97 protein-coding genes, 3 tRNA genes and 2 pseudogenes (1 of these 102 running past the window's edge) are annotated in these 115343 nt (G+C 68.8%); 52 read left to right on the top strand and 50 right to left on the bottom strand.

Features of this window, described 5'->3' with window-relative positions; all coding sequences use genetic code 11:
- The 3 genes from GSI01S_RS11000 to GSI01S_RS10990 all read right to left on the bottom strand — a co-directional run.
- Positions 1 to 212, bottom strand: partial view of a PE-PPE domain-containing protein gene (locus GSI01S_RS11000; RefSeq protein ID WP_006896630.1) — the 5' end (the start) only. Its footprint begins 679 nt before the window's first position; 212 of the gene's 891 nt are visible here — the first part of the coding sequence; the start codon lies at positions 210 to 212; its stop codon lies off the left edge, out of view.
- Positions 213 to 292: 80 nt separating this feature from the next.
- Complete coding sequence (locus GSI01S_RS10995; RefSeq protein ID WP_006896629.1) at positions 293 to 1111, bottom strand: Fpg/Nei family DNA glycosylase; 819 nt, start codon at positions 1109 to 1111, stop codon at positions 293 to 295.
- Between the two features lie 6 nt (positions 1112 to 1117).
- The gene (locus GSI01S_RS10990; RefSeq protein WP_006896628.1) at positions 1118 to 1591 is read right to left on the bottom strand and encodes a ribose-5-phosphate isomerase; all 474 of its coding nucleotides are present in this window, start codon (positions 1589 to 1591) and stop codon (positions 1118 to 1120) included.
- 53 nt (positions 1592 to 1644) lie between these two features.
- Between GSI01S_RS10990 and GSI01S_RS10985 the strand changes: the two genes are divergently transcribed.
- The gene (locus tag GSI01S_RS10985; RefSeq protein ID WP_006896627.1) at positions 1645 to 2667 is read left to right on the top strand and encodes a M48 family metallopeptidase; all 1023 of its coding nucleotides are present in this window, start codon (positions 1645 to 1647) and stop codon (positions 2665 to 2667) included.
- 14 nt (positions 2668 to 2681) lie between these two features.
- On the opposite strand, the gene GSI01S_RS10980 is transcribed toward GSI01S_RS10985, so the two are convergent.
- On the bottom strand, positions 2682 to 3302 hold the full coding sequence (locus GSI01S_RS10980; RefSeq protein ID WP_006896626.1) for a mycothiol-dependent nitroreductase Rv2466c family protein: 621 nt from the start codon (positions 3300 to 3302) through the stop codon (positions 2682 to 2684).
- A gap of 70 nt (positions 3303 to 3372) precedes the next feature.
- Here GSI01S_RS10980 and pepN point away from each other — a divergent pair, with 70 nt between their 5' ends.
- The gene (pepN, locus tag GSI01S_RS10975) at positions 3373 to 5955 is read left to right on the top strand and encodes an aminopeptidase N (protein WP_006896625.1); all 2583 of its coding nucleotides are present in this window, start codon (positions 3373 to 3375) and stop codon (positions 5953 to 5955) included.
- 75 nt (positions 5956 to 6030) lie between these two features.
- Here the strand turns inward: pepN and GSI01S_RS10970 are convergent, their stop codons facing one another.
- Together GSI01S_RS10970 and ctaJ are read right to left on the bottom strand one after the other, a co-directional pair.
- Entirely contained in the window at positions 6031 to 6513 is a 483-nt protein-coding gene (locus GSI01S_RS10970; protein ID WP_372452526.1) for a DUF5130 domain-containing protein, read from the bottom strand.
- Positions 6500 to 6748: an aa3-type cytochrome oxidase subunit CtaJ gene (gene ctaJ / locus GSI01S_RS10965; RefSeq protein ID WP_006896623.1), complete on the bottom strand. Its 249-nt coding sequence runs from the start codon at positions 6746 to 6748 to the stop codon at positions 6500 to 6502. The genes GSI01S_RS10970 and ctaJ overlap by 14 nt, the downstream gene beginning before the upstream one ends.
- 145 nt (positions 6749 to 6893) lie before the next feature.
- Here ctaJ and GSI01S_RS10960 point away from each other — a divergent pair, with 145 nt between their 5' ends.
- Together GSI01S_RS10960 and GSI01S_RS10955 are read left to right on the top strand one after the other, a co-directional pair.
- Complete coding sequence (locus GSI01S_RS10960; RefSeq protein ID WP_006896622.1) at positions 6894 to 7286, top strand: globin; 393 nt, start codon at positions 6894 to 6896, stop codon at positions 7284 to 7286.
- A 69-nt stretch (positions 7287 to 7355) separates the two neighbouring features.
- On the top strand, positions 7356 to 8975 hold the full coding sequence (locus tag GSI01S_RS10955; protein WP_039867539.1) for a glycoside hydrolase family 13 protein: 1620 nt from the start codon (positions 7356 to 7358) through the stop codon (positions 8973 to 8975).
- A 21-nt stretch (positions 8976 to 8996) separates the two neighbouring features.
- Here the strand turns inward: GSI01S_RS10955 and GSI01S_RS10950 are convergent, their stop codons facing one another.
- Genes GSI01S_RS10950 through GSI01S_RS10930 form a run of 5 tightly spaced genes read right to left on the bottom strand, consistent with a single transcriptional unit; the run spans position 8997 to position 14015 of the window.
- A complete protein-coding gene (locus GSI01S_RS10950; protein WP_006896620.1) occupies positions 8997 to 10511 on the bottom strand; it encodes a class I adenylate-forming enzyme family protein in 1515 nt (504 codons plus the stop codon).
- An 8-nt stretch (positions 10512 to 10519) separates the two neighbouring features.
- Positions 10520 to 11032: a nuclear transport factor 2 family protein gene (locus tag GSI01S_RS10945; protein WP_006896619.1), complete on the bottom strand. Its 513-nt coding sequence runs from the start codon at positions 11030 to 11032 to the stop codon at positions 10520 to 10522.
- 32 nt (positions 11033 to 11064) lie between these two features.
- A complete protein-coding gene (locus tag GSI01S_RS10940; protein ID WP_006896618.1) occupies positions 11065 to 11379 on the bottom strand; it encodes a nuclear transport factor 2-like protein in 315 nt (104 codons plus the stop codon).
- A gap of 30 nt (positions 11380 to 11409) precedes the next feature.
- A complete protein-coding gene (locus GSI01S_RS10935) occupies positions 11410 to 13155 on the bottom strand; it encodes an FAD-dependent monooxygenase (protein WP_006896617.1) in 1746 nt (581 codons plus the stop codon).
- A gap of 17 nt (positions 13156 to 13172) precedes the next feature.
- On the bottom strand, positions 13173 to 14015 hold the full coding sequence (locus GSI01S_RS10930; RefSeq protein WP_006896616.1) for a fumarylacetoacetate hydrolase family protein: 843 nt from the start codon (positions 14013 to 14015) through the stop codon (positions 13173 to 13175).
- Between the two features lie 128 nt (positions 14016 to 14143).
- Between GSI01S_RS10930 and GSI01S_RS10925 the strand changes: the two genes are divergently transcribed.
- Positions 14144 to 14860, top strand: a complete 717-nt coding sequence (locus GSI01S_RS10925; RefSeq protein ID WP_006896615.1) for a GntR family transcriptional regulator — start codon at positions 14144 to 14146, stop codon at positions 14858 to 14860.
- Here GSI01S_RS10925 and GSI01S_RS10920 read toward each other — a convergent pair.
- The 4 genes from GSI01S_RS10920 to ettA form a co-directional block, all read right to left on the bottom strand.
- Entirely contained in the window at positions 14857 to 15558 is a 702-nt protein-coding gene (locus GSI01S_RS10920) for a DUF8185 domain-containing protein (RefSeq protein ID WP_006896614.1), read from the bottom strand. The two genes, GSI01S_RS10925 and GSI01S_RS10920, sit on opposite strands and share 4 nt — an antisense overlap.
- Positions 15555 to 16061 carry an acyl-CoA thioesterase gene (locus GSI01S_RS10915; protein WP_006896613.1) on the bottom strand — a complete coding sequence of 169 codons (507 nt, stop codon included), beginning with the start codon at positions 16059 to 16061 and terminating at the stop codon, positions 15555 to 15557. The genes GSI01S_RS10920 and GSI01S_RS10915 overlap by 4 nt, the downstream gene beginning before the upstream one ends.
- Positions 16062 to 16075: 14 nt before the next feature.
- Positions 16076 to 20674, bottom strand: a complete 4599-nt coding sequence (locus GSI01S_RS10910) for an NAD-glutamate dehydrogenase (RefSeq protein WP_006896612.1) — start codon at positions 20672 to 20674, stop codon at positions 16076 to 16078.
- Positions 20675 to 20880: 206 nt separating this feature from the next.
- Complete coding sequence (gene ettA / locus GSI01S_RS10905; RefSeq protein ID WP_006896611.1) at positions 20881 to 22557, bottom strand: energy-dependent translational throttle protein EttA; 1677 nt, start codon at positions 22555 to 22557, stop codon at positions 20881 to 20883.
- 321 nt (positions 22558 to 22878) lie between these two features.
- On the opposite strand from ettA, the gene GSI01S_RS10900 reads away from it, so the two are divergent.
- Positions 22879 to 23280, top strand: a complete 402-nt coding sequence (locus GSI01S_RS10900; RefSeq protein ID WP_006896610.1) for a TIGR02611 family protein — start codon at positions 22879 to 22881, stop codon at positions 23278 to 23280.
- 30 nt (positions 23281 to 23310) lie between these two features.
- Here GSI01S_RS10900 and GSI01S_RS10895 read toward each other — a convergent pair whose 3' ends face one another.
- Entirely contained in the window at positions 23311 to 25404 is a 2094-nt protein-coding gene (locus GSI01S_RS10895) for a bifunctional copper resistance protein CopD/cytochrome c oxidase assembly protein (protein WP_006896609.1), read from the bottom strand.
- Positions 25405 to 25464: 60 nt separating this feature from the next.
- On the opposite strand from GSI01S_RS10895, the gene GSI01S_RS10890 reads away from it, so the two are divergent.
- A tRNA-Arg gene (locus tag GSI01S_RS10890) sits at positions 25465 to 25538 on the top strand.
- A 109-nt stretch (positions 25539 to 25647) separates the two neighbouring features.
- Here the strand turns inward: GSI01S_RS10890 and GSI01S_RS19535 are convergent.
- Entirely contained in the window at positions 25648 to 26259 is a 612-nt protein-coding gene (locus GSI01S_RS19535; RefSeq protein WP_006896608.1) for an HNH endonuclease signature motif containing protein, read from the bottom strand.
- Positions 26256 to 27146, bottom strand: a complete 891-nt coding sequence (locus GSI01S_RS19530; protein ID WP_006896607.1) for a DUF222 domain-containing protein — start codon at positions 27144 to 27146, stop codon at positions 26256 to 26258. The genes GSI01S_RS19535 and GSI01S_RS19530 overlap by 4 nt, the downstream gene beginning before the upstream one ends.
- Before the next feature lie 290 nt (positions 27147 to 27436).
- On the opposite strand from GSI01S_RS19530, the gene GSI01S_RS10880 reads away from it, so the two are divergent.
- Positions 27437 to 27952, top strand: a complete 516-nt coding sequence (locus GSI01S_RS10880) for a hypothetical protein (RefSeq protein ID WP_006896606.1) — start codon at positions 27437 to 27439, stop codon at positions 27950 to 27952.
- Positions 27953 to 27976: 24 nt separating this feature from the next.
- Here the strand turns inward: GSI01S_RS10880 and GSI01S_RS10875 are convergent, their stop codons facing one another.
- Genes GSI01S_RS10875 through GSI01S_RS10865 form a run of 3 tightly spaced genes read right to left on the bottom strand, consistent with a single transcriptional unit; the run spans position 27977 to position 31076 of the window.
- A complete protein-coding gene (locus GSI01S_RS10875; protein WP_006896605.1) occupies positions 27977 to 29137 on the bottom strand; it encodes an FAD-dependent monooxygenase in 1161 nt (386 codons plus the stop codon).
- 5 nt (positions 29138 to 29142) lie between these two features.
- Positions 29143 to 29946 carry a crotonase/enoyl-CoA hydratase family protein gene (locus GSI01S_RS10870; RefSeq protein WP_006896604.1) on the bottom strand — a complete coding sequence of 268 codons (804 nt, stop codon included), beginning with the start codon at positions 29944 to 29946 and terminating at the stop codon, positions 29143 to 29145.
- On the bottom strand, positions 29943 to 31076 hold the full coding sequence (locus GSI01S_RS10865) for a thiolase family protein (protein WP_039867527.1): 1134 nt from the start codon (positions 31074 to 31076) through the stop codon (positions 29943 to 29945). Before GSI01S_RS10865 ends, GSI01S_RS10870 begins: the two co-directional genes overlap by 4 nt.
- Positions 31077 to 31190: 114 nt before the next feature.
- On the opposite strand from GSI01S_RS10865, the gene GSI01S_RS10860 reads away from it, so the two are divergent.
- The 4 genes from GSI01S_RS10860 to GSI01S_RS10845 all read left to right on the top strand — a co-directional run bounded on the left by GSI01S_RS10860 (position 31191) and on the right by GSI01S_RS10845 (position 39139).
- A complete protein-coding gene (locus GSI01S_RS10860) occupies positions 31191 to 35258 on the top strand; it encodes a bifunctional nitrate reductase/sulfite reductase flavoprotein subunit alpha (protein ID WP_006896602.1) in 4068 nt (1355 codons plus the stop codon).
- Positions 35259 to 35425: 167 nt separating this feature from the next.
- On the top strand, positions 35426 to 37945 hold the full coding sequence (gene nirB / locus GSI01S_RS10855) for a nitrite reductase large subunit NirB (RefSeq protein ID WP_006896601.1): 2520 nt from the start codon (positions 35426 to 35428) through the stop codon (positions 37943 to 37945).
- Between the two features lie 46 nt (positions 37946 to 37991).
- Positions 37992 to 38423 (top strand): nitrite reductase small subunit NirD, encoded by a 432-nt coding sequence (nirD, locus tag GSI01S_RS10850; protein WP_006896600.1) that lies wholly within the window; start codon positions 37992 to 37994, stop codon positions 38421 to 38423.
- On the top strand, positions 38420 to 39139 hold the full coding sequence (locus tag GSI01S_RS10845; RefSeq protein WP_006896599.1) for a sirohydrochlorin chelatase: 720 nt from the start codon (positions 38420 to 38422) through the stop codon (positions 39137 to 39139). The genes nirD and GSI01S_RS10845 overlap by 4 nt, the downstream gene beginning before the upstream one ends.
- Here GSI01S_RS10845 and GSI01S_RS10840 read toward each other — a convergent pair.
- Positions 39102 to 40244: a uroporphyrinogen-III synthase gene (locus GSI01S_RS10840; protein ID WP_006896598.1), complete on the bottom strand. Its 1143-nt coding sequence runs from the start codon at positions 40242 to 40244 to the stop codon at positions 39102 to 39104. The two genes, GSI01S_RS10845 and GSI01S_RS10840, sit on opposite strands and share 38 nt — an antisense overlap.
- Entirely contained in the window at positions 40241 to 41641 is a 1401-nt protein-coding gene (locus GSI01S_RS10835; RefSeq protein WP_006896597.1) for an MFS transporter, read from the bottom strand. Before GSI01S_RS10835 ends, GSI01S_RS10840 begins: the two co-directional genes overlap by 4 nt.
- 310 nt (positions 41642 to 41951) lie before the next feature.
- Here GSI01S_RS10835 and GSI01S_RS20125 point away from each other — a divergent pair, with 310 nt between their 5' ends.
- Positions 41952 to 42089, top strand: a complete 138-nt coding sequence (locus tag GSI01S_RS20125; protein WP_156150514.1) for a hypothetical protein — start codon at positions 41952 to 41954, stop codon at positions 42087 to 42089.
- Positions 42090 to 42220: 131 nt separating this feature from the next.
- Complete coding sequence (locus GSI01S_RS10830; protein WP_006896596.1) at positions 42221 to 44155, top strand: ABC transporter ATP-binding protein; 1935 nt, start codon at positions 42221 to 42223, stop codon at positions 44153 to 44155.
- A 9-nt stretch (positions 44156 to 44164) separates the two neighbouring features.
- On the opposite strand, the pseudogene GSI01S_RS19805 reads toward GSI01S_RS10830, so the two are convergent.
- Positions 44165 to 44809: pseudogene (locus tag GSI01S_RS19805) on the bottom strand (SMP-30/gluconolactonase/LRE family protein); the annotation flags it as partial.
- Between the two features lie 115 nt (positions 44810 to 44924).
- Here GSI01S_RS19805 and GSI01S_RS10825 point away from each other — a divergent pair.
- The 6 genes from GSI01S_RS10825 (at position 44925) to GSI01S_RS10800 (ending at position 49724) form a co-directional block, all read left to right on the top strand.
- Positions 44925 to 45497, top strand: a complete 573-nt coding sequence (locus GSI01S_RS10825) for a PadR family transcriptional regulator (protein ID WP_006896595.1) — start codon at positions 44925 to 44927, stop codon at positions 45495 to 45497.
- A gap of 54 nt (positions 45498 to 45551) precedes the next feature.
- Positions 45552 to 47612 carry an NADPH-dependent 2,4-dienoyl-CoA reductase gene (locus GSI01S_RS10820; protein ID WP_006896594.1) on the top strand — a complete coding sequence of 687 codons (2061 nt, stop codon included), beginning with the start codon at positions 45552 to 45554 and terminating at the stop codon, positions 47610 to 47612.
- 73 nt (positions 47613 to 47685) lie between these two features.
- A complete protein-coding gene (locus GSI01S_RS19525; protein WP_006896593.1) occupies positions 47686 to 48039 on the top strand; it encodes a putative quinol monooxygenase in 354 nt (117 codons plus the stop codon).
- A gap of 47 nt (positions 48040 to 48086) precedes the next feature.
- Positions 48087 to 48893, top strand: a complete 807-nt coding sequence (gene cmrA, locus GSI01S_RS10810; RefSeq protein WP_006896592.1) for a mycolate reductase — start codon at positions 48087 to 48089, stop codon at positions 48891 to 48893.
- A gap of 56 nt (positions 48894 to 48949) precedes the next feature.
- Positions 48950 to 49549 (top strand): oligoribonuclease, encoded by a 600-nt coding sequence (gene orn, locus GSI01S_RS10805; RefSeq protein ID WP_006896591.1) that lies wholly within the window; start codon positions 48950 to 48952, stop codon positions 49547 to 49549.
- A 102-nt stretch (positions 49550 to 49651) separates the two neighbouring features.
- A tRNA-His gene (locus GSI01S_RS10800) sits at positions 49652 to 49724 on the top strand.
- A 152-nt stretch (positions 49725 to 49876) separates the two neighbouring features.
- Here the strand turns inward: GSI01S_RS10800 and GSI01S_RS10795 are convergent.
- A complete protein-coding gene (locus GSI01S_RS10795) occupies positions 49877 to 50080 on the bottom strand; it encodes a cold-shock protein (RefSeq protein ID WP_006896590.1) in 204 nt (67 codons plus the stop codon).
- Positions 50081 to 50211: 131 nt separating this feature from the next.
- Entirely contained in the window at positions 50212 to 50355 is a 144-nt protein-coding gene (locus tag GSI01S_RS20120) for a hypothetical protein (protein WP_156150521.1), read from the bottom strand.
- Positions 50356 to 50453: 98 nt separating this feature from the next.
- Here GSI01S_RS20120 and GSI01S_RS10790 point away from each other — a divergent pair, with 98 nt between their 5' ends.
- A complete protein-coding gene (locus GSI01S_RS10790) occupies positions 50454 to 50834 on the top strand; it encodes an FAD-dependent monooxygenase (protein WP_006896589.1) in 381 nt (126 codons plus the stop codon).
- Positions 50835 to 51041: 207 nt separating this feature from the next.
- On the opposite strand, the gene GSI01S_RS10785 is transcribed toward GSI01S_RS10790, so the two are convergent.
- From GSI01S_RS10785 to GSI01S_RS10760, 6 genes are all read right to left on the bottom strand, one after another.
- On the bottom strand, positions 51042 to 53276 hold the full coding sequence (locus GSI01S_RS10785) for an NADP-dependent isocitrate dehydrogenase (RefSeq protein ID WP_006896588.1): 2235 nt from the start codon (positions 53274 to 53276) through the stop codon (positions 51042 to 51044).
- Positions 53277 to 53468: 192 nt separating this feature from the next.
- On the bottom strand, positions 53469 to 54089 hold the full coding sequence (locus tag GSI01S_RS10780; protein WP_006896587.1) for a DNA-3-methyladenine glycosylase I: 621 nt from the start codon (positions 54087 to 54089) through the stop codon (positions 53469 to 53471).
- A 50-nt stretch (positions 54090 to 54139) separates the two neighbouring features.
- On the bottom strand, positions 54140 to 54739 hold the full coding sequence (locus tag GSI01S_RS10775; protein WP_051999646.1) for an alpha-ketoglutarate-dependent dioxygenase AlkB family protein: 600 nt from the start codon (positions 54737 to 54739) through the stop codon (positions 54140 to 54142).
- 74 nt (positions 54740 to 54813) lie between these two features.
- Positions 54814 to 55398, bottom strand: a complete 585-nt coding sequence (locus GSI01S_RS10770; RefSeq protein WP_006896585.1) for a methylated-DNA--[protein]-cysteine S-methyltransferase — start codon at positions 55396 to 55398, stop codon at positions 54814 to 54816.
- Positions 55395 to 55898: an RNA polymerase sigma factor gene (locus tag GSI01S_RS10765; RefSeq protein WP_006896584.1), complete on the bottom strand. Its 504-nt coding sequence runs from the start codon at positions 55896 to 55898 to the stop codon at positions 55395 to 55397. Before GSI01S_RS10765 ends, GSI01S_RS10770 begins: the two co-directional genes overlap by 4 nt.
- Before the next feature lie 9 nt (positions 55899 to 55907).
- On the bottom strand, positions 55908 to 56417 hold the full coding sequence (locus GSI01S_RS10760) for a methylated-DNA--[protein]-cysteine S-methyltransferase (RefSeq protein WP_039867493.1): 510 nt from the start codon (positions 56415 to 56417) through the stop codon (positions 55908 to 55910).
- Between the two features lie 107 nt (positions 56418 to 56524).
- Here GSI01S_RS10760 and GSI01S_RS10755 point away from each other — a divergent pair, with 107 nt between their 5' ends.
- From GSI01S_RS10755 to nuoN, 15 genes and pseudogenes are all read left to right on the top strand, one after another.
- Positions 56525 to 57361: a bifunctional hydroxymethylpyrimidine kinase/phosphomethylpyrimidine kinase gene (locus tag GSI01S_RS10755; RefSeq protein WP_006896582.1), complete on the top strand. Its 837-nt coding sequence runs from the start codon at positions 56525 to 56527 to the stop codon at positions 57359 to 57361.
- A gap of 60 nt (positions 57362 to 57421) precedes the next feature.
- Positions 57422 to 57832: a DNA-binding transcriptional response regulator gene (locus tag GSI01S_RS10750; protein WP_006896581.1), complete on the top strand. Its 411-nt coding sequence runs from the start codon at positions 57422 to 57424 to the stop codon at positions 57830 to 57832.
- 137 nt (positions 57833 to 57969) lie between these two features.
- Complete coding sequence (locus tag GSI01S_RS10745; protein WP_006896580.1) at positions 57970 to 58332, top strand: NADH-quinone oxidoreductase subunit A; 363 nt, start codon at positions 57970 to 57972, stop codon at positions 58330 to 58332.
- 37 nt (positions 58333 to 58369) lie between these two features.
- A complete protein-coding gene (locus GSI01S_RS10740; protein ID WP_006896579.1) occupies positions 58370 to 58924 on the top strand; it encodes a NuoB/complex I 20 kDa subunit family protein in 555 nt (184 codons plus the stop codon).
- Positions 58921 to 59613 (top strand): NADH-quinone oxidoreductase subunit C, encoded by a 693-nt coding sequence (locus GSI01S_RS10735; RefSeq protein WP_006896578.1) that lies wholly within the window; start codon positions 58921 to 58923, stop codon positions 59611 to 59613. The genes GSI01S_RS10740 and GSI01S_RS10735 overlap by 4 nt, the downstream gene beginning before the upstream one ends.
- The gene (gene nuoD / locus GSI01S_RS10730) at positions 59613 to 60920 is read left to right on the top strand and encodes an NADH dehydrogenase (quinone) subunit D (RefSeq protein ID WP_006896577.1); all 1308 of its coding nucleotides are present in this window, start codon (positions 59613 to 59615) and stop codon (positions 60918 to 60920) included. Before GSI01S_RS10735 ends, nuoD begins: the two co-directional genes overlap by 1 nt.
- A pseudogene (gene nuoF / locus GSI01S_RS10720) lies at positions 60917 to 62961 on the top strand (NADH-quinone oxidoreductase subunit NuoF). Before nuoD ends, nuoF begins: the two are co-directional and overlap by 4 nt.
- On the top strand, positions 62958 to 65357 hold the full coding sequence (locus tag GSI01S_RS10715) for an NADH-quinone oxidoreductase subunit G (RefSeq protein ID WP_006896574.1): 2400 nt from the start codon (positions 62958 to 62960) through the stop codon (positions 65355 to 65357). Before nuoF ends, GSI01S_RS10715 begins: the two are co-directional and overlap by 4 nt.
- Entirely contained in the window at positions 65350 to 66627 is a 1278-nt protein-coding gene (nuoH, locus tag GSI01S_RS10710) for an NADH-quinone oxidoreductase subunit NuoH (RefSeq protein ID WP_006896573.1), read from the top strand. Before GSI01S_RS10715 ends, nuoH begins: the two co-directional genes overlap by 8 nt.
- A complete protein-coding gene (gene nuoI, locus GSI01S_RS10705) occupies positions 66620 to 67138 on the top strand; it encodes an NADH-quinone oxidoreductase subunit NuoI (protein ID WP_006896572.1) in 519 nt (172 codons plus the stop codon). The genes nuoH and nuoI overlap by 8 nt, the downstream gene beginning before the upstream one ends.
- Positions 67135 to 67926: an NADH-quinone oxidoreductase subunit J gene (locus GSI01S_RS10700; protein WP_006896571.1), complete on the top strand. Its 792-nt coding sequence runs from the start codon at positions 67135 to 67137 to the stop codon at positions 67924 to 67926. Before nuoI ends, GSI01S_RS10700 begins: the two co-directional genes overlap by 4 nt.
- A gap of 16 nt (positions 67927 to 67942) precedes the next feature.
- Positions 67943 to 68242, top strand: a complete 300-nt coding sequence (nuoK, locus tag GSI01S_RS10695) for an NADH-quinone oxidoreductase subunit NuoK (RefSeq protein WP_006896570.1) — start codon at positions 67943 to 67945, stop codon at positions 68240 to 68242.
- Positions 68243 to 68246: 4 nt separating this feature from the next.
- Positions 68247 to 70148 (top strand): NADH-quinone oxidoreductase subunit L, encoded by a 1902-nt coding sequence (nuoL, locus tag GSI01S_RS10690; protein WP_006896569.1) that lies wholly within the window; start codon positions 68247 to 68249, stop codon positions 70146 to 70148.
- Complete coding sequence (locus GSI01S_RS10685) at positions 70145 to 71734, top strand: NADH-quinone oxidoreductase subunit M (RefSeq protein ID WP_006896568.1); 1590 nt, start codon at positions 70145 to 70147, stop codon at positions 71732 to 71734. Before nuoL ends, GSI01S_RS10685 begins: the two co-directional genes overlap by 4 nt.
- Positions 71731 to 73392 carry an NADH-quinone oxidoreductase subunit NuoN gene (gene nuoN, locus GSI01S_RS10680; protein ID WP_006896567.1) on the top strand — a complete coding sequence of 554 codons (1662 nt, stop codon included), beginning with the start codon at positions 71731 to 71733 and terminating at the stop codon, positions 73390 to 73392. The genes GSI01S_RS10685 and nuoN overlap by 4 nt, the downstream gene beginning before the upstream one ends.
- Here the strand turns inward: nuoN and GSI01S_RS10675 are convergent.
- The 5 genes from GSI01S_RS10675 to GSI01S_RS10655 all read right to left on the bottom strand — a co-directional run bounded on the left by GSI01S_RS10675 (position 73351) and on the right by GSI01S_RS10655 (position 76532).
- On the bottom strand, positions 73351 to 73878 hold the full coding sequence (locus GSI01S_RS10675; protein WP_006896566.1) for an NUDIX hydrolase: 528 nt from the start codon (positions 73876 to 73878) through the stop codon (positions 73351 to 73353). The genes nuoN and GSI01S_RS10675 overlap by 42 nt on opposite strands.
- 10 nt (positions 73879 to 73888) lie before the next feature.
- A complete protein-coding gene (locus GSI01S_RS10670) occupies positions 73889 to 74197 on the bottom strand; it encodes a 4a-hydroxytetrahydrobiopterin dehydratase (protein ID WP_006896565.1) in 309 nt (102 codons plus the stop codon).
- A gap of 3 nt (positions 74198 to 74200) precedes the next feature.
- Positions 74201 to 75145, bottom strand: coding sequence for an esterase/lipase family protein (locus GSI01S_RS10665; protein ID WP_006896564.1), 945 nt, complete (start codon positions 75143 to 75145; stop codon positions 74201 to 74203).
- A gap of 4 nt (positions 75146 to 75149) precedes the next feature.
- Complete coding sequence (locus GSI01S_RS10660; RefSeq protein ID WP_006896563.1) at positions 75150 to 75698, bottom strand: GNAT family N-acetyltransferase; 549 nt, start codon at positions 75696 to 75698, stop codon at positions 75150 to 75152.
- Positions 75699 to 75764: 66 nt separating this feature from the next.
- The gene (locus GSI01S_RS10655) at positions 75765 to 76532 is read right to left on the bottom strand and encodes a crotonase/enoyl-CoA hydratase family protein (protein ID WP_006896562.1); all 768 of its coding nucleotides are present in this window, start codon (positions 76530 to 76532) and stop codon (positions 75765 to 75767) included.
- Positions 76533 to 76613: 81 nt separating this feature from the next.
- Between GSI01S_RS10655 and GSI01S_RS10650 the strand changes: the two genes are divergently transcribed.
- The 3 genes from GSI01S_RS10650 to GSI01S_RS10640 all read left to right on the top strand — a co-directional run bounded on the left by GSI01S_RS10650 (position 76614) and on the right by GSI01S_RS10640 (position 79735).
- Positions 76614 to 77822, top strand: coding sequence for an acetyl-CoA C-acetyltransferase (locus GSI01S_RS10650; RefSeq protein WP_006896561.1), 1209 nt, complete (start codon positions 76614 to 76616; stop codon positions 77820 to 77822).
- A 122-nt stretch (positions 77823 to 77944) separates the two neighbouring features.
- Complete coding sequence (locus GSI01S_RS10645) at positions 77945 to 78913, top strand: acyl-CoA thioesterase (protein ID WP_006896560.1); 969 nt, start codon at positions 77945 to 77947, stop codon at positions 78911 to 78913.
- Between the two features lie 54 nt (positions 78914 to 78967).
- Positions 78968 to 79735: a YggS family pyridoxal phosphate-dependent enzyme gene (locus GSI01S_RS10640; protein ID WP_006896559.1), complete on the top strand. Its 768-nt coding sequence runs from the start codon at positions 78968 to 78970 to the stop codon at positions 79733 to 79735.
- A 19-nt stretch (positions 79736 to 79754) separates the two neighbouring features.
- Here GSI01S_RS10640 and GSI01S_RS10635 read toward each other — a convergent pair whose 3' ends face one another.
- Positions 79755 to 80531, bottom strand: coding sequence for an IclR family transcriptional regulator (locus tag GSI01S_RS10635; RefSeq protein ID WP_006896558.1), 777 nt, complete (start codon positions 80529 to 80531; stop codon positions 79755 to 79757).
- Positions 80532 to 80690: 159 nt separating this feature from the next.
- Between GSI01S_RS10635 and GSI01S_RS10630 the strand changes: the two genes are divergently transcribed.
- Positions 80691 to 81971: a DUF6986 family protein gene (locus GSI01S_RS10630; protein WP_006896557.1), complete on the top strand. Its 1281-nt coding sequence runs from the start codon at positions 80691 to 80693 to the stop codon at positions 81969 to 81971.
- A gap of 30 nt (positions 81972 to 82001) precedes the next feature.
- The gene (locus GSI01S_RS10625) at positions 82002 to 82826 is read left to right on the top strand and encodes a bifunctional allantoicase/(S)-ureidoglycine aminohydrolase (protein WP_006896556.1); all 825 of its coding nucleotides are present in this window, start codon (positions 82002 to 82004) and stop codon (positions 82824 to 82826) included.
- 89 nt (positions 82827 to 82915) lie between these two features.
- On the opposite strand, the gene GSI01S_RS10620 is transcribed toward GSI01S_RS10625, so the two are convergent.
- Entirely contained in the window at positions 82916 to 83638 is a 723-nt protein-coding gene (locus GSI01S_RS10620; protein ID WP_006896555.1) for an aspartate/glutamate racemase family protein, read from the bottom strand.
- Between the two features lie 47 nt (positions 83639 to 83685).
- Positions 83686 to 85239: an NCS1 family nucleobase:cation symporter-1 gene (locus GSI01S_RS10615; RefSeq protein ID WP_006896554.1), complete on the bottom strand. Its 1554-nt coding sequence runs from the start codon at positions 85237 to 85239 to the stop codon at positions 83686 to 83688.
- A gap of 335 nt (positions 85240 to 85574) precedes the next feature.
- On the opposite strand from GSI01S_RS10615, the gene allB reads away from it, so the two are divergent.
- Both allB and GSI01S_RS10605 read left to right on the top strand, forming a co-directional pair.
- The gene (allB, locus tag GSI01S_RS10610; protein WP_500778510.1) at positions 85575 to 86876 is read left to right on the top strand and encodes an allantoinase AllB; all 1302 of its coding nucleotides are present in this window, start codon (positions 85575 to 85577) and stop codon (positions 86874 to 86876) included.
- A 213-nt stretch (positions 86877 to 87089) separates the two neighbouring features.
- Positions 87090 to 87800 (top strand): DUF4352 domain-containing protein, encoded by a 711-nt coding sequence (locus tag GSI01S_RS10605; RefSeq protein ID WP_006896552.1) that lies wholly within the window; start codon positions 87090 to 87092, stop codon positions 87798 to 87800.
- 4 nt (positions 87801 to 87804) lie between these two features.
- Here the strand turns inward: GSI01S_RS10605 and GSI01S_RS10600 are convergent, their stop codons facing one another.
- Genes GSI01S_RS10600 through GSI01S_RS10590 form a run of 3 tightly spaced genes read right to left on the bottom strand, consistent with a single transcriptional unit; the run spans position 87805 to position 93024 of the window.
- Positions 87805 to 89256 carry a wax ester/triacylglycerol synthase domain-containing protein gene (locus GSI01S_RS10600; protein ID WP_006896551.1) on the bottom strand — a complete coding sequence of 484 codons (1452 nt, stop codon included), beginning with the start codon at positions 89254 to 89256 and terminating at the stop codon, positions 87805 to 87807.
- Positions 89246 to 90754 carry an HAD-IB family hydrolase gene (locus tag GSI01S_RS10595; RefSeq protein ID WP_006896550.1) on the bottom strand — a complete coding sequence of 503 codons (1509 nt, stop codon included), beginning with the start codon at positions 90752 to 90754 and terminating at the stop codon, positions 89246 to 89248. The genes GSI01S_RS10600 and GSI01S_RS10595 overlap by 11 nt, the downstream gene beginning before the upstream one ends.
- Complete coding sequence (locus GSI01S_RS10590; RefSeq protein WP_006896549.1) at positions 90751 to 93024, bottom strand: glycerol-3-phosphate 1-O-acyltransferase; 2274 nt, start codon at positions 93022 to 93024, stop codon at positions 90751 to 90753. The genes GSI01S_RS10595 and GSI01S_RS10590 overlap by 4 nt, the downstream gene beginning before the upstream one ends.
- 170 nt (positions 93025 to 93194) lie before the next feature.
- Here GSI01S_RS10590 and GSI01S_RS10585 point away from each other — a divergent pair, with 170 nt between their 5' ends.
- Together GSI01S_RS10585 and GSI01S_RS10580 are read left to right on the top strand one after the other, a co-directional pair.
- Positions 93195 to 94535, top strand: a complete 1341-nt coding sequence (locus tag GSI01S_RS10585; protein ID WP_006896548.1) for an MFS transporter — start codon at positions 93195 to 93197, stop codon at positions 94533 to 94535.
- Entirely contained in the window at positions 94532 to 96046 is a 1515-nt protein-coding gene (locus GSI01S_RS10580; protein WP_006896547.1) for a pyridoxal phosphate-dependent decarboxylase family protein, read from the top strand. The genes GSI01S_RS10585 and GSI01S_RS10580 overlap by 4 nt, the downstream gene beginning before the upstream one ends.
- Here GSI01S_RS10580 and GSI01S_RS10575 read toward each other — a convergent pair.
- The 3 genes from GSI01S_RS10575 to GSI01S_RS10565 all read right to left on the bottom strand — a co-directional run bounded on the left by GSI01S_RS10575 (position 96027) and on the right by GSI01S_RS10565 (position 100073).
- Positions 96027 to 97169, bottom strand: coding sequence for an acyl-CoA dehydrogenase family protein (locus GSI01S_RS10575; RefSeq protein WP_006896546.1), 1143 nt, complete (start codon positions 97167 to 97169; stop codon positions 96027 to 96029). The genes GSI01S_RS10580 and GSI01S_RS10575 overlap by 20 nt on opposite strands.
- Before the next feature lie 228 nt (positions 97170 to 97397).
- The gene (locus GSI01S_RS10570) at positions 97398 to 98606 is read right to left on the bottom strand and encodes a L,D-transpeptidase (RefSeq protein ID WP_006896545.1); all 1209 of its coding nucleotides are present in this window, start codon (positions 98604 to 98606) and stop codon (positions 97398 to 97400) included.
- 171 nt (positions 98607 to 98777) lie between these two features.
- Positions 98778 to 100073 carry an NAD(P)/FAD-dependent oxidoreductase gene (locus tag GSI01S_RS10565; RefSeq protein WP_006896544.1) on the bottom strand — a complete coding sequence of 432 codons (1296 nt, stop codon included), beginning with the start codon at positions 100071 to 100073 and terminating at the stop codon, positions 98778 to 98780.
- Positions 100074 to 100206: 133 nt separating this feature from the next.
- Between GSI01S_RS10565 and GSI01S_RS10560 the strand changes: the two genes are divergently transcribed.
- Positions 100207 to 101073 (top strand): LysR family transcriptional regulator, encoded by an 867-nt coding sequence (locus GSI01S_RS10560; RefSeq protein ID WP_006896543.1) that lies wholly within the window; start codon positions 100207 to 100209, stop codon positions 101071 to 101073.
- Between the two features lie 71 nt (positions 101074 to 101144).
- Here GSI01S_RS10560 and GSI01S_RS10555 read toward each other — a convergent pair.
- Positions 101145 to 101217 (bottom strand) — tRNA-Lys (locus GSI01S_RS10555).
- A 139-nt stretch (positions 101218 to 101356) separates the two neighbouring features.
- Positions 101357 to 101578, bottom strand: coding sequence for a DUF3618 domain-containing protein (locus GSI01S_RS10550; RefSeq protein ID WP_006896542.1), 222 nt, complete (start codon positions 101576 to 101578; stop codon positions 101357 to 101359).
- Positions 101579 to 101690: 112 nt separating this feature from the next.
- Between GSI01S_RS10550 and bcp the strand changes: the two genes are divergently transcribed.
- Both bcp and GSI01S_RS10540 read left to right on the top strand, forming a co-directional pair.
- Positions 101691 to 102164, top strand: a complete 474-nt coding sequence (gene bcp / locus GSI01S_RS10545; RefSeq protein ID WP_006896541.1) for a thioredoxin-dependent thiol peroxidase — start codon at positions 101691 to 101693, stop codon at positions 102162 to 102164.
- Positions 102165 to 102183: 19 nt separating this feature from the next.
- A complete protein-coding gene (locus GSI01S_RS10540; protein WP_006896540.1) occupies positions 102184 to 102834 on the top strand; it encodes a TetR/AcrR family transcriptional regulator in 651 nt (216 codons plus the stop codon).
- On the opposite strand, the gene acpS is transcribed toward GSI01S_RS10540, so the two are convergent.
- Entirely contained in the window at positions 102831 to 103232 is a 402-nt protein-coding gene (gene acpS, locus GSI01S_RS10535) for a holo-ACP synthase AcpS (protein ID WP_006896539.1), read from the bottom strand. The genes GSI01S_RS10540 and acpS overlap by 4 nt on opposite strands.
- Positions 103229 to 112480, bottom strand: coding sequence for a type I polyketide synthase (locus tag GSI01S_RS10530; RefSeq protein ID WP_006896538.1), 9252 nt, complete (start codon positions 112478 to 112480; stop codon positions 103229 to 103231). The genes acpS and GSI01S_RS10530 overlap by 4 nt, the downstream gene beginning before the upstream one ends.
- Before the next feature lie 333 nt (positions 112481 to 112813).
- Here GSI01S_RS10530 and GSI01S_RS10525 point away from each other — a divergent pair, with 333 nt between their 5' ends.
- From GSI01S_RS10525 to GSI01S_RS10510, 4 genes are all read left to right on the top strand, one after another.
- Entirely contained in the window at positions 112814 to 113611 is a 798-nt protein-coding gene (locus GSI01S_RS10525; protein WP_006896537.1) for an LppX_LprAFG lipoprotein, read from the top strand.
- Between the two features lie 28 nt (positions 113612 to 113639).
- Positions 113640 to 114044 carry a DUF4189 domain-containing protein gene (locus GSI01S_RS10520; protein ID WP_006896536.1) on the top strand — a complete coding sequence of 135 codons (405 nt, stop codon included), beginning with the start codon at positions 113640 to 113642 and terminating at the stop codon, positions 114042 to 114044.
- Positions 114045 to 114125: 81 nt separating this feature from the next.
- Entirely contained in the window at positions 114126 to 114551 is a 426-nt protein-coding gene (locus tag GSI01S_RS10515; protein ID WP_006896535.1) for an HIT family protein, read from the top strand.
- Entirely contained in the window at positions 114548 to 115297 is a 750-nt protein-coding gene (locus tag GSI01S_RS10510; RefSeq protein ID WP_006896534.1) for an SIR2 family NAD-dependent protein deacylase, read from the top strand. The genes GSI01S_RS10515 and GSI01S_RS10510 overlap by 4 nt, the downstream gene beginning before the upstream one ends.
- Positions 115298 to 115343: the final 46 nt, after the last annotated feature.

Here is a 115343-nt window from a genome sequence, read left to right as displayed (position 1 = left end):
CTCTCGACGTAGCTGACGCCGTCGTGCGCGGGTGCCGGACCATAGCTGGCCGGGTAGCCCACCCACCGGGATTCGAAGCGGGCGTCGAGGCGATCGGTGACCGCCCGCAGGAGTCCGGTGACCTCGGTCCGCGTGTCGCCGTCGAACGACTCCCCCGTGCCACCCACGACCAGAACCGTGAATTTCAGTGTCGCACCCATGTCTTCGAGCATGCGCCATGAGTCTTTGAGTCGCATCCGGTGGAGGATGAGGAAACGCTGAGGACTTCGACCGGCTCACCCGAGGTGGGTACTCACCGCTGACAGTTCGGGCACCAGAAGAGGTTCCGGCCCTCCATCTGCTCGGATGCGACGGTGGTACCGCACAACCGGCACGGCTCCCCCGCCCTGCGGTACACGTAGGTCCGCGGGCGGTCGGGCGCATACGCGGGGGCGCCGTGATCGTCGGAAGGCCGTACCACGTGGATGTGGCCGCGCCGCACCCCGATCGGCATCAGATGAAGGAGATCGGCCCACATCTCGTCGAACTCGTCGCGGGTCACCGCGACACCTGGGCGATGCGGGTCGACACCGGCGCGGAACAGGACCTCGGCGCGGTAGATGTTGCCGATGCCCGCGATCACCCGCTGGTCCATGAGCAGCGAACCGATGGCCCGGCGCGACCGGGATACGGCGCGCCACGCGATCTCCGGATCGGCGTCCGGGCGCAGCGGGTCCGGTCCCAGCCGGGCGACGAGGGCGTCGAGATCGTCAGGCGTGTACAGCTCACACGCATTGGGCCCGCGCAAGTCGATTCCGAGGACGTCGCCGATCAGCCGCATCCGGACCTGTCCCGTCGGCTCCGGCATCGGCAGCGCTTCTTCGCGGAAGGTGCCGTAGATGCCGAGGTGGATATGGACGATCCGGCGGGTGGCTGCGGTGCCGCGGCGACCGTCGTCGTAGCGGTGGATCAGATGTTTGCCCCACGCCTCGGCGCGGCGGAAGACCATACCGTCCAGAAGGGCCGCTTCGTGAGCGAAGCGGCCCTGGGGACTGGAGACGGATAGTCGCTGCCCGCCGAGGAGACGTTGCTGCCGCCGGGCCAGCCGGTGCAGCGCATGCCCTTCGGGCACCGCCTGCTACTCGCCGGGAAGCGCGGGTGCCTCGCCGGTGCGCTCGTACTCGGCGAGGATGTCGATACGACGCTGGTGACGCGGTTCCTCCGACCACGCGGTGGAGATGAACGCATCGACGATCGCCAGCGCCTCCTCCTTGGAGTGCATGCGTCCGCCGATGCCGATGAGCTGCGCGTTGTTGTGCTGGCGCGCCAACTGCGCGGTCTCGACGCTCCACGCGAGCGCACAGCGCGCGCCGGGAACCTTGTTCGCGGCGATCTGCTCACCGTTCCCGCTGCCGCCCAAGACGATTCCGAGGCTGCCGGGATCGGCGACCGTGCGCTGCGCGGCCGCGATGCAGAACGCCGGGTAGTCGTCGAGGGCGTCGTACTCGTGCGCACCGCAGTCGACGACATCGTGGCCGCCCGCGGTGAGATGTTCGGAGATCTGGTTCTTGAGTTCGAAGCCCGCGTGGTCGGCACCGAGATAAATCCGCATGGCGTCAGTCTAGGGCCTGCGCGACGGCGGACCGGCACGGGGAGGCCAGTAGATTGGTGGTCGTGGATACCCACGGGCCCATTCCCTCAGTCCCCGGCGTCGACGATCCGCTGATCGTCGAACCGCCCGTCGATCTGCCCGGCCCCGGTGCCGTGTGGCGACCGCCCGCCGCCTACGCGGGCGCGCCGCGGCGTCACCCGTGGGAGATCCCGGTGCTGGTGGTGGGCGTGCTCATGGCGGTAGCGGCGTACGCGGTGGTGGTCGTGCTGGTCGCCGTGGGCGCGGTCTCCGAATGGCTGCTGCTCGCGCTCGCGCTTCCGCTGCTCGTGTTCCTCGGACGCGGTCTGAATTACGCGAATATGCGGGTCAACGCGGTGCAGCTGAGCCCGACGCAGTTCCCCGACGGCTATCGCATGCTGGTGGAGGCAGCCGCCCGCTACGGAATGGAGTACGTGCCCGACGGATACGTCGTCAACGGCAACGGCGCCATCAACGCCTTCGCCTCGGGGCACGGGTTCCGCCGCTACGTGGTGGTGTACTCGGACCTGTTCGAAGTCGGCGGCCGGGCACGCAGTCCCGAGGCCCTCGAGTTCGTGATCGGCCACGAGGTGGGACACATCGCCGCCGGTCACGTCTCCTACTGGCGACAGCTCTTCAGCAGTCTCATCATGGGGCTCCCCCTACTGGGATCGCTTCTCTCACGTTCGCAGGAGTACACGGCGGACAACTACGGCTACTACACCCGTCCCGACGGCGCGCACGCGGCGATCGGCCTCCTGGCGGGCGGCAAGTACCTGCTCAGTGCCGTCGACTTCGATCAGTTCGCCGACCGCGCGGTCCACGAGAAGGGCTTCTTCGTCACGCTCGCGAACGCGGTGGCGTCGCATCCGGTCCTCACCTGGCGTGCGGCGGCACTGCGCGACCGGACACGCGCCGGTGCGATTCTGCTGCGGCCCAGGCAGTTCGTGCGCGGTTCGGGCAGCGGCAACGTGGTGCCCGTGCCGCCGCCGGCGCCACCGGCCTCGACCGCTCCCGGCAGCCTGCCCAACCAGCTCGAACAGACCCGCACCTACTGAGGCGCGCGAACCGATCAGCCGAACTCGGGATCCTCGGTGCGGGTGCGCTTGAGCTCGAAGAAGTGCGGGTACGAGGCCAACGCCACCGTGCCGTCCCAGACGCGGCCGGCGTCCTCGCCGCGCGGAATCCGCGACAGCACCGGGCCGAAGAAGGCGACGCCGTTGACATGAATGGTGGGAGTCCCGACGTCGTCGCCGACCTTGTCCATGCCCGCGTGGTGACTGACCCGGATCGCGCCGTCGAACTCGGTGGAATCGGCGGCACCGGCGAGGTCGGCCTCCAGACCCGCGGCCTGCAGCGCAGCCGGGATCACGATGTCGTAATCCTTGACGCCCTCATTGTGGAACCGGGTGCCCATCTCGGTGTACAGGCGCGGCAGCACCTGCTCCCCGTGGCGCGCGGCGGCCGCGGCGAGCACCCGAACCGGCGTCCATGCCGTATCGAGCATTGCGCGGTAGCTCTCGGGCACGTCCCGGTTCTCGTTGAGAACCGCCAGGCTCATGATGTGGAAGTTCACGTCGATCGGGCGGACCTTCTCGGCTTCGAGGATCCAGCGGGAGGTGATCCAGCACCACGGGCAGAGCGGATCGAACCAGAAGTCGACGCGGTCGGTGGAGGAAGCGTTCTCAGCCATGCACCCATTCAACCACCGTCGAGGCGGCGGCCGGCGGCGTCGGAGGCCACCCGCCACTACTGTTGACACCGTGAGCGCACCAAATCTGACACGTGACCAGGCGCGGCAGCGCGCCGCCATCCTCTCGGTCCAGAACTACCGGATCGAACTCGACCTCACCGACGGCGCCGGCGCCCCCGGCACCGAGCGATTCGGCTCCACCACGACCGTGACCTTCAGCGCGACTGCAGGCGCCACCACCTTCATCGACCTCGTGGCGCCCAAGCTGGTGTCCGCGACGCTCAACGGCGAAGAACTGGACGTGAGTGCCTTCGACGAGTCCACCGGCCTCGAGCTCCCCGGGCTGGCCGCGGAGAACACTCTCGAGGTGGTCGCCGAATGCGCGTACTCGAACACCGGCGAGGGGCTGCACCGTTTCGTCGACCCGGCCGACGGCAACGTCTACCTCTACTCGCAGTTCGAGACCGCCGACGCCAAGCGGATGTTCGCATGCTTCGACCAGCCCGACCTCAAGGCCTCCTACTCGGTGACGGTCACCGCACCGGGGAACTGGCAGGTGATCTCCAACGGCGCCCCCACCGGTGAGCCCGGCACCGCGGCCGACGGCGCGCTGGTACACCGGTTCGCGACTACGGAACGGTTCAGCACCTACCTCGTCGCCCTCATCGCCGGACCGTACGCGGTCTGGAACGACGAGTACTCCGACGAGCACGGGACGATCCCCCTGGGCCTCTACTGCCGAGCATCACTCGCCGAGCACATGGACGCCGAGCGCCTCTTCGCCGAGACCAAGCAGGGATTCGGCTTCTACCACCGGGTCTTCGGGGTTCCGTACGCCTTCGGCAAGTACGACCAACTGTTCGTCCCCGAGTTCAACGCCGGCGCCATGGAGAACGCCGGCGCCGTCACCTTCCTCGAGGACTACGTGTTCCGGTCGCGGGTGACCCGTTACCTGTACGAGCGTCGCGCCGAGACGGTGCTCCACGAGATGGCCCACATGTGGTTCGGCGACCTGGTCACGATGCAGTGGTGGGACGACCTCTGGCTCAACGAGTCGTTCGCGACCTTCGCCTCGGTCCTCTCCCAGGTCGAGGCCACCGAGTACACCAACGCGTGGACCACCTTCGCCAACGTCGAGAAATCGTGGGCATACCGGCAGGACCAACTGCCGTCCACCCATCCGATCGCCGCCGACATCCCCGACATCGCCGCGGTGGAGGTCAACTTCGACGGCATCACCTACGCCAAGGGCGCGTCGGTGCTCAAGCAGCTCGTCGCCTACGTGGGGCTGGAACCCTTCCTCACCGGCCTGCGGGAGTACTTCGCCGAGCACCGCTTCGCGAACGCCACTTTCGCCGACCTGCTCGGCTCGCTCGAACGGGCGTCGGGCCGTGACCTGTCGGGCTGGGGTGCGCAGTGGCTCAAGACCACGGGCATCAACGTCATGCGCCCCGAATTCGAGACCGACGCGAACGGTCGCTTCACCTCCTTCGCGGTGCTGCAGGAGGGCGCGGCGCCGGGTGCCGGAGAGACGCGCGTGCACCGCATGCGGATCGGCGTGTACGCCGACGAGGGAGGCAAGCTCGTCCGCAGCCACGTCGTCGAGCTCGACGTGGAGGGTCCGCGCACCGACGTTCCCGACCTGATCGGCGTCGAGCGGGGCCGACTGGTACTGCTCAACGACGACGACCTCACCTATGCGTCGGTACGGCTCGACGCCGACTCGCTGGCCACCGCGACGGCTCGGATCGCCGACATCGCCGACCCGATGCCCCGGACGCTCATCTGGTCGGCCGCGTGGGAGATGACCAGGCAGGCCGAGATGAGCGCACGCGACTTCCTGACGCTCGTCGGCGAAGGCATCGGAGCCGAATCCGAAGTCGGCGTGGTCCAGCGGGTCCTACTGCAGGCGGTCACCGCACTGGAGTCGTACGCCGACCCCGCCTGGGCCGCGCAGACCGGATGGCCCACGTTCGCCGGGCGCCTGCTGACTCTGGCACAGAACGCCGAGAGCGGCTCCGACCATCAGCTCGCCTTCGTCAACGCGCTGCTGGGCGGCGTCACCCGCGACGACCAGCAGCCGCTGCTGCGCGCGCTCCTCGACGGCGACGAGCCGGCCGATCACGGACTGCCGGGCCTCGTCGTCGACGACGAACTCCGCTGGAAGCTGGTGAAAGCCCTCGCGACCCACGGCATCGTGGGCGACGACGTGATCGACGCGGAGGCCCGCAGGGACAACACCGCGGCCGGTGCACGGCACGCCGAGGCGGCGCGCGCGGCGCGACCCGACGCCGAGGCCAAGGCGACCGCGTGGACGCGTGCCTTCGACGACGACGGCATCGCCAACGTCACCGTGCGGTCGATCGTCGAGGGTCTGGTGCGTCCCGGCCAGTCGGAATTGCTGTCCGACTACACGCAGCGCTACTTCGACGAGGTCGCGGCGCTGTGGGACCGGCGCACGAGCGAGGTGGCGCAGACGGTCGTGATCGGTCTCTACCCGTCCTGGGACATCACCGACGCGGCGCTGCAGAAGGCCGACGCCTTCCTGGCCGGTGACCATCCGCCCGCCCTGGCGCGTCTGATCGCCGAAGGCCGGGACTCCACCGCCCGCGCACTGCGCGCCCGGGACCGCGACCGCCGCTCGTCCGAGTAGCGCGCCCGCGGGCATCAGCCCAGCGAAACGAGACAGGCCCCGCCGTTCGGCGGGGCCTGTGTCGGTGAGTCGGATTCAGGGACGGTCGACAGCCGTGGCCATCACGCGCAGCGCGGAGACCAGTCCGTCGATCAGGTCGCCCCGCTTGAACGACGACAGCGCGGCCGAGACGCCGAGCTCCGCGACGCGGTCGTTGACCCGGCCCGCGACCAGCGCACCGGACACGACGGCGACGTCCTTCGAGTTCGGCGACACCGCAATGAGCGCGCCGTGGGCGGGCTCGGGCGCCTGAGCGAGGATCTCGCGGGCGCCGGCGACCGGGTCGGATCCCAACTCGCCGATGTAGACCGAGAAGCGCACGAGGGCGACCTCGCTGGCCTGGCTGAGAGCGTCGTCGAGCATGATCAACTCGTCGCGGGTGAAGGGCGGGGTGCCGAAGCCGTCGCCCGGGAACAGCGCGGCCGAGATGCGGCCGCTGCTGGTGACGACGGTGCCGAGCGGAAGACCGTTCGACGGCGCGACCGCCGTGCTCTGCTGAGTCACATCACCACTTGCCACTTGCCGAACCTCCCTCGACATCACCCGGCTCGAAGTGCCGGCTCAGGGCCATCGGCTCGATGTCGGTCGCGCTGAACAGAGTGGGACCGTTCTCCCACGGCTGATCGAGCGTGTACTCGGTGACCTTCGGCCGCTTCATTCCAAAAGAGAACACCATCGAGACCACACACAGCGCCACTGCGATCACACACAGCACCACGACGGTCATTCCGACGGGGACAAGAAGTTGATCCACACCCCACCCTTTCGACTAGCGCTCGGAGCTAAGCGCGGAGACCTGCCGTGTGCAGATCGTCTGGTTCAATTTATCGCACCGCGTGCGGCGCTGTCGCCGGAGGGCCTACACAGTGTCGTAGATGCCACGGGGGCGATAGTGGACAATGGTGAGCGTGAGCACGTTCTACGAGGAAGCCGGCGGTCACGAGACGTTCCGCCGGATCACCGCACGCTTCTATGAGGAGGTCGCGGCCGATGAGATCCTCCGGCCGATGTACCCGGAGGAGGACCTCGGCCCGGCCGAGCGACGTCTGCGAATGTTCTTGGAGCAGTACTGGGGCGGGCCGCACACCTACAGCGAGGAGCGCGGCCACCCGCGATTGCGAATGCGTCACGTCCCCTACAAGATCGGCCCCATCGAACGAGACGCGTGGTTACGGTGCATGAACATCGCCATCGAGTCGATCGAATCGGACGTTCTGGACGATGAGCATCGCCGGGCTCTGACCGACTACGTCACCATGGCGGCCGACACGCTCGTCAACAGCCCGTTCTGACCCACCGCGCGGGTATGAACGATTCAGTGAAGGCAGGAGAGGGAACAGAAGACGGTGAGTGAGCAGAGCATGGCGAACGTCCCCGCGACCGACGACGCCCAGTGGTGGCGGTCGGCCGTCGTCTACCAGGTGTATCCCCGATCGTTCTCGGATCTCAGCGGCGACGGCGTCGGCGACCTCGCCGGGCTGATCGACAAGCTGGGATATCTCGAACTGCTCGGCGTGGACGCGATCTGGCTCTCGCCGATCATGCGCTCACCGATGGCCGACCACGGATACGACGTCTCCGACCCCCGCGCGATCGATCCCCTCTTCGGCGACCTGGACACCTTCGACGAGCTCATTCGCCAGGCCCACGACCGCGACATCCGGGTGACGATGGATCTCGTCCCCAACCACACCAGCGACCAGCATCCGTGGTTCTCCGGCGCGCTGGGAGCGGCCCCGGGCAGCCCCGAGCGCGAGCGCTACATCTTCGCCGACGGACGCGGCGATGACGGCGAGCTGCCGCCGAACAACTGGACCAGCGTCTTCGGAGGTCCGGCGTGGACGCGGATCGTGGAGCCCGACGGCCGCCCCGGCCAGTGGTATCTGCACCTGTTCGCTCCCGAGCAGCCCGATCTGAACTGGAACAACCCGGAGGTCCTCGCCGACCTGCAGACGACCATGCGCTTCTGGCTCGACCGCGGCATCGACGGCTTCCGCATCGACGTCGCGCACGGCATGGCCAAGCCCGACGGCCTGCCCGACCTGGAGCACCCGGCCGAGGTGCTGCTGCACTCCGACGACGATCCGCGGTTCAACAACGAGGCCGTCCACGACATCCACCGCGCGATCCGGTCGGTGATGGACGAATACCCCGGAACCTTCAACGTCGGCGAGGTGTGGGTCCGCTCCAACGAAGCCTTCTCACGGTACGTCCGGCCGGACGAACTGCATCTGGGCTTCAACTTCCGGCTGGCCACCGCCGGATTCGACGCCGATGAGATCAAGGAGGCGATCACCGAGTCGCTGGCCGCCACCGCCTCGGTCGGCGCGGTGCCGACGTGGACCCTCTCGAACCACGATGTGCCGCGCGAGGTGACGCGCTACCAGCCCACCGGTGAGGCGGCCGACGGGCGCACGCCCGACGACCTCCTCGCCATCGGCACCATCCGAGCGCGGGCGATGATCATGGTGGAGCTGGCGCTGCCGGGCACCGTCTTCATCTACAACGGTGCCGAACTCGGTCTGCCCAACGTCGATCTGCCCGACGACGCACTCGTCGACCCGGTCTGGGAGAACTCCGGTCACACCGACCGCGGCCGCGACGGCTGTCGGGTTCCGCTGCCGTGGGAGGGCACCGAGCCGCCCTTCGGATTCAGCAGCCGGTCGGACACCTGGCTGCCGATCCCCGCCGACTGGGCGGCACTGACCGTGGAGTCTCAGCTCGAGGACATCTACTCGATGCTGTCTCTGTACCGGCAGGCGATCGAACTGCGCTACGCACGTCCGGAGTTCTCCGGTGACACCGTGCAGTGGTACGGCGCCCCCGAGGGCTGCCTCGCCTTCCGCCGGCCCGGCGGCCTCATCTGTGCGCTCAACGCCTCCGATCGCCCGGTACCGCTTCCGCCCGGACAGATCCTCCTGGTCAGTACCCCGCTGGAGGGCGGTCTGCTGCTCCCCGGCGCCGCCGCCTGGCTGGTGTAAGGTCCGGGCCGGGGATCACGGTCAGCCGTTCGCTCCGGTTCGGAGGTTCCGCAGGGCCCGTTTGACGACCTTTCCGTTGGCATTCTTGGGAAGCTCGTCGAGAAATGTGACGGACTTGGGCTTCTTGAAGGACGCCAAGTGCGCACGGGTGTGAGCGATGAGCTGCGGTTCGGTGACGTCGGCGCCCGGGCCGGTCACGACGAACGCGCATACGTTCTCGCCCCATTCGGGGTCGGGGACGCCGACCACTGCGGCCTCGTAGACAGCCGGATGAGCGAGCAGGACCTCTTCCACTTCGCGGGGATAGATGTTGGAGCCACCGCTGATGATGACGTCTTTGGACCGGTCGGTGAGGTAGAGGAACCCGTTCTCATCGAAGTGCCCGACATCTCCGGTGCGCAGCCACCCGTCGCTGATGGCGGCCGCGGTCGCGTTCGGATCTGACCAGTACCCCGCCATGACGACATCGCCGCGGACTTGGATCTCTCCGGTTGTACCTGCAGGCGAGTCGGCACCGTCGTCGTTCACCACCCGCACCTCGACGCCGGTGAACGGCTGGCCGCAGGATCTGCGCCGAGGATCGGCGCTGTCGTGGGGAACCTCGTCCGGTTTCATCACGGCTATCGTCATGGGGCACTCGCCCTGTCCGTACATCTGGGTGATGATGGGACCGAACGTATCGAGCGCGTCCTGCAGATCTTCTTGATACAGCGCGGCTCCGCCGATGACCAGGCTGCGCAGGTGCGGAACCGCCGGTGCCGAACCCCCTCGGACCTCGTCGGTGAGACGACGCAGCATGGTGGGCGCGAGGAACGCTCCGTGGGTGACCCGGTCGGACTGGGCGAGGGCGAGATAGTCGGCTGGATCGAAGCTGCCGGCCGACGAGATCACGTTGACTGCTCCGTGGCCCACCGCGGGGAGCAGGTAGAGCCCGCTGCCGTGGGTGAGCGGAGCAGCGTGCAAATAGACGGCGTCGTCACCGACCGGATCGATGTCGGCGTAGTAATTGAGCGTCATGCTCAGCAGATTCCGGTGCGTGAGAGTGGCACCTTTGGGACGCCCGGTGGTCCCCGAAGTGTAGAAGATCCACGCTGGGTCCTCGGGGCGGACGTCGGCGACAGGGACCGGTTGCCCGACGGGGAGCGCCTCGTATGCTGCCGAGTCGGTCCGCAGCACAGTGGCTTCGGACGTGCCGCAGCTCACTGCGGCGGCCGTCTCAGGCGCGATGACCACGAGTTTCGCCGCGCAGTGGTCGAGAACGTACGACACTTCTCGGGGGTGCAGGTGACGGTTGACAGGTACCACCACCAGCCCGGCCCAGAGCGTCGCCCACAGCAATTCGAAGAGTTCGGGTCCATTCGGCAGGACGAGGACCACCCGATCGCCGCTACGGAGCCCGGACGCCCTGAGGCCGCCGGCCATCCGTGCGATCCGATCGCTGGCGACCGCGTAGCTCGCCGATCGGTCGCCGTAGCGCCAAGCGTCCCGTGTCGGCACCCGAAGCGAGCTCGCTGCCAGCAGAGTTGCAGTGTTCATCGTGCCCGTCAGCCTTCGGCGTCGTCCGGTTCGGGAAAGTACTCCACCGACGACCCCGGCGGGACTGCGTCGTTGACCAGCGGACCGGCGGCGTCACGCCACATCTCGTATGCGATCTCCTTGGTGATCTCACCGTCTCGGAGTTCGAAACAGTGCACCAGCCGCAGGCTGATCCGAGTGCCGATGGGGAACGGCAGATTGGGCATCTCGTCACCGATCACGGTCACGTCGGCAATCGCGTCATCGAACACGAACTGCTCCGTGCCGAAGCGTCGCAACGTGGTGAGCGAATGGAATTGCAGCGTGCGAAAGATCTTCATGTAGGCGCTGCGCACCTCGGCGGCATCGGTGTAAACGAGGCCGCGGTTCGGGGCTTCCCAGGAGATATCGGACGCGTAGAGGGCGATCGCCTTGTCGACGTCGTCGGGGTTCTCATTGTGGAAGTGCTCTTGGACCACCGCGAGGTTACGGGCGATGATCTCGTCGCGGGACAGTTCTGCGTCCGGGCGCATGGTCGTCATGAGTGAGGGTCCTTACAGTAGATCGGGAGCGGTTATCTGGTGAGCCACGGGTAGCGGGCGGAGTCGGCGTCGGCGTGGCTGGTGCCTTCGACGACGACCCTGTCGCCGTCGACGATGTAGTTGAAGTAGGCGGAGTGGTGTTCGATCGACGAGATGATTCCGCCGAGTTCGCCGAGGAACTCCTCGATCTTCTCGACGCCTCGAACCATGCCGTACTTGGGGAAGCAGAACAGAGCGTCGCCGGCGAAGAGTTCGATGACGTCGCCACCGGTATCGACGCGTTTGAGGAACTCCAGAGCGACTGACTTACGCTGTTCGTCGGTCATGGTGCCGGTCGTGATGGTCATTGGAAGCCTCCTTCATCAGATGGAGCGGAGTCAGACTCGGGACAGGACGGCGTCGATCGCTTCACGCAGCGCGCTGAGCGGGTCGTCTGCCATGCCGTGGCTCCGCCAGGCGATGTGACGGTCGGGCCGGACCAGCAGGCAGCCGCCGTCGGAGATCTCGCGGGCTCGCGCCCAGTCGCCGTATACGTCGTCGAAGGCGAGACGGTAACCGATGGGGGCACTCGCGATCTCGACGCCCACCTCCGCACCGATCTTCTCGGCAGCCGCGACCCACGCCTCGCCGCCGATTCCGGTGATCACTGTGAATCTGCCGTGACCGACGGCATCGAGTGTCGAGATCTGTTCGCCGTTCCGCTCGATCCAGACATGCGGCAGATATGCGCCTGGATGAGTGGTCGGTTGATAGTAGAGCTCGGGATCGCGAGTGTGAGCCGGGAACGGGGTCCCGTCGCCGACCACCGCCGTCGAGGTGTACCGATGGCCGAGTTCGACACCGTGCGCGTGGAAATGGTAGGCGTTTTCGTCGATGCAGTCTTCAAGCGCCTTGCGCCGCTTGCGTCCGTCATCGGTGTCGGCGAAGAATTCGTCGATCGCCGCCCACCCTTCCTCGTCGGTCTGGCCCGGCCGGATGCCGAGGATCGACGGGACCCGCCCGACGATGTCTGCACTCTTCAAGGCGCGGTCCACCACCTGCCTGCCTACCGGATGGCGCTCCTGGTGGTAGCTCTCGAGCAGAGATGGTCCGGCCTGCTCCTTGACGACCGCGGCGAGCTTCCAAGCGAGGTTGTACGCGTCTTGGATGGAGGTGTTGGACCCCAACCCGTTCGCCGGTGGGTGGCGGTGTGCGGCGTCGCCGGCCAGAAACACCCGCCCCCGCTGGTACTCGGAGGCGAGTACGTGATTGACCTGCCAGGTCGAGACGTTCTTGATCGTGACCGGAATGCTGTCGTCACCGATGGCCTTGTAGATGCGAGGCAGCATGGCTTCCTCGCTGGTGTCGATCTCTTCGGTGTCCGGGTCGTACATGAACACCAGCACCCACTCGTTCCACGGCCGCACGGTGATGAAGACTCCGGAGCCGAGCCAGAAGTCCTTGCCGGGCTGTGCGGTCCAGAACAGCACGCCCGGCCGGTGAGCGCGGTACTTGGACAGATCGGCTTCGAGCCAGATGTTGACCGCGTAGCCGAGCCCTGTTTCTCCCTCGAGTGAGAAGCCCAACTGCTCGGCGACCGTCGAGCGACCGCCGTCGGCGCCGATCGCGTACTTCGCCCGCACCTGATAGGTCTCACCGGTGTGGCTGTATCGAACGGTCGCGGTGACCCCGTCGGCGTCCTGCGAGATCTCGGTCAGTTCCGTGGAGAACCGGATGTCGGCCCCGCGGTCGAGCGCACCCTGCAAGATCAAGGGCTCGAACAGGTGCTGGGGCATGTTGCACATGGCCGACGGGCTTCCCGCCTCGTAATCCGCTTTACGGTCGACCTTCGTCCCCCAGGTCTTCACCCGGGCGATCTCCTTGCCCGCCATGCTGGTGGCCCACACGTTGTCGGCCATCAACTCGTTGGGGACGGAGACGCTGCGCACCTGATCCTCGATCCCGAGGTCGCGCATGACCTCCATGGTGCGCTGGTTCGTGATGTGTGCCCTCGGCGTGTTGGCGGTACGCGGGTACTTGGTGACCGTGACGGCATCGACGCCGTGCATCGCCAGGAACGCCGCAGCTGTCAGTCCGGAGGGCCCGGCACCCACGACGAGCACATCGGTCTCGACGACTCTCATGGCTTATCTCCTTCTCGTCAGTCGCGGGGTGCGACGAGGCGATGGCTCATCTGACCCAGCCCCTCGATGCTGGTAGTCAGCACCTCGCCGGCGGCGAGGTAGCGTTGCGGATCCGCGGCGAGGCCGACTCCGGCCGGGGTCCCGGTGAAGATCAGGTCGCCCGGGTAGAGCGTGACGACCTCGGAGAGCTGTGCGATCAGTTCGGGTACGGAGAAGATCAGGTCGGAGGTCGAGCTCTTCTGGACCTCTTCTCCGTCGATCGCGCAAGCGATCTCCAGATCGTCCGGATTCTCCAGTTCGTCCGGAGTGACCACCCAGGGCCCGATCGGGCCGAAGCCGGGATGCGATTTGGCGAGACTGAACTGCGGTGCGGGTCCGGCGAGCTGACGGGATCGCTCCGAGATGTCCTGGCCGTTGGTCAGTCCCGCGACGTGGTCCCACGCGTTCTCCACATGCACTCCGCGTGCTTCCCGACCGATCACCACCACCAACTCCGCTTCCCAGTCGACGTTCCCGTCGACGAGGGCGATGTCCCCGAAGGGTCCGGTCAGGGATGAGGCGAATTTGGTGAACACCGACGCCCTGGCCGGGATTTCGAATCCTGACTCGGCGGCATGTTCCCGATAGTTGAGCGCAATGGCGAAGATCTGTCGCGGCCTCGACACCGGCGGTCCGAGCAACGTCTCGTCGAAACTCTGCGGCGTCAATGCAGCTGCCCGCGCCCACTCACGGAACTCATCCCAGCGTGCGAGCACAGACTCCGGATCCGGCCCGAAACGCCCTTCGCTGTCGCGGGCGATGTCGGCCGCCCCGTCTTCGGTCACCAGTACCGCTCGTCCTGCAAGATTCGCCAGCTTCATCGTCATCCTCCTCTTCCAGAGTGACGGGCGCCACTCTGCGGTGTGCGTTTCAGCATGCGCCACAATTTCCATCAGTCAAGAGAAAGTAGAAAGTTATACAGAAGTTCCTTTCCTGCTAGGGTCGAAGCATGGCGCGATCCACGTATGGGACCCGCGCGGACGACACGTTCGCGACGATGAGAGCCGACATTCTGGCCGGCAGGTTGACACCCGGCGAGAAGCTGAAGTTCCCGGAACTGAGCACCAGATACGGCGTCGGCGTAGGGGTGCTTCGCGAAGCTCTGACCCGCTTGGTCGAACAGGACCTCGTCCGGTCTCAACCGCACCAGGGGTTTCAGGTGACCCCGCTGTCCGCAGAGGACCTGATCGAACTCACAACGGCGCGCGTGGCGATCGAGCGCCTGGTGTTCCGCATGTCACTGGCTGAAGGCGACACTCCGTGGGAGTCGGATCTGGTCGCGAAGCACCACACACTCGAGAGGACTCCGCAGTACGACCGGGACGATCCAGAACGCGTGGGCGACGCGTGGTCGCGGGCGCACGCCGATTTCCATCATGCGCTGTTGGCCGGCTGCCGAAATTCCAGACTGCTGGGGATCGCGACATCGTTGCGTGATTCCGCAGAGCTCTACCGATCGTGGTCCCAGCAGCACTTCAGGCACCCGGACCGTGACGTGATCGCAGAACACCGCGAACTCATGGAACTCGCACTCGCGCGAGATGCCGATGCCGCGGTCGAGGCGTTAGCGCGGCATATCAGCCACACCACCGACATTCTTCTCGGCACCGACCACCGGCAGGAATCGATGTCGGCCGGAAACGTGGGCAGCGGCGTGTCCGCCTAGCTGCGCACGGCCAGATTCAGCACCGAGCGCCGTTGGTAGACCGAGCCGAAGCGCGCGTCCACCCGCACCCAGCTGGACGAGAGACGGACCCGCACCGGCTCGTCCGGCGCGATCGCGTCGATCGGTGAGTCGGCAGTGATCTCGCGGCCGGCGGCGTCGCGGACGAAGCCCATCGCGGTGAGGGCGAAGACCGCACGCATCGACACCTTCGCCCGAGCGCCCGACCCGTTCGGCCCGCTCACCTCGATCACCGTCTGATCCAGCAACGACGACGCCGGGCCGAGCGCGCCGGATTCCGTGCGGGCCACGTCGGCGCCCCTGCGGGCGAGTGACACCAGCTCGCGCGCCGGGACGTCGTCGAGGTGGTCGAAGCCGTCCGACGGGGGCAGCGCGCCCTGCCAGGCTCCGGGCAGTGCGAAGCCGAGCGGGAGCGGACCGTCGCCGCCCACCGCCGCCGACATCGCGCCGACGTCGGCGACCACGTCGGCCGGAGTCACCGAACCGAACACCGAGCGGGTCGCGAGGATGTCGAAGCCGGTGCGCACCCACAACCCGACGCGCCCGTCCGGCCGCTGCTGAACCCGCAGCACGCCGGAGTCGTCCACCCGGCGAGCCCGTTCCAGGAATGCCGCCAGATCGGTTCGGTCGGCCGGCCCGTGCGGGACCAGCACCCGCTCCCCCGCCGCCGCGTCGGTCACCTGTTCACCGGCTCGCGGAGGAAGCTCTGCAGATACGCCTTCTCGTCGGCGGTCATGCGCCGGGGCCGCTGCGTGTCGATGTCGAAGGAGACCAGCTGAGTGGTGGCGACCACCGACGGACGGGACTCGGGATCGGCTCCGTACGGCCGGACCTCGTAGCCCACCGTGAAGTCGACCGCACGCAGTCGCTCCACGAACATGGTGACGCGGATCGGCGACTCGTCGTGGCGGATCTGTCCCTGGTACTTGACGTGCAGGTCGGCGACGAGACAGCCCTTGCGCATCAGCGCGGTGGGCTTGTCATCGTAGAAGAGCCAGGGGATCCGCGCCTCCTCGAGCAGGGTCACCATGCGCGCGTGGTTGATGTGCGCGAATACGTCCATATCCGACCACCGCACCGGGACCGACACCTCGTACCCCCGGTCGGTCCGACAACCGTTATCCGCGAAAAGCCTTCGCTTGTCGACGTTCTCGTCTACGGCGAGGGATTCTTGATCTGCCATGCGCTGTGTGCCTCCTAGCCGACCACACTACGCAACGAGCGCACCGCCACCGACAGGGTGGCGAGGTCCCACCGGCCGGTGGCGGCCAGATCGGCGAGTGTCGACTCGGTCCGCGCGATCATCGCCGACCTCGCCTGCGACCAGTCCGAGATCTTCTGGGCGGCCGGCTCCTCGGGCTCGGACATCGTCAGGATCGCACGCGTCAGCGAGCGCAGCACCGCGAACACCTCGTCGCGCAACGACAACCGTGCCAGCTGGGTCCACCGGTCGGCGTGCCCGAGTTCGGCGATCTGGGAGACCAGCTCGTCGATCCCGAACCGCTCGACCACCGCGAACAGCAGCTCGCCCACCTCGTCGGGCGAGCGGTCGGAGATCTCGGCGATGTCGAGCACGTCGAGCAGTTGCAGCCGGTAGGGACTGATCGCCACCGCCTGCGCCAGTGCGGGCCGGACGCCGCTGTCGGCGAGGGCCGCGGCCCGTTCCCGCACCGAGCGCTCGGCCGTACCGGTGAGCCATTCGTCCAGGCGTCCTCCCAGATCCGCGACCTGCGCGTACCGGGTGGTCTCGGCGGCGATCGCGAGCGGTTGCGGACGGTGCGCGAGAAACCAGCGCGACCCCGCCGCGAGCAGGTTGCGGATCCGGCGGGTCGCGTCGTCGACCGTCGTGGCGGAGACCTGCTCGGTCCTCAGTTCCTCCAGCAGCGCGGCGGCACCGAACACCCGCATCGCCACCACCGTCGCACGCGTCGCATCCTCGACTTCGGTTCCGGAGGTCTCCCCCAGCGCGTACAGGTGTGTCATGCCTCCGTCGGCGACGATCCTGTTGACCAGCACCGTGGTGACGATCTCCCGCCGGAGACGGTGAGTCCGGATTCCCGCGGCGAACCTGGCGCGCAGGGGTTCGGGGAAGTAGCCCGACGCCAGCGCGTCGAACATGTCGTTGTCCGGCAGACCCGACTCCAGCAGCCTGCTCTTGGCGTCGAGCTTCACATGGGCCATCATCGTCGCCAGCTCGGGGCTGGTGAGTCCGCGCTGGAGATCGCCCGCGCGGCGTCTGCGCAGTTGCTCCGGAGTCGGGAGGGCCTCGAGTTCCAGATCGACGCCGGTCGACGCGAGGTGGGCGAGCATCCGCGCGTGCAGTTCCACGTCCTCTCCCGCGGTGTCGCGCGCGAGACCGAGTTCGGCGTTCTGGTCGATGTTGTCCGCGAGGACCAGTTCGGCGACATCGTCGGTCATCGACAACAGCAGGTCGTTGCGGTCGTCGGCGTCCAGCACGCCCGCCGAGATCTGCGAGCCCAACAGCACCTTGATGTTGACCTCGCGGTCGGAGCAGTCGACACCCGCCGAGTTGTCCAGGGCGTCGCTGTTGATGCGCACTCCCGCCAGATCGGCCTCGATCCGGCCGCGCTGGGTGACGCCGAGATTGCCTCCCTCGCCGACCACCCGGACCCGGAGCTGCCCGCCGGTGACCCGGATCGGGTCGTTGGCCTTGTCTCCCACTTCCGCGTCGGCCTCGTCCGACGCCTTCACGTACGTCCCGATGCCGCCGTTGAACAGCAGGTCGACCGGCGCGAGGAGCACTGCGCGGATCAGGTCGGGCGGCGACATCCTCTCCACGGCGTCGTCGAGCCCGAGGGCGTCCCGCATCTGCGGTGTGACGTCGATCGACTTCTGTTCGCGTGACCACACGCCGCCGCCTGCGGAGATCAGGCTGCGGTCGTAGTCGTCCCAGGTCGACCGCGGCAGTGCGAAGAGTCTGGCCCGCTCGGCGTAGGAGGTCGCGGCCACGGGATCCGGGTCGATGAAGATGTGCCGGTGGTCGAAGGCCGCCACCAGCCGGATGTGCCGCGAGAGCAGCATGCCGTTGCCGAAGACGTCACCGCTCATGTCGCCGATGCCGACCACGGTGAAGTCCTGGGTCTGCGTGTCGACTCCCATTTCGCGGAAGTGTCTCTTGACCGACTCCCACGCTCCACGGGCCGTGATGCCCATGGCCTTGTGGTCGTAGCCGACCGAGCCGCCCGAGGCGAACGCGTCGGCGAGCCAAAAACCGTAGTGGTCGGCGACCTCGTTCGCGATGTCGGAGAAGCTGGCCGTGCCCTTGTCTGCGGCGACCACCAGGTACGGATCGTCGGCGTCGCGCCGGAGGACGCGCGCCGGCGGCCGCACCCGGCCGGTGGCCGGATCGAGGTTGTCGGTGATCTGCAGCAGGGCCGCGATGAACGCCCGGTAGCAAGCGATTCCCTCCTCCCGCAGAGCCGATTGATCGACGGCCGCGTCGCCGGTCGCCACCGGGGGGTGACGGAGGACGAAACCGCCCTTGGCGCCGACCGGCACGATCACCGCGTTCTTGACCGCCTGCGCCTTCACCAGCCCCAGGATCTCGGTGCGGAAGTCCTCACGACGGTCCGACCAGCGGAGTCCCCCGCGCGCCACATCGCCGAACCGCAGATGCACCCCCTCCACCCTGGGTGAGTACACGTAGATCTCGAACTTCGGCCTCGGCTGCGGGGCCTGCGGGATCGCGCCGGTGTCGAGCTTCATCGCGATCGTCGGTCCGATGCCGGCCGCCGGGTCGCCGGAGTCTGCGTAGAAGTTGGTCCGCAGGGTGGCCTCGACCGCCGATGCGAGCGCGCTCACCACTCGGTCCGCGTCCAAGCTCAGGATCTCCGCGATGCGCGCGCGCAGATCCTCGAGCGCACGGTCGCGCCGTCCGGGTTCCGCGCCGTCCGGATCGAAACTGGCCTCGAACAACTCCACGAGCCCGTTGGTGACACCGCGATGGTTGCCGAGGACCGCGGCCACGTGGGTCATCGCGAATCCGACGCCGCACTGATTGAGGTAGCGGGCATACGCGCGGATCATCGCCACCGTCCGGGACGTCAGCCCCGCGCGCAGCACCAACTCGCCGAGCGCATCCACCTCCGTGACGCCGAGCCACATGTCGGAGAACGCCTCGGCGATCCGCGCGTCCACGTCGCCGGCCTCGGCGACGTCGACGTGCGGCGCGGGCCGGACCGTGAAGTCGTAGACGGCCACCTGCACCCCGTCCGGGCGGTCCACCACGTGCGGATGCTCGTCGAGGACGGTCAGGCCCAGGCTCTGGAGCATCGGGAGGATCTGCGTCAACGCGGCACGCTGGTCGGCGAGGTAGAGGACGAACCGCCAGGCCTCCGGATCGGTCCGGTCGAGTCTGACGTGCAGTCCGCCGGGGGCCAGGCCCGCCGCGATCGGCAGGTCGACGGCCGCATCCTGCGGATCCCGCTCGTCCCGGTAGCGTTCGCTGACGGTGCCGAGCAGCCGGGCGACCTCCGGGTCGGCCTCCCGCACCGCGCGCACCCGGTCCGGCCACGAGCGGACCGCCTCGTTCAACCGGTCGAGCAGGCGGTCGTCGACCCGGTGCCGCGCCTCGGGATCGGTGCGCATCAGCACCTGCAGCTGGGCCAGCGGCGAGTGCGAGAGGCGGGTCAGGAACTCAGTACGGCTGCCGCCGAGTTCCTCCTCGAGCAACGTGACAACCCTCGACCGCACCGCGGTCGAGTACGTCTCGCGGGGAATGAAGATGAGCACACTCGCGAAACCGCGAGCGGGACCGGTCCTGGCGTAGAACCGCGGATTGCGCGAGGTCTGGGCCTCGAGGAGTTCGCCGATCCGGCGGGTGAGCTCGGCACTGTCGCCGGCCATCAGGTCCGCGAGCGGATACGTCTGCAGCAGTTCCAGCGCCGCCAGTCCGCTGTAGGAGTCCTCGCTCAGACCCAGTCCACGCAGGACATCGGCCACCCGGCCGCGGACTCCGGGCACCGACCGCACCGACTGGTACAGGCCGATCGAGGTGATGGTGCCGACCACCTGGTGCTCGACGCCGTCCAGTCGGACGCGCACCATGATCGGAAAGCGGCTGCGGAGCAGACCGGTCGGCAGATACACCTGGTCGACGCCGACCGGCTCCTCGCCCGCCACCGGCTCCGGCCGGTCGGTGTCCGGATCGCGCCACACCCCGAGGCCGTTCTCCGCGTGCCCGCCGGCGGTGCGGGCGCCCACGGGCAGGAAGTTGTCGCGGGTGGCGAACCAGCTCAGCAGGTCCGCGTCCTCGTCGTCCGCGCTCAACGCGTCCGCGAAGCTCAGCAGCCGTCGATGGATCTGGGCGGCGTCGGCGTGCACCGCCTGTGCCCGGGTGAGTGCCGCGCCGACATCGGCGCACAGTTCGTCACCGTCGACGCCGGACGCGGGGGCTGTGGTGACGCTGATCCACGACTCGGCTCCCGCCTCGTCGCCGCCGACCACGACCACATCGTCGAGGCCGACGATCCGCCCCTGGTCATCGCGGCGGACGGCGAGCACCGGATGGTCGTTCGCGACGATCGTCAGACCACGGCTGTCCAGCACCGCCAGCGTCGATTCGACGAGCAGCGGGGCGTCGTCGGCGACGATCTGAATCTGGATCGATCCGTCCGGCAGATCGGTGGTCGCGACCGCGGTCTCCCCCGGCTCACGGACCTCGCCGAGGCGCAGATGACGCTCGAGGCGGTCCCAGGCCGACGACGCGACGGCGGCGCCGTCGGAGAAATCGGGAAAATAGTAGGCCGCGAACTCCGTAGCGAATGGGACGGTCACTCTGATCTGCCTCCCTAGTGGACCAAGGCAGAGCGCAACACGAGCCGACCGGCGGCCGGGGATCCACCTTGCTAGCGTCGTACGGCTCGTACGTTACCGCGCCGTGGCGCCGCGTGTTCGGATCCCGCGCGAGAGCGACAGAGCCGATCCGGACGTTCCGGATCGGCTCTGTTCGGGTTCGGTGCCGCGGTTCGGCGGCGGACCGTTCAGTCGCGAGTGAGGCGACGGTGCGTCACGCGATGCGGGCGGGCCGCGTCGGCACCGAGACGCTCCACCTTGTTGGCCTCGTAGGCTTCGAAGTTGCCCTCGAACCAGAACCACTGGCCCTCGGAGACGTTGCCCTCCCACGCCAGGATGTGGGTACAGGTCCGGTCCAGGAACCAGCGGTCGTGGGAGATCACGACGGCGCAGCCGGGGAACTCCTGCAGCGCGTTCTCCAGCGAGCTGAGAGTCTCGACGTCGAGGTCGTTGGTCGGCTCGTCCAGCAGGATCAGGTTGCCGCCCTCTTTCAGGGTCAGCGCCAGGTTCAGCCGGTTGCGCTCACCGCCCGAGAGGACCTCGGACGGCTTCTGCTGATCGGCGCCCTTGAAGCCGAAGGCGCTGACGTAGGCGCGCGAAGGCATCTCGTTCTGGCCCACCTCGATGTAGTCGAGACCGTCGGAGACCACCTCCCACACCGTCTTCTTCGGATCGATGTTCGAGCGACCCTGATCGACGTAGCTGAGCTTGACGGTCTCGCCGACCTTCACCTCGCCCGAGTCCGGCTGCTCCAGCCCGACGATCGTCTTGAACAGGGTCGTCTTGCCGACGCCGTTGGGGCCGATCACGCCGACGATGCCGTTGCGGGGCAGAGTGAACGAGAGGTCCTTGATCAGCACGCGACCGTCGAAGCCCTTGTCCAGGTGACTCACCTCGACCACCACGTTGCCCAGCCGCGGCGGGGTCGGGATCTGGATCTCCTCGAAGTCGAGCTTGCGGTGCTTCTCGGCTTCGGCCGCCATCTCCTCGTAGCGGGCCAGGCGGGCCTTGTTCTTGGTCTGGCGGGCCTTGGCGCCCGAGCGGACCCACGCGAGCTCCTCTTTGAGGCGCTTCTGCAGCTTCTGGTCCTTCTTGCCCTGGACCTCGAGGCGCTCGGCCTTCTTCTCCAGGTAGGCCGAGTAGTTGCCCTCGTAGCCGTGCAGCTTGCCGCGGTCCACCTCGCAGATCCACTGAGCGACGTGGTCGAGGAAGTAGCGGTCGTGCGTCACGGCGAGCACGGCGCCCGGGTAGTTCGCCAGGAACTGCTCCAGCCACAGCACGCTCTCTGCGTCGAGGTGGTTGGTCGGCTCGTCGAGGAGCAGCAGGTCGGGCTTCTGGAGCAGGAGCTTGCAGAGCGCCACCCGTCGGCGTTCACCGCCCGAGAGGTTCGTGACCGGAGAGTCCGGCGGCGGGCACCGCAGGGCGTCCATCGCCTGCTCCAGCTGCGAGTCGAGGTCCCAGGCGTCGGCGTTGTCGAGCTCCTCCTGGAGCTTGCCCATCTCCTCCATCAGCTCGTCGGAGTAATCGGTGGCCAGGAGCTCGGCGATCTCGTTGAAGCGGTCGAGCTTCACCTTGATCTCGCCCATGCCCTCCTCGACGTTCTCCTTGACCGTCTTCTCCTCGTTGAGAGGCGGCTCCTGCAGGAGGATGCCGACGGTGGCCTCCGGATCGAGGAAGGCCTCGCCGTTGCTGGGCTGGTCGAGCCCGGCCATGATCTTCAGGATCGACGACTTGCCCGCGCCGTTGGGACCGACGACACCGATCTTGGCTCCGGGGTAGAAGCTCATGGTGACGTCGTCGAGGATCACCTTGTCGCCGTGCGCCTTGCGCACCTTCTTCATCGTGTAAATGAACTCACCGGCCACCGGTTACAGCTCCTGCCTGCAGCCTTCGCTGCGACGAAATGATTGCTCTGAAAATGACTGCTCTTCGGACATGCTGGCCGAACGCCTCTGCGCCGGCGCATGGTTCTGTGGTCCATCCTATCGGTCCCGGCGCGGGCCGATTCCGGACGGCCGCGGTACCCGGCCGCCGCGGCGATGCGTGCCCCGGGCCGTGGGTCGAATACGTGACACACGGCTGCGCACCTGACGATCCACAGTGTGGTGTGTCACACTGGGAACCGCCCTGCGGGGCCACCCGTTACCTGTGGGTAACCGCTACGACGACGAGGGGATCTGTCCACGATGCGACTCCGGTTGAAGATCTGGCACCGGCGACGACGCTATGCGATCCGTCAGCAACCGGTCCTCAACCGCTTCTACCGCATCGGCGTCGGCTTCGTCGGCACACTTCTGGTGCTCGCCGGCCTGGTGATGATCCCCTTGCCGATCCCGGGCCCCGGCTGGGTGACCTTCTTCCTCGGCCTCGGCGTCCTGTCCACCGAGTTCGAATGGGCGCACCGCGTGACCTCGTTCATGCGCAGACTGCTCCACAAGGCGGGCGAGATGACCGCCGACGTGGCACACGCCGCGCGCACGTGGACCGCCGGACACCTCGACTACCACTCGGGCCTGGTGTATTTCCGCAGCTGGATCGAGCATCAGCGTGCGCTTCAGCTCGGCCAACTCCAACTCGCGATCGCATAGCCGCCCGCCGGGCGGGCCCGGCCGCGGCGGTTATCTCTCGCCGTCGCCCTGCGCTGCGAGATCCTCGGCTCCCGTCTCGGCCTCGGCGGACACGGGTGCCGGGGCGTTCATCCGCCGCAGCATCTGGTTGTAGCTCTCCAACTCGGCGTCGTCGTCCCGCTCCTCCTTGCGGTCGAACCTGCGGGCCGCGCGATCGTCCTGCCGGTGCCACTGGATCAGCAGTGCCAGCATCACCACCACCAGCGGGAACTCACCGGTCGCCCATGCGATGCCACCGCCCATCCGCTGATCGGCCGCCATGTCGAAATTCCACGGGTGCTGCAGCGAGCGGTAGTAGGTTTCAGCGATGATCGAGCCGGTCATCATCAGCGCGACGCCGAAGAAGGCGTGGAACGGCAGCGATCCCCACACGACGCCGAGCTTGGCCACCGGACTGATCTGCCGCGGTGCGGGATCGATCCCGATCACGAGCCAGTAGAACAGATACCCGCTGACCAGGAAGTGCAGATTCATCAGCAGGTGCGCGGAGTGGTTCTCGACCACCGCGTCGAACAGTCCGCCCAGATACAGCACGTAGAAGCTGCCGACGAAGAGTGTGACCACGATGAACGGATTGGTGATGAAGCGCGAGTACGGGCTGTGGATCGCGGTGAGGATCCATTCACGCGGCCCGGGCGGGTTGCCGCGTCCGGCGGGCGGGATCGCGCGCAGCGCCAACGTCACCGGGCCGCCGAGGACCAGCAGTACGGGGACCAGCATCGACAGCATCATGTGGCTCATCATGTGGATGCTGAACATCGCCGGCGCGTACCGGCCGAAACCCGATGAGGTCGCGATCAACAGCGCCGCGCAGCCGAGCAGCCACGACACCGTCCGGCCCACCGGCCACTTGTCTCCGCGTTTGTGCAGCCGGTACACGCCCCGCAGGTAGACGATGGCCGCGACGATCGCGAAGGTGCCGAAGATGAGGTCGAAGCGCCAGTCGACGAACAGTTTCGTGAAGGTCGGCGGACCGTCGAGGTCGTATCCGATCTTCAACTCCATCGGCGAGACGTTCGCCGTCCCCAACACCGGCGGCGGCGTGCGCGACAGCCCGGCGCCGAGGCCGAAGGCGACCGCGAACACCACCAGTTCGACGACGGCGAACCGCACGAACAGCGACTTGCGCGGCTCGTCGGTGGCTGCGAGTTCGTCGATCGTGACCTTGCGGTGCAGGCCGCCGAGTAGTCCGGCGAGGACCACCGCGACGAACTTTCCGACGGCCACCAGACCGTAGGTGGTCGTGAGCAGATCCCCCAGGGACATGCGGACCAGCGCGTTGATGATGCCGCTGAGCGCCACCACCAGCAGACACCAGAACGCCACCCGCGAGTAACGGGCCACGGCGAGCGTCCGCCACCGGCCGTCACCGAACGCATACGCCAGGACGGCCATCAGCCCACCCATCCATAGGGCGGCCGCCACGATGTGCAGGATCAAGCTGTTGGTCGCGAGATCGTGCGCACCGCCGGCCGACGAATGCCCCAGCAGCGCCGACGGCATGAGCGACAGCAGCGCCAGCGCCATCGCGAGGAACGTCCATCCCCAGCGCATCGCCACCCGCGCCACCACCGCCGCAAGCACGGCAAAGATCGCGGTCCACAGCCAGTAGCGGCCGTCGGCGACCACCCCGTAGGCGGTCATCAGGTTCTTCGGGACGAGGGTCTCGGAGAGCGGTGAGCCACTGACGTCGGAGATCGACAGCGGGATCATCGCCAAGGCGCACACCGCCCAGACAGTCATCGACGTGGCCGCCCAGCGCATGGCGCGGAAGCCGCCGACGTCGAGCGCCCCGTTGTCCTGCGAGGGCACGAAGAAGGCGGCGAACACCACGCAGCCGAGACCGATGGCGGCGCTGAGCTGGCCGATCACCGTCATCACCGGCATCCCGTAGGTGGTGAGCCACCCCGGATCGGGCACACCGGTCAGTTGCAACGCCGTCGCCGCCGACGCCGCGGTCACGATGACCGCGGCGATCGATCCGACGACTGCCAGCAGCGCGATGAGGACCGACCGCACCCCCGACGGGTCGGTCAGCCGATCGCGCACTGGTTGCTCCGCCGGCCCGGCGGACGTCACTGTCATGGTGTCCACTGTAGGACGGGATATAGTAGTCCTTCGCCGGCACCTGTCGAGGGCCGGCAAGCCTCCATAGCTCAGATGGATAGAGCAAGAGCCTTCTAATCTCTAGGTCGCAGGTTCGAGTCCTGCTGGGGGCGCTTTGACCTGCAGAGACGCTGGTTCGCCGCACGACGAGGTGGAGCCTCGTCCCGACGAGAGGGACGTGGCCGGAATCTCACCGGTGGCGACGGTGAGTCCGGGACCGACTCAGAAGGGCGGTTCGCCCGGACTGTCGAGGACAGGACTCTCACCGCAGCGGCGCTGCGACCGGAGCCGCATTCGGTACGCGTGTTTGGCCTGAGTACGGGTCCGTGACCGTCCCGGCTGCGTCGTCGTGTCGACGAATCCGGGCGCGACGGGTGCGCCGTGCAGGCACGGCACCGAACCGAGGTCGGGCAGGAGCCAGTGGTTCCTGGCGCGGGCCCGGACGGTGTAGCCCGACGGCGTGGTGGTCTCGGTCCAGATCACGCCATTCGCATCGACGACTTGATCATCCAGCCAGCCGTCGGCGTAGGTCTTGATCAGATGATGGAAACGACACTTCGGATTCAAGTTGCACGGGCAGGTCTGCCCGCCAGCTGCCGGCTGGGCATGGTTGTACTCGCAGACATGATCGAGATCGCACGCCCACGCTGACCGGTTGCAGCCGGGCACCGAGCAGGTGCCGTGCACGGCGCGGACGGCGGCGTCGCAGGCAGCGGTCGGGCGGTACGGGTTGCCTGCCTGCGCGGTCTGCTCGGCCAAGCCTGCGATGTCGAGCGGCCGCACCGTCGCATCCGCGCGAGCGGCGATCTCCCTCGCGTGATGTGCGTCGATCACGCCGAAACCGTCGAGATAGGCGGCCTTGTCCCCGCCGCCGGACAATGTGGACGCGTCGACGACGACGTGCACGACGATCTTGGCGAACTGCGCCCGGACCTCTTCCTCGGCCGCACGTGCCGGCAGTCATCGCGGCCGCAGTCGCAGCCGAACCGGGTGCCGAGTACGGCGGCGACGACCACATCGGCGCGCCGCTGGCCGACGGTGCGGGAGTCCGCCTCGCACACCCGGGCGGCGCGCGCCCTGGTGGCCTTGTCCATCAGAGTCACGTCCTCCGCGCGGGTGGCGACGGTGAGGGCGGACTGGTCGACGTCGTGGGCGATGGTGACGCCGGGCGTGTTGGCGCGGCGTTTGTCGCGCACCCCGTCGGCGTCGTACTCGGCGACGAACCGGCGCGCGGTCTGCTCGGCCACACTCATCGACACAGCGCCGTGCCCGCGGAGGTCCTGAGCGATCTCGGCGTCGATGGCTGCCATCAGCGCGGCGTCGGTGACCGCGCCGCACTGCAGGACGATGGCGCCGAATGCACGTGCGCTGATGACTCCGTCGCGGAGCAGGCGTGCGGTCTGCGGCAGACGTTCGGAGGCTTCGACGGCGAGGGTGACCTGTCGGATACCGGTGTCCTTCGAGACCGCCTGCACGATAGCGGCCTCAGCGCCCACGATGGCGGTGGCATCGGCCAGCAGTCGTGCGGACTCGACGTCACCGGCCGAGCCCGCGGCACGACGCCGCTGCATCGCATACAGGTGCCCGAGCCGCAACCACGCAAGGTGGGACTCCTGACGGGCGATCTCCGCGACCGCGGTGATGTCGGCGAGATCCTGTGCGGCAGCGTCAGACGTGTCGACGCCACCCACCCCCGCAGCGTCGATGCTCGGGTTCGTCATGTCCGCCTCCCCTGCAACACATATCGAACGTATGTACCCATATTATGTGATTGAATCTCATATGGCAATAGTGTAATTCGATATTCTTAGACTCTCGTCGACGCTCGCCCCTCCGCTCGAGAACAGTCACTCACACCCGAGATTCACGCGCATTTCCGACGAATCCGGTGCCACCGCGAAATTCGGTGACTTCCTTTCGTTTGCGACAGCATTCAGCTGTTCTCACAACGACGACTTCGGCGTAGCGTCGTATTCGTCGTCAGATGCATGCAGTCAAAGGAGATACCGACATGAACAATCGAATCGTTCGGACGGCGACGGTGGCCGGAATCGGCGCCCTCTCCCTGCTCGGCGCCGCCGCGGCGCCCGGCATGGCCGCTGCCGCACCGCACATGACCGATCCGGCGAAACTCGCGATCGACGGCGACTTGATGATCGCCCCCGGCGTCCACCTGCTGAACATCGAGGCGCAAGGTGCACGCGACATGGACGGCAAGACCCACGGGACCTACGTCGCGACGATCATGGACGGTATGCACAAGACTCCGTTCCAGGTGAAGGGCCCGGTGACGTGCATCTGGACACACGGCGACACCGCCTCGCTCGTCTACCCGATCACCGAGACCTCCCCCAACATCGTCCCCGCCCAGCTCAGCGGCGCGTACGCGGTGAAGATCTCCGTCCGCAAGGGCAGCGGGATGATGAACGAAGTCGGGGTGATGGGTCCGATGGCGACCTCGTCGTTCCACGGTTGCGCGCCGGGCGCGACTCCGAACATGTTCCACGGCGACGTCATGATCGGGTGAGGCGGAGTTCAGGCGGCCGTCGAGTCATCGAGCAGAACGCACTGGCGCCAATTGCCTCGTGAATGCGTCACGGCCCGCGATATCGCACAAATGGCGCAGGAGGATGCGATCCGGAAGAATTCGACTTACCCGAATGACGCGGCCCCAGAACAGGGTTTGCGGCGCATTCACAATGCGGCCGATCATCTGTGATTCACGGACCACCCGCCGCACTCGGCGACGCCTCACGTCATGGAAGAGCTGCAGTGCATCCTCCGGACCCGCACTCGTGCGGAGAGCGGCCGCCAGTACGACGGAGTCTTCGATCGCCTGACATCCGCCCTGCCCCAGATGCGGACGCATCGGGTGAGCAGCGTCGCCGATGATCACCGCACGACCGTCGTGCCACCGGCGTGCGACGGGCCGGTCGTACAGGTCGTGTCGCATCAGCGCCGAAGACGGCGTCGCTGCGATCACCGCGTCGACCGGCTCCGGCCAGCCTCTGCCGACGCGAGCGACCTCGGCGCGCTCGTCGTCGAAGACCGCGGCCTCCGGGGCCTGTGCCGTGGCGAACCAGTACGTCCGCCCGGCCGGAAGCGGCACCGCGCCGAACTGCGACCGCGGGCCGATCATCTCGCCCGCGAGATCGGGATCGATCGAGATGTCGGCCACGCCACGCCACGCGGTGTACCCGGCGTACCTGCTCGACAGACGGTCGTTGAAACCGCGGGCGATACGGGAATGCGTTCCGTCCGCGCCGACGACGAGATCGGCTCGCATCTGAGCACCGTCGGCCAGGGTCACGACTGCCTCGCGGCCCACGGTGCGCACGGTCTGCACGGCGACACCGGTGCGCACGGAGTCGGTGGGCAGCGCACTGGCGAGCACCTCGTGCAGCGTTCCCCGCAGAATGACGGCGAGTTCCTCGCCGGCCGCCGCGGCGAGCGCGCCCGGCGGAGGCTTCCGGATCCACGTTCCGTCTCGCCACCTCAGTGCTCCGCCGCCCACGCGTGCCGACTGCGACCGGACCGCGTCGCCGAGGCCGATCCAGTCCAGTGCTGCCAGCGCGTTCGGCCAGAGACTGATGCCCGCGCCGCCGGTCGACTGCCGTCGAGATTCGAGAACGACCACGTCATGTCCGTCGCGGACCAGGGCCGCGGCAGCGGTCAACCCGGCGATGCCCGCACCCACGACGACCACCCGCACGGCGACTACACCCCGGTGAACCGTCCGGGCCGCTTCTCGAGGAACGCGGCGACGGCCTCCCGATGGTCCTCGGTGTGGTGCGCCACCGCCTGCATGGTCGCCGAGAGCTCGAGTAGCTGGTCGAGGGTCTGCTGCGAGGACTCCCGCAGGAGCTTCTTGGTCATGCGCACCGCCACCGGTGGGTTCGCGGCGATCCGCGACGCGATCTCACGAGCGGTCGGCAACAGATCGGCCGGTTCGACGACGCGCGAGACGATGCCCCACTCGAGCGCCGTCGCGGCGTCGACGCGATCGCCGGTCAGTGCCATTTCTGCGGCCCGCGCCGGCCCGATCGCCCGGGGCAGCAGCCACGCGACGCCGTCGCCGGGGATCAGCCCGAGCTTCACGAAGCTCTCGGCGAAGAAGGCCGTGTTCGAGGCGATCCGGATGTCGCACATCAGCGCCAGATCGCACCCGGCGCCCACCGCGGGGCCGTTGACGGCCGCGATCACCGGCACCTCGAGCGCGTACATCGCGCGCGGTATCCGCTGGATGCCCTCGCGATAACCGACGCGCTGCTGGTGCGGAGCCCCGCCGAACAGACCCGCCGCGGCCGCCATGTCTTTGACGTTGCCGCCGGCCGAGAAGGCCGAACCGGCGCCGGTGAGGATCACCGCCCGGACCGACTGGTCCCGGTTCACCGCCGTCGCCGCATCGACGAGTGCATCGATGGCGTCGTCCTCGGAGATGGCATTGCGGGTCTCGGGTCGATTGACGGTCCAGGTCACGACGTCGCCGTCGCGCTCGACCAGCAGCACGTCGCCGCTCACAGAAGTTCCAGAATCGTTGCGTTCGCCATACCTCCAGCTTCGCACATGGTCTGCAGACCGTACTGGATCCCGTTGTCGCGCATGTGGTGGACGAGCCGGGTCATCAGAATCGCGCCCGACCCGCCGAGCGGGTGGCCCACCGAGATGGCACCGCCGACCGGATTGAGGACGTCGTCGGAGGCACCGATCTCGGCCTGCCAGGCCATCGGGACCGGCGCGAAGGCCTCGTTCACCTCATAGGCGCCGATGTCGGACACCGCCAGTCCCGAGCGTTCCAGCGCCTTGGCGGTGGCGGCGATCGGTCCGGTGAGCATGATGACCGGGTCGTCGCCGGCGAGGGTCGCGGTGTGCACCCGCGCCATCGGCCGCCAGCCGTTGGCCGCGGCGATCTCGCTGGTCGTCACCAGCAGGGCGCCGGCACCGTCGGAGATCTGCGAGGCGTTGCCCGCGGTGATGACGCCCTCGGGGTCGAACGGGGTCTTGAGCCCGCCGAGCTTCTCCGCCGTGGTGCCGCGGCGCAACCCCTCGTCGACGGCGAGGCCGTCCGGGATCGGAGCGATCTGCGCATCGAAGGCGCCTGCGTCCTGCGCGGCGGCGGTGCGCTCGTGCGAGCGGGCCGAGTACTCGTCGAGCTGCTGCCTGCTGAAGTTCCAGCGCTTGGCCATCATCTCGGCGCCGAGGCCCTGGTTGAAGCCGTCCACGCCGTATCGGTCGAGCACGGACGCCGGATAGGGAGCACCGTCACCGCGTGCGGCACCCATCGGTACGCGCGACATGGACTCCACGCCACCGGCGACGGCGATGTCGTACTGTCCGGCGATCACGCCGGCGGCGGCGAAATGCACCGACTGCTGACTCGAGCCGCACCGACGGTCGACGACGGTCGCCGGAACGGACTCGGGCCAGCCCGCGGCCAGCACGCCGACCCGGCCGATGCTGCCCGCCTGGTCGCCGACCTGGCTGACGCACCCCCAGATCACGTCGTCCACGCCGGCGGGATCGAAACCCACGCGGTCGGCCAGCGCCGACAGCACGTGCGCGCTCAGGTCGCCGGGATGGATCTCGGACAGGCCGCCGTTCCGCTTACCGATCGGAGTACGGACGGCATCGACAATCACTGCATCTCGCATGCCGTCCTTCATACCCTAACAAGCGCTCGGTTGGGAAGGAGGCGTCCCGATAGTTGACCTGGCTGTAACGCCGCTCTGCACGCGCCGAAACAGTTCCACGGAACCGTGACTGGCATGTCCCTGGAACCGCTGGCTCCCACTGCCGTCGACACCGTGTGCGGTTACTGCGGCGTGGGTTGCGGACTGACCCTCGACGTCGCGGACGGGGCCGTCACCGGGGCGCGGGGCACCAAGAGCCATCCGGCCAATCGGGGCAGGCTGTGCACCAAGGGCGCCACCACCGCCGACATGCTGCGCGCCCCCGGACGACTCACCACCGCTCTGATCCGGGAGCGGCGCGACGGTGACGCCCGACCCGCCGACGTGGACGACGCGATCGCCGAGACCGCCCGCCGACTGACACGGATCCGTGACCGCCACGGCCCCGAATCCATCGCGGTGTACGTCTCCGGCCAGATGTCACTCGAAGCACAGTATCTGGCGAACAAGCTGGTCAAAGGCTTCCTCGGCACCAACCAGATCGAATCGAACTCCCGGCTGTGCATGGCGAGTGCGGGGACCGGCTACAAGCAGTCGCTCGGTGCCGACGGACCGCCCGGCAGCTACGACGACATCGACCACGCCGACGCCTTCCTGGTGATCGGTTCCAATATGGCCGACTGCCACCCGATCCTGTTCCTGCGCCTCCTCGACCGGGTGGCCGCGGGCGCCCGGCTGATCGTGGTCGATCCGCGGCGGACCGCCACGGCCAGCAAAGCGCACATCCATCTCCCGGTCCGGCCGGGCACCGATCTCGCACTGCTCAACGGCCTGCTGCGGCTCATCGTCGACGAAGGCGGGCTGGACGAGGAGTTCGTGGCCGCGCACACGCGGGGGTGGGACGCGCTCGCCGCGATGCTCGACGACTACCCGCCCGAACGAGTCGCCGAACTCACCGGCGTCGACGAGGACGCCCTGCGGGAGACGGCCCGCATCCTCGCCGGCGCCGAGAACTGGATGACCCTGTGGACGATGGGGCTCAATCAGTCGACGCACGGGACGTGGAACACCAATGCCGTCTGCAACCTCCATCTCGCCACCGGAACCATCTGCCGGACGGGATCCGGCCCGTTCTCGCTGACCGGGCAGCCCAATGCGATGGGCGGTCGCGAGATGGGCTACATGGGTCCGGGCCTGCCCGGGCAGCGCAGCGCGCTCGATGCCGGCGACCGCGCCGACGTGGAGGCAGCCTGGGGTCTCGAACCGGGGACGCTGAGCACCGATCCGGGCGGCGGCACCGTCGACATGTTCGAGGCGATGGCCGATGGCCGCATCCGCGCCGCGTGGATCATCTGCACCAATCCGGTGGCCTCGGTGGCGAACCGCTCGACCGTCGTGCAGGCCCTCCGGCGCGCGGACTTCGTCGTGGTCCAGGAGGCCTTCACCGGAACCGAGACCTGCGAATACGCCGACATCGTGCTGCCCGCCGCACTGTGGACCGAAGCGCAGGGGACGATGGTGAACTCCGAACGCAGCATCAGTCTCACCTCCCCCGCCGTAGCGCCGCCGGGCCAGGCGCGGGCCGACTGGGAGCTGATCTCCCAGATCGCCCGCGGCATGGGCTTCCGCGACGGGTTCTCGCACGCCGACGCGGCGGCCGTGTTCGACGAGATCCGCGGCTTCCACAATCCGCGGACCGGCTGGGACCTCCGCGGCGTCGACTACGCGAGGCTGCGCGAAGGACCCGTTCAGTGGCCGGCGGCGCCGGGCGGACCGGCGCGCAATCCGATCCGCTACCTCAGCGACGACCCGGCCGAGCCCGGTCCCCTCTTCCCCACCCCGGACCGGCGCGCGCGGTTCCTCGCCCGCCCGCACATGCCGCCCGCCGAACTCCCCGACGACGACTATCCGATGGTCCTGACCACCGGTCGGCTGGCGCACCAGTGGCACACCATGACGAAGACCGGCCGGGTCGCGAAACTCTGCCGGCTCGACCCCGGCTCCTTCGTGCAGATCCATCCCGACGACGCACGCCCGGCGGGTATCGGCGACGGAGACATGGTGGAGGTGCGATCCCGCCGCGGCGCGGTACGGGTACCCGCGCGCGTCGACGACGCGGTGAGCGCCGGCGTCTGCTTCGTCCCCATGCACTGGTCCGACGCCTTCGGCGAGATGCTCGCGGTGAACGCCGTGACCACCGATGCCGTCGACCCCGATTCGCTGCAACCGGAGTTCAAGGCGTGCGCCGTGGCGCTCACCCGGCTCTCCGGACCGGTGCCCGATAACCAGGAGCCGCCCATGACCACCGCCGATCCGACCGCCGCCGATCCGACCGCGACCGAATCGTCGTCGCTGGCCGTCGCCCTGCGCGTCGACGCCGGCGAGCCCGTGCTGACCGAGACCGAGCGCGGCTATCTGGCGGGTCTGCTGCGCGGCCTGACCGCCAATCCGCCCCGCGACGCGGTTCCGACGGTCCCGTCACAGGCGCCGCTCTCGGAGCCGGCCCGGATCTGGGTCGACGGAGTGCTGGCCGGATACTTCTCCCGGGTTCCGATGACGGGACCCGGATCCGCGTCCGTCGTCGATTCACCGGCGCGCAGAATCCGGCTCGTATGGGCGTCGCAGACCGGCACCGCGGAGGAGTACGCGGCGCAATGCGCCGGCGCATTGCGCGACGCCGGCTTCGACGTGATCGATGCGAGCGCCGAACGCACCGGACTCGGCGACCTGGTCGGCGACGTCCTGTTCATCGTCTCGACCACCGGTGACGGCGACGCACCGGATGCCGCCGTCGGACTGTGGGACGCGCTCGCCGGCGCGTGCGCGCAAGACGTGGACGGACTGCGCTTCTCAGTTCTCGGGTTCGGCGACTCGTCGTATGCGGATTTCTGCGGTTTCGCCCGCAAACTGGACGCACGGCTGGCGACGCTGGACGCGCAGCGGATCGCGCCCGCCGGATACTGCGAGCCCGACTACGACACCGCGGCCGCCGCATGGCTCGCCGGGGTGGTCGCCGTGCTGGACTCACCGGCCTCGCCGGACGACCCCGACACCGCTGCCGACTCCCGGACCTGCGCCGAATCCCCTCCGGCTCCGGGCTATTCACGGAAGAACCCGTTCACCGCGCGCGTGCTGGAGAACGCAGTCTTGACGACGGGTACAGCGAAGGAGGTGCGCCGCATCGCGTTTCATCTGCCGCCGGGCTCCCTCGAGTACACCGCCGGAGACGCCCTCGGCGTGTGGCCGCGCAACAGCGAGACGCTGGTCGACGAATGGCTCGCGCGCACGGGGCTCGACGGCGCGGAGGCGGTGACCGTCGACGGCGCCCCCGTCCCGCTCCGGCAGGCGCTCACCGAGGACTACGAGATCGCCGACTGCTCCCGCGATCTGGTCGCCTTCGTCGCCGAGCGGACGGGCGACTCCGAACTGCGCGCCCTCCTCGACGATCCGGCCGGCTTCGCCGACTGGGCGTGGAACCGCCAGTCGGTGGACCTACTGGCCACTCATCCGGTCTCGGCCACCGCGGCGCAGTGGCTCTCGGTGTGCCGACGGCTGCGCCCCCGCCTCTACTCCATCTCCTCCAGTCCGTCCGCGCACCCGGAACGGGTGGAGGCCACCGTCTCGGTGGTGCGGTTCGGCGACGAGTCCGCGCCGCGCCGGGGCGTGTGCTCGGGATTCCTGGCCGATCGCGGCCCCGCCGACCTCGCGCGCATCTTCATCACGCCCAACAAGAAGTTCGGCCCGCCCGTCGACCCGGAGGCTCCGGCGATCATGATCGGTCCCGGAACCGGAATCGCTCCGTTCCGGGCCTTCCTGCACGAGCGGGCCGCGTCCGGGGCCGCCGGCGACAACTGGATCTTCTTCGGTGAACGCCACCGCGCCACCGAGTTCTACTACGAAGACGAGCTCGCCGGGTTCCGGGAGGCCGGGGTCCTCACGCGACTGGACACCGCCTTCTCGCGCGACCAGCCGGAGAAGGTGTACGTCCAGCATCTGATGCGCGAGCGCGCCCCGGAGATCTGGGAGTGGCTGCGGCGCGGCGCGCACGTCTACGTCTGCGGCGACGCCAAGCACATGGCGCGCGACGTGGACGACACCCTCAAGCAGATCGTGGCCGAACACGGGCGTCTCGCGCCGTCCGGCGCCGAGAACTATCTGCGGGCGCTCTCCGCCGAAGGCCGGTACGTCCGCGACGTGTACTGAAGCCGCACCCCCGTCGCCCCCCCCGACTCGAAACATGCTCGAAACCCGGTGCGGGACTCGTCATCTGACCGCAACGCGACCCGAGCGGCATCGCAACACCCCGTTCGTAACGTCGCTTCCGAGCCGAACGGATCGGCTGCGAACTCGAGTGGAAGGACCTGGAGTCGATGAGCGAAACCGTGGTGGTCATCGGACACGGAATGGTCGGGCACCGCTTCGTCGAGGCACTTCGCGCCCGGGACGTCGACGGCGGATGGCGAGTGGTGGTGCTCGGCGAGGAGACCGACCCCGCGTACGACCGCGTGGGGCTCTCGGGATACGTCGGCTCCTGGGAGCGGGCCGAGCTGGCGCTGGCGGGCAACCGCTACGACGGCGACGACGCCGTGGAGTTGCGGGTCGGGGACGCCGTCGTCGCGATCGACCGCGACCGTCGCGTGGTGCGAACCGCTTCGGGCGCCGAGATCGCCTACGACGCGCTGGTGATGGCGACCGGATCGCGAGCCTTCGTGCCGCCGGTCCCGGGACACGAGACGCCGGGCTGCCACGTCTACCGGACCCTCGACGATCTGGACGCCATCCGCGCCGACGCGGAGCGGGCCCTCGCGCGCGATGCCCGCACCGCGCCGGTCGGCATGGTGGTCGGCGGCGGGCTCCTCGGACTCGAAGCCGCCAACGCTCTTCGATTGATGGGTCTGGCGCCTCACGTGGTGGAGATCAACCCGAGGCTGATGCCTCAGCAGGTGGACGCCGGGGGCGGCGAGCACCTGGCCCGGATGATCGGCGAACTCGGGATCGAGGTGTCCCTCTCGTCGGGCACCGAGTCCATCGAGCCCGGCGACGCCGGCGTGCGTGTCACACTCGCCGACGGCACGGTGGTCGACGCCGCACTCCTGGTGTTCGCCGCCGGGGTCCGTCCCCGCGACGAACTCGCCCGCGACTGCGGTCTCGCGGTTGCCGAACGGGGCGGGATCCTCACCGACGAGCGCTGTGCCACCAGCGACCCGTCGATCTACGCGATCGGCGAGGTCGCGGCGATCGACGGTCGTTGCTACGGCCTCGTGGCCCCCGGCTACGCCACCGCCGAGGTGGTCGCCGACCGGCTGCTGGGCGGCTCTGCGGTGTTCCCCGGCGCCGACATGTCCACCAAGCTCAAACTGCTCGGCGTCGACGTCGCCAGCTTCGGCGACGCGCTGAGCGCCACTCCCGGAGCGCTCGACGTGGTGGTCTCGGACCCGATCGGCGGCGTCTACGCCAAGCTCGTGCTGTCCGACGACGCGTCCACCCTGCTCGGCGGCGTGCTCGTCGGCGACGCGAGCGCATACGGCCTCCTGCGCCCGCTGGTGGGATCGAGCCTGCCGGGAGACCCGGTGAGTCTGATCAGCCCGGCCGGCGACGCACCGGCCCTCGGGGTGGGCGCGCTCGGCGACGACGCGCAGATCTGTTCGTGCAACGACGTCAGCAAGGGCACGCTGTGCGCCGCGATCGCCGACGGCGCATGCGATGTGGCGGCCCTCAAGGGCTGCACCGGCGCGGGCACGTCGTGCGGCTCGTGCGTTCCGCTGCTGTCGCAGATCCTGGCCGAGGAGGGAGTCGAGCAGTCGACCGCCCTGTGCGAGCACTTCGCGCAGTCGCGCGCCGAGCTGTTCGAGACGATCAGGGCCTGCGACATCCGGACCTTCTCCGGCATCGTCGAACGGTTCGGCACCGGCACCGGCTGCGACATCTGCAAGCCGACGGTCGCGTCCATTCTGGCGTCGATCGGCTCGGGCCACATCCTCGACGGCGAGCAGGCCTCGCTGCAGGATTCGAACGATCACTTCCTGGCGAACATCCAGCGCAACGGCACCTATTCGGTGGTCCCGCGGATGCCGGGCGGCGACGTCACGCCCGAACAGCTGATTCTGATCGGCGAGATCGCCCGCGACTTCGGTCTGTACACCAAGATCACCGGCGGTCAGCGCATCGACATGTTCGGTGCCACCGTCGACCAGCTGCCGCTGATCTGGCGGCGCCTGGTGGACGCCGGGATGGAGTCGGGCCACGCCTACGGAAAGTCGCTGCGGACCGTGAAGAGCTGCGTCGGCTCCGACTGGTGCCGGTACGGTCAGCAGGACTCCGTTCGGATGGCGATCGATCTGGAACTGCGGTACCGCGGGCTGCGGTCGCCGCACAAGATCAAGATGGGCGTCTCGGGCTGTGCCCGCGAGTGCGCCGAGGCCCGCGGGAAGGACGTCGGCGTCATCGCCACCGAGAAGGGCTGGAATCTGTACGTCGGCGGCAACGGAGGCATGACTCCCAGGCACGCGCAGCTCCTGGCCGGCGACCTGGACGATGCCACCCTCGTCGCCTACATCGACCGTTTCCTCATGTACTACATCCGCACGGCCGAACGACTTCAGCGCACCGCCGCCTGGCTCGACGGACTCGACGGCGGCATCGATCGGCTCAAGGCCGTCGTGGTCGACGACGTGCTGGGTCTGGCCGACGACTTCGAAGCCGACATGGCCCGCCACGTCGACGCCTACGAATGCGAATGGAAGGGCGTCCTCGACGACCCGGACAAGCTCCGGCGGTTCGTCTCCTTCGTCAACGCGCCCGGCGTTCCCGACCCGACGGTCGCCTTCGGCGAGAGCCACGGGCGCCGAGTTCCGGTCCTGCTCGGTTCGCCCGCGCTGCCGCAGTCGTGAACCGGCCCGTTCCGCCCGCCCCCCGAACACACCTGAAAGGTCTGTCATGACCCTCGCCTTCGACCTCCACCGTTGGACCCGCGACTGGACCGCCGCGTGCCACATCGACCGGCTCGACCGCCTGCGCGGCGTGGCCGTGCTGCTGCCGGACGGCGCGCAGGTGGCGCTGTTCCGGCTCGCCGACGACACGCTCCGCGCGGTGGGCAACATCGATCCGATCGCGCGTGCCGCGGTGATGTCGCGCGGCATCGTCGGCGACCGGAACGGTTTCCCGGTGGTCGCCTCGCCCTTGAAGAAGGAGGCGTTCAGCCTCATCGACGGACGCTGCCTCGATTCCCCCGGAGTGCGGATCCCGGTGTACGGCACCCGCATCGGGCTCGACGGGACCGTATTCGTGGCGAACTCCCCCGACATCCGGTTCGGCTTCCGGCCCGAGGGCTTCAGGGCCGCCACGAGTTCGCCGGCGAGCCCGCGATGACCGTCCTGCTCGTCGCGCACGGCACCCGCGACCCACGGGGCGTGGAACTGATCTATCGGCTCGCCGACGAGATCGGACGCCGCCGGGACGAGCCGGTGGCGGTGAGCTTCGTCGACGTCGTCGGGCCCTCGCCGAGCGACCTGCTCCCCGATCTGCCCGACGGCCCGGTCACGGTGCTGCCCGCGTTCCTGGCGCGCGGACACCACGTGCGGGTCGACATCGCCGCGCACCTGGCCGCGGCCCGCCGGCCGGTGCGGCTGGCCCCGGCACTGGGACCGTCTCAGCTGTTGACCCGGGCGCTCACGATCCGCCTGGCCGAGGCCGGGGCGACGAGCGATGACGCCGTCGTCCTGGCCGCGGCCGGCTCCGCGGACCCGGTGGCGCAGCGGGACATCGAGACCACCGCGCACCTGCTGTCCGCGCGGCTGGCCACACCGGTCCGCATCGCATTCGCGAGCACCCGCGCGGACTCGCCTCACGCATCGGTCCCGGACACCGTCGCCGCCCTCCGTGCGGACACACCCGGACGCCGGATCGCGGTGGCGTCGTACCTGCTCGCCGACGGGCTGTTTCAGCAGCGCCTGGACGACTCGGGGGCCGACGTCGTCGCCCGCCCCCTCGGCCTCGCGGCACCGGTCGTCGACGCGGCCTGCGGCCGGATCGACTCGGCCGGCGAGTTCACTGCTCGTCCAGTGCCAGCCGGTAGCCGCGTTTGACGACCGTCGCGATCATCTCGCGGCATCCCAGCGCGGTCCGGAGCCTGCCGATCGCCACCTCCACCGCATGTTCGTCACCCGCGCCGATCACCGCGAGCAGATCGGTGCGCGACACCACCGTGCCCGGCCGCTGAGCGAGGGCCTTGAGCAGACGCAGCGCCGACGCGGGCACGTCACGGACCTCTCCGTCGACCACCACCGCCGAGGCATGCACGCCGAGGCGGTGCCCGGCCACCGCGAGTTCGGACTCCCGGACCGGCAGATCCTCGGCCACGAGCCGCGCCAGCGCGCCGAGCCGCATCCGCTCCGGCCAGCGCGCGGCGACCCCCGCCAGCTCGAGCGGCGCGGCGGTCACCGGGCCCACGCAGTAGACGGCGACCGCCTCCCGGAGTGCGGAGACGAACGGCTCGCGCACGCCCAGCTGAGTCGATCGCGTCAGCATCGACACGGCGGCCGGACCGGAGGTGAAGGTCACCGCGTCCAGCCGGCGGGCGGCGACGTCGTGGATCAGCGCATCGAAGTCGCCGAGATCGGCGGGCCGGCGCCAGCTGTAGACCGGCACGGAGACGACATCGGCTCCCATCGCGATGAGACCGTCGACGAAGTCGCGGTTCGGGTCCCAACCGTCGATCGCACCGTGCAGCTGAACCGCCACTCGCCGACCGGCGACGTCGTCGGGGCTCAGGTGCGCCAGCACTTCGGCCGACGACTCCGACTCGGGCGACCATTCCTCGCGCAATCCCGCCGCACGCAACGCCCCGGTCACCTTCGGCCCGCGCGAAAGGATGCGCGCGCCGGCGAAGGCGCCCATCAGCTCGTCGGCCAGCCCCCATTCGTCCGCGGCCTCGATCCACCCGCGGAAGCCGATTCCGGTCGTCGGGATCAGCAGATCCGGCGGCTTCGCGATCACCGCATCGGTGCCCGCGCGCAACGCCGGGTCGTCGGCCAGCGGCACCATCTCGATCGCCGGTGCGGCGACCACTCGTGCGCCTCGTCGCATGAGCAGCGCGCCGAGCTCCTCAGCTCGGCGCGCTGCGGTGACGGCGACGGTGAACCCCGCCAGCGAGGGCGGGGCCGACCGGTCGCCGGTGGTGGCAGAACTCATGAAGACAGCTTCGCAGACTGCGGTGCGCCGGGCGCATCGGCCGCCGCGCGCGGCACTCCGACGTACGCCCGCCAGGTGACGGCCGCGGCGACGAGATAGAAGGCGGCGAAGACCACCACCGCGACGGTCGCCGACCCGGAGCTCAGATACGACTGTCGCAGCACCATGTTGATCCCGACGCCGCCGAGTCCGCCGACCGCGCCCGCGATCCCGATCACCGCTCCAGACATGGCTCGCGAGTACGCCGCCCGCCCGTCCTCGTCGAGCGGCAGCGCGCGGGACTTCGCGTCGAACACCGACGGGATGATCTTGTACACCGAGCCGTTCCCCATCCCGGAGAGCACGAAGAGCGCCACGAAGCCCACCACCTGAACCTCGAGGGACGAGCCCACCAGGAGGACGGCCGCGGCGCCGACCATGCCGGCGAACACCCCGAGCGTCACTCGGCTGCCGCCGATCCGGTCGGCGAGCCTGCCGCCGTACACCCGTGCCACCGACCCGAGGAGCGGGCCGATGAAGGCGATCTGCGCGGCGTGCAGTGAGGCCTGCGCCGCGGTGTCGCCGCGGTCGAGGAAGTTCAGCGCCAGTACCTGCGAGAAGGCGAAAGAGAACCCGATGAACGAGCCGAAAGTCCCGATGTAGAGCAGCGAGATCAGCCACGTGTCGCGGTCGGTGATCGCCGACCGCATCGCGGACAGGTCCACGCCCGGCCCCTCGAGGTTGTCCATGAAGAGCGCGGCGCCGAGCCCGGCCACCGCGAGCAGCACGAGGTAGACCGCGCACACCCAGTACGGTTCGCCGACCCCGGTCCACGCGATCACCAGCAGTCCCACCAACTGCACCGCGGGCACCCCGAGGTTGCCGCCGCCCGCGTTCAGACCGAGGGCCCAGCCCTTGAGGCGCTGCGGATAGAAAGCGTTGATGTTCGTCATCGACGACGCGAAGTTGCCGCCGCCGAACCCGGCGAGTGCGGCGCACAGCAGGTACACCCAGAGCGGCTGACCCGGATTCGCGAGAAGGACGATCGTCGCCGTCACCGGCACGGTCAGCACGACGGCCGAGAAGACCGTCCAGTTGCGGCCGCCGAATCGCGATGTCGCCAGGGTGTACGGGAAACGCAGCAGAGACCCGGTGAGGGTGGCCACGGCTCCGATGAGGAACTTGTCCCCCGCCGAGATGCCGTAGACGTCCGACGGCATGAACAGCACCATCACCGACCACAGCGTCCAGACGGAGAATCCGACGTGCTCGGCGACCACCGACCAGATCAGGTTGCGCCGCGCGATCGCCGATCCGCCCGCCTCCCATGCCGCGGTGTCCTCCGGATCCCAGTCGGTGATCGTCCTCGACGCGAATACTGCTCGTCGTTCTCGGGGTCGGGTGTGAGCTGGTCCCATCCGCACGCGGTGCCTCCTTCGTCCGCCCGGGCATTCGACCGGGTCGCGATCGACGCTAGGCAGGCGGTGTTGCGGGCGGTCGCCGCGGCGATCACGGGCGCGTAATGAAGCCCTCACCGACATGCGGGGAGCCGTGTGAGCAGCCTGAAACACGGCGGAATGCCGCAGTTCCGACGGTTCCGAGATGTTCCCAGAATGCTGCCAGTCGCGCGCCAGATCCTCCACAGACGGGGTCCATAAATTCATCTGTGTCGGACGCGAGATACGCGAGCGGAAATAGCCGCCGAGCCGACCGGATAAGGAGAATGACATGGCATTCGACAACAACCGCCGCCCCGAGCAGAACAACCGTCAGAACTTCGGATTCGCGCACCCCGCTCCGCGTCGGCGTCGTGAGCGTCGCTGGGATGCCCGCAATCACCGCTGGTACTGGATCTGGGTCCGCTGACCAGGTGTGAACTGATCGGGTTCCACACCCTCGGATGCGCCGGTCCCGGAAATGTATTCCGGGACCGGCGCCTCGGCATTTCTTTTGAAGAAGAATCGGTCCGATTCGAAAGATTACAGGAGATCACCCAAATGACATTTCTCACCGCGATGCGCCGATTCTCCCATTTCGCCTCCGGACATCGCGTCGCACTGAGCGGTGCCGCATTCTTTCTACTGGTCGCAGCCGCATGCGACGCCGTCGGCGTGTTCTTCCTATCCGATGTCGTCGACGGTGCCCTCGGTTCCTCCGACTGGCAGTCGTTCGCGCGTCTCGCCGCACTGTGGCTCGCCGTGACCGCGGTCAGCGTCGGTGCCGACTACGTCGGCACCCTCCTGTCGACGGTGGCCTCCGAAGGTGTGGTGCTCCGGCTGCGCACCGCTCTGTTCGCGCACGTCCAGCGGTTGGCGCCGATCACGCATCGGCGCCGCGGGCTCGGCGACCTCGTCGTGCGGCATTCGAGCGACCTGGAAGCCGTCGAGCACTTGATCGGCACCGGGATGATGTCCCTGGCGGTGGCGGCCGCCAACGCGCTGGGTCTGATCGTTGCCGCGTTCGTCATGAGCCCGGTCGTCGCGGGGGTCGCACTGGCCGCATGCCCGGCCCTGTGGGCGGTCTCGTCGTTCTTCGGGAGGCGCCAGAGCCGGACGACGCACGCCGAGCGCGCCGCGAACAGTGACATCGCCGATGCCGTCTACTCCGCGCTGGCCGGCCACGAGACCACCGTCGCGTACAACCGCGAGCGCGACGAGGCCGACGAGCTGGAGCGCCACGGCCGCCGATGGGCACGCACCCGGGTGTCGCAGACCCGCATCGAAGCCGGCTTCGGCGGAGTGCTCGGCTTCGCGCAGGTGTGTCTGTCACTCACCGTCACCCTCGTCGGCGTCTGGCAGGTGCGTGAGGGCGCACTCAGCGTCGGCCAGCTGCTGGCACTGTCGGGCTACCTGGCGATGCTGTATCCCAAGCTCCAACAGATCGCCGACGTGCGGCTCGCGGTGGCCGAGGCATGCGTGAGCGCCGAGCGGATCGCGGAGATCCTCGACGAACCGGTGCACCGTGCCGAACTCGGCGACGCGCGGCCGCTGCCACCGGTCCCGAGTGGCGCCCCCGTGCCCGTGCGGCTCGACGGCGTCTGCTTCGCGTACGACGGCAGGCAGATCCTCCGAGGCGTCGACCTGGAGTTGCGGCCGGGTGCCATCACGGCTCTCATCGGCCCCAGCGGCACCGGCAAGTCGACGCTCGCATCGCTGATCTGCGCGCTGGAGGATGCGGAGTCCGGCACCGTCACCGTCGGCGGCCACAACGTGTCCGAGGTGACCGGCGCGTCGGTCCGCGAACAGGTCACGCTGCTGCCGCAGACGGCCCACATCCGGCCGGGGACGGTGGCCGACAACATCGCGTTCGGCCGTCCGACGGCAGGCCGGGAGGAGATCATCGAGGCGGCGCGCGACGCCGGCGCCCATCGGTTCATCGCCGCGCTGCCGGACGGATACGACACCGTGCTCGCCGGCGACGGCTTGGAACTGTCCGGCGGACAGCGCCGACGGATCACCATCGCGCGGGCGATGCTCCGGAACACGCCCGTCCTGATCCTCGACGAGCCGACGGCCGCGCTCGACGACGAGTCGGTCGCCGGAGTGATCGGGCCGCTGCGCCGACTGGCCCGCGGACGCACCACCCTGCTCATCACTCACGATTCGCGGCTGACCGCGATCGCCGACGAGGTGGTGCGACTCGAGGACGGACGAATCCGCCGGGTGTCAGCTGCGCAGGTCGAGCACGCCGAGCGCGTTGCCGAGGATGGTGCCGAGATACAGGACCCCGTCGCGCTCCGCGACGGCGGTGACGAAACCGAAATCGAGGTCGTCGATCCGCACCTCGCGGGCCATCGTGCCGTCGAAGTCGAAGGCCTGTACCCAGACCACCTCCTCCGGCGTCGGACCGACACCCTGCGGGACCCGCGCGAGCACCTTCCGGGCCCGCAGCGGAAGCCGGAAGATGCCCTCCAGCACAGCATTCCGCGGTGAGGCGAGCGCCACCCACAGTCGCCCGTCGCTGCCGATCGACATGTTGTCCGGATAACCGCCCAGACCGTCGAGGAAGACCTCGGAGGTGCCCGCCGCCGGTCCGGTGAGCCAGTACCGCGAGATCCGGGAGGCCCCCGTCTCCGCGACCAGCACGTAGTCCTCGGCGGGGCCCAGGACCACGCCGTTCGCGAACTGCAGATCGTCGCGCAGCACCTGGACCTCACCGCTCGGCGACAGTCGCATGAGCCTGCCGGTCCCGGAGTGCTCGATGATGTCCGCCCGCCAGCGGTCGAACATGAAGTTCTGAGACGACGACGAGAAGTACAGCGTTCCGTCGGAGGCGTGGGCGACGTTGCTGGCGAACCGCAGCGGCCTGCCGTCCACCGTGTCGACGAGCACTCGTGCGCGCGAGCGATCCGGATCCAGGACGAGCAGCCCGCGATCGTGGTCGCAGATGTAGATCGAACCGTCGGCACCGTAGTCGAGGCCGAGGAGCCGCCCGGCGGTGTCGGCCAGCACGCTGATCTCCCCCGTCGACGGCTCCACCGACAGCAGACGACCGTCGTCGAGTCCGGTCACGACCCGCCCGTCGGGCAGGCAGATCACGTCCTCGGGTGCGGTTCCGGGAAGGGCGATGCGGCGAAACGAGGTCACGGCCAAGTCTTAGCAGCAAATCGGCGGCGGTGTGTCCGACCCGCCGCTTTATATGCATCGGAGTTCATATGAACCCTATTGCATAGAACTAAGGTGCATTGCTACGGTGTCACGCATGGCACTCGAGCACGCGATCCTCGTCTCGCTCTCCGAGCGGCCCGGGACCGGGTACGAGATCGGGCAGCAGTTCTCGCGGTCGATCGGATACTTCTGGTCGGCTACGCACCAGCAGATCTATCGGACGCTCAAGAAGCTGCACTCCGACGGGCTGGTGAGCTTCGAATCCGTGGCACAGGACGGCCGCCCGGACAAGAAGGTGTACACGCTCTCGCAGGCGGGACGCGACATGCTCGCCGAGTGGGTGAACAGCCCGACGCCGCTCCCGCCGCTGCGCAGCGATCTCGGAGTCAAGCTGCGCGCCGCCGATCTCGGCGACCTGCCGACGGTGATGGCCGAACTCCGCGCCCACCGCGACGAGGCCGCCGCGATGCTCGAGGTGTATCGGGGATGGGTGGAGCAGTACTACCCCGATCCCGATGCCTTGTCCGGACGCAAGCTGAACCAGTACCTGGTGCTCCGCGGCGGGGTCCGGATGAGCGAGCAGACCGTCGACTGGTGCGACGAGGTGCTCGACCGCTTCCAGCGCGAACTCGAGCGCTCTGCCGCCGTCGCCGCCCCGCAGCACTGAATTCCACAGAAACCACTGCATCCCACCGATACCCACAACGAGAAAGGTCGCCCAATGACAGCCCAGACGGCGCCCAACGCCCACTTCCCCAGACTGTTCGAACCGCTTCGGATCGGCGGGATCACGCTCGACAACCGCGTCGTCATGGGATCGATGCACACCGGCCTGGAGGACCGGTTGTGGGACACGCCCAAACTCGCCGCCTACTACGCCGAACGCGCCCGCGGCGGCGTCGGGCTCATCATCACGGGCGGTTTCGCACCGTCGCGCACCGGACAGCTGCTGCCCTTCGCGGGCAAGATGACGAACCGTGCCGATGTGCTCCGGCACCGCGAGTTCACCAAGGCCGTCCATGCCGAGGGCGGAAAGATCGCCTTGCAGATCATTCACGCGGGGCGCTACGGGTATACGCCCTTCAAGGTCGCCGCCGGCAGCGAGCCGAGCCCGATTCACCCGTTCAAACACCTCAAGATGACCGAGCAGATCATCTGGCATGTGATCCGCTCATTCGGCACCGCGGCGCAGCTCGCGCACCGAGCCGGCTACGACGCGATCGAGCTGATGGGCGGCGAGGGATACCTGATCAACCAGTTCCTCTGCCCGCACACCAACGACCGCACCGACAAGTGGGGCGGCAGCACCGAGAACCGTCAGCGCTTCCTCGTCGAGATCATCAAGGACGTGCGCAGGAAGGTGCCGCGCGAGTTCCCGGTCATCCTGCGCCAGAGCGTCGCCGACTTCGTGAAGAACGGACAGACCTTCGACGAGATCGCACTGCTCGCCAAGCGGGCCGAGGAACACGGCGTCGACGCCATCAACACCGACATCGGCTGGCACGAGGCCCAGGTACCGACGATCGTGACGTCGGTACCGCGGGGCGCGTTCGTCAAGTTCACCGAGCGGCTGCGCGATGTGGTGGACATCCCGCTGATCGCGTCCAACCGCATCAACACCCCGGACTTCGCCGAGGAGATCCTCGAGCGCGGCAAGGTGGACGCGGTGTCGATGGCCCGCCCGCTGCTGGCCGACCCGGAGTTCGTCGACAAGGCGCGCACCGGCCGCGCCGACGAGATCAACACGTGCATCGGCTGCAATCAGGCGTGCCTGGATCACGCCTTCGTCGGTCAGAAGGTCTCGTGCCTGCTGAACCCGCGCGCCGGCCGCGAGACGGTCCTCACCCTGGGGGCCACCCGCACGGCCAAGCGGGTGGCCGTCGTCGGAGCCGGTCCCGCCGGGCTGTCGGCGGCCGTCTCCGCCGCGCAGCGCGGCCACCGCGTCGACCTCTACGAGGCCGGGCCGGCCATCGGCGGGCAGTTCTCCATCGCCGCCCGCATCCCCGGCAAGGAGGAGTTCAACGAGACCATCCGGTACTTCACCCGCCAGCTCGAGATCAACCACGTCGCCGTTCACCTCGACACCCGGGTGGGCGCACAGGAGCTCATCGACGGCGGGTACGACCAGGTGATCGTCGCGACCGGCGTGGTCCCGCGCGTGCCTGCGATCGACGGCATCGACCACCCGATGGTCATGTCGTACGCCGACGCGGTCCTCGGCCACCGCGAGGTCGGCAAGCGCGTGGCCGTCATCGGTGCGGGCGGCATCGGATTCGACGTCACCGAATTCCTCACCACCGATGAGTCGCCGACACTGAACCTCAAGGAATGGGAGCAGGAGTGGGGCGTCACCGACGACCTCGACACTCCCGGCTTCCTGACCGAGCCGAGGCCGATGCCCGCCGTGCGCGAGGTGTACATGGTGCAGCGCAAGCCGGGCAAGCAGGGCAAGTCGCTCGGCAAGACCACCGGCTGGGTGCATCGTGCCGCGGTCAAGATGAAGGGCGTCGAACAGATCTCCGGCGCCACCTACGACAGGATCGACGACGCCGGCCTGCACATCACGCTGCACGACAAGGAGGGCAACGAGGTCGGCAAGCGCCTGCTCGAGGTGGACAACGTCGTCGTCTGCGCCGGTCAGGAATCGGTGCGCGACTTGGTCGACCCGCTGACCGCGGCCGGTGTGATCACCCACGTCATCGGCGGTGCCGACCTCGCGTCCGAACTCGACGCCAAGCGCGCCATCCGGCAGGGCACGGAGGTCGCCGCGGGCTTGCCGTGAGGTGCTGCTCTCTACGATGACTCGGTACCCGCATCGGAACGACGGCGCCCGCAACCAGAAGAGAAGAGCCCGAATGAACGAGAACGAGATCGTCATGATCGCCACCTTCCCGAACATCCCGGAGGAGAACGTCGCCGCGTTCACGGCGGCCGTCGCCGAGTCCCTCGACGCGGTGCGGACGGAGAAGGGCAACCTGCAGTACGACTGGTTCATGGACGACGACCGCAGCCGATGCGTGGTGCTGGAGCGCTACCGAGACGCGGCGGCGGTGGTCGAACACGTCGGCAATGTGGCCGAGGTCCTTCCGCGGCTGGCTCAGCTCGGGGGCGGGGTGGAGATCGACGTACTCGGCACGCTCCCCGCGGACCTGCACGCCGCACTCGAATCCCGCGTGCGAGCAATCCACGGTCTCGTCGCGGGCAAGTAGCCGACACCTTTCGGCCGATGTCCGAGGCCGTCGATACGATGTGGCCCATGTTGATGCCGCCTCGTTCGTCTGCCCGCGCCGTGGTCACCGGAGCGTCCTCCGGCATCGGAATGGCGTTGGCGCGGACGCTCGCCGCTCGCGGCCACTCGGTGATCCTGGTGGCGCGGCGGGAGAACGTACTTCATGAGCTCGCCATCGAACTGCGGTCGCGATTCCAGGTGGACGCGGACGTGCGGGCGGCGGACCTCTCCGATCTCGACGCGGTCGACGCACTGTGCGACGAACTGTCGAGTCGCGAGATCTCCATCCTCTGCAATAACGCGGGGATCGCGACCTTCGGGCCGCTCGCCGGCCTCGACTCCGCATACGAGCGCGCCCAGGTCCGGCTCAACGCGAACGCCGTGCACGATCTCACTCTCGCGGTTCTTCCGCAGATGGTCGAACGCGGCTCCGGCGGCATCCTGATGGTCGGCTCCGCCGCAGGCAATATGCCGATTCCCAACAATGCGACGTATGCGGCGACGAAGGCCTTCGTCAACACCTTCAGCGAGTCGCTGCGCGGGGAACTCAAAGACACCGGGGTGCACGTCACACTGCTGGCTCCGGGACCGGTCCGCACGCACACCCCCACCGCCGAGGAGGCGTCGATCGTCGACAAGCTGGTCCCGGGCTTCCTCTGGCACGATTCCCAGAAGGTAGCGGAGATGAGCCTGGATGCGTTGAGCCGCAACAAGATGCGCGTGGTTCCGGGGACACTGAGCAAGGCGATGTCCGTGGCCGGCGGCTATTCGCCGCGTGCCGTGGTCGCGCCGATCGTCGGCAAGTTCTACAGCAAGCTCGGCGAAGGCGAGTAGCTCGTACCGCGCACGCGGACAGACGGCGGCACGCCGTCCCGATTACAGTTGATCGAGTGCAAGACAAACTCGTGTGGATCGACTGTGAGATGACCGGACTGGATATCGGCTCGGACAAGCTCATCGAAATCGCCGCTCTCGTCACCGACAGCGACTTGAACATCATCGGCGAGGGGGTCGACCTCGTCATCCACGCCGACGACGAGGCCCTCGCGGGCATGCCCGAGGTGGTCGCCAAGATGCATGCCGACTCCGGGCTCACCGAAGAGGTGCGCGCCTCCACCGTCACGCTCGCCGAAGCGGAGAAGGCGGTTCTGGACTACCTGCGCGAGCACATCACCACGGCCGGCGCGGCCCCGCTCGCGGGCAACTCCATCGGCACCGATCGCGGCTTCATCGCCCGGGACATGCCCGAGCTGAACGCCTACCTGCACTATCGGATGGTGGACGTCAGCTCGATCAAGGAGCTGTGCCGTCGCTGGTACCCGCCGATCTACTTCGGTCAGCCGCAGAAGGGGCTCGCCCATCGCGCACTCGCCGACATCCGCGAATCGATCCGGGAACTGCGCTACTACCGCGAGACCGCCTTCGTTCCCGCCCCCGGCCCCGACGCGAAGACCCTCGAAGAGGTCGTCGAACGGCTTGGCCCCGCGTAAACACGCTGGTCAGGAACCGATTGGAGTTTCTGGGTGAAAACCGGCTAGAGTATGAGCCTGGCTCGGCAAACAACGTGTGAACGCTGTGCAGCTGCGCCGATGGTGAGTGTAGTTCAGTTGGTAGAGCACCAGGTTGTGATCCTGGCTGTCGCGGGTTCGAGTCCCGTCACTCACCCCGAAGAACGACGAGGGCCCGGACGGCGAGAACGCCGACCGGGCCCTCGTCGCATATCGCACGGACTCCTCACCCCACGGGCAAGAACATCCCGGCATGCAGAACGCCCCGGATCTCGCGAGAGATCCGGGGCGTTCCGTGTGTCTAAGTCTTTAGACTGCTGTCACGTTCGTCGCCTGGGGGCCCTTGGCGCCCTGCTCCAGGTCGAACTCGACCCGCTGTGCTTCCTCCAGGTTGCGGAATCCTCCGCCGGAGATAGCCGAGTAGTGGACGAAGACGTCTTCACTACCGCTGTCGGGAGCGATGAAGCCGAAGCCCTTTTCGCCATTGAACCACTTGACGGTTCCTTGTGCCATGCTGTGTTACTGCTTTCTTCAGATTGCAGGGGGCAAAATCTGCCCACCCGCTTCATAGAGCATCTCACAGATCTGCGAACTTCGCAGTGCCGTGGCTCACCGCGCCCGTATCGAGCACAGATGCCCAGCGGTCAGGTGATCGATACCCGCTGCAGGTCCTGGCCGATCACCACCTCGCCGCCGTAGCCATTCGAGGCCCAGTTCTTCCAGCGCTCTCGGTCGATCGGCGTCTGCGAGACGCGGTGGGTTACCGCACCGCGGAGACGTGCGCGCACGTCGACCTCGCCGACGGCACCGTGGAGCGCGCCGAGGTGGTGATCGCGGGACCGTCCCCGCCGAGACCCCGCGCGCCGCGGGCGTCGATCTGTCGGAAGTGGACGTCTACGTAGGGCCTCGGGGCCACTTCGTGCACTACGGCCTGCGTGGCGGAGCGATGCTCAACCAGGTGTACGTCTTCGAGTCGCCGAAGGCCCTCGCCGGCGAAGAGGACTGGGGCACCCCCGATGAGCTGGACGCGGCCTTCGAGCACACCGTCGACTTCGTCCGCGACGAAGTGGCCCACATGTGGCGCGACAAGTGGTGGCGCATGTTCGACCGGGAACCGCTCGACGACTGGGTGCACGGCCGTATCGCACTGCGCCCGGCACCGGCGCGCCGACGGCGGCGTCGACTGGGACGCCGCGCTCGCCGGGTACAACGCGGTCCGTCTGGAGCACTGCCGCCGGGCACTGACCACGTCCCGGGCCTGGGGTGAGCTCTGGCACCTGGACGGCGAGTCACGCGCCACGGCCCTGGATCCCGAGGACGAGCCCGCGATGTTCACTCCGGTTCCGCTGTCGACCGCGGACGCCCTCATCCCGCGCGAGGGTTCCGGCGCGCCGTCATGACCGGCAGACGACGGACGGCCGATGGTCGATGACCATCGGCCGTCCGTCGGTCGTCACCGGGGTGGGCGCGTACCTCAGCCGCGCGCCTGCTCCAGTGCCGTGTTGAGCGTCTCGCTCGGGCACATCACCTTCTCCAGCTTCGCGGAGTCGGCGAGGTAGTAGCCGCCGAGATCCACCGAGTGACCCTGGACCGCGGCGATCTCGTCGACGATCCGCTGCTCGTCGGCGGCCAGCTTCTCGGCCAGCGGAGCGAAGTGCGCGGCCAGTTCCGCGTCCTGCGTCTGCGCCGCCAGCTCCTGTGCCCAGTACATCGCCAGGTAGAACTGGCTGCCGCGGTTGTCGAGCTCGCCGGTCTTGCGCGACGGCGACTTCCGGTTGTCGAGCAGCTTGCTGGTCGCCGCGTCGAGCGTGGTGGCGAGGACCGCGGCCTTCTCGTTGTCGTACTTGCGGCCCATGTCCTCCAGGCTCGCGGCCAGCGCCAGGAACTCGCCCAGCGAATCCCAGCGGAGGTGATTCTCCTCGACCAACTGCTTGACGTGCTTGGGCGCGGAGCCGCCCGCACCGGTCTCGTAGAGTCCGCCGCCGGCCATCAGCGGCACGATCGAGAGCATCTTGGCGCTGGTGCCCAGCTCCAGGATCGGGAACAGGTCGGTCAGGTAGTCGCGCAGGATGTTGCCGGTCACCGAGATGGTGTCGAGACCGCGCCAGGCGCGCTCGAGGGTGTAGCGCATGGCGCGCACCTGGGACATGATCTGGATGTCCAGGCCCTCGGTGTCGTGGTCCTTCAGGTACTTCTTGACCAGCGTGATCAGGTTGTTCTCGTGCGGACGGTACGGGTCGAGCCAGAACACCGCGGGCATCCCCGAGGCGCGCGAACGCGTGACGGCCAGCTTGACCCAGTCCTGGATCGGCGCGTCCTTGACGATGCACATGCGCCAGATGTCGCCGGCCTCGACGTTCTGCGACAGAAGCACCTCGCCGGTGCCCGCGTCGACGATGTTGGCGACGCCGTCCTGCGGGATCTCGAAGGTCTTGTCGTGCGAGCCGTACTCCTCGGCCTTCTGCGCCATCAGTCCGACGTTCGGCACCGTGCCCATGGTGGTGGGGTCGAACGCGCCGTTGGTCTTGCAGAAGTTGATGATCTCCTGGTAGATCCGCGCGAAGGTCGACTCCGGCATCACCGCCTTGGTGTCCTTCTTGCGGCCGTCGGCGCCGTACATCTTGCCGCCGATGCGGATCATGGCAGGCATCGACGCGTCGACGATCACATCGCTGGGCGAGTGGAAGTTCGAGATGCCGCGCGCCGAGTCGACCATCGCCAACTCCGGGCGATGCTCGTGGCAGCGGTGCAGATCCTCGATGATCTCCTCGCGCTTGGACGCGGGCAGTGTGTCGATCTTCTCGTAGAGGTCCACGAGGCCGTTGTTGACGTTGACGCCGAGTTCGTCGAAGAGAGCGCCGTGCTTGGCGAAGGCGTCCTTGTAGAACACCTTGACGCAGTGGCCGAAGACGATCGGGTGCGAGACCTTCATCATGGTGGCCTTGACGTGGAGCGAGAACATGACGCCGGTCTCCTTGGCGTCGTTGAGCTGCTCCTCGTAGAACTCGAGCAGCGCCTTCTTGCTCATGAACATGCTGTCGATGACGTCGCCCTCGTCCAGCGGCACCGTCTTCATCACGTGCGTCTCGCCGTCGGCGGTCACCACCTCCATGCGCGCCTCGCACGCGTGGTCCATGATCATCGACTTCTCGCCCGCGTAGAAGTCGCCGTGCGTCATGTGCGCCACGTGCGACTGCGAGGCCATCGACCACTTGCCCATGCTGTGCGGGTTCTTGCGCGCGTACTCCTTGACGGCCTTCGGCGCGCGCCGGTCGGAGTTACCTTCGCGGAGAACGGGATTGACCGCACTGCCCAGACATGCCGAGTAGCGGTTGCGGATCTCCTCCTCCTCCGGGGTCTTCGGATCCTGGGGGTAGTCCGGGACCGCGTAACCCTTGGCCTGCAGCTCGTGGATGGCCGCGTTCAGCTGCGGAACCGATGCGCTGATGTTGGGGAGCTTGATGATGTTGGTGTCGGGCTTCTGCGTCAGCCGACCGAGCTCGGCGAGATTATCGGGCACCTTCTGCTCGTCGGTCAGATAGTCCGGGAACGCGGCGAGGATGCGCGCTGCGACCGAGATGTCACTGGTCTGGACGTCGATGCCGGCGGGTTCTGCGAACGTGCGGATGATCGGCAGGAACGCGGAGGTCGCGAGTCGCGGTGCCTCGTCGGTGAGGGTGTAGATGATCGTCTGGTCCGTGGAGGCCATAGGTGGAAACCTCTTATCTGATCGTCGTTCTTGTGGAACTCTCTGATATTTAGTCGCATCCATTGTCCCGCTGCCGGTGATTCAAAACGACTCGACTCGCGAATGCGAGACGTTGCACACACTTCTGATTCCGCTGACCTGCGTCGCTAGCTGTAGTAAGCGGCACAAACCCTCGCCCACACGGCGCCGGCGTCAGTCCGGCCATACCCCCGACGTCCCCCGGCGATGAGAGCCCAGCAGATGGGTGTCGACGATTCCGACCGCCTCCATCAGCGCGTACATCGTGGTCGGTCCGACGAAGGAGAAGCCTTCGCGTCTCAGCGCTTTCGCCAGCGCCTTCGACTCGGGCGACTGGGTGGGCACGTCCGCGTGCGTGCGCGGACGCGGCGTCTCGTCGGGCCGGAAGCTCCAGATGAACTCGGCCAGACCGCCCTTCTCGCGCAGCGACAGGGTGGCCCCGGCGTTGGTGATCGCGGCGAGGATCTTCGCTCGGTTGCGCACGATCCCGGCGTCGTTCATCAGTCGGGCGACGTCGGCCTCGCCGTAGCGGGCCACGCGTTCCGGATCGAAGCCGTCGAAGGCCCGGCGGAACGCGGGGCGTTTGCGCAGAATCGTCGCCCACGACAGCCCCGACTGGAAGGCCTCGAGACTGAGTCGTTCGTAGAGGCCCTGCTCATCACGCACGGGCACACCCCACTCGGTGTCGTAGTACTCGCGAAGGAGCGGATCGGTGCTCGCCCACACCGGGCGCGCGAGGCCGTCGTCGCCGACCACCAGGCCGGAGCCGGTGACGTCCTCGGGTTCTGCAGTCATGGTGTCCTTCCTGAAATCCTCACTCGCCCGTCACCGGCTTCGGCTCGCCATCACTCCGACAGCCCGGTGACCCGCATGGTGATGTTGATCCGGCCCGCCGCGAGACCGCAGTCGTCCGGCGCGGTGCCCGGATGGATGCGCTGCACGCCGTGATACGCCAGCCGCAACGGTCCGCCGAAGACGAACAGGTCCCCCGACTCCAGGTCGAAGTCCCGGTACGGTCGACTCCGGTTCTCGGTGTTGCCGAACCGGAAACGCGCCGTATCGCCGATCGACAGCGAGACCACCGGCTCGCGCGACACCTCGTCCCGGTCCTGATGCATCCCCATCCTCGCGCCGGCGTCGTAGTAGTTCACAAGCGCCGTGTCGGGCGTGTACCGCTCGGCGCTCGGATCGCCGGCCGCCGTCAGCGCCTGGCGCCCCAGCCGCACCATCCAGTCCGGGAAGCCGAGCACCCGGCGCCCGTTGACGTCGACGGCGTCGCGCGAGTACCGGTACGGACGCCAATGCCAGCCGAGGCAGACGGTCCGCACGCTCATCCGATGCTCCCCGATGCGCGCCGAATGCGGCGGCACCGGTCCGGCCGCCCACCGGCGGTACTGCGCGACCAACCACCGCTGCTGGTGCGGCGTGAGCCACCCGCGGACCAGCGCCGCGCCGTCCGGGAGCTCGGGCGGCGGCCGCCCCGGATCGTCGTCGCCGAAGAGCTAGTTCGGGCTCCCGTTCACGCGACACGCTCCAGCGTCAGCAGTGCCGTCTTCGCTTCGACGCCCCCCAGATAGCCGCCGAGGCTCCCGTCGGCGCGCAGCACCCGATGGCATGGGACGACGACGGGCAACGGGTTGGTGGCGCATGCGGTGCCGACCGCGCGCACGGCCCCCGGGTTACCCACCGACTCGGCGACCTCCCGGTACGACTGCGTGTGCCCGTACCCGATGTGCGGCAGATACCGCTGCACCGTCTGCCGGAAGCCGGACGACAGCCGGAAGTCCAGCGCCACGTCGAATTGCCGGCGCCGGCCGCGGAAGTACTCGTCCAACTGTGCTGCGACGACGTCGAGCCGACGCGGCGCGCGAAGTATCCGGGAACTCACCTTCGCGGCCAGAACGTCCAGCACCGCGTCGAAGTCCTCGCTCTCGAACGCGATGCGGACCAATCCGGCCTCGGTGGCGGCCAGGAGCAGCGGCCCGATCGGGGTCTCGACCGTCCGATACGCCACGTCCAGCAGCGCGTTCTCGTCAGCGGCTGTCGTGAGCCGGGCGTGCAGCCGGCCGAGGTCGTCCGGTGCGACCGGGAACAGGTCCGTCATCGCGGGCCTCCCTTCTCCGAGCAGGTGCCGGTGGTGCCGTAGGTCTTGCGCAGGGATCTGATGCCGTCGGCGGCGGCGCGCCGGACCGCCGCGGGCGTTCCGCCGATGATCTCGGCCGTCTCGACGTGACTGAGCCGAGCGAGGTAGTGGTAGCCGACCGCCAGACGCTGCCGGGGCGGGAGGTCGGCGACCGCGTCCCACACGTCCGCGTCCCCGGTTCCCGGCAGCCCGTATTGCGACTCCCGTTCGGGCACCTCGTCGATCGGCACCGCGTTCCGCGCACGCGCCCGGATGACGTCGATCGCCTTCCGTTGCGCCACCCGGACCAGCCAGGCTTCGACGTCGGTGCCCTCCTCCAGATCCGGCCACGCTCGCAGCGCCGCCAGAAAGGTCTCCGACCACGCGTCGTCCGCATCCGGGCCGGCACCGAGCACACCGCGGCACACGCGCAGCACAACGGCTCCGTGCTGCGCGACGATCCGGTCGAAGGGCTCCCTCATCGTGGATCGTCAGAACAGGCGGGCATCGGACACCTCCGGCGGTTCTTCGATCTCCAGCAGCCGACGTTTGCGATCCAGCCCGCCGGCGTACCCGGTGAGCGAGCCGTCCGCGCCGATCACGCGGTGGCACGGAATGATCACGCTGATCGGGTTGCGGCCCACGCACTGACCGACGCGCTGTGCCAGGCGCGGGTTGCCGAGCCTGCGCGCGAGCTCACCGTACGTCGTCGTCTCCCCGTACGGGATCTCTCTCAGCATCGCCCACACCCGTTCGGAGAAATCGTCTCCGGAGGTCGCGATCTCGACGTCGAACTCACGCCGGTCGCCGGCGACGTACTCGTCGAGTTCCCGGGCCGCCTGGACGAACACCGGGTCGTCGGCGGCGGTCGGCTCCCCGTACTCCGTTTCGGGCGGCAGATGCCAGTGGTGGGGGAAGTAGACGGCTGTCAGTGCCGAGCCGTCGGCGACCATGGTCAACCGGCCCAGTTCGGTGTCCACCACCGCGTGTCGTCTCGTCATCGCACTCACCTCGCTTTCCATTCATAGAGCAGACGTTCTGGCGACGCCGAGTGTGAGGTCCCAGTGGCGTCGATCATGTGTGTCGTACCGGTAAGGTGTCGAGCGCCATGTACACCACCGACGACGCCCGCGACTTCGAACTCGATCCGCGCCCGGCACGAGTGGTCGCCTTCGGGTCGCAACTGGTCTTCGGCTCCGTCGGTCTCAACGCGGCCATGCCCGTCTACGAAGAGGCCGGTGTCCGTTGTGCGGCCGTTCCCACACTCGTCCTGAGCAATCTCCCCCATTACCCGTCGGTGCAGACCGTCGAGGTCACGCCGGAATGGATCGACGCCGCCCTGCGCGACCTCGGCGCCACGGGCGCCCTGCGCGCGGTGGAGGCGATAGCCGTCGGCTATCTGGCGTCGCCGGGACAGGCGCACGCCATCGCCGCGTGGTACCGCTCACTCGACGAGCGCGAGCGTCCGCCGCTGATCCTCGATCCGACCTTCGGCGACTCGGACGTCGGCTTCTACACCGACCCCGCCGTCGCCCCGGCACTCCGCGACGCGCTGGTGCCGCTGGCGGCGGTACTCACGCCGAACCGATTCGAACTCGAGCACCTCGTCGGCCCCGGACACCCCGCCGGCGAAGCCTCGGATGAGGCCGACTCCGGCATCACCGGCCTGGCACGCAGACTCCTCCTCCCCGCCGGCCGCGCGCCCTCCGATCACTGCACCGTGATCGTGACGGGCGTGCACACCGACGAGGGCGTGATCGACAACCTCATCGTGACCGCCGACGAGCACCGGACCGTGTCGGGCCCGGAGATCGCGACCTGGGCGAAGGGACTCGGCGACACCTTCACCGCCGCACTGGTGACCCGCCTCATCACCGGCGACGACGTTCACACCGCGGTCGCCGCCGCGGCGGCTCGCGTCCGGTACGCGATCGAACACCGGTGACCGAGCACCCGCTCGGCGAAAGCACCCAGACGGCGACCGCATCGCACTAGGGTCGACACCGTGAGCCGCTCGAACAGTTCTCCGGCCGACGATCGCGTCACTGCGCGGGTCCTCGTCTACTCCGACGACTCCGGCACCCGCCGCCAGGTCCTCAGCGCACTCGGCGAACGCCTCCACCCCGACCTTCCCGATCTGGAGTACATCGAGGTGGCCACCGCGCCGATGGTGCTCGCTCACCTCGACGAGGGGACGGTCGATCTCGCGGTGCTCGACGGCGAGTCCGCGCCCACCGGCGGGCTCGGTCTGGCCAAGCAGATCCGCGACGAATACGACCCGTGCCCCCCGCTGCTCGTGCTCATCGCTCGCCGGGCCGACCGCTGGCTCGCCGACTGGTCGCGGGCCGACGCCACCGCCGATCTCCCGGTGGATCCGCTGGAGCTGCCGCGGACCGTCGTCGCGCTGTTGCGGTAGCCCTCGCGGACTCGCGACTTCACCGAGAAGTCCCACAGCACACGCAATTACGTGAGTAGGGTGTGGGTTGAGTCACAGATCATCTGGCACGTGATGGCCGTCTCGACCAGCACTGCGGAAGTGGAGGCTACGCCGGCATGAACGCTTACGGACCGATCCTCGTACTGGGTGCCATCGCGCTGGCGTTCGCACTCGTCTCCGTGGTCATCGCCTCCGTGATCGGCCCTCGCCGCCGCAACCGCGCCAAACTCGAGGCCTACGAATGCGGCATCGAACCGTTGCCCCCGACCGCCGGCGTCGTCCAGCGATTCCCGGTGAAGTACTACCTCACCGCGATGCTGTTCATCATCTTCGACATCGAGATCGTCTTCCTCTACCCCTGGGCGGTGGCCTCCGAGAGTCTCGGGTGGTTCGGGCTCATCGCCGTCGCCCTCTTCCTCGTCAACGTCTCAGTGGCCTACGCCTACGAATGGCGTCGCGGAGGACTCCGCTGGGACTGAGAGCACTGCGAACGAGCACGACCGAAGGAGGCGGGCAATGGGACTCGAAGAGCAACTCCCCGGCGGGTTCCTGCTGAGCACAGTCGAGAAGCTGGCGGGCTACATGCGCAAGGGGTCCCTGTGGCCCGCGACCTTCGGGCTGGCCTGCTGCGCGATCGAGATGATGGCCACCACAGCCGGCCGTTACGACCTCGCGCGCTTCGGCATGGAGGCCTTCCGGGCGTCTCCCCGGCAGGCCGATCTGATGATCGTGGCCGGACGCGTCAGCCAGAAGATGGCACCGGTTCTCCGCCAGATCTACGACCAGATGGCCGAGCCGAAGTGGGTCCTCGCGATGGGCGTCTGCGCGTCCTCCGGCGGGATGTTCAACAACTACGCGATCGTCCAGGGCGTCGACCACGTGGTCCCGGTCGACATCTACCTCCCCGGCTGCCCGCCGCGGCCGGAGATGCTGCTCAACGCGATCCTGATGCTCCACGAGCAGATTCAGCAGATGCCGCTCGGCGTCCACCGGGAGGAGGCGATCCGCGCCGCCGAGGCCGCCGCCCTCTCCGCCCCGGCGACCATCGAGATGAAGGGCCTGCTGCGATGAACGGCGAGGTGTCGCGGCCGCGGCCCGAGCACGAGGTGATCGGAGCACGACACGGCCTGTTCGGCGTCACCGGGACCGGCGACACATCGGGATACGGTCGCCTCGTCGCACCGATCACACTGCCGGGCAACACGACCCGCCCCTTCGGCGGCTACTTCGACGAGATCCTCGACGAGTTGGAGACCGCGCTGGACCGCCGCGGCGTCCCGTTCGACGACGCCGTGGAGAAGACCGTCGTCGACCGCGGCCAGATGACGATCTTCGTGACCCGGGAGCACCTGCTGCCGGTCGCGGCCGCGCTGCGCGACGAACCCGCCCTCCGCTTCGAACTGTGCCTCGGTGTCAGCGGGGTGCACTACCCCGACGAGGCCGGACGCGAACTCCACGCCGTGTACCCGCTGCGGTCGATCACCCACAACCGCCGTGTCCGGCTGGAGGTCGCGATACCCGACGCCGACCCGCACGTGGTCTCCCTGCTGCCGGTGTATCCGACCAACGACTGGCACGAGCGGGAGACGTACGACTTCTTCGGCATCGTCTTCGACGGACACCCGTCGCTGACCCGCATCGAGATGCCGGACGACTGGGAGGGCCACCCGCAACGCAAGGACTATCCGCTCGGCGGCATCCCGGTCGAGTACAAGGGTGCGACGATCGCGCCGCCCGATCAGCGGAGGCGGTACAACTGATGACCGGAGAATCCACGTTCACCGTCGCCGGCCGCGACTGGCAGGAGGTCGTCAGCGCGGTCCGCGAACGCGCGGCCGCCGCCCCCGACGACGAGCGGATCGTCGTCAACATGGGCCCGCAGCACCCGTCGACGCACGGGGTGCTTCGCCTGATCCTGGAGATCGACGGCGAGACCGTCACCGAGGCGCGGTGCGGAGTGGGTTACCTGCACACGGGAATCGAGAAGAACCTCGAGTACCGGACCTGGACGCAGGGGGTCACGTTCGTGACCCGGATGGACTATCTCTCGCCGTTCTTCAACGAGACCGCCTACTGCCTGGCGGTGGAGAAGCTGCTCGGCATCACCGATGACATCCCCGCGCGCGCGAGCGTGATCCGGGTGCTGCTCATGGAGCTCAATCGCATCGCCTCGCATCTGGTGGCTCTCGCGACCGGCGGCATGGAATTGGGCGCCGTGACGCCGATGTTCCTCGGCTTCGGCGCCCGCGAGACGATCCTCGACCTCTTCGAGGACATCACCGGACTGCGGATGAACCACGCGTTCATCCGTCCCGGCGGAGTGTCGCAGGACCTGCCCGACGGCGCCGAGGCGAAGATCGCCGCCGTCCTCGACGCGCTCGGCGCCCAGATCGGCGAGGTGGAGTCACTGCTCACCGACAACTACATCTGGAAGGCCCGGACCCAGGGCGTCGGCTACCTCGACCTCACGGGCGCCATGGCGCTTGGCGTCACCGGCCCGGTCCTCCGCGCCGCCGGACTACCGTACGACCTGCGTAGATCGGATCCGTACTGCGGCTACGAGAACTACGAGTTCGACGTCGTCACCGATACCGGCTGCGACGCCTACGGCCGCTACCTCATTCGCGTGGAGGAGATGAAGCAGTCCGTCCGGATCGCCCGGCAGTGCCTGGACGCCCTAGAGCCGGGACCGGTGATGGTGGCCGACCGCAAGCTGGCCTGGCCCGCCGACCTCGCCGTCGGCCCCGACGGTCTGGGCAACTCCCCCGAGCACATCGCCGAGATCATGGGGATGTCGATGGAAGCGCTGATCCATCACTTCAAGCTCGTGACCGAGGGGATGCGCGTGCCGTCCGGTCAGTGCTACGTCGCGATCGAGTCGCCACGCGGCGAGCTCGGTGTCCACATGGTCTCCGACGGCGGCACCCGGCCCTACCGCGTCCACTTCCGCGATCCGTCGTTCACCAATCTGCAGGCCGTGGCCGCGATGTGCGAGGGCGGCCTGGTGGCCGACGTGATCACCGCGGTCGCCAGCATCGATCCGGTGATGGGAGGCGTCGACCGATGAATGAACCCGTCCGCCTGGAGTTGTCGGCCGGTCCGCCGGTCTACTCGACCGGAGTCCCGCATCCGCCGGTGGAGTTCGCCGGTCCCGAGCACTATTCGGCCGAGGACACCGCGGCACTGGCCGACGACGCGGCCACGATCATCGGCCGCTACCCGCAGTCGCGCTCGGCGCTGCTTCCGCTGCTGCATCTGGTCCAGAGTCACGACGGCTACCTCACCCGAGCCGGGATCGCCTTCTGCGCGGAGCAGCTCGACCTGACCGCGGCGCAGGTGGCGTCGGTGGCGACCTTCTACTCGATGTACCGCCGCGCACCCACCGGCGACTACCTGGTCGGGATCTGCACCAACACGCTGTGCGCGGTGATGGGCGGCGATGCGATCGCCTCCCGGATCACCGATGAGCTCGGCGTCCGCCCCGGCGAGACCACCGCCGACGGGCGGGTCACCGTCGAGCACGTCGAGTGCAATGCGGCCTGCGACCACGCGCCGGTGGTGATGGTCAACTGGGAGTTCTTCGACGACCAGACTCCCGAATCGGTGCAACAGCTCCTCGACGATCTGCGCGCCGGCGTGCCGCGATCGCCGACGCGCGGATCGGACACACTGTGCACGTTCCGCCAGACGGCACGCCTGCTGGCCGGCGTGGAGGAGGCGCCGAAATGATCGCCGTGAGCCTGCCCTCGTCCACCCCGGAACCGGCCCGCGTTCCGATACTCAGCAGACACTGGGACGAGCCGGAGTCGTGGACGCTGCGCAGCTACATGGGCCAGAACGGGTATCAGGGGCTCAAGGCCGCGCTGCGACTGTCGCCCGACGAGGTGATCGAGCAGGTCAAGGCGTCCGGGCTCCGGGGCCGCGGCGGCGCGGGCTTCCCGGTCGGCACCAAATGGTCGTTCATCCCGCAGGGCCCGGCACCCGGCGGCGACGGGACACCGCACTACCTCGTGGTCAACGCCGACGAGTCGGAGCCGGGCACCTGCAAGGACATGCCGCTGCTCCTGGCCTCGCCGCACACGCTGGTGGAGGGGGTGATCATCGCGGCCTACGCGATCCGTGCCCACCATGCCTTCATCTACGTGCGCGGCGAGGTGGCCGGCGTGGTCCGCCGCCTGCGCACCGCCGTCGAGGAGGCCTACGACGCCGGGCTGCTGGGCCGCGACGTCCTCGGGTCGGGCTTCGCGCTCGACCTGGTGGTGCACGCCGGCGCGGGCGCCTACATCTGCGGTGAGGAGACCGCGCTCCTCGACTCACTGGAGGGCCGTCGCGGACAGCCGCGACTGCGGCCGCCGTTCCCCGCCGTCGCCGGGCTGTACGCCAGTCCGACCGTCGTGAACAACGTGGAATCGATCGCCAGCGTGCCGTCGATCATGCGCAACGGACCGGACTGGTTCCGCGAGTTCGGAACCGAGAAGTCGCCGGGCTTCACCATGTACTCCCTCTCCGGCCACGTCGCCCGGCCGGGCCAGTACGAGGCACCGCTCGGGATCACCCTGCGCGAGCTGCTGGCGCGGGCCGGCGGCGTGCGCGCCGGTCACGAGCTGAAGTTCTGGACGCCCGGCGGGTCGTCGACTCCGATGTTCACCGCCGAGCACCTCGACATCCCGCTCGATTACGAAGGAGTGGGGGCCGCGGGCTCCATGCTCGGAACCAAGGCGCTGCAGATCTTCGACGAGACGGTGTGCGTGGTCCGCGCCGTCCTGCGGTGGACGGAGTTCTACGCACACGAATCCTGCGGGAAGTGCACCCCCTGCCGCGAGGGCACCTACTGGCTGGTGCAGCTGATGCGTCGCCTGGAGGCCGGCGACGCCACCGAAGCCGACCTCACCACGCTCACCGACGTCACCGACAGTGTGGTCGGCAAGTCGTTCTGCGCTCTGGGCGACGCCGCCGGTGCCCCGATCATGAGCTCGCTGACCCACTTCCGCGACGAGTACCTGGCGCACTTCCCGCACGACGGGCATCCGGGCGGCTGCCCGTTCGACCCCGAGAAGTCGACGGTCTTCGCGTCCGTGTCGCCCGAGTCCGAGGGAGGCGCGCGATGACCGCCGCGGCGACCGACCTGATCACCCTGACGATCGACGACGTCGAGGTCTCGGTCCCGAAGGGCACCCTCGTGATCCGCGCCGCGGAACTGATCGGCGTGGCGATTCCGCGCTTCTGCGACCACCCGTTGCTGGCGCCCGCCGGTGCCTGCCGGCAATGCCTCGTCGACGTGGAGGGCCAGCGCAAGCCGATGGCCTCGTGCACCATCGTCGCCACCGAGGGGATGGTGGTCCGCACCCAGCTCACCTCGGCCGACGCCCGCCGCGCCCAGGAGGGCGTGATGGAGCTGCTGCTCATCAACCACCCGCTCGACTGCCCCACGTGCGACAAGGGCGGCGAGTGTCCCCTGCAGAACCAGGCGATGTCGGCCGGACGGCCGCAGTCGCGCTACGGCGGCGTCAAACGGACGTTCACCAAACCGGTTCCGTTGTCGAGCGAGGTGTTGCTCGACCGCGAACGGTGCGTACTGTGCGCCCGGTGCACCCGCTTCTCCAACGAGATCGCGGGCGATCCGCTGATCGAGCTCGCCGAACGCGGCGCGTTGCAGCAGGTCAGCGCGTACGCCGACGAACCCTTCGAATCGTACTTCTCCGGCAACACCGTGCAGATCTGTCCGGTGGGAGCGTTGACGGGCACCGCGTATCGGTTCCGCTCGCGGCCCTTCGACCTGATCTCCTCGCCCAGCGTGTGCGAGCACTGCGCGGCCGGCTGCGCCCAGCGCACCGACCACCGGCGCGGCGAAGTGCTGCGACGGCTGGCCGGCGACGACCCCGAGGTGAACGAGGAGTGGAACTGCGACAAAGGCCGCTGGGCGTTCACCTACACCTCCCGGCCCGATCGCATCACCACACCGCTGGTGCGCGGCGACGACGGTGAGCTGCACCCGGCTCCGTGGTCGTACGCGCTCGCCGCCGCGGCGCGCGGCCTGAGTGCCGCGGGCAGTCGGACCGGAGTGCTCGTCGGCGGCCGCGCCACCGTGGAGGACGCCTACGCCTACGGCAAGTTCGCCCGCGTGGCGCTCGGCACCAACGACGTCGACTTCCGGATCCGCACCCACTCGGCGGAGGAGGATGACTTCCTCTCGGCACATGTGGCGGGCAGCGGGATCGGACTGACCTACGCCGAGCTCGAGCAGGCGTCGACGGTGGTCCTCGCCGGACTCGAACCGGAAGAGGAATGCCCGATCCTCTTCCTCCGCCTGCGCAAAGCGGTCCGGCGTCACGGTCAGGCGGTGCACACCGTCGCACCGTGGACCAGCCCCGGTGCCGCCAAGCTCGGCGGCTCCGTCCTGCAGTGCGTGCCGGGGCGAGAGGCCGCGGTGCTGCGCGGCCCCCGCGTGCACGAACTGCTCTCCGCACCCGGCGCGGCGCTCCTGATCGGGGAGCGCCTCGCCGGGTGTCCCGGTGCGCTGACCGCCGCAGCCGAGGTGGCCGCCGCCACCGGCGCCAGACTGGCCTGGGTGCCGAGAAGGGCGGGCGAACGCGGCGCCCTCGACGTCGGTGCGGCGCCCAACCTGCTTCCGGCCGGCCGGCCGCTCTCCTCCGAACGGGCCCGGCGCGACGTCGCAGCGATCTGGGGTGTTCAACCGCAGGCAGCACCCGGCCGCGACACCGCGCACATCTTGAGTGCGCTCACCACCGGAGACCTGTCGGCCGCGCTCGTCGGCGGCGTGGAACTCGGGGATCTGCCGAGTCCGTCGGCGGGCGATGCGGCACTCGCGGCCGCCGGTTTCGTGGTCAGTCTGGAACTTCGCCGCAGTTCGGTCACCGCACACGCCGACGTGGTGCTCCCGGTGGCCGCCGTGGCCGAGAAGCCGGGCACGTTCGTCGACTGGGAGGGGCGCCCGCGTCCCTTCGACGTGGCCCTGCCGCCGGCGCAGTCGAACGGAGCCGCGCTGCCGCTCTCGGATCACCGCGTGCTCCACGCGCTCGGGCGGGAGATGGGTTTCGACCTGCGGTGCGACGACCCGGGCACCATTCACCGCGAGTTCGCGGAGATCGGCGGCTGGACCGGCGAACGGCATCGGCCGGCGCCCGGACCGGCCGCCGAGCGCGGCGAGCCGCCGGCGCCGGAGGCGGGCCAGGCCGTGCTCGCGTCGTGGCGGATGCTCCTGGACTTCGGCCGCATGCAGGACGGAGAGCCGCATCTGGCGGGCACGGCACGGCCGGCCACCGTGCGGCTCTCGGCCGCCACCGCCGCGGAGATCGGCGCCGCCGACGGCGAGCGCGTCGTCGTCTCGACCGATCACGGGGCGATCGCCCTTCCCCTGACGGTCACGGATCTGCCCGACCGCGTGGTGTGGCTGCCGATGAACTCCCCCGGTTCGCGGGTCTGCCCGATACTCGAGGCGGAGCCGGGCGCGATCGTCACGATCGGGAGGGACGATCATGCCTGACCTGTCGAGCTTCGGACACGACGCCTGGTGGCTGATGCTGGGCAAGTCGGTCCTCATCTTCGTCTTCCTGGTTCTGACCGTGCTCGTCGCCATCCTCGCCGAACGCAAGATCATGGCGCGGATGCAGTATCGGATCGGCCCCAACCGGGTCGGCTGGCACGGGGCGCTGCAATCCCTGGCCGACGGTGTGAAGCTGGCACTCAAGGAAGGCCTCACCCCGTTCGGCGTGGACAAGGTGCTCTACCTCCTGGCGCCGATCATCTCGGTGGTCCCGGCCATCATGGCGTTCGCCGTGATCCCGATGGGACCCGAGGTGTCGGTGTTCGGTCATCACACACCGCTGCAGCTCACCGACCTGCCGGTCGGGGTCCTGTACGTGCTGGCGATGGCGTCGATCGGCGTGTACGGGATCGTCCTCGCCGGCTGGTCGTCGGGATCGACCTATCCGCTGCTGGGGGGACTCCGTTCCACCGCGCAGGTGATCTCCTACGAGATCGCGATGGGCCTGTCGTTCGCGGCGGTCTTCCTGCTCTCGCGCACGATGTCGACCTCGGAGATCGTCGCGGGCCAGGTCCACCACTGGTACGTGCTGCTGGTGCTGCCGTCGTTCGTCATCTACGCGATCTCGATGGTCGGTGAGACCAATCGCGCACCGTTCGACCTCCCCGAAGCGGAGGGCGAGCTCGTCGGCGGATTCCACACCGAGTACTCGTCGCTGAAGTTCGCGATGTTCATGCTCGCCGAGTACATCAACATGGCCACCGTGTCGGCGCTCGCGACAACGCTATTCCTGGGCGGCTGGCAGGCGCCGTGGCCCCTGTCGATCTGGGACGGCGCCAACTCGGGATGGTGGCCGCTGCTCTGGTTCGTGGGCAAGATGTGGGCCTTCCTGTTCGTCTTCTTCTGGCTCCGCACCACGCTTCCCCGACTGCGGTACGACCAGTTCATGGGTCTGGGATGGAAGGTCCTGATCCCGTTCGCCCTGGCCTGGGTGATGGTGGTCGCCGTGATCCGGGAGGCCACCCGTGACTCGTCCGAGTGGACGGCGGGGGTGATCCTGGCGGCCGCCGGTCTGGTCGTCGCGGCGGCGCTGCTGTTCACGATCGCGCGGGTGGTCGGCCGGCGTCCCGGGCCCGCGCCCGACCGTCCGGATCCCGCCGCCCCGTTCGATCCGATGGCGGGCGGGTTCCCCGTCCCGCCGCTGCCGGGCCAGGTGCTGCCCGATCCCATGCTTCCGCGCTCGACGTCCAAGGAGGCCCCTCATGTCTGATTCCAGACTCCCCGACGCTCTCGCCGGCTTCGGCGTCACCTTCTCCGGCATGTTCCGCAAGACGATCACCGAACAGTATCCGGAGCAGAAGGAACCGACCGCCCGGCGCTACCACGGCAGACACCAGCTCAACCGGTACGCCGACGGACTGGAGAAGTGCATCGGCTGTGAACTCTGCGCGTGGGCGTGTCCCGCCGACGCGATCTACGTCGAGGGCGCCGACAACACCGACGACGAGCGTTACTCTCCCGGTGAGCGCTACGGGCGCGTGTACCAGATCAACTACCTGCGCTGCATCGGATGCGGACTGTGCATCGAGGCCTGCCCCACCCGCGCGCTGACCATGACCAACGAGTACGAGATGGCCGCGCCGACGCGCGCCGGAATGATCTACGAGAAGGACCAGCTGCTGGCTCCGATGGAACCGGGGATGAGGCCCACGCCGCACCCGATGGCCGAGGGAACCCGCGCGGAGAACTACTATCGCGGCGACGTGGGGCCCGACGCATGACGTCGATGCTGGTCGAGGAACTCGTCCGTACCTCCGGCACCGAGGCCGTCACCTTCTGGGTGCTCGGCGCGGTGGTGGTGATCGGGGCGCTCGGGGTGGTGCTGAGTCCCAAAGCCGTCTATTCGGCCGTCTTCCTCGCGATGACCATGATCGTGCTGGCGGTCTTCTACGTGATGCAGGGCGCTCTCTTCCTCGGTGTGGTGCAGGTGGTGGTCTACACCGGCGCGGTGATGATGCTGTTCCTGTTCGTGCTGATGCTGATCGGAATCGACTCCTCGGAGTCGCTGGTGGAGACCATCCGGGGCCAGCGATTCGCGGCCGCGGGGCTCGGCCTGGGCTTCGCCGTTCTGCTGATCGCCGCGATCGGCACCGCCTCGCTGGCGACCTTCGCCGGCGCCCCCGATCACAGCCACTCCGCCGCGCCCGGCGGCGGCAACGAGAACATCCGCGCGCTCGCCGAACTGATCTTCGGCCGCTATCTGTGGGCCTTCGAGCTCACCGGCGCACTCCTGATCACCGCCACCCTCGGAGCGATGGTCCTGGCGCACCGCGAGCGCTTCGGTCCGCGCCGCGGGCAGCGCGAGCGGTCGGTGGAGCGCTTCAAGAACGGCGGTCACGTCACACCGCTGCCTCCGCCCGGCGTGTACGCGCGGCACAACGCCGTCGACGTTCCGGCGCGCGAGCCGGACGGATCGCCGTCGAAGCTGTCGGTGAACGCGACGATCACCGCGCGGGAGATCGACGCCGCGCGGGAGGCGGAGTCCGATCCGGCGCTGGAGGACCGATGACGTTGGAGGAACGCCGATGAACCCGGCCAACTACCTGTATCTCTCGGCGCTGCTGTTCGCGATCGGCGCCTCGGGCGTCCTGCTTCGACGCAACGCGATCGTGGTGTTCATGTGCATCGAGTTGATGCTCAATGCGGGCAACCTCTCGTTCGTCACCTTCGCCCGCATGCACGGCAGCCTCGACGGTCAGGTGATCGCCTTCTTCACGATGGTCGTCGCCGCCGCCGAGGTGGTGGTGGGACTGGCGATCATCATGATGATCTTCCGCACCCGCAGGTCGGCCTCGGTCGACGACGCCGACCTGTTGAGGCGGTGAACCGATGAGCCACGATCTCACCAGCGCCCTGCTCTGGCTGATCCCCGGACTGCCCGCCCTCGGCGCGGCCGTCCTGCTGATCGCCGGCCGCCGCACCGACCGCTGGGGCCACCTCGCCGCCACCGCGCTGGTGACGGTGTCGGCGGTTCTCGGAATCGCGATGTGGATCGGCATGATCGGGCGCGACGGCGGGGCCCGCACAGTGACCAGCGGAAGCTACCGGTGGATCACCGCCGGTGATTTCAGCGTCGACGCCGCGCTGCGCCTGGACCAGCTGTCGATGTGCTTCGTGCTGCTGATCACCGTCGTCGGCGCGCTGATCCACGTCTACTCGATCGGCTACATGAGTCACGATCCCGACCGCCGCCGGTTCTTCGCGTACCTCAACCTGTTCGTCGCGGCGATGCTGATCCTCGTGCTCGCCGACAGCTACCTCGGGCTGTATCTGGGCTGGGAGGGCGTCGGTCTGGCGTCGTACCTGCTGATCGGCTTCTGGCAGCACAAGCCGAGCGCCGCGACGGCGGCCAAGAAGGCCTTCGTGATGAATCGGGTGGGCGACATCGGCATGGTGATCGCGCTGGCCGTCATGTTCGCGACCTTCGGCTCGGTGAGCTTCGACGGTGTCTTCGGCTCGGCGGCCACCGCGAGTGAGGCGACGCTGACGGCGATCTGCTTCATGCTGCTGCTCGGCGCGTGCGCGAAGTCGGCGCAGGTGCCGCTGCAGGCCTGGCTCGGCGACGCGATGGAGGGCCCCACCCCGGTCTCGGCGCTGATCCACGCGGCGACCATGGTGACCGCGGGCGTCTACCTGATCACCCGGTCGGCGCCGCTGTTCGATCTGGCTCCGCACGCGCAGACCGCCGTCGTGGTCGTCGGCGCGGTGACCCTGCTCTTCGGCGCGATCATCGGCTGCGCCAAGGACGACATCAAGAAGGCGCTCGCCGCCTCCACCATGAGTCAGATCGGCTACATGGTCCTCGCCGCCGGACTCGGGCCCGCCGGGTACGCCTTCGCGATCCTGCATCTGCTCACCCACGGATTCTTCAAGGCCGGACTGTTCCTCGGGTCCGGCTCGGTGATGCACGCGATGAACGACGAGACCGACATGCGGCGCTTCGGAGGGCTCCGGGCCGCCATGCCGATCACGTTCGTCACGTTCGGGTTCGGCTACCTCGCGATCATCGGCGTCCCGCCGTTCGCGGGCTTCTACTCCAAAGACCACATCATCGAGGCCGCTTTCGGTGACGGCGGTGTTCGCGGATGGCTGCTGGGCGGGGTGGCCGTCGTCGGCGCGGGAGTCACCGCCTTCTACATGACGCGCGTGATGGTTCTGACCTTCCTCGGCGAGAAGCGGTGGGCACCCGACGCCAAGCCGCATGAGGCGCCGCGGTCGATGACCGGGCCGATGATCGTGCTGGCGGCCGGCTCCCTGCTCTCGGGCGGTCTGCTCGCGATCGGCGGCTCGCTCGCCGACTTCCTCGCGCCGGTGGTCGGCGCCGTCCCCGAGGAGAGCGGTCCGCTGCCCGCCTGGTTCGTGACCGTGATCGTGCTGGCCGTAGTGGTGGTCGGCGCGGCGATCGCCTGGCGTCAGTACGGGCGGGGTGATGTCCCGGAGACGGCACCGGCCGACGTCTCGGGTCTCACCGTCGCGGCGCGCGCCGACCTGTACGGCGACGCCTTCAACGAACGGGTCTTCGCGATCCCCGGTGCCCGGCTCACCGCCGGGCTGGTACGGGCGGAGGACCGTGGTCTCGGCGCGGTGCCCGCGGGGGTCGGAGCCGGCGTCACCGGACTGTCGGTCCTGGCCAGGCGCGGACAGAACGGCTTCGTCCGGTCGTATGCCCTCTCGATACTCGCGGGCACCGTCGCGGTGGCCGCCCTGACCCTGGTGGTGAGCGCGCTGTGACGAACTCCGGAACCGTTCCGTGGCTCACCGTGCTGTGGCTGCTGCCCGCGGTGGCCTCGCTCGTGGTGATGCTCCTGCCCGCCGGCCGGGCCGCCGACGCCCGCCGGGTCTCGCTCGGGGCGTCGCTGCTCACCCTCGGCTGGGCGGTCGTCGTCGTCACCCGATTCTCGTCCGGCACCGGCGGCTACCAACTCACCGAGGACGTCAGCTGGATCCCGGCGTTCGGCGCCCGCTACAGCCTCGCGCTGGACGGGGTCGGGCTGGCGCTGATCCTGTTGACGGCGGTGCTGACACCGATCCTGCTGCTCGCCGGATGGCGCGACGTGAGCGATGCCGGCAATCGCCGGGTGCACATCTACGTGGCGCTGATGCTCGCGGTCGAGTCGATGGTGCTGATGAGCTTCGTCGCGACCGATGTATTGCTGTTCTACATCTTCTTCGAGGCGATGCTGGTGCCGATGTACTTCCTCATCGGCGGTTTCGGCGCCGCTGACGAGGGACGCCGGTCGCGGGCGGCCGTCAAGTTCCTGCTCTACAACCTCTTCGGCGGGTTGATCATGCTGGCGGCGGTGATCGGGCTGTACGTGGTGAGCTCCCGGTCGGGTCTGGGTCCGGACGGGGCCGGGACATTCAGCTTCTCCGACCTCGCCGCGGCCGCGTCCGCCGGTGGCCTCGACGCCTCCCAGGCGACGCTCGACCTGCTCTTCCTCGGATTCTTCTTCGCCTTCGCGGTCAAGGCACCGCTGTGGCCCGTGCACACCTGGTTGCCGGACGCGGCGGTGTCGACCACGCCCGCGGCCGCGGTGATGATGATGGCCGTCATGGACAAGGTCGGCACCTTCGCGATGCTGCGGTTCTGCATCGGTCTCTTCCCCGACGCGTCGGCCCGGTTCGCACCGTGGATCTCCGCGCTCGCCGTCGTCAGCATCGTCTACGGAGCGCTGTGCGCCATCGGGCAGCGCGACGTGATGCGCCTGATCTCGTACACCTCCATCTCACACTTCGGGTTCATCGTCCTCGGCGTCTTCGCCCTCACCGGGCAGGGACAGTCCGGCTCGGCGCTGTACATGGTCAACCACGGTCTCTCGACGGCCGCGCTGTTCCTGGTGGCGGGATTCCTGGTGAGCCAGCGGGGCAGCTCGCTGATCGCCGATTACGGCGGGGTGCAGAAGCTCGCCCCGGTGCTGGCAGGCACGTTCCTGGTGGCCGGTCTGGCGACTCTCTCCCTTCCCGGACTGGCGCCGTTCGTGAGTGAGTTCCTGGTCCTCATCGGCACCTTCACGCGGTATCCCGTCGCCGCGATCGTCGCCGCGTCGGCCCTGGTGCTGTCGGCGGTCTACATCCTGTGGACGTATCAGCGCATGATGGGCGGACCCGAACGGCTCAGCGCCACGGTCGACGCCGGAGCGCAGGTGCCGATACGGGATCTCGATCTGCGGCAGAAGGCGGTCGTCGCGCCGTTGATCGTCGGACTGCTGGTGCTCGGTTTCTTCCCGCGGCTGGTGCTGGACTACATCGATCCGGCGGTGTCCCCGGCCCCGATCAGCACCCCGGCCGTCAGTGCCGGTGAAGGAGGTCATCGATGACCCTCGCGAGTGCTCTCGACGCTCACAGCATCGACTACTTCCGGCTCTCCCCCATGCTGATCGTCTTCGGCGCCGGAGTGATCGCGGTCCTGGTGGAGGCCTTCGCTCCGAAGCAGCGGCGCTACCGCGCCCAGCTGTGGCTGGCCGGAGGCGCCCTGGTGGCGGCCTTCGTGGCGCTGATGTTCGTCACCGCGTCCTTCATGGCGGACGGCGCCTCGGTGGCGATGTCCGGTGCCGTGGTGATCGACGGTCCGGCGCTGCTGCTGCAAGGTGCGGTGCTGGTGGTCTCGCTGGGCTCGATCGCGGTGATGGGCGAGCGCCGGCTCGACCGGGTGTGGGCGCCGCTGGAGGTGCGCACCGCGGCGGGCGAGCGCATCGCGGTCGGCGGGTCGAGCGGCGACGCCGCCGACGCCGATCTCCCCGCCGACGCCTTCACTCCCTCCGGCGCCACCGTTCCCGGCTCCCCCGACGAACTCGTCGCCGGGCGCGCGGGGGCGATCACCACAGAGGTCTACCCGCTCGCACTGCTCGCCGTCGGCGGAATGATGCTGTTCGGTGCGTGCGGCGATCTGCTCACCATGTTCATCGCGCTCGAGGTGCTGTCGCTCCCGCTGTACCTGCTGTGCGGACTCGCACGGCGACGCCGGCTGCTGTCGCAGGAGGCATCGCTCAAGTACTTCCTGCTGGGTGCGTTCTCGTCGGCGATCTTCCTGTTCGGCGCCTCGTTCGCCTACGGCGCGACGGGATCGCTGTCGCTGTCGGCCATCGGCGACGCCGTCGCGGGCGGTGAGCTCGAACCGGCCGCCGACCGCACGCTCGCGGTGCTCGCGGTGACCCTGCTCGCCGTCGGACTGCTCTTCAAGGTGGGCGCGGTGCCGTTCGGCTCGTGGGTACCCGACGTCTACCAGGGCGCTCCGACTCCGGTCACCGCGCTGATGGCCTCCGCGACCAAAGTGGCGGCGTTCGGCGCACTGCTGCGGGTGCTGCACGTATCGTTCGGCGCGCTGGAGCCGCAGTGGCGGCCCGCCCTGTGGGCGGTCGCGATTCTCACGATGGTGGTCGCGACGCTCATGGCCGTCACCCAGGGCGACCTGAAGCGCATGCTCGCCTACTCCTCGGTGAGCCACGTCGGTTTTGCACTGGTCGGGGCGATCACGATGTCGAAGGACGGCGTGGCCGCCACGCTGTTCTACGTCTGCGCCTACGCGTTGTCTGCATTCGGTGCTTTCGCGCTGCTGTCGGTGGTCCGCGACGGCGCCGGGCGCGAGAGCACCGAGATCGCCGCGTGGGCCGGGCTCGGCCGCAGGCGACCCCTGGTCGGGGCGATGATGTCGCTGTTTCTGCTCTCATTCGCCGGCATCCCGCTCACCAGCGGATTCATCGCCAAGTTCGCGGTCTTCAGCGCGGCCGGCGACGACGGCGCCTGGCCGCTGGTCATCGTCGGCGTCCTCTGCAGCGCCGTCGCCGCGTACTTCTACATCCGGGTCATCGTCGCGATGTTCTTCTCCGATCCCCCGCAGGATGCTCCCGAGGTGGTCACTCCGAGTCTGCTGACCTCGGTGCCGATCGCGCTGTCGGCGGCGCTGACCCTCGTGCTGGGTCTGTTCCCCCAGTGGCTACTCGACCTCGCGACCTCCGCCGCCTTCTACCGAGGCTGACTCAGCGCCGCCGAAGGCCGTCGCACCGGTGCCACTGACTGCGAGCTCGATCCGCTTCCTCAGGTCGTCGGAGCCGAGATCGTCGAGGTCGTCGAGACGTCGCCACATCACCTCGGTCAGTTCGCCGTCGGACGGCACTGGGTCGCCCGACCGCCAGCGGCAGCGGAACGTCAGATCGAGGTAGTCCACCTGGTCGCCGTTCACGTGCGTGCGCCGGGGCAACTGGTGCACCCACGCCAGCCGCTCCACCTCGATGTCGACTCCCGCCTCCTCCAACGCCTCCCGCCGCGCGGCCGTCGCGGGTTCCTCACCGGGATCGACGATCCCGGTGATGGGCGCCAGCGCGCCGTTGTCCGACCGACGTCCCAGCAGAACCCGAACTTCGTTCGCGTCCTCCCGCAGGATCACGGCGGTCACACCGATCAGCACCAGCGGGTCATGACCGATGTGCTCGCGCAGCTTCAGGACGTACTCGGGGGTCGGCATGAGCGTCAGGCTACGCGGGCTCGATTCCCTTCTCCGCGGCGATCGCGTCGATCCGCTGCGCCAGCGCGACGTCGAAGGAGGTCAGCTGACCGACGCTGTGCGTCACCAGCCGGAAGGCCACCGTCGGATACCGCAGGTCGACGTCGGGGTGATGACCGGCCTCCTCGGCCGCCGCCACCACGGCGGTCACCATCTCCAGACCGCGGACCATGTTGCCCGGCCGGTACTCGGCCACGAGCATCCCGTCGTCGACGGTCCAGGCATCGGGGGTCTGGGCGAGCGCCTCCGCCTGGGTCACGGGCTCCGGTTTCTGCGTCATGATTCATCCTCCTGTCACCGGTGACACGTCGACGCAGGGCACCGGACGCGGATGCGCCAGATCCAGGGCGTTGAGTACCAGCGCCGCGCTGCGTCTGTTCGACGTGATCGACATGTGGTCGGAACGGTCGCGGGAGCAACCGTCCTGTACGACGATGTTGCGCACCCGAGTGCCGGGCGGACCGTCGAGCAGCCCGGCGGTGTACGGCGTCACGATCTCATCGTCGCGGGTCACGATGTTGGTGTAGGCGACGCCGGGCAGATACGGCGTCGGCTCGCGGACGGCTCTGTTGAAATCGAGATCCTTCGGCGGCGACGAACACTCCGGGCAGGCCGGCCGGACGGGTTCGGCGATGCCGAGGCTCCGGCGGAACGACGCGATCGCCTCACCGCGCGCATCGTCGTCGTCGGGGCCCTGCCGCCAGTACGGCGCGAGGGAGACGTAGTGCGCCACCTCTCCGCGGCCGCCGAGGTACTTCATCCAGTACGTGGGGATCTCGGTGCCAAGCGAGTGCCCGACCAGATCCACCTGGTCCGCGCCGGTGGCGGCCCGCACGCGGTCAATGAATCGCTTGACGTCCCAAGCACTGTCGAGCTTGGGACCGAGGCCCCCGAGCGCGGAGACCGGCCAGACTCGCGCGAGCGCACCGTAGGTCGGGGCGAAGACGCAGTAGCCGTCGTTCTTGAGTACCGGAGCCAGTGTGGCCCAATTGGTCTGGCGGCCGCCGCCGCTGCCGTGCAGCAGCACCACCGGGTGCGGGTGACGCGGCGTCGGTCGGCACGAGAAGTCGTTGGTGCCCGGCAGCGAGCCGCCGGGGTTCGCCAGCTCGGCGCGGATTCCGGCGAGGAAGTCGTACGGGACCGGCAGCCGGGCCGGAGCCGCGGTCGCGGTTCCGGGGACACAGGCCAGCGCGACGAGGAGAATCAGCAGTGAAAGCCGCGCCGCCACCGTCTCAACTCCTCGCGGCGGCCAGGTAGTCGTCTTGGAAGATGCCCATCCGCGTGGCGTCCCGGTAGGCGCCGTCGGCGAAGAACTCTCGGCGCAGCACCCCCTCGACGACGAACCCCGCCTTCTCGTACACGTGGATGGCCGCGGCGTTCTCGGTGTCCACCAGCAGGTACACCTTGTGCAGGTTGAGCGAGCGGAATGCGAAGTCGAGCGCCGCGCGCGTCGCCGCGCCGGCGTATCCGCGTCCCTGCTCGCCGGGCGCGATGATGATCTGGAATTCGCAGTTGCGGTGCACCTGGTCGATGTACACCAACTCGACCAGCCCCACCCGGCGTCCGGCGGCGTCGACGATGAAGCGGCGCTCACGGTCTCCGCACCGCTGCTGCCGGGCGAATGTCTCCTCGAGGTCGGTGATGGTCACGTGCGCCGGCTCGAACCAGTAGCGCATCACCTCGGGATCGTTGAAAAGGCCGTGGACGAACTGCAGATCGGCCCGTTCCAGTGCCCGGAGCCTCGGCGCTGCGAAGGTCTCCGGAGTCGTAGCGTCACCCATGTCTGAGACCCTACTGCGACGCGGCCCGGCGCGGGAGTGCCGGATGCCCGACTCAGGGTGTCCGGGTCAGATGTCGTCGAACGACCCGCCGCGTCCCCTGCCCGCCGCGAAACGCTGCGCGCCGCCGACACCGTCGGCACGCAGCGAGGTCATGCCGATCGCGAACTCCCGGCGCAGCGCGGCCTCCTCGGAGTCCGCCCACTGTGCGCGGGCCGAGCGACGGTCGCCGCGCATGCAGGTGGCGGGCATGCGCGCGATGTCGTGGGCGAGCGCGACCGCCGCCTCCCGTGCGGTGCCCGCCGGGACCACGCGGTTCACCAGACCGAACGTCAGCGCCTCCGCGGCGTCGACGGGACGGCCGGTCAGGATGAGGTCCATCGCACGGCTGTGTCCGATCAGGCGCGGCAGGCGGACCGTTCCGCCGTCGATCAGCGGTACGCCCCACCGGCGGCAGAACACGCCGAACGTGGCGTCCTCGTCGGCGACCCGCAGATCGCACCACAGTGCCAGTTCCAGCCCGCCGGCCACCGCGTGCCCGTTGATCGCGGCGACGACCGGCTTGTCGAGGTCCATCCTGGTCGGTCCCATCGGGCCGTCTCCGTCCGGCGTCAGCACATTGGTGCGCTCGGTGCCGACGGCCTTGAGATCGGCACCGGCGCAGAACGACGGACCGTCGCCCGCCAGCACCGCCACCCGGGCCTCGGAGGCCTCGAATTCGCGGAAGGCGGCGGCGAGTTCGCGCGCCATGCCGGCGTCGACCGCGTTGTGCCGTTCCGGCCGGGCCATGATCACCACCGTCACGTCGCCGTCGCGCTCCACCCTGACGTCGTTCATCACTGCACTCCTTCGCCGGAACCCCGATCTTTTGGGGAGTTCGGCGTTCTGTCAAGGCGACCGCGTGACAGGCTGGCCGATATGCGTGATGTCGTCATCTGTGAACCCGTCCGCACTCCGATCGGCAGGTACGGCGGTGCGCTCAGATCGCTGTCGGCGGCCCGGCTGGGCGAGATCGCGCTCCGCGCATTGATCGAGCGCACGGGTCTGGACCCGGAAGCCGTCGACGACGTGGTGCTCGGCAACGTGTACCCCACCAGCGAGGCCCCCGCCATCGGACGCGTGGTCGCACTCGACGCCGGACTGCCCGTGACGGTGCCCGGCGCGCAGGTGGACCGCCGCTGCGGTTCCGGTCTGTACTCGGTGATCATGGCCGCCATGCAGGTGGCCACCGGCGCGTGCGGCCTGGCCGTCGCCGGCGGAACCGAGTCGATGAGCAACGTCCCCTTCTACAGCACCGACATGCGCTGGGGCGTGCGCGGGCCTGGTGTGATGCTGCACGACGGCTTGGCGCGCGGGCGTGTGACCGCGGGCGGGCGCCATCACCCGGTCCCCGGCGGCATGCTCGAGACCGCTGAGAATCTCCGCGAGCGGTACGGGATCTCCCGCACCGACCAGGACGCCCTCGCCGTCGAATCGCATCGGCGAGCGGTGGAGGCACAGCGGTCCGGCGTGTTCGCCGAGGAGATCGTGCCCGTCACGGTTCCCTCGAAGGAGGGCGACATCGTCGTCGACTCCGACGAACATCCCCGTGCCGATACGACGATGGAGACCCTCGGGCGGCTCCGGCCCATCCTGGCCGCCTCCGACCCCGACGCGACGGTCACCGCGGGCAATGCCAGCGGGCAGAACGACGCGGCGGCGGTCTGTCTGGTGACGCACCCCGAGCGGGCGCAGGAGCTGGGTCTCGAGCCGATCGCACGCCTGGTCTCGTGGTCCGTCGCCGGAGTGGACCCGGCCTACATGGGCATCGGACCGGTTCCCGCGACCGGCGCCGCCCTCGCCCGCGCGGGTCTGTCCCTCGCCGATATGGATCTGATCGAACTGAACGAGGCCTTCGCCGCCCAGGCTCTCGCCTGCACTCGCGAGCTGGGTCTGGGAGCCGACGATGCCGCTCGGATCAACGTCCACGGTTCGGGCATCTCGCTGGGGCATCCCGTCGGCGCCACCGGGACCCGGATGCTCGGCACGCTCGCCCGCGAGCTGCGCCGCCGCGACGCCCTGTACGGTCTGGCCACCATGTGCATCGGCGGAGGTCAGGGGCTCGCAGCGATCATCCAGCGCGTCTGAGGGCTACCGGCCGATGTCGCCCGCGTTACCCGCGGATCACGGAGTTCTCGCATCGGCACCCCGCTCGCCGGTGCGTTCGGCACGTGGTCCAGCATTGCCGAATCCACGAACAGGAGAAGGCGATGCACCTCAGCGACCGGCAGATCACCCTGCGTTTCATGGCGGCCCCGACCGATGTCGCGACCCTCGGCGGCGGTGTCCGCGGCGGTCGGATCCTCGAATGGGTCGACAAGGCGGCCTACGCGTGCGCGGCGGCCTGGTCCGGCGGCTACAGCGTGACCGCGTACGTCGGGAACATCAGCTTCGGGCGGGACATCGATTCCGGCGACATCGTCGAGGTGACGGCCACGCTCATCCTCACCGGCCGATCGAGCATGCACATCGAATGCCGGGTGGCCTCGGCCGATCCGCGGCTCGGCGAGTTCACCGAGGCGAGTCGCTGCATCCTGGTGTTCGTCGCCGTCGACGACGACGGCACGCCGACACCGGTCCGTCAATGGCGGCCCGTCCTGCCCGACGACCTCGACCGCGCCGCGTACGCCGCCGAACGCACCGAGGTCCGCAATCGGATCACCGCGGCGATGGCCGGGGCCGACTACGGCGCGCCGTCGACCGCACCCGAGGCCTCCACCCGTTTCCTCGCCGCCCCCACCGACGTCAACTGGGGCGGCAACACCCACGGCGGCCGGGTGATGGGCTGGATCGACGACGCCGCGTACCTCTGCGGGGTGCGGTGGTGCGGCGGCGAAGCGGTGACCGTCTACATGGGCGGCGTCCGCTTCTACGAGCCGATCCGCATCGGACAGGTGGTCGAGGTCAGCGCGCGTCTGATCCACACCGGCCGCCAGACCATGCATGTCTCGGTGCACGTCCACGCCCACTGGCCGCGCGACGGGCGGCAGACGCGCCGCCTCGCGGCCCACGGTCTGACGGTGCTGGCAGCGCTCGACGCGGACGGTGACGCCGCGCCGGCACCGACGTGGACGCCGAGGCTTCCCGGCGACGTCGCCCTCGACCGACACGCCCGCGAACTGATCGCGATCCGCGGCCAGCGGCGCCCGGCTCGCGAGCACCGGATGGTGGAGATCTGACACCTGGCGCAGGCCCGGCGCGCTGTGGCGTGCCGGCCCGGGATAATCGGTGGCATGACCGAATCCGCCGAGCAGAGCCGTCAGTACACCACCGCCGTCGCCGTCGAGGACTTCCGGCGCAACATCGCCGCCGTGCAGGCACGGATCGACGCCGCCGCGCGTCGGGCCGGACGTGATCCGGCTCAGGTGCAGCTCCTTCCGGTGTCGAAGACGGTGCCCGAGGAGCGGATCGTCAACGCGGTCGCCGCCGGCTGTCGTCGCCTCGGCGAGAACAAGGTGCAGGAGGCCAAGCGAAAGCACGGCGCCCTCGCCGACCTCGACGTCTCCTGGTCGGTGATCGGGCACCTGCAGACCAACAAGGCCAAGGACGTGGCCGCTTTCGCCGACGAGTTCCAGGCGCTCGACAGCCTCCGCGTGGCCGAGGCGCTCGACCGCAGACTGCAGGCCGCGGGCCGCGGCCTCGACGTGTACGTGCAGGTGAACACCTCGGGCGAGGACAGCAAGTACGGGCTCGCGCCCGACGAGCTGCCTGCGCTGCTCAGGCAGCTGCCGAACTACTCCGCCCTGCGCGTTCGCGGACTGATGTCGCTCGCGGTCTTCTCCGACGACACCGATCGGGTGCGCTCGTGCTTCCGGCTGCTGCGCGACCTCCGCGACCGGACCCGCGACGCCGACCCGGACCTCCTCGGCGACGGCGGACTCTCGATGGGCATGTCGGGCGATTACGAGCTCGCCGTCGAAGAGGGCTCCACCTGTGTCCGGGTGGGCCAGGCGATCTTCGGCGCACGGGCGACTCCGGACAGTATGTACTGGCCGGGCTGACCGCGGCCGGTCGCGTCGCTCAGGCCTCCCTGGCGCCGATCAACGCCTCCGAGATCACGCCGGTGGCCCGCCGGAGCGCGAGGATCGCCCGCTCCTGCAGTTCATCGTCCATCCGCGACGTCGGACCGGAGATCCCGACGGCCATCGGGGTCGGCGCCCCGGGAACCGCCATCGCGACGCAGCGGACGCCGAGTTCCTGCTCCTGTTCGTCCACCGAGTAGCCGTTCGAGCGCACCCGTTCCACCTCCGCGAAGACGCCGGAGAGGGAGGTGACGCTGTATTTCGTCGTCGCGGGCATGCCCGCCTGCGACACGAGCTTGAGGATCCGGGCGTCGTCGAGCTCTGCCAGGATCGCCTTGCCGACCCCGGAATTGTGCAGGTTGACCCGTCGTCCGACCTCGTTGTTGGTGCGCATGGTGTGCGGCGACGGCACCTGCGCGGTGTAGATGACCATGTCTCCGTCGAGGACCGCGAGGCTCGCGGTCTCCGACAGCTCGGCCACCAGCGCCTCCAGCACCGGATCCGCGACCGCGCCGAGCTGCCGGTTGGCGACCTCGCCCAAGCGGATCAGTCGAGGTCCGAGCGCGTACCGTTTGTTCGGCAGCTGCCGGACGTATCCGATGCCGACGAGCGTGCGAAGCAGCCGGTGGATGGTCGGCGGAGGCAGCGGCGACTCGCCGGAGAGGTGGCTGAGCGAGCACTCGCCGCCGGCTCGGCCGATCAACTCCATCAATTCGAATGCGCGCTCGACGGACTGCACGCCGCCCGTCTTGCCCTCGCTTGCCGCTGCGGCCACCGTCTCGCTCCTCAGGTCTGGGACACCAGAACTCTATCTTCCACCATGCGGAACATAAAGCGTCTCCACAATCCGTGTCCGCTTGTGTGAAGCGCACAATTCACACTAGACTCCACGATGCGGAATTGTAATTCCGCATTCGACCGACCGGGAGGGTGAATGACCAGCGGCTATCTCAGCGACTCGTTTCTGGCCGACGTCGACAGCCGATTGTCGGAGGCGGACGAGGACCTGGCACGCCGCTACCCCGGCGACGACGGTCGACGCCAGCCGGTCCACACCGTGTACGTTCCCGCCGACCGCTACACACCCGAACTCCCGCGACAGTGGGGCGCCGCCGCACTGGACGCCGCGCGCGCGGCCGGCGGCCTCGACGCGGTCGCGGCGATGATCGGACTCGGCGCCGCGCCCGAGTCCACGCCGGAACGGCTCGCCGATCTCGTCGCGGCCAAACTGAGGTCCGAACCCATCGAGGACCTCCGTCTCGACTTCGAGGACGGATACGGCGACCGCGGTGACGCCGCCGAGGACGCCGACGTCGCATCCGCCGCCGCAGCGGTGCGCTCCGCGATCGACTCCGACGCGCTCCCGCCGTTCATCGGCATCCGCTTCAAATGCTTCGAGGCTCCCGTCCGGCGCCGCGGGCTGCGCACGCTCGACGCCTTCATCGGCGCCTTAGCGGCCGGAGGGCCGCTGCCCGACGGCCTCACCCTCACGCTTCCGAAGGTCACCTCGGTGGACCAGGTGGAGGCGATGGTCCAGGTCGCGGCAGCGCTGGAACAGGCGCACGGCCTCCCGTCCCGGCGCATCCGGTTCGAGGTCCAGGTGGAGACGCCGCAGGCCGTCCTGGGCCCCGACGGCACGGCTCCGGTGGCGAGGCTGATCCATGCGGGCGACGGACGGGTCAGCTCACTGCACTACGGCACCTACGACTACTCGGCGTCGCTCGGCATCGCGGCGGCGTACCAATCGATGGAGCACCCGGCGGCCGACCACGCCAAGAACGTCATGCAGCTGGCCGTCGCGGGCACCGGCGTTCACCTGTCCGACGGTTCCACCAACGTCCTGCCCGTCGGCGACGACCGGGAGCGGGCGGCGGCCTGGCGGCTGCACGCCCGACTCGTCCGCCGCCACCTGGAGCGCGGCATCTACCAGGGGTGGGATCTGCACCCGAACCAGCTCGTGACCCGTTTCCTGGCCACCTACGCCTTCTACCGCGACGGCTTCGCTCCCGCCGCCGCGCGTCTGCGGAACTACATGCACCGCATCGACTCCGGGATTCTCGACGAGCCGGCCACGGCCCGCGCACTCGCCGGTTTCATCGACCGCGGCGCCGTCTGCGGCGCACTCCCCGCCGACGATGTGGAAGCCGCCACCGACCTCCCGATGGAGACGGTCCGGGCCGTCGCCCTCGGTCGCATCACCACTCCGCTCGCCTGAACCGAACTCACACCCCACAGAGGAGACGTCGTGACCCCACCGCAGAAAGCGTCGTACTACACTCCCCGCGGCGGCCTGCCGCCGCAGACCGCGCTGCTCACGGATCGGGCCGTGGTCACCGAGGCGTACACGGTGATCCCCCGCGGTGTCCTCTCCGACATCGTCACGTCGGTCTTCCCCGAGTGGACCCGCACGCGCGGCTGGATCCTGAATCGGCCGGTCGCCGGCGGTTCCACCACGTTCTTCCAGGCCATCATGGAGGTCCAGCCCGGTGGAGGCGCCGACCGGCCCGAGCCGCAGCCCGAGGTGGAGGGTTTCCTGTTCGTCACCTCCGGCGCGCTGTCGGTGGTCGCCGACGGACATGCGCAGACGCTCACCGAGGGCGGGTTCGCCTACCTCCCCGCGGGCACGGCGTGGTCGGCACGCAACGACGCAGACGCCGACGCGACCTTCGTCTGGATCCGCAAGCGTTATCAGCCCGTCGACGGCCATGCGCCGTCGGTCCGCTTCGGGAACGAGCGGGACATCGAACCGTCCGCGATGCCCGGCACCGACGGCAAATGGCGCACCACCCGCATGCTCGATCCGCAGGACCTCGCCTACGACATGCATGTCAACGTCGTGACCTTCGAGCCCGGCGCCACCATCCCCTTCGCCGAGACGCACGTCATGGAGCACGGACTCCTGATGCTGGAAGGCAAGGCCGTCTACCACCTCAACGGCGACTGGGTGGAGGTGCAGGAGGGCGACTACCTCTCCCTGCGCGCGTTCTGCCCGCAGGCCTGCTACGCCGGTGGGCCGTCGAACTTCCGGTATCTGCTCTACAAGGACGTCAACCGCCAGATCCTGCTCTGACTTCAGGCAGATCGTCTCCCCGCACTCCGCCCGGTACGCGTGCTCCCCCACCGCGTGCCGGGCGGTTCCATGCTTCGGTGGTCGGCGGATCAGATCTGGAACGGCCAGCCCACGACCTTCTTCTCACGCGGCGGTGCGTACGTGCGCACCTTGGAGGTCGACAGCCCCATGCGAACGAGCCCCTCGGCGACGGTGACCGCCGAACGCACGCCGTCGACGATGGGAACGCCGGTCGCGGCCCTGACCTTCTCCTCGAGCTCGGCCATTCCGCCGCAGCCGAGGCAGATCACCTCGGCGTGATCGCGCTCGACCGCTTCGCGCGCCTGCGCGACGATCGCCTCCACGGCACGCTCCGGGTCGGACTCCAATTCGAGGACGCCGAGGCCGGACGCCCGCACCGACGCGCAGCGCGTCGCGAGACCGGCGAGGCGCAGTCGGTCCTCGATCAGCGGAACGGTGCGGTCGAGCGTCGTGACGACCGAGTACTTGTGACCGAGGTACATGGCCGTCGAGGCGGCCGCCTCGGTGATGTCGACGACGGGCACGTCGAGCAATTCCTGGAGTCCCTCTCGGCCGTGTTCGCCGTAGCCGGCCTGGACGACGGCGTCGAAGGGCTCGGGATAGGACGTGATCGCATCCATGACGGCGATAGCGGCGAGGTACGACTCGAAGTTGCCCTCGCAGGAGTCCGCGCCGAAGCGCGGAGTGACGCCGACGATCTCGGTCCCGGGCGCGGCGACGGCCCGGGCCGACTCCGCGATCGCGTCGGTCATGGACTGCGTGGTGTTGACGTTGGCGACGAGGATCCGCACGGATTCGCTCCTTCGGGGGAATGGACGGGAATGGGGCGTGCCGGACGTCAGTGCGTGCTGGCGACGGCGATGGCCTCGCCGGAGACGTCGGCGAACGGTCCCTTGCGATCGGCGACGAGCAGATAGAGGATCGCACCGACGGCGGCCCCGATGAACCACGAGTACTCCGAGACCACTTCGAAGGCCGGCACGAAAGCCAGGACGAGAGCGAACGCCGCCGTCGGGATCAGTGCGATCACCGCGCGGGGGTTGACGCCGCCCCGGTAGTGGTAGGCGCCGTCGGGGTCCTCCGTGAACAACTCGGGAACATTGACCCGCGATCGCCGGACCAGCCAGTAGTCGGCCATCACGATGCCGAACAGCGGGCCGAGCAGGGCACCGAGTCCGCCGAGGAAGTAATTGATGACCGCGGGCGAGTTGTAGAGGTTCCACGGCAGGATCACCAGACCGATGACCGCGGAGACCAGCGCCGCGCGCTGAAAGTTCAGCGTCTTGGGGAACAGATTGCTCAGCGCGTAGATCGGTGCGACGAAGTTCGCCATCATGTTGACCGCGACCGTCAGGATCAGCAGCGCGAGGCAGGCGAGCACCAGCAGGAACGTGTTCGGCACGGCCTGGACGATGTCGGCCGGCGATTCGATGACCCGGCCGTCGATCCGGAACTGCGCGCCGGCGAGGGTGATGACGATGCCGCCGAAGAGCAGCATGTTCAGCGGAATGCCGAAGAAGTTGCCCCGCACGATGGAGCCCTTCGACTTCGCGTTGCGGGTGAAGTCGCAGAAGTTGAGGACGAACGTGCCGTAGATCGCCACCCAGAGGCTGGCGCCGCCGACGATCTTGGCCCACATCTCACCGCCGGTGAGCGAGTCCGGCGTCGTCCACGCGATGGCCCAGTCGGCCTGGCCGAGCATCCAGACGGCCAGCGCGATCATGGTGATGAGAATGACGGGTCCGGCGAAGGCCTCGTACCGGCGAATCATCTCCATGCCGTAGCTGACGATCACCAGCTGGATCACCCACAGCGAGACGAACGAGATCCAGCCGAGGGTGGAGAGTCCGAGGAAACTGTTCGCATCGAGGTTCTGGGCCGACGGGATCAGCGCGACGATCAGGATGCGCAGCACCACCGACGCGAGGAAGGTCTGGATGCCGAACCAGGCGATGGCGACGGCGCCGCGGATGAGGGCGGGGATCTGCGCACCACGGATGCCGAACGAGATCCGGCTCATCACCGGGAACGGGACGCCGGTCTTCTCGCCCATGAATCCCGAGAGATTCAGGAGCAGGAACAGGAACAGTCCGCCGAGGCCGAGGGCCAGCAGGATCTGCCATCCGCCCAGGCCGAGCGCGAACAGGCCGATCGCGAACGCGTAGTTGCCGAGGCTGTGCACGTCGTTGGCCCACAGCGTGAAGATGTTGTACGCGCTCCATCGTCGTCCGGCCCGCTTGGTCGGAGCCAGATCGGCGTTGTAGAGGGCGGGACTCACGCATTCCGGCAGTCCCTGCTCGGTCCGCACGGCGACGTCGTCGAACGACACCGCGGACTCAGTGCGGCAGGCGGGGCCGGCGTCCTCGATCACTCCGGATGATTCGGTGCTCATGGCAGGACTTTCACTCGTCGCGGAGGACCTTGCCGCCAACCGCTGATTCCACTGTGTGGAATTAAGATTCCGTGGTTTTGAATATTTACGCCTACCGCTCGGTCAGATGTCAACCCCCGAGCACGTCGCACGCCCGCTGGGCACCGTTCCAAAAAACGACGATGTGATTCCACCATGAGGAATTACTCTGCGGTATTCTCTCCTCGACAGATCTGTCCGGCGACCACGTGGAGGAGCAGCCGCACATGAGTACCAGCCCGGAGAGCAACGAGACGGCGCAGTCAGTGTCCGCCGAGCCCGCGACCGCGTTCGATCTGGTCCTGCGCGGCGAGCAGATGTTGACGACGGCGGGGATCGTGGCCCGCGAGATCGGCATCCGCGACGGCCGCGTCACCGCGATCGAGCCGCTCGGCAGCGGCCTGCAGGGTGCCGAGGTCATCGAACTCGCGTCGAATCAAGTGATGATTCCGGGGCTGGTCGACACCCACGTGCACGTGAACGAGCCGGGTCGCACCGAATGGGAGGGCTTCGAGTCCGCCACCAAGGCGGCGGCCGCGGGCGGCGTCACCACGCTGATCGACATGCCGCTGAACTCGATTCCGTCCACCGTCACGGTCGAGGCGCTCAACATCAAGCGGCGGGCAGCCGCGGGCAAGACCTACATCGACGTCGGCTTCTGGGGCGGCGCCATTCCCGGCAACGAGGGCGACCTCCGCGGGCTGCACGACGAGGGCGTCTTCGGCTTCAAGTGCTTCCTGCTGCACTCCGGCGTCGACGAGTTCCCGCATCTCACCGCCGACGAGATGGAAGCGGATATGGCGGAGCTGGCGAAGTACGACTCCCTGATGATCGTTCACGCCGAGGACTCGCGGGCGATCGACCACGCGCCCACCGCGGAGGGCAACCAGTATGCGAACTTCCTGGCCTCCCGCCCGCGCGGCGCAGAGAACGTGGCGGTCGCCGAGGTGATCGAGCGCGCCCGCTGGACCGGCGCCCGCGCGCACATCCTGCACCTGTCGTCCTCGGACGCACTGCCGATGATCGCCTCGGCGCGCCGCGACGGCGTCAAGCTCACCGTCGAGACGTGTCCGCACTACCTGACGCTGCTCGCCGAGGAGATCCCCAACGGCGCCACCGCGTACAAATGCTGTCCGCCGATCCGCGAGGCGTCGAACCGAGAACTGCTCTGGCAGGGGCTGCTCGACGGCACCATCGACTGCATCGTGTCCGACCACTCGCCGTCGACGGTCGACCTCAAAGACGTCGAGGGCGGCGACTTCGGCGTCGCCTGGGGCGGCGTCGCATCACTGCAACTGGGACTGTCGCTGATCTGGACCGAGGCCAAGCGCCGCGGCATCGGCCTGCCGCAGGTGATGGAATGGATGTCGGCCAAGCCCGCGGCTCTGGCCGGGCTGACCAACAAGGGCCGCATCGCCCTCGGCTGCGACGCCGACTTCGCGATCTTCGAGCCCGATTCGGCGCAGGTGGTCGACGTCCGCAACCTGCATCACAAGAACCCGATCAGTCCGTACGACGGCCGCGCCCTGGCCGGCGTCGTCACGGGCACCTGGCTTCGCGGTCAGAAAGTCGACTTCGAGAACCCCCGCGGCCGGATGCTGCGCCGCGGAGACGTCTGATCCCATCACCTGGTCAGACAACGGAAAACGACTTCGCCGGCGAGGCACCACCTCGCCGGCGAAGTGCGTTGTGGCACAGCGAACTTCCAAACGCTTGTCGGCTGATCGGTCTAATCGTCCACCGGGCTCGCTGATATCCCCGAACAAGACATTGCCGACTCCTAAGATTCGTACGGTTTCCGCGCATTGCGCACACGCACATTCAGGAGCACGATGACCAATCAGCCACCCCTTCCACCGAATGGCCCCTACCCGCAGTATGGCCATCCACAGTATGGCCATCCACCCGTCGGCCCAGGGATGCAACCGCCCGTGCCGCCGGCCAAGCAGCGCAAGAAGTGGCCATGGATCGTCGGCATCGTCGTCGTAGTGGTGATCATCGCGGCGGCGATGAGCGGCGGCGATGACGACAAGTCCACTGACAAGACTGCGAAGAGCGCGGCGACCGTTTCCCAGCGAGCCGACACAGCGACCGCTGTCCCAGACGATGAAACGAACGAGAAGTCTGACAAGAAGTCGAAGGATGCGGGGCTCAACACTCCCGTCCGGGATGGCAAGTTCGAGTTCACTGTCACCGGTGTCGAGAAGGGCGTGCCCTCTGTGGGTGACAATCCCTACCTCACCGAGCAGGCTCAAGGGCAGTTCGTCATCCTGTCGGTCACAGTGAAGAACATCGGGAAGAAGCCCCAGTCCTTCTCTCCGACCGCCCAGAAGCTGACCGACTCCGAAGACCGGACATTCGAGCCCGACACGACAGCGCAGATCGCGCTCGGCGGGTCGGACATCACCGTCTGGGACAACATCAACCCGGGCAACGCAGTCGACGTCAAGCTCGTATTCGATATGCCGAAGGGCGCTGTTCCCGCAGCCGTGGAACTGCACGATTCGATGTTCTCGAATGGAGCCTCGGTGGATCTGGCCTAACCGCCTACACCACCCGCTTCAGGCGGTCACCCGGGTCATCGCCCAGGTCCAGCACCTCGTTGAAGCCGTCGACGAGGCACTCGGCGAATAATTCCGGCTCGGTGACGGCGGCGGCGTCGAAGTTCAGGCCGAGGCACGCCGTGCCGTTGTGCGTGATCATCGTGGCCATCACCGCGCAGCCGGGCAGCGGGCCGAAGGGGAACATCCGCTCCACACGGGCGCCGGCGACGAACGTCTCCCACGGAATCCCCGGCACATTGCTGGCCTGCAGATCGTTCTGCGACGTGGTGCCGCTGAACTGCGCCAGCAGCGGGCCGGGCAGCCAAGCCGCCACCGGCCCGATGGTGTTGAGGATGTCGACCGCGGGCTCGGCGCGCGCCGCGCGGACCTGCTCCCGGATGGTCAGCACACGCTCGAACGGGTCGTCGATCCCGATCGGTCCCGCGAGCCGCCCGACGGCGATCCGGTTTCCGCCATCGGGATCGCCGGGTTCACGGACCGAGATGGGGATCGCGACGGGAATCGTGTCGACCACCGTCCCCATGCTCTCGTGGTACCGCCGGAAGCCGCCGATCAGGCCGCCGAGGTAGACGTCGTTGATCGACGCGCCGGTCGCCGAACTCACGGCGCGCAGCGCGGCGAAGTCCACCTCGAACGCACTGAACCGCCACGAGAGGCTGCGAGCGGCCAGCAGCGGTGATCCGGGCGGACTGATCATTCCGGCGACTCTCGGAACCGATCGGCCGTACCGAAGCACGCGGCGCAGGGTCCGCTTGGGATCACCGATCGCCCGGACTCCGGCGACGGCGAGTCCGGCCAGTTTCGGCAGCCGGCGGATCTCCTCCCCGATCTGGCGGCTCAGCACGTCGAGAGACGACAGATCCCCGGGTGCGGGGGCGGGCGGCTGCGGCTTGCCCGGTATCGGCTCGCGGCTGGTGGAATGCAGCTGCGCGAGAACGAGAATCGCACCGAGTCCGTCGGTGAGAGCATGATGCGCCTTGAAGAAGTACGCGGTCTTGCCGTAGGCCAGCCCGTCGATGAGGTAGCCCTCCCACGGCGGTCGAGCCGAGTCGAGCGGTGTCATCGCGAGCTGTTCGCAGAGGGTGAGGACCTCGCGCATCGATCCGTCGCCGGCCACCCGGACGCGCCGCAGGTGGTAGTGCAAGTCGAAGTCGGGGTCCACCTCCCAACTCGGGGTGCCGGTGCGCAGCGGCGATTCGATCACTCGCTGACGGAACCGCGGCGCCATCCGGCTTCCCCAGTCGTGCGCCGCCACGAGCCGATCCCAATCCGGTTCACAGTCGTAGACCTCGAGCATCGAGATCGTCGACCGCAACCGGCGGTCGGCGTCGCCGCGCCACATGACCGTGTCGACCGCACTCATCTCCGGTTCGGTGCCCCATGCAAGAGGCCGGTCCACCACCGGCTCGCGCGGTGCGCCGGAATCACTCGTCACCTTCGGACTCCTGCCACTCGAAGACTCCCATCGTCCTGGTCATCCGGCCGTCGTCGAACGCGGTGACCGGCCAGTCGGCCAGCGCGTCCAGGAACTGCTGTCGCACCTGGCTCGCGTACTCGCCGACCTTCTCGGGCACCCACGAGGAGGTGTCCACCGGCGGCAGCACTCGGACCTCGACCGTGCCGGGTTTGATCAACTGCGCTCCGCGCCACATCAGCTCGCCCGCGTTGCGCAAGACCACCGGCACCACCGGCACGCCGGCCTGCATGGCGATGTGGAACGGTCCCTTCTTGAACTCACCGATCCGCGGCGTCGCCGACCTCGTCCCCTCCGGGGCCACGACGAGCGAGAACCCCTCGTCGACCACCTTCCGGACCACCGGTTCCAACTGTTCGATCGCCCGGCCGGCGTCGGCGCGGTCGATGAACGCCACACCCCCGACCTCCAGGATTCTGCCGAACAGCGGCAGGTCGCGGATCTCCTTCTTCGCCACCCCCGTGGCCTGGCCGCGGATGAGATGGATCATCACCGGGAGATCGAGCTTGGACTGGTGGTTGAACACGAAGACGCACGGTCGAGCCGACTGCAGATAGCCGCCTCCGTCGAGGACGTCCACCCGGACCCCGGCGAGTGCGAAACCGGTGTCGATCCCCGACGAGACAGCCTTCTGCATCACCTGCGTGCCGTCGTCGCTGAGCACTCCCCTGGCGAATCCGACGGCGGCGCCGCCGAGAAACGAGCCGTAGAAGGCACTGGTGCGGGCGAGCATGCCGAGCCTGTTGTGCGACGGATTCCGCAGTTCCAGGATCGGCCAGCCACGCGATTCGGCGACCGCCCGCAGCCCCCGCTGGGGCGACACCGCCGCCGGATGTCCTACCGCCTCCAGATAGGGCACATCCTCGTTTCCGTCGCTGTAGGCGAACGACGACGCCAGGTCCAGATCGTGCTCGGCGGCCAGGCGCCGCACCGCGGCGGCCTTGCCGGGGCCCCACAGAGGTCTGCCGAGGATCTTGCCGGTCGCGATCCCATCGATCACCTCGACGTCGGTCGCGAGCGCGTCGTCGGCATCGATCTGCCGGGCGATGGGCTCGATCTGAAAGCGCGTGGCCGAGGACGCGATCACGATGCGGTGTCCCTTGGACCGGTGCGCGCGAATGATCTGCCACATCTGCGGCCGCAGCTTGGACGCCGTGTCCTCTTTGAACAGCCGCTCGCCCATCGCCAGCAACTCGGCGTAGGTCTTGCCCGCGAACGCCGGCCGCGTGGCTTCGAGCACCTCGGCGAAGTCCTGCTCCGACGAGCAGCCGCGCAGGGCGATCATCAGTCCGTCGAGGAGTTCGCCGGGCGTGAACTCGAGGCTGCGCAGACGCGCCCGCAGGATCGCCGTGGCCGAGAACCCCTCGATCAGCGTGCCGTCGTAGTCGAAGAAGGCACAGACCCGCCCGCCCTCGGGCGCGGACCGGATCGCCCGCAGCCGCTCCGCCAGCGCACTCATGCGTCCGCCTCCCGCGCTGCGGCCTGCGCCGCTTCGATCTCGGCGATCCGGGCGAGCCTGCACCGCATCTCCTCCACCTCGTCGAGCCAGGCTCTGCGGCGGGAGGCCACCTCGCTCGCCGAATCACCGTGCACCGCGCCACGGTTGTCGGCCAGCCGGTACGCGCCGTCGTACAGTTCCCGGGACACCGAGTCCTTGCTGTGCACCACGCCCTGCAACGACAACTGGCGGCCCAGGCCCAGACACTCGGTCAACACCTCCTCCTTGTCGAGTTCCTCGGATCCGAGGGCGACCAGCCGGGTCGCCACCACCAGCTGCGCGTCGAAGAAGGTCTGCAGCGTGCGGCGGGCGAACAGTTGCCCCGCGCTCGCCAGCAGCGCCGCATGCACCCATTCCTTGGTCCGCCGGTCGGTCCGCCAACCGGGAGCGAGCAGATCCATCTCGGCTCCGAGCCGATGGAGGAACTCCTGCTTGGCGGGGAAGAAGAACTCGAACTTGAGCAGATCGCGGATGCGGAGCACCTCCTGCTGCGCGGGAGCGAGCAGCCCCTCGTCGGCGCCGGCCTGCGCGTCGGGCGCCGGGCCTCCCTCCACCACGTCGCCCGCCGACACGGCGAGCATCCCCAGTTCGACGATCGCCCGGCCGACGAAGTGGTGCAGCGCGCCGTTGCGGTAGTAGGCGGCGACCGCATGATTGTCGGGGGCGATGGACCACACCTGCTCCGGGCCGCCGTCGAAGGTCTCGAGGACACCGGCGTCGGTGAGTTCGCGGAGCGTGGTGAGCAGCCCGAGCCCGCGGCACAGCGACGGGTCGGGGCCGGGCAGGCCGCGGGTGTCGATGTAGGTCAGCAACGGCGCCAGAATCACCTCGATCTCCCGCGCCGTGTACGCCCGGTCCGCGGCGCCGAGCAATGCGAACCCGGCCAGAGACGTCGCCGAGATCGGAGTCGCGGCGTTGATCTCGTCCATGACCTTGAACGCGACCTTCTCCAGGCGTGCCCGCCCGGTCCCCGCCTCGGCCAGCGCTTCGCGGAGCGAGAACGGTTCACCGAACCGGACGCGGGCCTCGCCGCGATACGTCCGCTGGGCGCGAGCGTACTTGAGCAGCCACTTGAGGTCCTCGGGACTCTTGGTGCCCCCGGCCGACTCCTTCGCCATGGCGGCGATCTCCGGAAGCTGGTCGTAGACGATCGAGGTCGGCACCACCACCACGTCCGCGGCGTCGAGCGCCTCCACAGCGTCCGCGACGTAGGCGAGCAGACCGAGCATCGGCGGCCGCAGCTTGCCGGTCCGGCTTCGGCCGCCCTCGATGTACCACTCCAGATTGAAGCGCTTCTCGACGATGAAGGAGAGGTACGAGCGCATCGCCAGCTTGTAGACCGGGTCGGCGCCGAACTTGCGCCGGATGAACACGGTGCCCGCGCGGCGGGCGATCGGTCCCATCGGCCAGAACGCCAGGTTCTCACCCCCGAGCACGAGGTTCGGCGGAAAGTCGTGCTGATGCAGCACACTGGCCAGGATCAGCGAGTCGACGTACGACCGGTGCGAGGGCAGGAACACCAGCGAACTCGACTTGTTGACCGAGCGCAGACGTCCGAGGGTGTCCAGATCCGCCGACACCGACCATGCGCGCTCGTAAAGTCCGCTGAAAGTGGAGGTGAAGACGTCGCGGACCAGTCTGCTCTGGGTTGCGACGAAGGCGCTCATCTTGTCGGTGGCCTCCTGCGCCACGGATGCGGCGGACCGCCCGAGTTCGGCCGCGAGTTCGGCGGCCGCGGCCTGGAATCTGGCCGACGAGCTGATCTGCTCGGCCACCAGTCGCGGCACCTTGTACCGGGTTCCGACGAGTTCGAGTTCCGCGCGCTCGGCCGAGATCGCGGCCTGCATGCCGACGAAGCCTGCGAACGACGTCCCCTCGGCCTGCCGCTCGTCGTAGCGAGCGCCGAGTTCGGCCACTGTGGCGGGGACGCCCTGCACCACGCGGACCCGATCCGGTCCGTGCCTGCGGATGGCCGCCTGCCGGAAGGCCGGTGGGCGCCGCGGATTCGAGAGCACGATCGCGTCGGCCAACGCGACCTTGCGTTCACCGCGACGCACCGGCGGCAACCACACCACGCGCGCCGGAATCAGGGTGGTGTCCGGATCGAGAGCGGCCACGTCGACGTCCTCGAGCCTGACCACGCCGACACCCGGATGATGCTTCGCCGCCCACTCGTCGAGGATCTCCTGCTCCACTCCGGTCCGCACCTGCGCCAGTACGATCGCGCTCACCGAATCTCCTCGTCCGACGATCTGCCCCCGGACACGGCTGAGTTCCGGCGGGAACTGAATTGTCGCCGATCGCGGATCGGTCCGGGGCGGTATTCGATGCCGTTCGGTATTCCGGTCGAGCCGGCACCAAACACTCCCGCCGGTCTTGATCGTCTGATCTACTCGATCGTGTGAGTGTTTCGACCTCCGCGCCGCCGGTGTCACGCCGGGTCACCGCGGGCTTCGCGGCCGGCAGTCTGGGAACCGGTGGCTTCGGCGTGCTGCCCGGACTGGTGCTGGCGTACTACCTCACGGACACTCTCGCGGTCGGCGCCCTGCTCGCCTCGGCGATCGTGGTGATCCCCAAGATCGTCGACGTCCTGGTGAACCCGCTGATCGGCGCTCGCAACGACACCGCGTTCGCCGCCACCGGATCCCGCACGCGGTTGATGTGGATCGGCACCCTCGCGATCGTGCCGACGTTCATCCTCACCTTCGCCGCACCGACGGCCGCGCCGCCCGCGGTGGCCGCACTGTGGGTGCTCGTCTTCTTCACCACCGCTGCCGTGGCCTACGCCTGCTTTCAGGTCCCGTACATCGCGCTGCCCACCGATCTGACGCCCGACTATCACGCGCGCACACGTCTGATCTCGGCGCGGATCGCGGTTCTCGCGCTGGCGATCCTGTTGATCGGCGCGGGCGCTCCCGCGGTCCGCGATGCGCTCGGGGGCGGCGCCGCCGGTTACGCGGTGATGGCTGCGGTGTCCGTGGCCGTGATCGCGGGAGGCATGGCCGTCTCGACAGCGGTCGCCGGCGCCGCGGGCCGTCGGGCGCCGATCCGGGCGCGGACCGCGACGCACGCGGTGGGCGGAGCCGCGGCGTTCCGGGCCGTCCGCGATCATCACCACTATCGGGTCCTGTTGTCGGTCTTCGTGATTCAGGCGCTCGCGAGCGCGGTGATGCTCGCCGGAGCGCAGTATCTGGCGACCTACGTCCTCGACAGCTCCGCCGCGCTGACCCCGCTGTTCGTCGCGCTCGTGGCACCGGCGCTGCTGGTGATGCCGCTGTGGGTCCGTGTGGGACGACGTTTCGGGAAGCTGCGCGGTCTGTACGCGGCGTCGGCGTTGTTCCTGCTCGCGGACGTGATCCTCGCTTTCGCGATCGCGGCGCCGGGGGCGTGGGTCTTCGGAGTCCTGGCGATCACCGGCGTCGGCTACGCCGGCATGCAGACCTTTCCGCTCGCGATGCTTCCCGACGTGATCGACGAATACTCCGCGCGCACCGGCCGCGAGCAGGGCGGCGCCCTGTCCGGCCTCTGGACCGCGGGCGAAACGCTGGGCATGGCCGTGGGACCGGGTCTGTACCTGCTGGTGCTCGCGGCCACCGGGTTCGTCTCGTCGACGGCCGACACGGTCGCCGATCAGCCGCGCAGCGCGATCATCGGCATCACCGCGGGATTCTCGGTGCTGCCCGCAGTCCTGGTGACGCTGAGTCTGGTGCTGCTGACCCGCTACGAGAGGAGACACCCGTGACGAGCCGCGACCCGGACGAGGTACTGGCCAGACTGCGCCGACTGCGCGAATCCGACGCGCCGACCCACGGCGGCCGGATCCTCTCCTACGTGTACGACAGCGGGCTGGGCGTCCTCGACCGGCTGGCCGCGGACGCAGCCGAGCTCGTCCGTCCGGTGAACGGACTCGATCCCACGGTCTTCGGATCGGTCGCCGCGATGGAACGCGATCTGATCGAGTTCTCCCGGAGCGCGTTCGGCTCCCCCGACGCCGTCGGGACGGTCACCTCCGGCGGCACCGAGAGCTGCCTCCTCGCCGTCGCCGCGGCCCGCCGGACCTCCGGGCTCCCGCGCGGGCACGGAAATGTGGTCGCGCCGTCGACGGCGCACGCCGCCTTCGACAAGGCCGCCGAACTGCTCGGCGTCGATCTACGACGAGTTCCGGTGGATCCCGACTCCACTCGACCGTCCGCCGCCGACGTCGCCGCGCACGTCGACGACGAGACCTTCCTGCTGGTCGCGTCCGCTCCGAACTATCCGACCGGAACGATGGACCCGATCGCCGAGTTCGGCGAGCTGGCGCTCGAACGCGGGCTGCCGCTGCACGTGGATGCCTGTCTCGGCGGCTTCGCACTCGCCTGGTGGCCCGAACCGTCCGATCCGTGGGACCTGTCCGTGCCCGGTGTCACCAGCCTGTCCGCCGACTTCCACAAATACGGCTACGCCCCGAAGGGCGCGTCCATCCTGTTGCACACCGATCGGGATCGGCACCGCGCCGGCTACTTCGCCACCGCGGACTGGCCGGGCTATCCGGTGGTCAACCCGACGCTGCTCGGGTCGCGATCGGCCACCGGCACCGCCGCAGCGTGGGCGATCACCCAGTTCCTCGGCCCCGAGGGGTTCGCCGGACTCGTCGGCGACATCGCCGCCGCGCGCACGGTGCTCCTCGAGCAGGTCTGCGCCATCGACGGGCTCCGGGTGGTCGGCGACCCCTTCGGTCCGGTCTTCGCGGTGGCCGCCGACCACGCGTCGGCGCGGCCGATCGACCCCCACCGGTGGGCCGACGAGGTCCACGCGCGTGGATTCACCCTGCAGGCGCAGCCCCGCTACCGGCAGTCCGACGGCTCCGAACTCGCCGCGAGCACCCACCTGACGATCACTCCGGTGACCCGGACGGTGGCGGCCGAGCTGTCGGCCGCGATGGTCGACGCCGCGACCGCGGCTCGTGCACTTCCGCCGATCGACGCACCGGGCCCGCTCCGCGAGCTGGCCGCGGCGTTCGAGTCGGGAGCCGTCACGGTCGAGGACGCCGTCGGGCTGGACTCGGCGGCCACCGAGGCCGTGCTGATCGGAGCGGGGATCGACCCGCACTCCGACCCGGCGCGGTCGGAGGAGGCGCTCGACATCGGCGCCGTGATCGCCGCCATCGACCTCCTCCCCCGACCGGTGACGGCGAAGATGCTCATCGAGTTCCTCGCCGCCTTCACCAATCCGCCGCCGGCCGGGACGGGCACTACAGTGCGCGCGAGATGATCTCCTTCATGATCTCGTTGGTGCCGCCGTAGATCATCTGGACGCGGTTGTCGGCCCACATGCGGGCGATCGGGTACTCGTTCATGTAGCCGTAGCCGCCGAAGAGCTGCAGGCAGGTGTCGGCGACCTGCATGGCCTTCTCGGTGGTCCACCACTTCGACATCGCCACGGTCGGGATGTCGAGTTCTCCGCGCAGGTGCTGCTCGATGCAGTCGTCGATGAACACCCGGGCGACGTGTGCTTCGGTCGCGACCTCGGCGAGCTTGAACTTGGTGTTCTGGAAACCGTAGATCGGACGGCCGAAGGCGGTGCGCTCCTTGGTGTACTCGAGCGTCTTCTCCAGGGCGACCTCCATTCCCGCGACGGACGCGACACCGATGATCAGGCGCTCCTGCGGAAGCTGCGTCATCAGCTGGATGAAGCCCAGCCCCTCCTGGTCGCCGAGCAGATTCGACTGCGGCACACGCACACCCGAGAAGTTCAGCTCGGCCGTGTCCTGGCCGCGCATGCCGACCTTGTCGAGGATCCGGCCGCGGCTGAAGCCCTCGCGGTCGGTCTCGACCAGGATCAGCGAGATGCCCTTGGCGCCCTCGTTGGTGTCGGTCTTGGCGACGACGATCACCAGATCGGCCTGGCCGCCGTTGGTGATGAAGGTCTTGGAACCGTCGATGACGTAATCGTCACCGTCCTTGATCGCCTTGGTCTTGACGTTCTGCAGGTCCGATCCCGTTCCCGGCTCGGTCATGGCGATCGCACCGACCACCTCTCCCGAGGCCATCTTCGGCAACCAGTGCTGCTTCTGCTCCTCGGAGCCGTACGCGAGCAGGTAGTGCGCGACGATCCCGTTGTGCAGGCTCTGGCCCCATGACGAGTCGACGGCCCGCGCCTGCTCCTCGATCAGGACCGCCTCGTGGGCGAAGGTGCCGCCGCCGCCCCCGTACTCCTCCGGGATCGACATGCAGAGCAGGCCCACCTCGCCCGCTTTGAGCCACAGATCGCGGTCGACGTGGTGCTGCTCGATGAAGCGTTCGGTGTTCGGAGCGAGCTCCTTCTCGCAGAACGCGCGCGCCATGTCGCGCAGCGCGGTGAGTTCCTCGGTCTCCCACGAAGGACGTCGTGCCATGAGTTGAGCTACCTATCTCGAGTGCGGTGTTCGACGCTGAGCGTGCCGCCCAGCCCTACCGGCGACTATACAGTCGTACCGTATTTTGAGTGCCTCGCGAGCTTAACATCGCTCGATGTCAACGTCGCGTCCGGGGCGGCGCCGACCGCCGCTCCGACCACCCCGCGCACAACCGGAAACGCCCGGAACCAGGCGGTTCCGGGCGTTTACGGGGACGAGAGATGCAGGTCAGGCGTTGCCCTTAGACCACGTCGACCAGGGGATGTTCCAGTCGCCGAGACCGTCGGTGCCGGGCAGTTCGGGCCCGATCGTGTTCTTCACCGTCACCGGGTCGCCGCGCAGCGTGTTCCGGACCACCCAGAGGGCGTCGTCCGGGCTGAGGTTCAGGCACCCGTGGCTGGTGTTCGTGTTGCCCTGCGCCCACACCGACCACGGAGCCGAGTGCAGGTAGATACCGCTGTACGACATCTGGGTCGCGTAGTCCACGGGGGTGCGGTAGCCGTCGGCGGAGTTCGTCGGGACGCCGTAGGTCGAGGAGTCCATGATGATGTGATCGAGACGGTCACCGATGATGTAGATGCCGTTGTCGGTGGGGGCGCTCTCCTTGCCCATCGAGGTCGGCATGGTCCGGATGACCTTGCCGTCGCGCTTGACGGTGACCATCTTGGTGTTGTCGTCCGCGAACAACTCCATCTGGCGGCCGACCTTGAACGACGACGAGACGTTCTCCTGGCCGAAGAGCCCGTCGCCCAGATCGATTCCGAAGGTGTTGACCTTCACGCTCACCTTGGTGCCCGGCTTCCAGAAGTGCTCGGGACGCCAGCGGACCTCCTGGTCGCTGATCCAGTAAAAGGCGCCCTCCACCTTCGGGGTCGAGGTGATCTTGATGGCGGCCTGAGCCGCCTTGCGGTCCGGGATCGCCTCGTCGAAACGCACACCGATGGTCTGCGCGATACCGACGGTCTCACCGTCGGGCGGGCTGATGTACGCCTGCGTCACGTTGTTCGGAGCGCGGGTGGTGAAAGTGCTCTTGCTGGTCGTGGTGCCGCCGACGCCGATCGCGTCCGCGGTGACCGTGTACGACCTGTCGTATCCGAACGGCTCGGCACTGGTCCACTTGGTGCCGTCCTCGCTCAGCACGCCCTTGATCGGCGTGCCGTCCGACTTCGGGATGTTGACATTGCGGATGGTGCCCTCGGTCGCGGTCACGACGATCGGCGCACCCGGCTGGACGCCCACCTCACCCTTCTGCAGAGGCTTGCCCGACTCGTCGGTGAACGCGAGTGCAGGCTTGATCATGTCCCCGAACTCACCGTTCGCGTGGACCTGACCGTCATAGCTGCTGCAGGACGAGATCAGCGCGATGGCGGCAAGCATGGCAAAAACGGCAGTGACCTTGGCCCCGAACCGACGGCCGCGCATCCGACGAAAACGCATTGTGCTCCCAAGAAGAATTCAGCGGGCTCCGCAGAGACGGAGCCTGTTCCGGCTGCCCATTGTACGAGAGGCGCCAGACCGCCTGCACCTCGGACGCGTGTGGAGCGCCACACATCATTCACGCGAACGACCTGCGCACGTTCCCGGCGTCGAGCGGTCGTCCCGGACGGCTCAGGCCGCCGACTCCGCGAGCGGGCGGCGGTCGCCGGTCCCGTCGGCGCCGCCGGCGTCGGCGACGCGCCCGGCCGAGCGGTCCACCTGCGCGAATCCCGGCCGAGCCGAGCCCGCGAAGGAGCGGAACCAGGACAGCACGGCGCCGACCCTGTTCCGGAATCCCACTAGGTAGAACAGGTGCACCCCGAGCCACGTGAGCCAGCCGAGGAAGCCGGTGAGCTTGATGCCGAACGGCGCGTCGACGACGGCGTTATGGCGGTTGATCACCGCCATGCTGCCCTTGTCGAGGTAACGGAACCGGGTGCCGCGGACCGTGTCACCGCGGATCATGTCGGCGGCGTGACGGCCCTGCTGCATCGCGACCGGACTCTGGCCGGGCAGCCTGTCGAGGCTCGTCATGTCGCCGATCGCGAAGACGTCGGCGCGGCCGCCGACCGTGAGGTCGGGGTTGATGAGCAGTCGTCCGGCGCGGTCGGTCTCGCATCCGGTCGCCTCGGCCACCACCTGCGCGAGTGGCGTGGCCTTCACTCCAGCCGACCACACCACCGTCCGCGCTCGCAGAACCCGCTCGGTTCCGTCGGCGGCCCGGACGGTCACCGCGTCGCCGTCGATATCGGTCACGACGGTCTCGGTCATCACGTCGATTCCCGACTTCTCCAGCGTCTTGCGCGCGAAGTCCGACAACTTGCCCCCGTACACGGGAAGGACGTCGCCCGCCCCCTCCACGAGGTGGACGGTGGCCGGCGCGTCGGTGAAATAGCGCAGGCCCAGCTCTTGGATCTGGCCCGCGATCTCGACACCCGTGGCGCCGGCGCCGACGACGACGAAGGTGTGCGCGGTCTCGTCGGCGAGCGGAGCCTCGAAGCAGTCCAGCAGGTGCGCCCGCAGATCGATCGCGTCGTCGCGCGTCTTGAGCGAGAAGGTGCTCTCAGCCCACTCGTCGTGGCCGAAGTATCCCTGGCTCGCGCCGGCGGCGACGATCAGGAACTCGTAGGCGATCTGCTCGCTGCCGTCGTCGGTGCTGTAGGTGATCACCTTGCGCTCGGCGTCGAGCGCGGTGACGTAGCCTTCCACGACGTCGATCGACTTCTTGTCCGCGAGAACATCGGCGATCGACGGCGCGATCTCCTGCGCCGGGAGGACGCCGGTGGCGACCTGGTACAGCAGCGGCTGGAACAGATGCTCCGGCGTCGCGGAGATCAGCACCGTCTCGACCTTCGACTTCGCCAGCTGCTTGGCTGCCGCCAATCCGCCGAATCCCGAGCCGATGATCACGACCTCGGTGCTGCGCATGTGCCTCATCTCCTGTGCGTTGTCCGCCAAGTGCTTTCACTGATCACAGTGCCGGATAGCTGCGTTGCCACTCAACCCGATTGACCACTCGTTTACCGATGACATTTATCTGTTCTACTCATACAGTGAGGGAATGGAGTTCCGGCAGCTCGAGTACCTGACCGCGGTCGCCGACACCGGCGGCTTCTCCAAGGCCGCCGAACGGTGTTTCGTCTCGCAGTCGGCGATCAGTCACCAGATCGCCGCGCTCGAGCGCGAGCTCGGAACCGAGCTCTTCGACCGCTCCACCCGCCGGGTCCGACTGACCGAGGCCGGCGAGACCCTGCTGCCACGCGCGCGGGAACTGCTGGGCTTGCGCGATGCCGCGATCGCCGCCGTGAGCCCACAGCCCAACCGGATCCGGATCGCGGCGAACATGTCGTTCGCCGGTTCGGCGCTGGCGGCCGTGTCGGCGATCCGCGACCGCCATCCGGACGCCGAGATCGACTTCCTCATCAAACCCTTCGCCCAACGGATCGAGGCCGTCGCCGCCGGCGACGCCGACATCGCACTGATCCGCGGCAGCCTCGACCACGAGGGTCTCTACCTCGATCCGCTGTGGATCGAGCAACCCGTCGTCGCATTCAGTCCGCGTCACCGTCTCGCCAAGCTCGGGAGGCCGCCCCGGCCCGAAGAACTCGCCGAGTACCCCCTGCTGCTACCGCCGATCGAGAAGCAGGTTCTCCTGCACCGTCTCGTCGAGCGAGTCTTCGCCAAGGCCGGAGTCGCCGCCCTGCTCGGTCCCGAGATCCGCGACGGACACCCGGTGACCTTCGATCTCATCAACCGGCCGGAGTCGTGGACTCTGCTGTACGAGGATCTCAAACAGCCCGGCATCATCTGCAGGCACAATCCGGCGTTCACGCTGACGGTCTCGGCGGCACTGCGCACCGACGCCGCCCCGAATCCACTGGTCGCCGATCTGCTCACCGAACTCTCGGGAGGGTATCGGCGCGGCTGACCGGGGGAGCAGGCCCTGGGAACGAGAAGAGCCCCCGTCGAACCGAGTGGTTCAGACGAGGGCTTCTACTGTGCGCCATCAGGGACTCGAACCCCGAACCCGCTGATTAAGAGTCAGCTGCTCTGCCAATTGAGCTAATGGCGCTTGGCCTTGCTGCATCGCCGTGGCGGTCTGCGCCGCTGCGGCCTTGCGGAGAAAACATTAACACCATGGTTGCCGAGATTAAAAATCGGCTGGTCAGATGCAGTTTCGCGTCATCTTCCGCGGTTGCAGCACGCGCGGCTCAGCGGAGGATCTTGCGCACCACCACGACCGCGACGAGCGCTCCGACGGCGATGAGTCCGTACTTGACCGGCGGACGGCTCACGATGGCGACGGCCTTGGTCTTGGCGTCGTCGGCCAGCCGCTGCGGATTAGCTCGCTCCACGAGCTGGTCGAGCGTGCCGGCGAGTTCCTCGCGGGCCTTCGTGATCTCCTGCTCGATGCGTGCGGTTTCGTCGGCCACTGCGATCCTCCGTGATCTGTCGGGACGTATAGACGGCTGTACGCTGCGCGAGTACACAACGGTTCTGAGCCTACAGAGTCAGACGTCGATCCGAATCCGATAGCCTGGCCGTATGTCTGCCAATGGACGACTTTCGGTCGGAGACAAGGCCCCTGCGTTCACTCTTCCCGACTCGACGGGCAAGCCGGTCTCGCTCTCGGACTACGCCGGCCGCAAGGTGATCGTGTACTTCTACCCGGCCGCGATGACGCCCGGATGCACCAAACAGGCCTGCGACTTCCGCGACAACCTGGCCGAACTGAACGACGAGGGCATCGACGTCATCGGTGTCTCGCCCGACAAGCCGGAGAAGCTGGCCAAGTTCGTCGAGCGGGATCAGCTCACGTTCCCGCTGCTGTCGGACCCGGAGAAGGAGGTCCTCGCCGCGTGGGGCGCCTTCGGTGAGAAGAAGCTGTACGGGAAGATCGTCAACGGCGTCATCCGCTCCACCTTCCTGGTGAACGAGGACGGAACCATCGGTGCCGCGCAGTACAACGTGCGCGCGACCGGCCATGTCGCGAAGCTGCGCCGCGACCTGTCGATCTGATCGACCCCGGCATCACTTCATGTCCGAGCATTCGACGTCCGACATCAGTTCCCCGGAACCGCTCGTCCCCCGCAAGCGGCCCACCCAGGAACGGAGCAGGCGCACCTTCGAGTCGATCCTCACCGCGGCCCGCGAGGTGCTCATCGACGTCGGCTTCGAATCGCTGACATGCGAGCAGATCGCCGCACGCGCCGAACTGCCGATCGGCACCATCTACCAGTATTTCGCGAACAAGTACGTGGTGGTCTGCGAACTGGACCGCAACGATTCGAGCGCGGTGCGCGACGAACTCACCTCGTTCGCCTCGGAGATCCCGTCACTCAAGTGGCCGGAGCTGCTGGAGAAGTTCCTCGACCACCTCGCCGAACTGTGGCGCACCGATCCCTCGCGCCGCGCGGTGTGGCTGGCCGTGCAGTCGACCCCCGCGACGCGCGCGACGGCCTCGATCAACGAAGGGATCCTCGCCGACCAGGTCGCGCGGATCCTGGCGCCGTTGACGCCGGATCAGCGCGACCGTCGGGCGATGATGGCCCAGGTGCTGGTCCACACCGCGTACTCGCTGCTGAGCTTCTCGGTCCAGGACGGTCACGATCATGAGATGACCGTGTACGAACTCAAGCGGATGCTCGGCGGCTATCTCATGCTCGAAGAGGTCTCCGGCCGGAGCTAGCTCTCGCTTCGATCCTCGAGGATCGCCACGGCGGCGGCCATGTCGCCGTCGTGGGTGAGCGATACGTGGATCGACAGTCCCGCGAGTGCCTGGGCGATGTCGCCGTGCAGCCGGATCCGCGGGCGTCCGTGAGCGTCCGACTGCACCTCGACGTCGTTGACCGCGGACTCCGGAAGGAGCGGCGCCAAGCCGAACCGGCTCGACGACCACGCCTTCACGACCGCCTCCCTCGCAGCCCAGCGGGCCGCGAGGTGACGCGCCTCGTCGCCGGTGCGCTCGGCCGCATCACGCCGCTCCCCCACGCTGAAGTGAGCGCCGAACGAGGAGCCCGGAGTGCGGAGTTGCTCGGCGAACTCCGGCACCGACACCATGTCGATGCCGACCCCGACGATGCTCACCGGGCGAGACCGTCCACGGCGTAAGCGCCCTCGTCACCGAGGCGGACCTCCGGATCGAGCAGGAGCCCGGCTTCGGTCTCGTGCTCGTCACCGTCGCCGAGGCGGCGGTCGGCGGGACGCTGGTACATCGCATCGCCGCCGCACATCGCCTGCAGCAGACGCTGACGGCCGTCGCGCAGACGCCGGGCGCTCTGCTCACGGTACGTCGCCCGCTCGGACTCGTCGAGAGTGGCGACGAACGCCTCCGGATGCACCACCGCGATGAGGCCCGAGACGTGACCGAAGCCCAGCGAGGTCAGCAGTCCGGCCTTGAGCGGGAAGCGTCCGCCCATGCGCAGGGTCTCGCGCGGCCACACCAGGTGCGGGTACTCGCGCATCTTCTCGTCGACGCAGTCCAGGCTGCGGTTCGGCGGGATGACGCCGTCGCGGAGCACCTGGCACAGGCCGATCAGCTGGAAGGCGGCCGCACCGCCCTTCGCGTGACCGGTCAGCGACTTCTGCGAGACGACGAATAGCGGCGCGCCGGTGTTGCGGCCGATCGCCTCGGCCAGACGCTCATGGAGTTCGGACTCGTTCGGATCGTTGGCACGGGTGGAGGTGTCGTGCTTGGACACCACGGCCACGTCGTCCGGGCTCACCCCCAGGGCTGACAGCGCGGACGCCAACGGCGAGGCCTTCTCGCCGCGGGCCGCGCCGAGCGCCCCCAGTCCCGGCGCCGGGATGGAGGTGTGGACGCCGTCGCCGAAGCTCTGCGCCCAGGCCACCACGCCGAGGACCGGCAGTCCCAGCTGAGCTGCCACATCGCCGCGCGCCAGCAGCACCGTGCCGCCGCCGGCCGACTCGACGAAGCCGCCGCGCCTGCGGTCATTGGCTCGGGAGAACCGTCGGTCGTCGATGCCCTTGGCGGTCATCTTGGCCGAGTCGGCGGTCGCCGACATGTCACCGAATCCGACGATGCCCTCGATGCCGAGGTCGTCGAATCCGCCGGCGACCGAGAAGAGTGCCTTCCCGAGGCGGATCTTGTCGACGCCCTCCTCCACCGAGACGGCGGCGGTGGCGCACGCGGCGACCGGGTGGATCATCGCGCCGTAGCTGCCGATGTACGACTGCACGACGTGCGCGGCGACCACGTTGGGCAACGCCTCCTGCAGGATGTCGTTGGCCTTCGACTCCCCGAGCAGGGTGTCGACGTACAGCGACCGCATCGACGTCATGCCGCCCATGCCCGTGCCCTGAGTGTTGGCGACCAGACCCGGGTGCACCCAGCGCATCAGCTCCGACGGCGAGAAGCCGGCGGTGACGAAGGCGTCGACGGTCGCGACCAGGTTCCACAGGGCGACGCGGTCGACCGACTCGGCCATGTCCGGAGAGACGCCCCAGCGGACCGGATCGAAACCGGTCGGGATCTGGCCGCCGACGGTGCGCGACAGGCTCGCACGGCGCGGGACGCGGATCTCGGTGCCCGCCAGGCGGGTGACTGTCCAGTCGCCGGTCTCGGCGTTGGGTGCGATCCGGGTGCGTTCGGGGTCGGCCGAGACGAACTCGCGGGCCGCGGCCTCGTTCGGGACGGTGAAGGTCAGATCCTGGTCGAGGAACACCGACTCCAGCAGCGGCGAGGTGTTGTCGACCATCGCCCCCTCGTCGGCGTAGCGGCGGATGCCGCACCGTTCGACGACGGCGTCGTGATAGCGCTCGGCGATCTCCGACTCGGCGACCGGCTCACCGGACTCGACGTCGTACCAGCCGGCCTTCGGGGTCTCCTCCCACGTCACCAGACCCGTGGTCCACGCGAGTTCGAGGACGCCTGCGGCCGAGAGCTTCTCGTCCACCTCCATCTCGAATCGGGTGCGTGCCGAGCCGTAGGGGCCGACCTCGCCTGCGCCGACGATGACCACCAGATCCTCGGGGCGCGAATCGAGTTCGGGCCACGCGTGCTCGATCGGGACGTCGGCGCGGGCCGGCGCGGGAAGCGCCGCCACCGTGACGCCCGCGGTGCTCGCAGCGCCGTTCTCCGCAGAGCCGTTATCCTCAGGGCCGTCCTCGGTCTGTGCCTCGGCGGCAGCAGCCGCCAGGGCCCGCAGATCGATCTTCTCCGGGTCGAGCCCGGCCGTCAGATCGGCGATCAGCGGCTCGGCGACCGCGCTCTCACGCGCCTGCTCCGAGCACAGTTCGACGAGGGCCGCGGCCATCTCGGGCGTGCTCCAGGTCTTGACGCCCGCGGCTTCGACGGCCTCGACGAGTCCGTCGTTGTGGCCCATCAGTCCGGTGCCGCGCACCCAGCCGATGAGGGCGTGCGCGAGGGTGGTCCGCTTGTTCCAGGACTCCTCGGCGCCCCACCGGGTGACGAGCGCGTCGAGCGCGGCCTTGGCCTCGCCGTAGGCGCCGTCCCCGCCGAACATGCCGCGGTTCGGCGATCCCGGCAGCACCACGTGCAGGCGGGCGTCGATGTCGTGGTCGGCTCCGATGGCCGACAGACCGGCGATCAGCCGTTCCACCGACCACAGCAGCACCTTCATCTCCAGTTCGGCGCGCGAACCGGCGTCGGTGAGATCGCCCGCCACCCGCGGCGCGGCGAACGGGAACAGCAGCGTCGGGCGCATCACCGGCTTGACGACGGCAGTGCTGGCACCGAGGTTCTCGGTCTGTTCGGAGCCGAGCCACTCGATCAGTCCGTCCACATCGCCGTACGACGCGAGGTTGGCCGGCACCACCCACAGCGCGGCGTCGTGCCGTGCGTGAGTGCGGTAGAGCTCCTTGTAGAAGTCCATCCGGTCGCTGTTGAGGCGCGAGGTGGTCGCGACCACCGTCGCGCCGCCGGCGAGCAGCTCGCCGACCACGGCCGCGGCGATCGATCCCTTCGACGCACCGGTGACGACGGCGATGTCGTCGGCGAACCGGCCGGGCTCGGGCAGCTGGGCCGCGTGGGCGATGGCACCGTACACATCGGCGTGCTCGCTGTATCCGAGGGCCAGGGCCTTGCCCTGCCACCAGGTGGCGTGCTCGGCGACCTGGTCGCCCGCACCGGTCATCGCCTCGGCCAGCTCGTGATGACGTCCGTGGACGTCCTCCTCGGAGTCCAGCCACAGGCGGGCGAGATCCTCGCGGGCGGTGGCCCAGCGGTCGTCGAGCAGCACCGCGCGCTCGGCGTCGAACGCCGGGGCGACGGTCCGCTGCCAGTCGGAGCCGAGCTCGCTGCTGACCAGGTCGGCCAGCTCAGCGGTGGGGTCGGTCTCGGCCTGCGAGGCGTCGACCACATCGGTCAGCCCCAGCTGATCGAGGATCGTGTGCGCAGTGCGTGCCAGGACGCCGCTCGGGCCGGTGATCTGCTCGGTGAATTCGCCGAGCGCCGCCGCGTCGACCGTCCCGCCGGACGCCGAGGCCGCGGCGGGCAGTTCCACGGCGATGCCGCGGGCCTGGCCGACGCTGCGGACCGCGCGGTCGATCAGCGCGTCGAAGTCGGCGGCCGAGCCGACCGCGCCATCGAGCAGATCACCCAAGTCGCCGCCCCGGACGCTGACGCCCTCGCGGGAGCCGAGGGCCACGGCCACCAGCGTGTGCCGACCCCAGCCCTCCCCCAGCTGCCAGGCGTTGGTCACGCGATCGGTGATGTACGAGGCGCGCTTGCCGATGGGACCGGCGATCTTGCGGATCTGGTCGCCGACGGCGTCGGTGAGCACGTCGCCGAGCGGCTTGTAACCGCGGGCCAGGGTGCTGACCGTGGACGCGAGCGCCCCCATGTCGGCCTCGGCCGCACCGTCGATGGCTCCGAGTCCGAGCTCGGTGCCGATGTCGAGCAGCAGCTGGTTGCGCCGGGACGACACGCCGTCGCACAGCGATTCGATGGTGTCGGCCGGGCCGATCTGCGCCGGCGTCATCTTGGTCCACAGGGCGATCACCGCGCGCACCGCGTCGGCCGGGCCGAACGCGATGTCGTCCGGTCGGGGCCCGGCGGCAGCCGCCGGAGCCGGAGCGGGAGCCGACGGTGCCGGAGCCGCGGCGGCAGCAGTCTCCGCCGGCGCCTCCTGCACCACGTCGTCCTCGACCGGCTCGGGTGCGGAGTCCTCCGCGCGCAGCACCGCTGCGTCGGACTCGGCGTTGAGCACCTCGGCGGCGGCTGCCGCGTAGTCGGGCAGCTTCAGGGTGTTGCGGGCCAGGCCGGAGAGCGTCGGGGCGTTCTTGACGCCCACCTCGACGAACCGGTCGATGCCCAGGCCGCCGTCGGCAGCCGGTGTGAACAGCAGATCCTGCGTCTCGATCCAGCGGACCGGGCTGGCGAACTGCCAAGCCAACAGCTCGATCAGGATGACGCGCGTCAGCTCGAAGGGCCGTGCGGCCCACGAGTCCCACTCGGCGAGCACCGCGTCGAGCGGATCGGACGGCACCAGTCCGGCGATCTCGGTGACGAACTCGCGGCTCAGGTTGAACAGCCGAGGCACCAGGTTCGGAATGTAGCGGCCGACGAGGATGTCGGGATCGATGTCGGCGGGCAGGAGTTCCTCGAGCTTGCCGCGGAACTCGGGCACGCCGGCGCGGAGCACCGTGGAGTGGAACGGCACGTCGATGCCGGGCACCAGGATGAAGGCGCGCTTGCCTCCGAACTCCTCGACGCGGCGGACGATCTCGGCCTCCAGCCGCTCCAGTCCGCGGACGGTACCGGCGATCGCGTACTGCGAACCGAGCAGGTTGAGGTTCACCACCTCGAGGTACTCGTCCACCTCGCGGCCGACGGACGCGACGAACTCCTCGACGTCGGCGTCCTTGAGACCGAACTGGCTGGGCCGGATGGCGGCCATGCGGTAGTCGGAACGGCCCTGCTCGTCGCGCGGAACCAGGTGGTGCATCGCGGAACCGCGCTGGAACACCACCTCGAGCACCGCCTCGAGCGGAAGCACGCCGGCGCAGGCGGCGAGCGCGTTGTACTCGCCCACCGAGTGACCGCAGGTGATGGATCCCTCGACGAAGGCCCCGGCTTCACGGAGCTCGGCGATCTGCGCGACACCGAGCGTCGCCATCGCGACCTGGGTGAACTGCGTCAGGAAGAGCACGCCGTCGGGGTGGTGGTACGTGGTGCCCTTCGCCACCAGAGTGGTCGGATTGTCGCGCACCACTGCGAGGATCGAGAAGCCGAGCGCCTCGCGGGTGTGCTTGTCCGCGCGGTCCCAGACCTCGCGGGCGGCCGCCGAGCGCGAGCGCGCCTCCAGGCCCATGCCCTTGTGCTGAATGCCCTGACCCGGGAAGGCGTACACCGTGCGCGGGGCGTCCAGCAGCGCGGTCGCCGCCATCACCAGTTCGCCGTCGACCTTGGCGGTCAGTTCGACGGTCTCCCGACCGGCATCCATGCCGACGCGGTCGATGCGGATGTCGACGGTGTCGCCGAGCCGGACCATGCCGAGGTAGCGGGCGGTCCAGCCGCGGATGGCGCGCGGAGCGGGAACCGGGTTCTCCCGGTCGCCCGCCGCCAGCACCTGCTGGGCCGCGGCCGAGAGCCACATGCCGTGGACGATCGGATCGCCCAAGCCGGCCAGGCGGGCCGCCAGCGCGTCGGTGTGGATGGGGTTGCGGTCTCCGGAGACCACGGCGAATCCGTTCATGCGGGCCGGTGCGGTCAGCGAGGCCGAGCGCAGGAATTTCCGCGTTCCCGGCTGCTCACCGGCGGCCGCGCCGCCCGCGCGGACCGGGTCGGGCAACGCGGCCGAACCGATCCGGCCGCGGATGGCGAAGCGCTCACGCAGCACCGCGATCGGAGAGTCGTCGGCGGCGGCGACCTCGACATGCACCTCGACCACTCGGCCGACGCCGGTGTCGGAGACGCCGATGAGGCGGGCGGTCACCGTCAGCTCGGTGTCGACCGCGGGGATCTCACCGGTGAGCTCGACCGCGTGGTCGAGGTGGACCAAGTCCAGCAGACCCTCGACCACGGGATGGCCCGCGTCGGTCCGGGCGGCGCCGATGACGCTGAAGACGCTGGGCCAGCAGGCGACGACGAGGGTGTCGGGCACGGCGAAACCGTTCGGGGCCACCGGCGTGGTCGGGGTCAGCGGGCCGGGCAGGCTCGACGCGGTCGCTCCGCTGTGGTCGGCGACCGAGTCGGCCTTCCAGGCGACCGTCGACGTGACGACGCCGTCGACCGAGTCGAGCAGCGAGCCGCCGGCCGCGACGGTCAGGAGTTCGGTCATCGCGTCCGCCGCGCCGGCCGTGGTGATCCGAGGGCTGCCGCCGTCGGTCGCCCGGAGGTCGCCGGTGAACGGGATGCGCAGAATCGAGCCCGACACCGGGACCACCAGGTCGAGCCGGATCTCATCGTCGGCCGTCTCGGCATCGGGGACGAAGGCGACCATCGCGCCGCTGGGGTGTTCGGCGTACTCGCCGTCGTAGAGCTTCCAGGCGTCGCGGTCGCCGAGCAGAGCGATCGGGTTGCGGACCTGTCGGCCGGCCCACAGCACGTCCTCCGCTTCGATGAGAACGCTGAGCGGTCCCGACTCCGGGACGATGTCGCGGTGACGGCGGGCCGCGACCACCCGTGCCTGCTCACCGGCGGCCCGCAGGTCGGCGGTGACCTGCGCCTCGAAGCGGTTCAGCAGTTCGCCGACCGGCTCGTCGACGCGGGTGATGCCCGCGACGGCGACGGTGCCCGGGATGATGCAGACCTGGTCGGCCGAGTAGCGGGCGTCGTGCGCCTGCCACAGCGAGTCGCTGCGGTACCAGCGACGGACGTCCTTGTCGATCACCGGAACGAAGTTCACGGGCTTGCCGGGCGTACGGCACAGCTCGAGGAAGAACGCGACGTCGGCCGGGTGGAGGATGTCGGAGTCGATGGCCGGGTACAGTTCGGCCAGCTCGGCGATCGCCTCGTGCGGGTTCGGGACATCGCCGGCGAAGGCGGAGACGAACTCACCCGAATCGAGCTCGTTCATGCGCGCCTCGGTGCGCCGCAGCATGTCGGAGAAACGCTGCTCCCAGGTGATGTCGGCCCACTCGAGGGGCGCCTGCGCGCTGCCCACGGCGAGTTCGGCGTAGCGGTCGAGCCACTCGCGGTAGGTCATCGTCGCGACGTCGCCGAAGTACGGCTTCGCGGTCGCGGCGAGGGCCTCGATGATCTCGTCGCGGCGTTCCGCGACGGCGTCGGCGTCGCCGGCCACCTCGTCGAGCAGGCGGCCGGTGCGCGAGGCCGAGTTGTCGATCTCGTGGATGTCGGCGCCCAGCTGGCTGCGGCCAGAGGCCATGCCCGCCTCCGCGTGACCGGCACCGATCCAGGTGTCGCAGCCCTGGGTCTCGACGAGGAGCTGCTTCACCTCGGGTGCGGTGGTGGCCTCGAGGGTCGCCATCGCCGCGGTGCCGACCAGAATGCCGTCGAGCGGCATCGCCGGGTAGCCGTGCGCTGTGGCCCACGCGCCGGTCAGGTACTCGCTGGCACGCTCGGGTGTGCCGATGCCACCGCCGACGCAGAGCACGATGTTGGGACGGTCGCGCAGTTCGGCGTAGGTCGCCAGCAGCAGGTCGTCGAGGTCCTCCCAGGAGTGGTGACCGCCTGCGCGTCCGCCTTCCACCTGGACGATCACCGGGAAGTGCGGCACCTGCAACGCGATGCGGACCACCTGACGGATCTGGTCGACGGTGCCGGGCTTGAACGCGACGTAGTGCAGGCCGGCCTCGGTGAATTCGTGGACCAGGTCGACGGCCTCATCCAGTTCGGGGATGCCCGCGGTGACGATCACGCCGTCGAAGGGCGCTCCCTTGGCACGTGCCTTCTGGACCAGCTTGTTGCCGCCCAGCTGCAGCTTCCACAGGTACGGATCGAGGAACAACGAGTTGAACTGGACCTGGCGGCCGGGTTCGAGCAATTCCTGCAGACGCTCGAGGTTGCCCTCGAAGATCTCCTCGGTCACCTGACCGCCGCCCGCGAGCTCGGCCCAGTGGCCGGCGTTGGCGGCCGCGGCCACGATGGCGGGGTCGACGGTGGTCGGGGTCATGCCCGCGAGCAGCATCGGCGAGCGGCCGGTGAGACGGGTGAACGCGGTGTCGACCACGGTGCGACCGTCGGGCAGGTTCACCAGGCGCGGCGCGAACACCGACCACGGCCGCGAGACCTCCGGAGCCGAGCCGGGGACGAAGAGGTTGCGCTGACCGCCGCGGGTGGCCGCGGCGATCACGCCGACGCCCTGCCCGCGCAGGTTCGGCGCCGACAGCCGCGACGCGAGATCGGCGGGTCCGAAGTCGATCACCCAGCGAGCGCCGGAGTCGACGGTGTCCCCCACCAGCTCCACCCAGTTCACCGGGTCGACGAGCACGGCCGCGGCGTGCCTGCGGACCAGCCCGGTGTCCAGACCGCAACGCTGAGCCCAGTCGACGGCCAGTTCCACCGCCGGTGCGAGATCGGGGTGATGGAAGGGGACGGTGACGTTGAGGTCCTCGATGACCGGCGAGAAGGGCGTGCCGCCGGTGACCTTGCGCTTGCGTTCGTCGGCCGCGGCGGCCGCGCGGAGCTCGGCGAGCGCACTGAACGCCGCGAGATGGCGCGGCGAGCCCGTCAGCACCACGGTGCGCCGGGAGTTCACGATCGCGACGGTCGGCAGTCCCGTGGCGTCGGCGGGCTGTCCCGCGACGTACTCGGCGAGCAGTTCGTCGATCTGCGCGGGGCTCACGCCGGCGACGGAGATCATGGGGGCGGCCTCGTGGGTGCCGAGCAGACCCGTCCGGCGGGACACGACGGTGGCCGCCGCGCCGATCAGCTGAGCGATCGCCAGCAGGTCGGACTCCGCGACTGCCGGCAGCTGGCCGTCGGCGGCCACGGCCTCGGTGGCGAGGATCCCCTGCGAGTGGCCGATGACGGCGCTGGGCGGAAGAACCGTGGTGTCCAGCCCCTGCTTGCCGAGGTTCGACACGGCCGCGAGCTGGGTGAGCAGGATCCCGGGCAGCGAGACGAGCGCGTCGGCCAGTTCGGTCTCACTGGGAACCGGCAGTTCCTCGTCGTGCGCGCGGATCCAGGTGAGGGGCTCGAAGCGGTCGGCGCCGGCGGCGGCGAGCTCGTCGGCGACCGGCTCGAGGACCTCGCGCGCGTCGTCGGCGATTCCGGCGATCGTCTCGCCGAGATCGGCGTCGTTCACCAGTTCGGTGAGCGTCGGCAGCCACGCGCCGCCCTGTCCTCCGAAGCAGATCGCATAGCTCTCGCCTGCGGCGAGACGGTCGAGCAGACTTCCGGAATCGATTCTGTCGGTGTGCTGGCCGGTGCGGTGCTGGTCGAGGGTCACAAGCTCTCCTGTCGATGCGTCACGTCGGACATGGCCCGTCGCTGGAACGTGGCCAATCGTCGCACAGAAACATGAGGCATCCCTCATGTTTGTTGGCGACCGACAGGTATACCCGCTGGTAGACCGGCGGGTAACCGCCTCGGCCAGCGTCGAAGGAATTTTCGTGACCGTTATCACAGTCGGGTCCGGGCTCCGCGTGTCATCCCGATGATCGACTCATTCTTCGCGCAGGTCACTCATCGCTGTAAGTTCCGTTGCAGGGAAATTCGCGACAGCCGTCCAGATCCGCTGGAGGGGCCTGCTGCGGGGAGAAAATCAGGAGGATCCCACTTCATGAAACGTTCGAAGCGATTCGCGCTTGCCTCGGCGGCAGCCGTCGTCACCGCCGCCGTCGCGCTGACGGGATGCTCCAGCAGCGACAGCGGCGACACCGACTCGACGACCACGTCCGACTCGGCCGCCACCACCTCACTCGATGCGGCCGCCGACACCGCCGCCGCCCTGACCGGTGCGAAGGTCGACATCGAGGTGGAGGGCTCGCTGCAGGGCCTCAACGCCTCCGAGGTCGAGGCGTCCATCGGAACCAAGCCGAAGATGGTCGGCGAAGGCACCGCGACACTCGACATGGGCGGCAAGTCCGTCGAGGCGCCGTTCGTATACGTCGACGACCACATGTACGCCGACGTCGACGACAAGGGGTACATCGACTACGGCAGCGGCCGGTCGATATACGACGTCTCCAAGATCCTCGACGTCAACGAGGGCGTGCCGCACGTCCTGCGCAGCATTCAGGGAGCGAAGGAGGAGGGCAGCGAGACCGTCGACGGTGTCGAGGCCACCAAGATCACCGGAACCCTCCCGGCCAAGGATCTCGCGGTCCTGACGGGAACCTCACCTCAGGCGAAGGGCCTCGACGGCGACATCCCGGTGACAGTCTGGGTCACCAAGGACGGCAAGAACAACGTCGTGCGCGTCGCCTCCGAACCTGCCAAGGGTGCCTCGATGACCGTCACCCTGAGCGACTGGGGCAAGACCGTCACCGTCACGAAGCCGGCCGACGTCAAGTCGCCGAGTGCCAAGCCGTCTCACGCACCGAAGTCCGGTGAACCGACCCGCAGCCCGGTCGGCTGATCGCCGCCGATCCAGAGAAGAGAAGACCATGAAGACTTGTCCGATCAGCCTGCGCAAGCGCCTGGCCACCGCGGCACTCGTGACCGCCGGTGTCGGTGCGGCGCTCACCGTTCCCGCCGCGATCACGCCGGCCCCGGCCCACGCGGCCAACTACTACGGCGCCATCGCGCTCTCACCCAGCACCGGAGCCACCGGTCGCGCCATCGACTATCCCGACTGGTCGAGCGCGTCCAACGCGGCCCTGTCGTGGTGCGGCTACAGCGACTGCCAGGTGGTGGTGCAGATGCGCAATGCCTGCGGCGCGATCTCCAAAAGCAGTTCGTACTGGGGTTACGCCTGGGGCGCTGACCTCTACACCGCGGAGTCGAATGCCCTGTACTACTCGGGCGGCGGATACATCCACGACTGGGCCTGCACCTCGGGACACCAGTAGCCGAAGCAAGCGCGAGCGCCGGGACACCCTCATCGGAGGTCCCGGCGCTCGTGTCGTTGCGGGCGGTTACGCTCGGGTGCCATGACCGACTGCGTCTTCTGCGGCATCGTCTCCGGCGTCTCCCCCGCCCACGTCGTGTACTCCGACGACGACGTGATCGCCTTCCTCGACCTCTCACCGATCACGCGGGGACACACCCTGGTGGTCCCGCGAAAGCACTCGTCCGGTCTCGCCGATCTCGATCCGGAGATCGGCGGAAAGATGTTCGGCGCGGGTCAGCGGATCGCCGGTGCCATGCGGTCGAGCGCGATCGGCGCCGACGGAGTGAATCTCGCGATGAACGACGGCCGCGCCGCGTCCCAGACCGTCTTCCACTCGCACCTGCACGTGGTGCCCAGGCATGCGGGCGACAAGCTGACCTTCGCTAAGGGGTTCCTGACGCGTCGTGCCGGCGACTTGGAGTCGACCGCCGCCGTGTTACGATCGGCGCTGGAGTCGCAGTCGTGACCAGGACTGTCACTCCCGAATCGCTGTCGCAGGCAGCCGCACTGATCGCCGCCGCGGACCATGTCTGTGTCTTCTCCGGCGCGGGGATGTCGGCCGAGAGCGGGATTCCGACCTTCCGCGACGCCCTGACCGGACTGTGGGAGAACTACGATCCCGCCGATCTCGCCACGCCCGAGGCGTGGCGGCGCGACTCCGACCTCGTGTGGGGCTGGTATCGGGACCGCGCGGCGCGTCTTGGCGAGGTGGAGCCGAACGCCGGGCACCACGCGGTGGCCGAGCTCGGCCGGAAGAAGGAGTCCGCGGGCGGTCGTGTCAGCGTCATCACGCAGAATGTCGACGATCTCCACGAGCGAGCTGGGTCGACGGTCGACGCTCATCTGCACGGCAGTCTCAAGGCTCCGCGCTGCGAGGCCTGCCCGCATCGCGCGGATCCGGACGTCGCACTCGAGTCGGTGCGCCCCCGATGCCCCGAGTGCGGCGCGAGTCTGCGCCCCGGCGTCGTGTGGTTCGGCGAATCGCTTCCGAACCTCGACTGGCTGACAGCGTCGCAGACGGTCGCGGCCTGCGATCTGCTGATCATCATCGGCACCAGCGGGGTGGTCCACCCCGCCGCGGGACTGCCGATGCTCGCCGCCGAGGCGGGCACGCCGATCATCGAGGTGAATCCCGAACCGTCCGCGCTCACCCCTCTGGCGACCCTGTACCTTCCGACAACCGCCGCCGCGACGCTGCCGCTGATCATCTGACGGCGGCGGGTGTCGCCTCGTTGAGCGACACCCCCGACTCCGCTGA

It is taken from the genome of Gordonia sihwensis NBRC 108236, assembly GCF_000333035.1.
GTDB classification, from domain to species: Bacteria; Actinomycetota; Actinomycetes; order Mycobacteriales; family Mycobacteriaceae; genus Gordonia; species Gordonia sihwensis.
Note: the sequence above shows the minus strand (reverse complement) of the source record. Positions and strands in the feature narration are given on the sequence as shown.

Excerpts from the sequence above, each read along its gene's own strand:
- GSI01S_RS10575 (WP_006896546.1), bottom strand. The coding sequence starts at position 97,169 with ATGGCACGACGTCCTTCGTGGGAGACCGAGGAACTCACCGCGCTGCGC.
- GSI01S_RS10795 (WP_006896590.1), bottom strand. The coding sequence starts at position 50,080 with ATGGCACAAGGAACCGTCAAGTGGTTCAATGGCGAAAAGGGCTTCGGC.
- GSI01S_RS10955 (WP_039867539.1), top strand. The coding sequence starts at position 7,356 with ATGGCGAACGTCCCCGCGACCGACGACGCCCAGTGGTGGCGGTCGGCC.
- GSI01S_RS10740 (WP_006896579.1), top strand. The coding sequence starts at position 58,370 with ATGGGACTCGAAGAGCAACTCCCCGGCGGGTTCCTGCTGAGCACAGTC.
- GSI01S_RS10640 (WP_006896559.1), top strand. The coding sequence starts at position 78,968 with ATGACCGAATCCGCCGAGCAGAGCCGTCAGTACACCACCGCCGTCGCC.
- GSI01S_RS10595 (WP_006896550.1), bottom strand. The coding sequence starts at position 90,754 with ATGAGTGCGCTGGCGGAGCGGCTGCGGGCGATCCGGTCCGCGCCCGAG.
- GSI01S_RS10925 (WP_006896615.1), top strand. The coding sequence starts at position 14,144 with ATGGCGCGATCCACGTATGGGACCCGCGCGGACGACACGTTCGCGACG.
- GSI01S_RS10650 (WP_006896561.1), top strand. The coding sequence starts at position 76,614 with ATGCGTGATGTCGTCATCTGTGAACCCGTCCGCACTCCGATCGGCAGG.
- nuoH (WP_006896573.1), top strand. The coding sequence starts at position 65,350 with ATGCCTGACCTGTCGAGCTTCGGACACGACGCCTGGTGGCTGATGCTG.
- GSI01S_RS19530 (WP_006896607.1), bottom strand. The coding sequence starts at position 27,146 with ATGACGAACCCGAGCATCGACGCTGCGGGGGTGGGTGGCGTCGACACG.
- GSI01S_RS10960 (WP_006896622.1), top strand. The coding sequence starts at position 6,894 with ATGGTGAGCGTGAGCACGTTCTACGAGGAAGCCGGCGGTCACGAGACG.
- GSI01S_RS10770 (WP_006896585.1), bottom strand. The coding sequence starts at position 55,398 with ATGACGGACCTGTTCCCGGTCGCACCGGACGACCTCGGCCGGCTGCAC.
- GSI01S_RS10825 (WP_006896595.1), top strand. The coding sequence starts at position 44,925 with ATGGCACTCGAGCACGCGATCCTCGTCTCGCTCTCCGAGCGGCCCGGG.
- GSI01S_RS10615 (WP_006896554.1), bottom strand. The coding sequence starts at position 85,239 with ATGAGCACCGAATCATCCGGAGTGATCGAGGACGCCGGCCCCGCCTGC.
- GSI01S_RS10935 (WP_006896617.1), bottom strand. The coding sequence starts at position 13,155 with ATGAGAGTCGTCGAGACCGATGTGCTCGTCGTGGGTGCCGGGCCCTCC.
- GSI01S_RS10945 (WP_006896619.1), bottom strand. The coding sequence starts at position 11,032 with ATGACGACCATGCGCCCGGACGCAGAACTGTCCCGCGACGAGATCATC.
- GSI01S_RS10785 (WP_006896588.1), bottom strand. The coding sequence starts at position 53,276 with ATGGCCTCCACGGACCAGACGATCATCTACACCCTCACCGACGAGGCA.
- nuoI (WP_006896572.1), top strand. The coding sequence starts at position 66,620 with ATGTCTGATTCCAGACTCCCCGACGCTCTCGCCGGCTTCGGCGTCACC.
- GSI01S_RS10950 (WP_006896620.1), bottom strand. The coding sequence starts at position 10,511 with ATGAACACTGCAACTCTGCTGGCAGCGAGCTCGCTTCGGGTGCCGACA.
- nirD (WP_006896600.1), top strand. The coding sequence starts at position 37,992 with ATGACCCTCGCCTTCGACCTCCACCGTTGGACCCGCGACTGGACCGCC.
- GSI01S_RS10840 (WP_006896598.1), bottom strand. The coding sequence starts at position 40,244 with ATGAGTTCTGCCACCACCGGCGACCGGTCGGCCCCGCCCTCGCTGGCG.
- GSI01S_RS10900 (WP_006896610.1), top strand. The coding sequence starts at position 22,879 with ATGCGACTCCGGTTGAAGATCTGGCACCGGCGACGACGCTATGCGATC.
- GSI01S_RS19525 (WP_006896593.1), top strand. The coding sequence starts at position 47,686 with ATGAACGAGAACGAGATCGTCATGATCGCCACCTTCCCGAACATCCCG.
- GSI01S_RS10895 (WP_006896609.1), bottom strand. The coding sequence starts at position 25,404 with ATGACAGTGACGTCCGCCGGGCCGGCGGAGCAACCAGTGCGCGATCGG.
- GSI01S_RS10860 (WP_006896602.1), top strand. The coding sequence starts at position 31,191 with ATGTCCCTGGAACCGCTGGCTCCCACTGCCGTCGACACCGTGTGCGGT.
- nuoN (WP_006896567.1), top strand. The coding sequence starts at position 71,731 with ATGACCCTCGCGAGTGCTCTCGACGCTCACAGCATCGACTACTTCCGG.
- bcp (WP_006896541.1), top strand. The coding sequence starts at position 101,691 with ATGTCTGCCAATGGACGACTTTCGGTCGGAGACAAGGCCCCTGCGTTC.
- GSI01S_RS10560 (WP_006896543.1), top strand. The coding sequence starts at position 100,207 with ATGGAGTTCCGGCAGCTCGAGTACCTGACCGCGGTCGCCGACACCGGC.
- GSI01S_RS10760 (WP_039867493.1), bottom strand. The coding sequence starts at position 56,417 with ATGACGAGACGACACGCGGTGGTGGACACCGAACTGGGCCGGTTGACC.
- GSI01S_RS10630 (WP_006896557.1), top strand. The coding sequence starts at position 80,691 with ATGACCAGCGGCTATCTCAGCGACTCGTTTCTGGCCGACGTCGACAGC.
- GSI01S_RS10715 (WP_006896574.1), top strand. The coding sequence starts at position 62,958 with ATGACCGCCGCGGCGACCGACCTGATCACCCTGACGATCGACGACGTC.
- GSI01S_RS10605 (WP_006896552.1), top strand. The coding sequence starts at position 87,090 with ATGACCAATCAGCCACCCCTTCCACCGAATGGCCCCTACCCGCAGTAT.
- GSI01S_RS10675 (WP_006896566.1), bottom strand. The coding sequence starts at position 73,878 with ATGCCGACCCCCGAGTACGTCCTGAAGCTGCGCGAGCACATCGGTCAT.
- nuoD (WP_006896577.1), top strand. The coding sequence starts at position 59,613 with ATGACCGGAGAATCCACGTTCACCGTCGCCGGCCGCGACTGGCAGGAG.
- GSI01S_RS10845 (WP_006896599.1), top strand. The coding sequence starts at position 38,420 with ATGACCGTCCTGCTCGTCGCGCACGGCACCCGCGACCCACGGGGCGTG.
- GSI01S_RS10820 (WP_006896594.1), top strand. The coding sequence starts at position 45,552 with ATGACAGCCCAGACGGCGCCCAACGCCCACTTCCCCAGACTGTTCGAA.
- GSI01S_RS10835 (WP_006896597.1), bottom strand. The coding sequence starts at position 41,641 with ATGGGACCAGCTCACACCCGACCCCGAGAACGACGAGCAGTATTCGCG.
- GSI01S_RS20125 (WP_156150514.1), top strand. The coding sequence starts at position 41,952 with ATGGCATTCGACAACAACCGCCGCCCCGAGCAGAACAACCGTCAGAAC.
- GSI01S_RS10540 (WP_006896540.1), top strand. The coding sequence starts at position 102,184 with ATGTCCGAGCATTCGACGTCCGACATCAGTTCCCCGGAACCGCTCGTC.
- nirB (WP_006896601.1), top strand. The coding sequence starts at position 35,426 with ATGAGCGAAACCGTGGTGGTCATCGGACACGGAATGGTCGGGCACCGC.
- GSI01S_RS10700 (WP_006896571.1), top strand. The coding sequence starts at position 67,135 with ATGACGTCGATGCTGGTCGAGGAACTCGTCCGTACCTCCGGCACCGAG.
- GSI01S_RS10655 (WP_006896562.1), bottom strand. The coding sequence starts at position 76,532 with ATGAACGACGTCAGGGTGGAGCGCGACGGCGACGTGACGGTGGTGATC.
- GSI01S_RS10745 (WP_006896580.1), top strand. The coding sequence starts at position 57,970 with ATGAACGCTTACGGACCGATCCTCGTACTGGGTGCCATCGCGCTGGCG.
- GSI01S_RS10915 (WP_006896613.1), bottom strand. The coding sequence starts at position 16,061 with ATGGCAGATCAAGAATCCCTCGCCGTAGACGAGAACGTCGACAAGCGA.
- GSI01S_RS10670 (WP_006896565.1), bottom strand. The coding sequence starts at position 74,197 with ATGACGCAGAAACCGGAGCCCGTGACCCAGGCGGAGGCGCTCGCCCAG.
- nuoL (WP_006896569.1), top strand. The coding sequence starts at position 68,247 with ATGAGCCACGATCTCACCAGCGCCCTGCTCTGGCTGATCCCCGGACTG.
- GSI01S_RS10660 (WP_006896563.1), bottom strand. The coding sequence starts at position 75,698 with ATGGGTGACGCTACGACTCCGGAGACCTTCGCAGCGCCGAGGCTCCGG.
- GSI01S_RS10780 (WP_006896587.1), bottom strand. The coding sequence starts at position 54,089 with ATGACTGCAGAACCCGAGGACGTCACCGGCTCCGGCCTGGTGGTCGGC.
- nuoK (WP_006896570.1), top strand. The coding sequence starts at position 67,943 with ATGAACCCGGCCAACTACCTGTATCTCTCGGCGCTGCTGTTCGCGATC.
- allB (WP_500778510.1), top strand. The coding sequence starts at position 85,575 with ATGTTGACGACGGCGGGGATCGTGGCCCGCGAGATCGGCATCCGCGAC.
- cmrA (WP_006896592.1), top strand. The coding sequence starts at position 48,087 with ATGTTGATGCCGCCTCGTTCGTCTGCCCGCGCCGTGGTCACCGGAGCG.
- GSI01S_RS10515 (WP_006896535.1), top strand. The coding sequence starts at position 114,126 with ATGACCGACTGCGTCTTCTGCGGCATCGTCTCCGGCGTCTCCCCCGCC.
- GSI01S_RS10980 (WP_006896626.1), bottom strand. The coding sequence starts at position 3,302 with ATGGCTGAGAACGCTTCCTCCACCGACCGCGTCGACTTCTGGTTCGAT.
- GSI01S_RS10880 (WP_006896606.1), top strand. The coding sequence starts at position 27,437 with ATGAACAATCGAATCGTTCGGACGGCGACGGTGGCCGGAATCGGCGCC.
- GSI01S_RS10865 (WP_039867527.1), bottom strand. The coding sequence starts at position 31,076 with ATGCGAGATGCAGTGATTGTCGATGCCGTCCGTACTCCGATCGGTAAG.
- GSI01S_RS10735 (WP_006896578.1), top strand. The coding sequence starts at position 58,921 with ATGAACGGCGAGGTGTCGCGGCCGCGGCCCGAGCACGAGGTGATCGGA.
- GSI01S_RS10520 (WP_006896536.1), top strand. The coding sequence starts at position 113,640 with ATGAAGACTTGTCCGATCAGCCTGCGCAAGCGCCTGGCCACCGCGGCA.
- GSI01S_RS10645 (WP_006896560.1), top strand. The coding sequence starts at position 77,945 with ATGCACCTCAGCGACCGGCAGATCACCCTGCGTTTCATGGCGGCCCCG.
- GSI01S_RS10570 (WP_006896545.1), bottom strand. The coding sequence starts at position 98,606 with ATGCGTTTTCGTCGGATGCGCGGCCGTCGGTTCGGGGCCAAGGTCACT.
- GSI01S_RS10755 (WP_006896582.1), top strand. The coding sequence starts at position 56,525 with ATGTACACCACCGACGACGCCCGCGACTTCGAACTCGATCCGCGCCCG.
- GSI01S_RS10525 (WP_006896537.1), top strand. The coding sequence starts at position 112,814 with ATGAAACGTTCGAAGCGATTCGCGCTTGCCTCGGCGGCAGCCGTCGTC.
- GSI01S_RS10565 (WP_006896544.1), bottom strand. The coding sequence starts at position 100,073 with ATGCGCAGCACCGAGGTCGTGATCATCGGCTCGGGATTCGGCGGATTG.
- GSI01S_RS10990 (WP_006896628.1), bottom strand. The coding sequence starts at position 1,591 with ATGCGGATTTATCTCGGTGCCGACCACGCGGGCTTCGAACTCAAGAAC.
- GSI01S_RS10830 (WP_006896596.1), top strand. The coding sequence starts at position 42,221 with ATGACATTTCTCACCGCGATGCGCCGATTCTCCCATTTCGCCTCCGGA.
- GSI01S_RS10930 (WP_006896616.1), bottom strand. The coding sequence starts at position 14,015 with ATGAAGCTGGCGAATCTTGCAGGACGAGCGGTACTGGTGACCGAAGAC.
- GSI01S_RS10765 (WP_006896584.1), bottom strand. The coding sequence starts at position 55,898 with ATGAGGGAGCCCTTCGACCGGATCGTCGCGCAGCACGGAGCCGTTGTG.
- GSI01S_RS10940 (WP_006896618.1), bottom strand. The coding sequence starts at position 11,379 with ATGACCATCACGACCGGCACCATGACCGACGAACAGCGTAAGTCAGTC.